Origin of the sequence: Knoellia tibetensis (assembly GCF_048606415.1) — a bacterium.
Taxonomy (GTDB): Bacteria; Actinomycetota; Actinomycetes; order Actinomycetales; family Dermatophilaceae; genus Knoellia; species Knoellia tibetensis.
On the sequence record NZ_JBMBWF010000001.1, the window covers coordinates 1,760,320 to 1,874,733 of the forward strand.

A 114,414-nucleotide genomic window follows, 5' to 3' on the forward strand; every position below is an offset into this window, starting at 1 on the left:
CTCGGTGACTGCGGGCGAGTCGGTGACCCTGACGATCCCGTCGACCGGCGTGGACCCCGACGGCGACACCGTGACGATGCGCGGGATCGTCGGCAAGGACGCCGAGGCACTCGACCTCACCCACGGCCGCGTCGTCTCGATCGGCCCGTCGACCATCCGCTACGAGGGCTACCCGAACGCCGCCGGCACCGAGCTCATCCGCTACGAGGTCCAGGACCGCTTCGGCGCGACGAGCCAGGCGTTCGTGCGCGTCGGTGTCGTGCGCCCCGGGGACCCGCAGCCACCGGTCGCCGTCGAGGACGAGGTCGTGGCCGCACCGGGCAAGCGGGTGACCGCGCACGTGCTGCGCAACGACCTCATCGCCCGCGGCGACGCCGTCCGGATGCAGTTCAAGGACCTCAACCCGGGTGACGTGCAACGGAAGTGGCAGGTCGACGAGGACGACAACACGATCTCGACCGTCGCGCCCGAGCCCGGGGCGCCCACGCACCAGTTCGTCTACGGCATCGACAACGGCATCTTCGACCCCTCGCGCACGACCGTCCTCGTCCGTGGCGTCACGGACCACATCAACCCACCGATCGCGCAGGACGACGTCGCCAAGGCGACCCCGGGCGCGACGACCGCGCTCGTCGACGCGCTCGCCAACGACACCGACATCGACTCCGACCCCGCGACGCTGCGGATCGTCGAGGTGCTCTCGCCCTCGGGCACGATCGAGAACGGCAAGGTCCGGGTCACCCTGCGCGACCACCCGCAGACCGTCCCCTACGTCATCGAGGACGAGGACAACGCCCGGGCCCTGGCGATCATCCACGTGCCCGCCGGCGACAACGGCCTCCCGTTCGTCGTCGAGGGCGCGCTCATCGAGATCGACAAGGACTCGACCAAGACGGTCCAGATCGCCGACCACGTCAGGTCCCCGCGCGGCAAGAAGGTGACCATCACCGCGGCCGCCACCGTGTCGACGTCACCGGCCCAGTCCCTCGAGGGCACGGCCCAGGGCGGCGACGCCGTCGAGCTCACCTCGCGCGGCGGCTACGTCGGACCCGGTGCGCTCATGCTCGAGGTGAGCGACCAGGAGAGCCCGGACGACAAGGACGTGCGGACGGCATACGTCTCGATCCCGGTCCAGGTCGGTCCCAAGGTGCCGCTCCTGCGCTGCCCCGACGCACCGCTCGTCCTCGCCGCCGGTGGCCGACCGCGCGAGGTCGACATCCCGACCTACTGCCGCGCCTGGCTGCCCATCGGCATGAACCTCGAAGAGGTGAAGTTCGAGGCGAAGTGGGAGCCGCAGGCCAAGGGCGCCGAGCTCGAGCAGGCCGAGACCGGCGGCCGCCTCGTCACGCTGCGTGCCGGTGAGCGGGCGCCCACCGGCACCGGGTCGGTCACCGTGACCTCACCCGGTATGCCGTCCGTGAAGTTCCCGGTGCAGGTCCTCGGCCGCGACGCGGCCGGGATCGCCGCCGGGGCGGGCGCGAACGGGACGGACCCTGCGGCCGTCCTCGGCCCGCCGCGGATGCGACCCATCGCGGTCGACGGACTCAACGAGGGCGAGTCCACGACCGTCGACGTGAGCCGCTACCTCGACTCCCCGCTCGAGAAGCCCGCCTGCTCCATCGAGGCCGCCGCGCTCGAGAGCGGTTCCGGCATCGAGGTGTCGCGCAGCGGGTGCACGCTCACCCTGCGCGCGACGTCGCAGCCGAGCCCCACGGCGACGATCTCGCTGGCCGTCTCCGACGGTCCCGAGCGGACCGCGACCGGCCGCGTCACCGTGACGATGCGCGGCAAGCCGACGGCGCCGACCGGGGTCAGCGCCGTCGCCGACCGGATCGCCGGCGGCCAGGCTCGCGTCTCGTGGGTGGCTCCCGGCTACGACGGCGGCGTGACGATCTCGACCTACGTCGTGCGGTGGAGCGGCGGGAGCAGCGGGACGCTCGAGTGCACCTCGTCGCCGTGCACGGTCACCGGCCTCACCAACGGCAAGGACTACACGTTCACCGTCCTCGCCCGCAACGCCGTCGGCGACAGCCCGCCGAGCGCAGCGAGCAACGTCGTGCGGCCCGACACCAAGCCCGAGGCGACCTCGGGGGTCCGGATGATCTCGCGGGGCGACGGCACGCTCAACGTCGGCTGGTCCCCGGCGCCCAACAAGGGCTCGGAGATCACGAAGTACGTCGTCCGCCTCGTCCCGACGGGCTCGGGCGCGGGCGTGCGCACCGTGACCGCGGCGGGCACCGCGACGACCGCCACCGCCGGCGGGCTCGACAACAACTCGCCCTACTCCGTCTCCGTCCAGGCCTGGAACGGCGCGGGAGCGGGTCCCTTCGGGCCGGCGGTGGAGATGCAGTCGGCCGGCACACCGCCCGCGGTCACCGGCGTCACGGGCGCCACCCGCGGGCCCGGCGCCGGCTTCGACTCCGAGTCGATCACGGTGTCGTGGAACCAGCAGACCAACCCCAACGGCCCGCCCCTCAAGCACTACACGATCTACCGCAACGTCGGAGGCGGCGGCTGGACCGCGATCGGACGGGTCGGAGCACAGACCCGCACGTTCGCCGACACCATCCCCTACGACGGCCGCACCTACGGCTACACCGTCACGGCGACCAACGGCGCCGACCTCGAGTCGCCCAAGGGCAACCCGTGGACCTACACGTCCGTCGGCGTGCCGAGCAACCCCTCGGTGAGCGCGAGCACGCCCAACGCCGACAAGTCGGTGGTCGTCAGGGTGGACGTCGGTCAGCCCCGAGCCGGCGGCTTCCAGTCGATCCAGTGGCGCGGCGGTGGCAAGTCCGGCACCTACGCCTGCGGCTGCACGCCCGGCACGACGGTGACCTTCACGGTGAGCAACATGGGGATCGACCCGCTCACGATCAAGGTCCGCACGGTCAACACCGGTGGCCGGCAGTCGGCCGAGGCGACGAGCAACTCGGTCCAGCCCTATGGCGAGACCCTGGCGCCCCACAACCTCACCGCCGAGGTCAGCGGCCGCACCATCACGTGGCGCTGGGACCTGCGCACCAACGGCCGGCCGATCGACGACGTGCAGATCCGGACCTTCGACGGTCGCGGCTGGCGTGCGCCGGACAACCGCCAGAGCCACAGCCAGACCTTCGGCTACGGCGAGACCCACCAGCTCGAGGTGCGCGCCCACGCGACCCCGACGGGGTGGGGTCCGGCGGCCGGACCGCGAGGCGCGACGACGGTGCCCGAGCCGAAGAACCCCGAGATCTACAACGTCACCTTCAACTCGTCGAACTACATCGACTTCAACATCCGCGACTTCCCCGGCAACACCTCGTGGACGATCAACTTCAACCACAAGGGCTACAGCGGCAGCTTCACGAGCAGCGCCAAGGTCAACGTCGGCCCCGCCGGCAACGGCTACACCTGGGGCGGCAACTACTACGTCGAGGCCAAGGGCGGCGAGCTCGTCATCACGATGACGAACCCCAACCATCCCGCCGTGACCAAGACGGTCAGACGCTAGCGAGCCGGTCAGTCGATGACGGCGAGGATGTCGCCCTCCTGGACGACGTCGCCGACCTCGACCTTGACCTCGCTCACGGTGCCGGCCTGCTCGGTGAGCACCGGGATCTCCATCTTCATCGACTCGAGGAGGGCGATCTCGGTGCCCACCTCGACGGTGTCGCCGACGCTCACGGCGATCGAGAGGACGTTGGCGACGAGGTCGGAGACGACGTGGTGCGACATGTCCCGAACCGTATCCACTACGCACCGGTAACCCCGCGTCGCACGGCCCGCGACCAAGGACTCCGTATGCCGTCCCACGCAGGGCCCGGAGCCGCGCAGCGAATTCGCAGCGCACCCGAACCGTCCGCAGCGGAATCGCAGGACGGGCCGGGAGGGTCGGGGTCGTCGGGCAGCGAGCCCGTCGCACCACCTCGACAGGTACGACACCCCAGACAGGAGCACGACATGTTGAGCATCTCCTCCCGCGCGAGCAGGGTGGCCCTCGGACTCGCGGTCGCCGTGGCCACCCTCGGCGGCGGCGTCGCCAGCGCTGCCCCCACCGCAGGCGACGGCACGTCCACGCAGCGCACCGAGGCTGTGACGCTCGCCGGCACGCGCCCCGCCTTCAAGGCGCCCTTCCAGTGCGGCACCCAGTGGCGTGGCAGCGCCTGGACATGGTCGGACGGGCATCAGCACAGCCCTCTCAAGTCGGTCGACTGGAACTGGGGGAGCGGCAACGACGACAAGGGCAAGCTCGTGCGCGCCTCGGCCGGTGGCACGGTCGAGTTCGCAGGCGACGGGGCCGGCGGCTACGGGAAGATGGTCCTCATCCGTCACGGCGACGGCTGGAAGACCCGATACGCCCACCTGCTCGTCGGCTCGCTCGAGGTCTCGGCCGGCCAGACGATCAACCAGGGCAAGGTCATCGGCAAGGTCGGCCAGTCCGGCGGCCAGACCTACTCGCACCTGCACTACGAGCAGATCGCCGACGGCAACGTCGTCGACGCCGTCGTCCAGGGCGTGCGCTTCGACCCCAACGACGTGCACTACATCACGAGCACGAACGCCTGCTGACCTCGGCGTTCGTGTGTGAGGGGAGCGGACGGCATACGCAAAGAGTGCTTGCGTATGCCGTCCGCCCGCGTCTCGGGGAGCGTCTCGCGGTTCGCGCCGGTGGCCGTCCTGCCCTTACCGTGGCTGGCTGATCCCAGCCCCACGTGAGGACGTCCCATGCACTGCCGATCCTGCGGAGCCGACCTCCCGGTCGACGCCGCGTTCTGCACCCAGTGCGGCGCCCGGGTCGAGCTCGGGTCGGTCCTCGGGGTCGGCACCGACCTCCCGGCAGCCCCGTCGCGCGAGCCCGCCCGCACCCCGGCGGAGGACCTCAGCCAGACCCGCGAGCTGCCGCGGATCGACCCGTCGGCCGGGAACGTCCACGCACGGCCCGCACCGCCGGCAGCGGCCGCCCCGGCACCGCTGGAGGCACCTGCCGACGACGACACGGGTCAGGGCCACTCGCGCAACAGCATCCTCGCGATGGTCGCGACCTTCACCGTCCTGACGATCATCGGCACGTTCGCGCTCACCCGCCTCCTCGGCCCCGACGACCGGCCGCGGTCGACGTCGACCTCGGCGTCCTCGAGCCCGGCGGCAGCGGAGGAGGCCGGCGACGCGCAGCCCGCTCCGAGCACGAGCAGCCCCCAGGCGTCGTCCTCCCCGGAGGTGTCTCCGTCTGCGTCGTCCTCGATCCCGGCCGCGGCGCGCCGATGCTCGACGAGCGGGAGTGACGCCGTCGCGACGGCATACGCGGGCACCGAACGCACCTCGTGCGAGTTCGCCGCCGCGGTGCGCGAGGCCTACCGGCAGGCGGGTTCGCCCGGTGACGCTACGAGCCTGCGGGCCTACAGCCCCGTGACGAAGAAGTGGTACTCGCTCTCCTGCGACGGTGGGGAGCCGGTGCGGTGCACGTCGACGACCAACGCCATCGTCTACCTCGCTCCCTGACCGACGGTTCTGGCCGGATCGCCGTGAAACGCCGGTATTCGGAGCGGATTCACAGGTTCGTTACAGTGGCGGGCGTGAGTGGGGACGAGCATGGGGTATGCACGCCTGAGAAGCCGGGGCCGGCTCCTCGGTGAACCTCCTGCTCCTGACCCACTACTACCCGCCCGAGGGCGGGGCGGCCCAGCATCGCTGGTCGACGCTGGTGGGCCACCTCGTCTCCGAGGGTGACACCGTGCGGGTCGTCACGCCCGCCCCGCACTACCCCCTCGGTCACCTGCTGCCCGGGCACGAGAACCTGCGGCCAGGCACGACCCACGAGGGTCCGCACGGCGAGACCGTGCACCGGGTCTCCTTCCGGCCATACGACTCGAGCGTGCGCTCGCGGATGCTCGACGAGGCGACCGTGGCGCGCGACGCCGTGCGGACGGTGCGCCGCGGCTTCGGCGGGTGGCGGCCGGACGTCGTCGTCGCGACCGTGCCGTCGCTGCCCATGGCGTGGGCGGGCGCGCGATCGGCACGCATGTTCGGCGTGCCCTTCGTGCTCGACCTGCGCGACGCCTGGCCCGACCTCATCTTCTTCGCCCAGGAGTGGGACCTGCCCACCTCCCGCGTGCGTACGCGCGCCCGGGCGGCGGTCCGCGTCGCCCTCAACGGTGTCGGGAGTGCCCTCACCCGGCAGCAGCGTCGCGCCGACGCCGTCGTCGCCACGACCGAGTCCTTCGCCGAAGTCCTGCGCTCGCGCAGCGTCGGGTCGGTCCACGTCGTGCGCAACGCCGCCCACGAGGTGCCGGGCTACGCCCAGCACGTCGTCCACCGCGAGTCCGGCCCCCTCCACGTGCTGTATGCCGGGACGCTGGGTCGGGCGCACGGGCTCGGCACCGCGGTGCGTGCCGCTGCGCTGGCGCGGGAGCGGGGCGTCGAGGTCAGGCTCCGGTTCCTGGGCGCGGGCGCCGACCTCGGCCACCTGCGCCGGCTGGCCGAGGAGCTGCGGGCCCCCGTCGAGTTCCTCGACCCGGTGCCGCGCCGCCTCATGGGCCCGCACTACGCCTGGGCCGACACCGCGCTGGTGTCGCTGCGCCCGTGGGAGGCGCTCGAGCTCGCCGTCCCCTCCAAGCTCTACGAGCTCATGGGCCTGGGGCTCCACGTGTCCGCCGTCGTCTCGGGCGAGGCCGGGCAGATCGTCGAGCAGACCGGCGCCGGCACCCTCACCGCTCCCGGTGACGTCGACCAGCTCGCGCGGTCGTGGGCCTCGTTGCACGCCGACCGCCGCCTCCTCGACGTGTCCGACCGGGCCCGCGACTGGGCGCGGGAGCACGCCGACGCGACCCGTCTCGGCGACGCCTACCGCACCCTGCTGCAGTCGATGAGGGCCCGTGTCTGAGCCCCCGACGCGGTGGCGGGTGCTCGTCGGCAACGTGCGTGCGGTCTCGGCCGTCGCCGTCCATGGGCTCGAGGACGACCCCGTGCGGCTCGCGCTCCTCGCCGCGCGCCGCCTGCCCGCCTCGTGGCGGGCACCGCTGTCGCGGGTCCTTGAGGGAACGGGACGCTCGTTGCGGCGACGCTCGCCGCAGGTCCTCGCACTCCTCCTCGCCGACCACCCCGACGAGGCCCGGGAGGCGCTGGGCCCGCTCGCCGGGCGGAGCGGGGGGCGGCTCTCCGCCGAGCTCGCGGTCCAGCTCGACGCCGACCTGCCGGACGACCTGCCACCGAGCGGGCGGGCGCGTGCCGCGTGGCAGCGCGGTGACGTGAGCGGGGCGCTCGCGGCACTGGAGGGCGCCGGTTCGGGGCCGTCACGGCGCCAGCGAGCCCGCCTCGCGTCCGAGGTCGACGTCCTCACCCCCGGGCGCCGGCTGCCCGTGCCGCCTCGACCGCCGACCTCGACCGCAGCCACGATGGCACCGACCGTGTCGAGGGCGGGTCGTCGCGACGGTGGGCACCGGGTCCTCCACCTGCTCACCAACTCCCTGCCGCGCACGCGGTCGGGCTACGCCTACCGGTCGCAGGCCATCCTGCGTGCCCAGCAGGCCGAGGGCATGACCGTCGAGGCCGTGACGAGGCTCGGCTACCCCGTGACGGTAGGGGTGCCGTGGGCGGGCGACGTCGACGTCGTCGAGGGGGTGACCTACCGGCGCCTCCTCCCGTCCCGCATGGCGACGACCGCGGAGGACCGCCTGACCCAGACCGCCGGCCTGCTCGTCGGTCACGTCGACCGCCTCGGCGCCGACGTCCTGCACACGACGACGCACTTCCCCAACGCCCTCGTCGCCCGGGCCGTCGCCGAGGCCACCGGCCGACCGTGGGTCTACGAGGCCCGGGGCCAGCTCGAGAAGACCTGGCTCGCCTCGCGTCCGCCGGAGCAGCGCGCGGCCGCCGCGGCGAGCGAGCGCTACGCCCTGTGGCGCGAGCGCGAGACCGAGGCCGCGGTGGAGGCGGACCACGTCGTCGTCCTCTCCGAGGTGCTCAAGGCCGACTTCACCGCCCGGGGTGTGCCCGCCGAGCGGATCACCGTCGTGCCCAACGCCGTCGACGACGAGCTCCTCGACCCGGCCCTCGAGTGCTTCCCGGCGGACGCGCGGGACCGTCTCGGACTGCCGCGCGAGGGGTTCTGGGTGGGCACCGTCTCGTCGGTCGTCGGCTACGAAGGTCTCGACGACCTGCTGCGCGCCGTCGCCCAGCTGCGGTCGAGCGGGCTCGACGTCCGTTGCGCGATCGCCGGTGACGGCACGGCGCGTCCCGCCCTCGAGCAGCTGGCCGCCAGGCTGGGGGTCTCCGACGCGGTGGTCCTGCCCGGGCGCGTGGCCAAGGAGCTCACCCCGGTCTGGCACCGCGCCCTCGACGTCTTCGTGGTCCCGCGCCGCGACACCGACGTGACCCGCTCGGTCACCCCGCTCAAGCCGATCGAGGCCATGGCGGCGGGTCGCCCGGTCGTGGCCAGTGACCTGCCGGCGCTCGCCGAGATCGTCGGCGCACCCGGCACCGGCCTGCTCAGCACGCCGGAGGACCCCTCGTCGCTGGCGGGTAGACTCCGGGAGCTGTACGACGACGAGGCCCTGCGTCACGCACTGGGCGCTCGGGGCCGGGAGTTCGCGGCGACCCGGACGTGGCGCGCCATGGCCGGCCGCTACGACTCCATCTACCGGGCCCTTGGGAGGACGACGTGAGGCCGCACGAGCGTCGCAACGGCAGGCGGACGGCATACGAGGGTCCGGTCGTCGAGCGCGTCGACGTCAGCCGGCTCGTCCCGGTGGGGCGCCGCGCGCCGCTCGGCGCCTACATCGCGCAGCTCTGGAGCCACCGCTGGTTCATCTGGGCCGACTCGCGCGCCCGGGCCTTCGCCGGCAACCGCGACACCCTGCTCGGTCGCTTCTGGCTCGTCGGACGACCGATCCTCGACGGGTTCACCTACTTCCTCGTCTTCGGACTCCTGCTCAACGCGAGCCGTGGCGTCGAGAACTACATCGGGTTCCTCATCATCGGCGTCTTCATGTTCCAGTTCAGCTCGAAGGCGCTGACCGGCGGCGCCGGCGCGATGTCGGCGGGCAAGAACATCATCCGCGCGTTCACGTTCCCGCGTGCCGCGATCCCGCTCGCCCTCGTGCTCCGCGAGACGATCTCGATGTTCCCCGTCATCTGCACGATGTTCGTGATGATCCTCGTCATCCCGCCGCACGCGACCCTGTCCTGGTACTGGCTGCTCTTCCCCGCCGTCCTCGTCCTCCAGGCGCTCTTCAACCTCGGCCTGACGATGTATGCCGCCCGCCTGGCCGCCGCGATCCCTGACCTCCGCCTCGTGCTGGGCTTCTTCTCCCGGTTCTGGATGTACGGCTCGGGCGTCATGTACTCCATCGACCGCTGGATCGAGCACCCCGGTCTGCTCGCCGCGATGCAGATCAACCCGACCTACTGCGTCCTCGAGATCTCGCGCGACCTCCTCCTCTACGCGCGGATGCCCGACGTCACCCTCTGGCTCACCCTCGGCGCGTGGGCCCTGGTCACCCCGATCTTCGGCTTCATCTACTTCTGGCAGGGCGAGGAGAGCTACGGCCGTGAGTGAGACCGAGGCGAAGGACGCCCCCAAGAAGGGCATTGAGGTCCCGCTGGGCGAGCCGACCGTGAGCGTGCGCCGCCTCTCGGTCCACTACCGGGTCTCCAGCTCCGAGCACCAGCACGGACCGGTGTCCCGACCTGACCGTGTCGCGAGGCGGCTCGGGTGGAACCGCGTCGTCACCGTGCGCGCCGTCGACGACGTCTCCTTCGTCGCCCGCGCGGGCGAGTCGATCGGCGTCGTCGGGCACAACGGCTCCGGCAAGAGCACGATGCTGCGTGTCATGGCCGGGCTCGAGACCCCGACCGCGGGGGAGGTGCTCGCCACGTCGACCCCGTCGTTCCTCGGGGTCAACGCCGCCCTCCTGCCCGAGCTGTCGGGTCTGCAGAACGTCCGGCTCGGCCTCTTCGCCATGGGCAAGACACCCGACGACCTCGAGGAGCTCGTCCCCGAGATCCTCGACCTCGCGGCCCTCGGCTCGGCGATCCACCGGCCGATGAAGACCTACTCCTCCGGCATGGGTGCGCGCCTGCGGTTCGCCATCGCCGCGACCGCCCGACCGGAGATCCTCCTCATCGACGAGGCGCTCGCGACGGGCGACGTCGCGTCGAAGGAGCGCAGCGAGGAGCGGATGGCCGAGATCCGCCGTGCTGCCGGCACGATCTTCCTCGTCTCGCACGTCGCCCAGACCGTCGAGGAGATGTGCACCCGCGCCATCTGGCTGCACCAGGGCCGCATGGTCCTCGACGGACCTGCCTACGAGACCGCCCGGGCCTACCGCTGGTGGGCCTGGAACCTCGCCCAGGGGGAGACCAAGAAGGCCGAAGGGCTCCTCGAGGACGCCCGCGCGCAGCTGCGCGCCACGGTCGTCCATCCCGAGGACCCCACGACCGACCGCCACATCGCCCGACATTCCAACCCCACCTGAGAGACCCCATGCCCAAGCGCATCATGACCATCTACGGAACGCGTCCGGAGGCCATCAAGGTCGCCCCGGTGATCCGAGCCATCGAGGAGCACCCCGAGCTCGAGTCGGTCACCGTCGTCACCGGGCAGCACCGCGAGATGCTCGACCAGGTCAACGAGATCTTCGGCATCGTCCCCGACCACGACCTCGACGTCTTCGCCCACGGCCAGACGCTCAACGGGCTCATGGCCAAGGTCTTCGACCGGCTCGACCCGGTCCTCGTCGACGTCGCGCCCGACGCCGTCGTCGTCCAGGGCGACACCTCGACCGTCGCGGCTGCGTCGATCGCCGCCTTCTACCGGCGCATCCCCGTCGTCCACATCGAGGCGGGCCTGCGCAGCGGCGACATCTCCTCCCCGTTCCCCGAGGAGGCCAACCGCAAGATCACGAGCCAGATCGCGGCGCTCCACCTCGCGCCGACCGCGACGTCGCGCGACAACCTCCTGCGCGAGTCGCTGCCCGGCGAGACCATCGCGGTCACCGGCAACACCGTCATCGACGCCCTCCTCCACACGGTCGAGCAGGACATCCCGTATGCCGACGAGCGGCTCCTCGAGACCGAGCGGGCAGGGCGCCCGGTCATCCTCGTGACGACCCACCGCCGCGAGAACTGGGGCGGGGCGATGGAGGGTGTGGGTCGGGCCCTGCGCCGGCTCGCCGAGCGCTACCCGGAGCACCTCATCGTGCTCCCGGTGCACCGCAACCCGATCGTGCGTGAGGCCGTCCTGCCGCAGGTTCAGGGCCTCGACAACGTCCTCGTCACCGAGCCGCTCGCCTACGGCGAGTTCACCCGCCTCATGAAGGCCGCGACGATCGTGCTCACCGACTCCGGCGGCGTGCAGGAGGAGGCGCCGTCGCTCGGCAAGCCCGTCCTCGTCATGCGCGAGAACACCGAGCGGCCCGAGGCCGTCCACGCCGGCACGGTCAAGCTCATCGGGACAGGCGAGGAGCGCATCGTCACGGAGGTGTCGCGCCTCGTCGACGACGCGACGGCATACGCCGAGATGTCGAACGCCGTGAACCCCTACGGCGACGGCAGGGCGGCCGCCCGGTCGGTCGCCGCCATCGCCTCGCTCTTCGGGATCGGCGAGCGGCTGCCCGACTTCAGGGAGGCCTGATGGCGAACGCGCCCGCGGTGGAGCCGACCTCTTCGCAGACCCCGCGACCGCCGGGCGGCGCCTCCGCTCGTGCCCGCGCGCGCACGGCGGTCCTCGCAGCGGCAGCCGGTGCGGTCCTCGTCCTCGTCCTCCTCGCCCTGGCGGCCGTTCGGGGCTCGGGCGTCCTCGCCCTCGCCGCCGTCGTCGTCGGGGCCCTGCTCATCCTCGGTGCGTGCTGGGCGGTGCTGCGGACCGTCGAGCGGATGGCCGCCGCGAGCGACCGCCGGGCGACCGAGGCGCGGCGGCTCGAGGCCCTCACCCGTGAGGTGTCCCGGACCGCGACGGCCGGGCTCGCGGCCGCCGACGAGAGGCTCGACGCCGTCGCCTCCGGGATCGCAGACGCCAACGCCGACGCCACGCGGCTGCGGCGTGACGTCCGGGTCCTGCGCGAGCGCGTCCCGGCGGACCTGCTCGAGTCGCTCCAGGCCGATCTCGGCGACCTCCGGGGTTCCACCCGTGAGACCGTCCGCAGCGCCTTCGAGTCGGGGATCCAGCTCGGCCGGCAGCCGCGCGCCCTGCTCACGCGCGAGCTCGCCGCCAAGCTCTTCCGCGACTACCTCGAGCGGGACGAGCTCCTCGAGCTGCGTCCGCTCATCGAGTCCTTCGACCTCCTCGAGGACCAGAGCCTCACGACGCTGCGTCGGCTCTACCGTCACTACCGCACCGCCGGCTACTGGGACCTCGCGCACGAGGTCGTGGCCACGGTGCAGGCCAAGACCGGGCGCGAGACCGACGCCTACGCCGTCGCGAGGCTCGAGCACGAGATCGAGGTGTTCACCCACCCGACGCTCGTGACGTCGACCCTGGCCGAGGGGTCGGCCCACGACCCCCGCGGCCCCATCCTCCACATGGTCGGACGGGTCCTGCCCGACACCCAGACCGGCTACACGCTCCGGACGCACTACACCGCGCTCGCGCAGGCACGACGTGGCCTGCCCGTCGCCGTCGTGGGTCAGGTGGGCATCACCGACCGGACCGTCACCTCGATCGAGAGCTACACGCACGACGGCATCGACTACCACCTGCTGCCCGGTCAGGCGCGCAACGAGATGCTGCTCGACGACTGGCTCCGGCTCAACATCGACGCTCTCGCCGAGCTCGTCCACCGGCTGCGGCCGAGCATCCTGCACGCGCAGTCCGACTTCCTCAACGCCCTCATCGTGCACGCGGTCGGGAGCCGGCTCGGCATCCCGACGGTCTACGAGTCCCGCGGCTTCTGGGAGGAGTCCTGGCTCTCGCGCCGGCTCGTCGCGAACCGCTGGCGCCACTCGGCCGAGACGATGTTCGACCTCTACGGCCTCCCCGCGGCCTACACGCTGCGCAAGAACGCGGAGGAGGCGGCGCGGCTCCTGCCCGACCACGTCTTCACGCTCGCCGAGGTCATGCGGGACCACATCCTCGAGTCGGCGCACGGCCAGATCGACCCCGCGAAGGTGACGCTCGTCCCCAACGCGGTCGAGTCGGAGAACTTCCCGGTCCAGGCGCCCGACCGCGAGCTCGCCGCCGAGATCGGCCTGCCCGAGGGTGCGGTCGTCGTCGGCTACATCTCCTCGATCGTCGAGTACGAGGGCATCGGCACGCTCATCGAGGCCTACCGCCTCGCGGCCGCCGCGTCCGACCGGCCCCTGTGCCTGCTGCTCGTCGGCGACGGCGACCACCTGCAGGTCCTCCAGCAGCAGGTCGAGCGCGACCAGGTCCACGACGTCTTCTTCACGGGCCGTGTGCCCCACGGGGACGTGCTGCGCTACTACGGCCTCATCGACGTCTTCGTCGTCCCGCGCAAGAAGTCGCAGGTCGCCGACCTCGTCACCCCGCTCAAGCCCTTCGAGGCCTTCTCCACCGGACGGGCGGTCATCCTCTCCGACGTCGGTGCGCTGAGCGAGATCGCCGATCAGTCCGGTGCGGTCGAGACGTTCCACGCGGACGACCCGGACGACCTGGCCAGGACCCTGCTGCGGCTCACCGGGGACCCGGAGCGACGTCGCGACCTCGGCGCACGCGCCGCCCGCTGGGTGCGCAACCACCGATCATGGGACAGGAACGTGAACGAGTACTACCGCGTCTACCGCCAGCTCGGCTACGACGGGCCGACCAGCCTCGTCGTCGAGTCGCAGATCGCGCTCGAGCAGCGGGGGGTCAACCCCGGTGAGCTCGTCGAGCAGCTCGCCACCGCGACGCTGCCGGGCCTCAAGGGCTGGTTCACGATCCAGGACATCCGCCAGTCGGCGCAGTCGGTCCTGGACGACGGATGGCGCTTCGCGAGCTTCGAGCCGGTTCCCGTCGCGACGATCGACGACTGGGCGCGCTACGGGCGTGAGCACCGGTCGTGGGGCTTCCACCTCCACGCGTGGGAGTTCATGGACCCGTTCCTGCGCTCCTACGACGAGACGGGGGAGCGCCGCTGGCTCGATGAGGCGGTGCGCATCGCCCTCTCCTGGGTCGAGATCCACCGCGGCGCCGACGACGAGCTCGACCCCATGGCCTGGTACGACATGTCGCAGGCACTGCGCCTGCCCCGGCTCCTCGCGCTCGCGCTGCGTGCCGCCCGCGTGCCGGAGATGCGTGACCACGCCGTCGTCCTCGCCGAGGCCGTCGCATGGCACCTCGACGAGCTCCACCGCGACCGGGCCTTCAACCCCAACAACAACCACGGCTTCTACACCGCGGTGTCGCAGGTCCACGCCGCGAAGTACGCGTCGATGTTCCCGGATGCGCCGGCGACGGAGACCGAGGGACGGGCGCGGCTCGCGCAGATGGCGGTCTCGCAGTTCGCCGAGGACGGCGTGCACCTCGAGCACTCCCCGGACTACCACCGCATGCTGCTCGCCTCGTTCGAGCTGGCCGTTCACGACGGTCTCATCGAGGACCCCGAGGTCAAGGGTCGCGTCGAGCGCGCGGCACACGTGCTGGGCTGGATGGTCCAGCCCGACGGCGCGATCGTGCAGTTCGGTGACTCGCCCGAGACGAGGATGGTCCGTCCCGACGCCCAGTCGATCGACCCCCAGACGGAGTTCATCCTCTCGGACGGCAGCCGGGGCGAGCGCCCCACCGAGGAGCTCGCGGTCTACCCGGAGGGTGGCTACGCCTTCGTCCGGTCGCCGCAGCCGACGGGCCCGGGGACCCTGCGCGACAGCGGCTACCTCGCCTTCAGCGCCGCGTTCCACTCCCGGGCGCACAAGCACGCGGACGACCTCAACGTCGTGTGGTTCGACCGCGGGCAGCAGATCCTCACCGACGGTGGCCGGTTCGGCTACGGCGACCTCCTGCCGTCGGACTCGCCGCTGCGGAGCCAGGGGTTCTACTACGCCGCACCCGAGCGCCAGTACGTCGAGGGCACGATGGCGCACAACACCCTCATGATCGACGGCCGGGACCAGGAGCGCCGCACGCGCGCCCCCTACGGCAGCGGGCTGCTGGACTGCACCGCACAGGACGGGGTCTTCGACCTCTCCGGCCGGGTCCACCACGCCGACTACGTCCACCGTCGCCGCGTCGTCTACCGGCCCGGCCGGGAGCTGCTCGTCAAGGACGCGGTCTTCTCTCAGTCCCCGGAGCCACGCGAGGGCACCCTGTGGTTCAACGTCTCGGGCCACTTCGAGCTCGAGTCGGCCGACGACGGGGGCGATGTCGTGCTCGTTGCGACGCGTGACGACGTGACCACCCGTCTCGTCGTCACCGGCCCCGGCCGGCTCGTCGAGCCGGTGCGCGGCCAGGCCGAACCGCTGCGGGGATGGCGTTCACGCCAGGACCGCTCGCTGGAGGCGACGTGGTCCCTCGGCTTCACCTTCCCGATCGAGACCCGGGCCTCGGTCGACACCCGGCTGCGCCTCGCCTGACGGCGACCTCGAGCACTTCCGACGAGAGGACACCTCCGTGAACATCAACTTCGTCTGCGTGGCACGCACCGAGGCCGCCGAGCACCTCCTGCCCACCCTCTTCGGTGCCGTCGTCGACGACGCCCGCGGCATCTTCGGCGAGGCCGAGGACCACCAGTGGACCGACGGCCGCGTCGCGATGTTCAACGCCGACCGGATGAACGGCGCCTGGCGCCCACCGACGTGGCACGAGGAGCAGTCCGGAGGTGGCCACGAGATCTTCGCGGTGTCCCAGCCGCCGATCCCGGTCGACGAGGACCACACCCCCGAGACCTACTGGCCGGGGCTGGCCTCGGTCGTCCGCGGGGGTGCGATGGGCCGGCTGCTGCCCAACCACTTCGGCATCCACCGACGTTCCGACGGCTCGGTGCGGGTGTGGGCGGACACGCTCGGTGTCGGCCGGTGCTACTACGTCGTCACCGACGACTTCGTCGCCGCCTCCAACCACATCGGCATCCTCACCCACTTCCTCGACGGACCCGCCGAGGTCGACATCGAGGGAGTCGGCCGCTACGCGCTCTCCGGCTGGTTCATGCGCGACGACTCACCCATCCGGGGCATCCGCCGGCTGCGCGAGGCCCAGTGCATCGACGTCGACCCGCGCGGCGGGGTCGTCTTCCGCGAGCACACCGACCTCACCGAGCTCGTGGGCGCCCGCGACGCTCGCCCGGACTACGACGAGGTCGTTGCGCAGACGCGGACCATCGCCCGCAACCTCGACGCGCTCACGGTCAAGGTCCCGACGCTCTACCTCAGCGGTGGCCGCGACTCGCGGATGACCGCCTCGATCTGGCTCAGCGGCGGCGGCAGTGCCCGGGTCGTCACCCTCGGCACGCTCGAGGCCGAGGCCGAGATCGCCTCCGAGCTCATGGCCTCGCTCGAGGGCACCTTCGAGCCGGGGCAGGAGGTGCGGCACGACGTCACCGTCCCCACGCCGGGTGCGATCACCATGCCGCTGCACGACCGGCTCGCCAACGCCTTCGCCATGTGGGACGGCGACGCGGCCCCGACGAACGCGCGCGCCAACGTGCGGATCCCGGGACGCTCGGCCGGGCTGAGCATCGGCGGCGTCGGCGGCGAGATCATGCACGGCTACTACTACCACCGCCCCGGCGACTACGAGCGGATCGCGGAGCTCCCGCACCCCGTCGCGTATGCCGCGCGGAGCTTCCGCGGACCGCTCGCCACCGATGTCGCGCACGAGGCGATGGCGGGCCTCTTCGACGACGTATACGAGCGGGCCGTGGGCCACGGCCGTCCCGACATCGCCTCGCTCGACTACCTCTACCTCACCGAGAAGTTCCGTCGTTGGGGCAACCAGGCGCTCGGCTCGATGTCGGCGATCATGCTGTCGGGGCCGGCATACGTGCGCGCCTGCTTCGACCTGGAGCCGGACGAGAAGGTGGGCAAGGTCTTCCCCGACGAGATCGTCCGCCGGGCGATCCCGCCGTGGGCCGACATCCGCTACTACAAGGCCGAGGTCGCCGACTCGCGGCGTGGGATGAAGCGCAAGCTGGCCACCTACGACACCGATCCCGACTACTTCCACGACGTCTTCCGCAACCCGCGGCTGTGGCCGCAGTTCCTGCGCCCGAAGGGCGTCGAGACGTTCCTGAAGACGATCGAGAGCGACGACGCGCTGCCGGTGCACGAGTCCTGGCTCAACCGTGGGCTTTGGATCGACCAGCTCGACCGTCACGTCGAAGGACTCAACCGCCGCCGGCGAGAGGTGCGCGCCTGATGGACCGCGACCTCCTCACCACCCGGCTGCAGACCGCCTTCTTCGTGCCCCGGAGAAGCGACGCCGACGTCGCGCGCGACCTGGTGGAGGGCCGGCTCACCCTCGGGGAGAGCATGCTCGCTGTGGGTTCGCCCACGACCTTCGACGACACCGCCCACCTGGCCCGCATCCACCTCCTCGAGCTGCACTCGATGCGGTGGCTGGACGCGCTCCGGCGCGTGCGCGGCACGACGCCGGAGGCCGGACCCGCCTGGTCGCGCCTCTTCGAGGCGTGGGCGAGCTCGACGACGGCCGGTCAGCTGGAGTCGGTGGCGTGGACCGACCACGCGCTCGAGCAGCGATCCATCGCGCTCGCCCTCGGCGTCACGCCCGACTCGCCCGCGGCGGCGGCGATCCCGTTGCACCTCGACATGCTCGAGCGCTCCGTCCGGGGCGGGACGGCGGCCCGGCGGCTCCAGGTCCTCCGGGTGCAGCTCGCCCTCCAGGCGGCGCGAGGCGACTCCGACGACGCGCTGCGCGAGGCTGCCGTCCGGACCGCCACCGAGGTCTTCCGCGAGGACGGCTACGTCGTCGCCGACGACCTCGCGGCCATCGTCGAGACGGCCGACCAGTGGGAGGGCGAGCTCCGCGAGCTCGGCATCCCCGCCGACCACCCCGTCATGGACCGGCTCCACGGCGAGGACTTCTGGGTCCAGGCGATGCGACCCGACGGCACGCTCGTGCCCATGGGTGGGCGGGTTCCCGACCGGGTGCCCGGGGCTGACAGCTCGCAGATGCGCTACGTCGTCACGGGTGGCGAGGAGGGCTCGCCGCCCGTCGCCATCCGCCACGTCGACCCGCAGGGCCTGGTGTCGCTGCGCAGCGGCTGGGGTGAGACGGAGCGTGACGCCCGCGAGGAGACGCACGTCAGCCTCATCCTCGGACCCGTCCGTGGCCGCGAGGCGCACCACGACCCCTCGCGGATCACCTACTCCTCGCAGGGTCGGGACTGGCTCATCGACCCGCCCGCCGACGAGGCGAGCGGCGACGACGCCCACTCGATCGTCCACGTCGAGGACGTCCGCTACCGCATCCTCGGCGGTGCCGAGCTCGTGCGGCAGTACTCCGACGAGCAGCTCGACGGCTTCGTCGTCAAGAACTCGGTCCACCTCGCGGTGCAGTGGCAGCGGCACGTGGTCTTCGTCCGCACCGGCAACTACGTCGTCGTCGACGACACCGTGCGCGCCTCGAAGGAGTTCCGCGCGCACGTGCAGTGGATCGTCGCCCCCGACGTCGAGGTCGAGACCGTCACCAGCGGCTTCCTCCTGCACGCGGACGGCAAGACGGTGTCGCTCCTCGCCTCGGCCGGAGCCGTCCGCGACAGCACGGTCGACGAGCTCACCGATGCGAGCGGGTCACGGCTGGCCTGGCGCCTGCGCGTCCCTCTGACAGGTACGAGTGCCCGTGCGGTGACGGTCATCTCCGACGTCGTGGACCAGAGCCGATTCAGTGCGCGCCGGGTGCCCCACGCGGGCAAGGAGTTCACCGTCGACATCAGGGACAAGCAGCTCGACGAGACCCTCGTCGTCACCCCTGACCTGTCCGCCGTCATGCCGCCTGGTCTCGACCCGGACGAGGCGATCGACCGCACGATGGAGGTCGCGGCGGCCGGGCAGCTCACCGACGTCGAGGCCCTCGAACAGCGCCTCGCGGTGCGGGCCGCCATCGAGTCGACGAAGGCCCGGATCCGCGAGCAGGGCGGCACCCCGGAGGCGAGGCGCCAGGGCATCGAGGAGCTCGTCGCCGCCGGACATGACCTGCGCGTCACCGGCCTGCGCGACCACGGCCTGGCCGCGGCCCTCGTCGACGTCGCCGGCACCGACCTCGCCGACTCGGTCGCCTCGCACCCTCTCGTCGGCAAGGTGCGCCGGACCGCGCTCGTCCGGTGGGCCGACGAGCAGCTCGTGCAACCGGCATACACGGTGCCGGTCCACACGACCCTCGACTCGTCCACGATGCCCGAGGGCATCGTCGAGCCCGCGGTGTGGAGCGTCGACCGAGGGCAGCTCGTGCCGTCGACCTACCTCCTCGACGGACCGGGCGACATCCTCACGATCTACTTCCACGGGGCCACGGACCGGTCCCGGCTGGCGATGCCGAGGTACGAGCGGATGCGCTCCTTCTCGCAGCTCGGGCTCGGCCCGCTGATGTTCTTCTCGGACCCCTGCCTCGACCTCGACGCCCGGATGATCCTGTCCTGGTACGTCGGCAACGAGGACGTCGACCTCCACCTCGACATCGCGCGGATGATCGAGGCCTACGCCCGCCACAAGGGGATCGAGAAGGTCCTCCTCGTCGGCAACTCCGGCGGCGGCTTCGCGGCGCTCCAGCTCGGGGCCTACCTCGACGGCGCGCGGGTCGTGTCGTTCAACCCGCAGATCCAGATCGACGAGTACGTCCCGCGGATCGCCGAGACCGCCCACTGGGCCATCTTCGGGCGGACCACGGTCGCGGGCGACGATATCCAGGGGCCGCGCATGGATCTCATCGAGCGGTACCGGCGGATCGGCTTCGACCAGGACGTCGTGCTCATCCAGAACCCGGGCGACGACATGCACTACCAGCACCACTTCGGGCCGTTCCGCGAGGCGTTCCTCGCCTCGCCGAACGCCGGGCGGCTCACGGAGCACACGCCCTACCTGGGCCCGGGCCACAGGGTGCCGCCGCCCGACGAGTACCTCGACTACGTGAGGGAGGCGGCCGCGCGCCCGTCGGAGGAGTGGTCGCTGCGCGGGCTGCGCCGGCACCTGACCTGAGTGGGCGTCCGTCCCGGGGTGCTGCCCCGGGACCGACGTCCGCGGCGCCGGCCTAGAGCCGTGCGTCCGCGGCGTCGGCGGCGTCCGTCTCGAGCTTCGCGCCGACCGACTCGTAGACGGAGCGGTAGGTCGCGGCGTTCCGGTCCCACGACCGCTCCGCCCGCACCCACGCGGCGCCGTCGCGGGCCATCTGCTCCCGGCGCCCGGCGTCGGCGAGCAGGGCTGCGACGGTCATCGCCAGGTCGTGGTGGTCGCCGGCCCGGAAGAGCTCGGCGCAGCCGCTGTCGGACCCGATCTCGGCGAGCGCGGCGACGTCGGAGAAGACGCACGGTCGCCCGGTGGCCATCGCCTCGAAGGGCTTGAGCGGCGTGACGAGCTCGGTGACGGCGGCCCGCTTGCGGGGCACGACGAAGAGGTCGATCGCGGCGTAGTGGTCGGCGACGAGGTCGTGGCCCACGCGGCCCGCGAAGACGACGCTGCGCATGTCGAGGCCGGTCGCCAGTGCTCGCAGTCCCGGCAGCTCGGCTCCGTCGCCGACGACGAGCAGCCGCACGGGGGTGCCGCGCAGCGGGGCCACGGCCGCCACGAGCTCCTCGGCGTGGGACCGGAGCGTGTCGTCGGTTGAGTCGGGGTGCACCGCGCGCAGCCGCTCCACCAGCCCGTCGAGGCCGTTGTCGTCGCCGGCCTCGTCCGGCTGCCCCTCGGCATCGACGTCGGTGCTCGCGTCGAGCGCGGCCTCGAGCTCGAATGCCGCCCGCACGAGGGTGTCGATGCCCTCGTACTCGACGACCGAGGAGATGTAGCCGACGACGAGGGCGTCCGCCTCGATCCCGAGCCCGGAGCGGGTCTCCGGACTGTCCTGCAGGACCGGGAACTCGTCACCGTCGACCGCGTTGGGTGCGAGGAAGACCGGGGGAGCAGGCAGGTCGAGGCGGTCCCCGACGCGCTCGATGTGCGCCTCCATGACGCGGGCGAGGGTCACGACGGCGTCGGACTCGCTGCGCGTGCGCGCCTCGCTCTCGACCCTGAGGCGGTACATGTCCGGCAGGCCGAACCGCTCCTCGAGCTCGGTGGCGTCCGGCCAGCCCGACGCCTCCGCGGTGCGCGAGAACCAGCTCTCCTCCCAGAACCCCCGCGTCTCGTTGACGATCGGGATGCCGGCGTGGCGGGCGACCGGAAGCGCGATGAGCGCGTTCATGAAGTCGGAGTGGACGTGCAGGACGGCGGGCCGTTCCTTCGCGACGACCTCGGCGAGGGCCGCGACGTTGGCTGCCAGCCACACGTCCCAGGGACCGTCGCCCCGTCGCGGACCCGCGAGGAGGTGGTGGCGTATGCCGTCGTGCTCGTACGTCGTCGTCGTCTCGGCCGCCTCCCCGGCCGACCCGGAGTGCGCCACGACGACCGGCTCGAGACCGGCCCGGGCTTGGGCCTGCACGGTGTACTGGGTGCGCAGGGTGTAGCCCGACTGCGTCTCAGGCAGCGCCTTGCCGACGACGTGCATCACCACGCCCGGACGCGGCGGTCCGTCGGGGGACGCCAGCGGGAGGTCGGGATCGACCTCGCCGCGGTAGAGCGCGAGCTCGGAGGCGTAGAGCGCGGCGCGCGCCTCGTCGTCGGGCCTTCCGGTCCGGTCGGCGACCGACCGGCTCAGCTCGGCCGACCGGTCGAGGTAGCCGAGCCGGAGCAGGCCCTGCTGCAGCCGCCGTGCGTGCGTCACGCTCAGCGCGGCGTGCAGGCCGGGGAAGGCGGCGAGGTAGGGGAGCGCCTCGAGGTGACGTCGACGCTCGAGGGCGGCGAGGACCTGGTCGGCCGCCTGCCGGGGGGTGAGCACGTCGGTCAGGGCCAGCCCCTGGTGACGGGCGAGGGTGACCACGGCGTCGACGACCTCCGCCAGCCTCGCCGGCCCGGCCGTGCTCTCGAGGGCGTCCAGCCGCCCCTGCAGCGCCGTCGCCGACTGGGGTGAGGCCGCCGAGAGGGCGGCGACACGGCGCTCGAGGTTCGACACCCTCGTCGCCATCGCATCGGCGCGCTGCCGGTAGGTCCGGACGGCGAGCAGCGCCACTCCCGTCACCGCCGCGGGCACTACGACTCCCAGGAGCGCCAGCAGGACGATCGTGAGGGTGGGGGCTGAGAGCTGCATGACGAGGACGACGACCGCCACGCACCACAGCAGGGCGCAGCCCAGGAGGGCCAGCTGGAAGGCACGGGTCCGCGACGACGTCGAGCGGGTGGAGACCATGAGGAGAACGGCTGCTTTCGGCGGGCGTCGGGACCCGCACAATCTACTTCGCGCGCCGGACCCGCACCACCGAGCGACGAGCGTCCCGCCGGGACCAGCGGCCGGCCCGGAGGGCGCCGGGACCGGCAGCCGGGGGCGACGGCAGCGCCGGACCTGCCGGCCGTGCTCGGTATCCTGAGGAGTCGGTGGGGCCCTCCGCCGGCAGTCGAGAACCTGGAGAGACGTGCCCGAACCCACCGACCGTCCGGTTCGTGTCCTCGTCTACGGCAGCTGTGTCGGTCGCGACACGATGGAGTTCGCGCGCAAGGGGTCGGTCGACCTGCGTGCCTACGTCGCCCGCCAGTCGGTCGTCTCGGTCGGCAGCGACGCGAGCCACCACCTGCCCGAGCGGCTGAGCACGACCTCGAAGTTCCAGGAGTCGATGATCCGCGGCGACTTCGCCGGCAGCTTCGGCGAACGGCTCGAGGAGCTCGCGCCCCGGGTCGAGGTCCTGCTGTGGGACCTCACCGACGAGCGCCACGGCATCCACCGCTTCGCCGACGGGACGGTCGTCACGAGGAGCATCGACAACACCCAGCTGCCCGAGCTCCGCGAGGTCCTCGACGGCGCGGAGCACCTGCCCCTCGGCTCACCCGAGCACGTCGCGCTGTGGGACGCCGCGGTCGACCGCTTCGAGGCCCGTCTGCGCGCCCTCGACCTCTTCGACCGGACGGTGGTCCTGAGGGTGCCGTGGGCGCTGCGGACCACCGAGGGCAAGACGTCGCCGTGGAGCATGGGCATGCGGGCCAAGGACGCCAACGCGCTCTACGTCGGCTACTACGAGCGGCTGCGAGAGCGCGGCTTCGCGATGGTCGAGGTCCCCCAGGAGGCCGTGCTCGCCGACCCGGGGCACCGCTGGGGCCTCGCGCCGTTCCACTACACGCCCGAGGTCTACGAGACGATCCTGCGCTCGCTCGACGGCGTGCTCGGCTCCTCGCAGACGGCGCCGACCGCGGACTGAGGCCACCCGGCGGTCAGGCGGTCACGCGGCCAGTCGGACGGCCAGCCCGGTGCAGCGCGGGTTTCCCGGCGCCGCGCCGCGATCAGCGCCAGACGCCTCGCGTGTCGATGACGGCCTTCTCGGCGAGCAGCGACCGGTCGAGGTGCTTGAACTCGCGGTGGTCGACGAGGAGCACGACGATGTCGGCGCGCTTGATCGCGTCCTCGGTGCTCTCGAGGCTCACGTGCGCCTGCCCGACGAGGACGCCCGGCAGCTCGTCGATGTTGGGCTCGACCGCGAGGATGTGCGCGTCCGGGTGCCGCTCGGCGAGCTGCTTGGTGATCCCGAGGGCGGGCGACTCGCGCAGGTCGTCGATGTCCGGCTTGAAGGCGAGGCCGAGCGCGGCGATGACCGGCTCCTTGAAGCGGTCGGCGCGCTCCTTGACCTTGGCGAGGACGACCTCGGGCTTGTGGTCGTTGACCTCGCGGGCGGTGCGGATGAGGCGGGCCTCGTCGGGCACGGCGCTGACGATGAACCACGGGTCGACGGCGATGCAGTGCCCGCCGACGCCGGGGCCGGGCTGGAGGATGTTGACGCGCGGGTGCTTGTTGGAGAGCTCGATGAGCTCGAAGACGTCGATCCCGAGCTTGTCGGCGATGACGGACAGCTCGTTGGCGAAGGCGATGTTGACGTCGCGGAACGAGTTCTCGGTGAGCTTGGCCATCTCGGCCGTCGTGGCGTCGGTGAGGTGGAGCTCGGCGTCGCAGAAGACCTCGTAGAGGTCACGGGCGCGCTCGGCCGCCTCGACGGTGAGCCCACCGATGATCCGGTCGTTGGTGACGAGCTCGATCATGACGCGGCCCGGCAGCACCCGCTCGGGGCAGTGGGCGAAGTGGACGACCGGGCGCTCGCCGGAGCCGTCGAGCGACAGGTCGGGGCGCGCGGCGAGGACGCGGTCCGCGAGGTGCTGGGTGGCGCCGGGCGGGGACGTCGACTCGAGGATGATGAGCTCGCCACCGCGCAGCTGGGGGATGATCGCGTCGGTGGCGGCGTCGATGTAGGAGAGGTCGGCCGCGTAGCCGTCCTTGAACGGCGTCGGCACCGCGACGATGTAGGTGTTGGCGTGCGGGGTGTCCTTCTGCGCCGACAGCATCCCCTGGCTCACCCCGCCCGCGACGTGCGTGGCGAGGTCGGGCTCGACGAACGGCACCTCACCGCGGTTGACGGCGTCGACGTGACGGTCGCTCACGTCGACCCCGATGACCCGCACGCCGTTGCTGGCCAGGATCGCCGCCGTCGGCAGCCCGATGTAGCCGAGGCCGATGACGGCAACGGTCTTGGTGTTCACGTGGTGTCCCCTTGGTTTCAGAACATGATGTGGGCCAGACCCTGCCCATAGGCCAGCACGCGTGCGTTCGCGAGCAGCTCGGCCGTCGTGGCCTCCCAGGTGTGGCGCTGCGAAGTATGCCGCATCTGGACGAAGTTGAACCTATCGGCGGAGTAGACCTGGCTGCCCCCGGCGACCACGTCACGGAGGAACCCGGTGTCCTCACCCCGCCCCACATCGGCGAACGGATGGGCCAGAGCGACCTCCCGCGACACCACGATCGTCGGGCCCATGACGAGGTCGGTGAACCGGTGCTCGCGCTCGGGGAAGCGCACGATCGTCGCGTCCAAGGCCTCGACCCACATGTGGTGGGCCTGCTTGCCGACGACCGCCGCGCCGGAGTAGTCGAGGGCGTGGAGCTGGTCACGCAGGTAGTCCGGGCCGTAGAGGTCGTCGTCGTCCATCTTGGCCACGACCTCGCCGGAGGCCGCCTCCACGCACCGGTTGAGGCACGCGCCGAGCGACGTCGTCGCCGGCTCGTGCAGTAGGGTCAACCGCTCGATCCCCAGCTCTGCCGCGCGCGCCCGGACATCGGACCCGGGCTCGAACCCGTGCGTGAGCAGCACGAGCTCGACCTCGACGCCGCGCTGGGCGCCCACCGTCGTCAACACGTGCTCGAGCTGGTGGGGCCGGTTCGTCGAGACCAAGGCGCTCACGGTCCGCTGACGGGATGTGACGGCATACGAGGAGAGGCCGGCGCCGCGAAGCACGTCGTCGACGCGGTGGGTGTAGGTGTGGCCCTCCCAGATGCGGCGCTGCGCCGCGTGGACGGTGTGGTCGCGCAGCTCGGGGCTGCCCACGAGCGCCCGCAGCGTCCACTCCGCCTCCTGCGCGGTGGCGACCTGGAGCACCTCGTCGGCCGGGAAGAACTCGGAGATGGCCGGGCTCGGCGTCGAGACCACCGGGGTGCCGCACGCCGTGATCTCGAAGATGCGGCGGGCGCACATGCTCGGTGAGCCGACGACCGAGTTGACGTTGAGGAAGACCTTGTAGGACCGGTATGCCGTGAGCATCCGCGGGTAGTCCAGCGAGCCGACGACGCGCTGGTCCAGCGGGGCAGGGAACTGGTAGCGCTCGTCGGCGCCGAGGTAGCGGGAGAAGATCTCCAGCCCGGTCTCCATCCGCGACGAGGCCGCGTCGGCCGCACCGAGGAGCAGGTCCATCTGCTCACGCCGCTCGGGGTACTTGTGCGCGAAGTACATGCCGCCGAAGGCCACGTCGCGGTCCTGGTGGCCGGCCGCGGGACGGACGGGGTTGTGCAGCGACTGCTGGGCGCCGAAGGGCAGCACGCCCACCCGGTCGTGGCCGAGGTCTCGACGGTAGTCCTCGAGCCGGTCGGAGTCGGTCGTCCACACGTGGTCGAAGAGCCGGGCGGCGTCGAGGAAGTCGTCGTAGTGGACCGGGTCCTCCTTGTTCCAGAAGACCGCCGGCACCCCGTGCTCCCGGCACCACTGCACGAGCTCGACGAACGCCGGCCGCGGCGCGGACGGACCCGTGAGGTGGTACTGCCACGCGTCGCCGTTGCCGTGCCAGGCCGACTCGACGAAGAGCAGGTCGAGCGGCTCGGACGCCACCTGCTCGCGCCACCGCTGCGGGGTGAGCGCCACCTGGTCCCACTCGTAGCCCAGTGCCAGCGCCGAGAAGTCGTCGAGGATGACGCCGACCCGCAGCCCGGGACGCCGCGGTGCCCGGTCGGGCAGCGGCCACGCAGGCACCTCGAGCCCGTCCCGACCCATCCGTATGCCGTCCCGCCCGGACCCGTCGATGCGTCGCCTCGCGCGGTGGCGACGGAGCTGGTCGGGACCGCCCTGCCGGAGGTGCCACAGGGCTCGTCGGACCTCGGCGAGCCGGTTGGCTGCGCGACCCATGGACGCTCCGTTCCTCCCCGGCGTGGGGTCTCGTCGGGCCGACGGTGCACCGGTGACCGTCCCGACACCACGGCCAACATAACGAACCCCCGTCGTTCCCCCGCGGTGGCGGCCGACGCGTGCGTGGCGGGGCCATCGTGGCTGCTGTAGCAGAATGAGGCGGTGCATCGATTCCGTGGGACCGACGTGGGCTGGGGCGTCCTGGCCATCGTCATCAACGTCGCGCTCGTCGTCGGCGTGGTCCTGCTGCTCAGCGGACGCGACGCGTCGGAGGTCGCGGAGAAGCCGCCGCCGCCCAGCCCGACCGCCTCCCCGACCCCCTCGGCCTCACCCTCGGCCAGCCCGAGCGCGACGACGACCGAGGCGCTCTTCGCGCGCGAAGCGCCGACGACCGTGGCGGTGCTCGGCGACCAGACGGGCGACGGCCAGGGCGAGTGGGTCGGCATCCTCGGCGAGCTCCTCGGGCGCGACCGCCGGGTGACGGTGCACCGGCTCGACCCGGCCGACCCCACGGTCTATGCCCAGAAGCAGGCCTACGGCTCGACCGGCCCGGTGGTGACGATCTACAACGGCAGCCGGCCCGGGGCCCTCGCCGACTACGGCGCCCGACGGCTGGGATTCCTCTCGCCGAAGGCGCCCGACGTGGTCGTCCTCAACTACGGCCGCAACGACGACGCCGACAAGGTGGCCGCCCGCCTGACGACGACGACCAAGGCACTGCGGAAGGCCTGGCCCCGGGCGGTCGTCACGGTCACCCTCCAGCCGCCGACCGCCGACGACGCGGCGAAGGACGTCCGCGACGCCGTCGCGGCGTGGGCGGGGACGAGCGGGGTCCGCACCCTCGACGTGGCCAAGGTGTTCCTCGACACCGGGGAGCCCAACTCCTACGTCTCGTCCCGGGACGGCCTCGTCATGTCCGGGCGAGGCGACCGCTTCTGGGGGCAGACGGCATACCGGCTCCTCGTCGGCAGCGAGCCGCCCGAGGCGGCCGAGGCCGCCACGACCGGGACGCCTGCTGAGGGAGAGGCGACCCCCACGAGCACGCCGGAGGAGACCGAGGCGGCGACGTCGGCGGGCAGCCGGCCGCGGCGGACGAGCGCCCCGCAGCCGACCGCCACCCCGACGCCCTCACCGAGCCGCTCGGTCCGTGGCCCGACGATCGTGCCGTTCCCGACGCTCACGACCGCGCCGACGCCCTCCGACTCGACCCCAGGCGAGACGGGCCCGGCCGACACGACACCCGAGCAGCCGGCGCCCTGACCATGGCCGAGCCCACGCACTGCACCGCGTGTGACGAGAGGCTCGCACCGGGAGCGCGGTTCTGCCCGCGCTGTGGCGCCGCCGTGACGTCACCACCGACGCGCGGCGAGCCGCACGCCCCCGCTCCCACCTTCACCCCCGGTCGGGTCGCCGCGATGGTCGCGACGTTCGTCGTGCTCACCGTCCTCGGCACCTGGACGCTGTCCCAGCTCTTCGGCTCGACGTCCAACGGCGCACCGGACCCGACGGGCGCGGCCACGGCCGGCCCGACGACGTCACCCTCGACGGGTGCCTCCGCGTCCGGGTCGCCGAAGGGCAGCGCCCCCGCGGACGACGCACCGAGGCCGCGGCTGGCCGACGCCCCGCAGCGCTGCTCGACGAGCGGGAACGACGCGGTCGCCACGGCGTGGTCGGGCAACCGCGACACCTCCTGCGCCTTCACCGACGCCGTCCGCGCGGCCTACCGCAAGGCCGGCGCCCCCGACGGCTCGGCGCCGTTCCGCACCTGGAGCACCGTGACGAAGAAGTGGTACGACGTCACCTGCCTCGCCACGGAGTCGACGCCGCCCGTGCGCTGCCACAGCGCCGACGGCAACGCCGTCGTCTTCCTCGGCCCCTGACCGCCGCGCCCTCGCCCCGCTCGTCACACCTTTCCCGAAGTGGGAAACGGGCACTTCGCAGGGGAACTGTTCCCTTGCGAAGTGCCCGTTTCCCACGCGCAGTCGGCGCATTCACACGGCGTATGCCGTCAGCGCACTGGCGCTCAGCGCTCCTCGGTGCCCGCGATGAAGGCCTCGAGCTTCGCGCGACCGAGGTCGTCGGGACGCTGCTCCGGCGGGGACTTCATGAGGTAGGACGACGCGGACAGCAGGGCGCCGCCGACGCCGCGGTCCTTGGCGATCTTCGCCGCGCGGATGGCGTCGATGATGATGCCGGCCGAGTTGGGGGAGTCCCACACCTCGAGCTTGTACTCCAGGTTGAGCGGCACGTCACCGAAGGCGCGACCCTCGAGGCGGACGTAGGCCCACTTGCGGTCGTCGAGCCACGCGACGTAGTCGGACGGGCCGATGTGGACGTTCTTGCTGTCCGTCACGCCGGCGAGGGCGCCGGTGAGGTTCGAGGTGACGGCCTGGGTCTTGGAGACCTTCTTGGACTCAAGGCGCTCGCGCTCGAGCATGTTCTTGAAGTCCATGTTGCCGCCGACGTTGAGCTGGTAGGTGCGGTCCAGCGTGACGCCACGGTCCTCGAAGAGCTTGGCCATGACGCGGTGGGTGATGGTCGCGCCGACCTGGCTCTTGATGTCGTCGCCGATGATCGGGACGCCGGCGTCCTCGAACTTCTTGGCCCACTCGGGGTCCGAGGCGATGAAGACCGGCAGGGCGTTGACGAAGGCGACACCCGCGTCGATGGCGCACTGGGCGTAGAACTTGTCGGCCTGCTCCGAGCCCACCGGGAGGTAGGACACGAGGACGTCGACCTCGGCGGCCTTGAGCGCAGCGACGATGTCGACCGGCTCGGCGGGGGACTCGTCGATCGTCATCGCGTAGTACTTGCCGATGCCGTCGAGCGTGTGGCCGCGCTGGACCTCGACGCCGGTGGTGGGGACGTCGGCGATCTTGATGGTGTTGTTCTCGGAGGCGTGGATGGCCTCGGCGAGGTCCTTGCCGACCTTCTTGTCGTCGACGTCGAACGCGGCGACGAACTCGACGTCCTTGACGTGGTAGTCGCCGAACTGGACGTGCATGAGACCGGGCACCGACGCGCTGGCGTCGGCGTCCTTGTAGTACTCGACTCCCTGCACGAGCGAGCTCGCGCAGTTGCCGACGCCGACGATGGCGACGCGGATCGAACCCATGATGGTGTTCTCCTTCGGTGGTGTGCCGGTCAGGACCGGCGTATGCCGGCCTGCCCGGTCGTTCTGTGGGCGGGAGGTGGTCTGTGGTCGGGTCAGGGCTGGGGGCCCGGGTCGGTGGGGTGGCGGCGCTCGGCGTCGATGAGCTCGGTGAGCCAGCGGACCTCGCGCTCGGTGCTGTCCTCGCCGTGGCGCTGCAGCGCCGAGGTCCATGAGTCCATCCGCTCGCGGTTGCGGGTCGCGTTGGCGCGCACGGTCTCGAGCTGCTCCTCGACGCGCGAGCGCCGGCCCTCGAGGATCCGCAGCCGCACGTCCGACTCGGTCCGCCCGAAGAAGGCGAGGCGCACGCCGAAGCCGTCGTCCTCGTAGGCCGCGGCGTCGGTGCGCCGGGCGGCCTCGTCGAAGGCCTCCTTGCCCGCCGCAGTGATCGCGTAGACGATCCGGTTGCGGCCGGTCGTCCTCGACGAGCCGGATGTCGGTCCGACCGCCGTGGACTGCGCGATGAGCCCGCGGTCGAGCAGTCCGGCGAGGGCGGGGTAGAGCGTGCCGTAGGACAGCGCGCGGAAGGCACCGAGGGCCTCGTTGAGCCGGCGGCGCAGCTCGTAGCCGTGGGCCGGTCCGTCATGGAGCAGCCCGAGAAGCGCGAAGTCGAGCAGCTCCGACCGCTTGCTCATGCGCACCTCCTCGTTCGCTGTGCACGACGTCGACTGACAAACTCCGACCTTGTCAGCGCGACTGTACCCCAGCGCTATATCGATGCGATACATCAACGCGACTGATTCCCACGTTTAGCGGCTTCCACGAACGCCGCACCAGCGGGGCCGGCGCTGAAAATGGCAGTCAGTCGCCGAGACGGGTGGCCGCACGGGGGTGAGAGCTTCCTGAACGTCGCACTCAGGTTGGTGGCGTCATACTGGAGGTGGCGCGGTCTGCCCTCGTGGTGATCGCGCCGACGTCCGCACTGCTGTCTTCCCCCCGAGAGTTGTTCATGAGCACCGCACCCCGTTCGCGCGCCGAGGCACGTCGCCGCCAGGAGGGACGCGCCGGCCGCGCCGGCAGTTCCCAGGGCGGCGCCAAGCGCTCGTGGCCGCGTCGCGTCCTCTACACGATGCTGGGGCTCTTCGTCCTCGGCGTGGCCGGGGTCGGGATCGCCTACGCGATGACGGACGTGCCCGAGCCCAACGAGGTCGCCACCGCGCAGACGTCGGTCATCTACTTCGCCGACGGCAAGACCGAGATCGGTCGCGTCTCCGAGTACAACCGCGAGTCGGTCAAGCTCAAGCAGGTGCCGGTGCACGTGCAGCGAGCGCTGCTCGCCGCCGAGGACCGCAACTTCTACGAGAACAACGGCATCTCCCCGACCGGCATCGGCCGGGCGGTCTGGGTTGCGATCAAGGGTGGCCAGGCCACCCAGGGCGGCTCGACGATCACCCAGCAGTACGTCAAGAACTACTTCCTCAGCCAGGACCGGACGCTGTCGCGCAAGGCCCGCGAGATCCTCATCTCGGTCAAGATCGACGGCCAGCAGTCCAAGGACGAGATCCTCGAGAACTACCTCAACACCATCTACTACGGCCGCGGGGCCTACGGCATCCAGACGGCGTCGAAGGCCTACTTCAACAAGGACGTCTCCAAGCTCACCCCGGCCGAGGGTGCCTTCCTCGCCTCGGCCATCCGGGGCCCGTCCTTCTACGACCCGCGCCTCGGCGCCTCGCAGCTCAAGAACGCCCAGACCCGCTCTGCCTACATCCTCGACGCGATGGTCAAGGAGGGCTGGCTCAGCGCCGAGCAGCGCGCTGCGGCGACCTTCCCGACGTCGTTCGTCAAGTACACGCCGCCGTCCGTCGGCGGCACCAACGGCTACCTCGTCCAGCTCGTCAAGGACGAGCTCGCCACGAAGGTCAAGGTCGACGAGGGCGACATCTCCAGCGGGGGTCTGCGGATCGTCACGACGATCGACAAGAAGAAGCAGGACGCGGCGGCCGAGGCCATCAAGGAGCGGATCCCCAAGGAGGCCAAGAACCTCCACGTCGGTCTCGCCTCGATCAAGCCCGGTGACGGTGCCGTGCAGGCGCTCTACGGCGGTGCCGACTACGCCAAGAACCAGTTCAACACCGCCACCGACGCGACGATGCAGGCAGGCTCGGTCTTCAAGATCTTCACCCTCATCGCCGCCCTCCAGAGTGGTGACCTCAGCATCCGCCAGTCCTTCGACGGCAACAGCCCGCAGTACTTCGAGGAGTTCGCGAACCCCGGAGGGGCGACCGACTTCAACCGCCGCGGTGGCGTGCGCAACTTCAACGAGCGCGACTACGGCCGCATCACCGTCCCGGAGGCGACGGCAGACTCGGTCAACACCGTCTACGCCCAGCTCAACATCATCGCGAGCCCCGAGAAGACGGCGGCCGCGGCGAAGCAGGCGGGGATCACCACCAAGCTCAACCCCAACTACGCCAACGTGCTCGGTAGCGACAGCGTCAAGGTCATCGACATGGCCAACGCCTACGCCACCCTTGCGGCCAAGGGCGTCCGTGCCACTCCCTACTACGTGAAGTCGGTGAAGTCGACCGACGGCGCGCTCGACTACAAGGCCCAGCCCAAGACGACCCGGGCCTTCGACGAGGACCTCGTCTCCGACGTCGTCTACTCGATGCAGCAGGTCATCGAGAGGGGCAGCGGCGAGTACGCCGGCGACCGCCTCAACCGCGAGGCGGCGGGCAAGACCGGCACGTCGAGCGACAACTACTCGGCCTGGTTCGACGGGTTCACCCCGCAGCTCGCGACCGCCGTCGGGATGTACCAGGGCGACGGGTCGATCAAGGAGGAGAACCAGATGGACGACGTCCCCGGGTGGGGCGCCATCACCGGCGGCACGATCCCGGTGCGCATCTGGACCGACTACATGCGCAAGGCGGTCGAGGGGATGGAGAAGCTGAAGTTCCCCGAGCCGGCATACATCAACAAGAACGCCGCGCCGAAGCGCACCCAGCAGCCGACCCGGACGCAGGAGCCCGAGCGCACGAGCGAGCCGGAGCCCGAGCCGACTTCGACGACGACGACCCCCTCGGAGGAGCCGACGCCGACGAAGACCGAGAAGCCGACGCCGACGAAGACCAAGGGTCCCAAGCCGTCGGTGACCCTGCCTCTCCCCGAGCCGACACCCACGACGGGTGAGAGCGGCTGAGAGTGGGCCGACCCGCCTTCGAGCGGGCGGGTCCGAAGGGACCCACCGCCGTGTTCGCACCGGTGGCGCTGCTCGCAGCGCTGCCGGTGCTCGCGTCGTTGTGGAAGCAGGCGCCGTGCCTCGACCGTGGCTGGGGAGGGCAGGAGCCGTTCTGGCGCTTCTGCTACTCCGACCTCGCCGTCTCGACCCAGACCACGGGTGCCTTCCGCGGTCTAACGGCATGGCTGGGCGGTGAGGTCCCGCTCGACCATCCGCCGCTCACCGCGGCCCTCGTCTCGACGGTCGCCGGTCTCGGGCCCGGCGGCGACCCGGTCGTCACGCAGCGCTGGGTCCTCGGCGTGTGGGCCCTGCTCTCGGTCGCGGCCCTCGTCCTCATCGCGTGGTGGGTGCGCGACGTCGGACCCCGTGGCGCGCTGGATGCCCGGCACGTCGTCCTGGCCCCCGTCGCCGCACTCACGCTGCTCCTCTCACCCGACCTCCTCGGCGTCACCCTCGCCACCGGCGGACTGTGGGCGTGGTCGCGACGACATCCCGCGCTGGCCGGGTCGCTGCTCGGGGCCGGTCTCCTCGCCCGCACCTACCCCGGGCTGCTCCTCGTCGTCGTCGCGGCCATGGCGTGGCGCACCGGGCGTGAGCGCGACCTCGTCCGGGTCGCGGCGGGCGCGGTGACGACCGCGGCGGTCGTCGCGGTGCCGCTCCTCCTCCTTCGGCCGGAGCTCCTCACCCGGTCGTGGGGCCTGTGGGCCGACAGCCTCGCCGGTCTCGGGTCGGTCTGGTACGTCCCGACCCTCGCCGGCAGCCCGTGGCCGGCAGGGGTGCTCACCGCGGTCGCCGTCCTCGGGGTGGTCGTCGCCGTCGGTCTCGGCGCCCTCCTCGTCCTCGGCTCGCCGAGCGTGCCCCGCATCGGAGCGGCGGCCCTCGTCGTCGTCGCGGTCGTCCTCGTCTCCGGCAAGAGCTTCCCGGTCCAGGCGTCGCTCTGGCTCGTCCCGCTCGTCGCGCTCGCGGGGCTGCGGTGGCGCGACCACCTCGTCTGGGCGCTCGCCGAGGCGGTCCACTTCGTCGCCGTCTGGCTCTACCTGGGCGGGCTCGCCGACCCCGACCGCTCGCTGCCCGCGGGCTGGTACGCCCTGGCCCTCCTCGGCCGGGTCGGCGCGGTCACCCACCTCGCCGTCCGCGCCTGGCAGACCGCCACCCGCGAGGACCCGCGCCGGATTTAGCCGTATGCCGTGCAGCCGGTACCCTTGCACGGTTGCCTCGCGCCCTGTGGACAGCTCCGCGGCGGTGTCGGCAGCGATGCATACCCTCCTGTCACGGAGAGACCGTGACCGTTCAGACCGAAGGAGGCGGGTTAACGCATGCGTCAGTACGAACTCATGGTCATCCTCGACCCGGAGCTTGACGACCGCACGGTTCAGCCGTCGCTCGACAAGTTCCTCACGGTGATCACCAAGGATGGTGGCACCGTCGACAACATCGACGTCTGGGGCCGTCGTCGCCTGGCCTACGAGATCAAGAAGAAGGCCGAGGGCATCTACGCCGTCGTCAACTTCACCTCGGAGCCGGCCACGGCCAAGGAGCTGGACCGCCAGCTCGGCCTCAACGAGTCGATCATGCGGACGAAGCTCCTTCGTCCCTCCGCCTGATCGTCTCCATCCCAGCGAACCCGCTGGACCCAGCACCACCCGCTCCACCCAGCCACACGGCATACCACCGCCGCATCTGCACCAGACCAAAGGGGATCTGATCCATGGCAGGCGAGACCGTCATCACGATCGTCGGGAACCTCACCGGTGACCCCGAGCTGCGCTTCACTCCGTCGGGCGCTGCCGTCGCGAACTTCACCGTGGCCTCCACGCCGCGCACGTTCGACCGGCAGAGCAACGAGTGGAAGGACGGCGAGACGCTGTTCATGCGCTGCTCGGTCTGGCGTGACGCGGCGGAGAACGTCGCCGAGTCCCTCCAGCGGGGCACGCGCGTCATCGTCACCGGCCGTCTGAAGTCTCGTTCGTACGAGACCAAGGAGGGCGAGAAGCGCACCGTCATCGAGATGGACGTCGACGAGGTCGGCCCCTCGATGAAGTACGCGACCGCGAAGGTCAACAAGACCTCCCGCGGTGGCGGCGGTGGCGGCTTCGGCGGCGACCAGGGTGGCTCCGGCCAGAGCGACCCGTGGGCCACCGGCGGCTCCGCACCTCAGGGTGGCGGACAGCAGGGTGGTCAGGGCGGCGGCTGGAACCAGGGCGGTGGCCAGCCGGCACCGCAGCAGGGTACGCAGGGTCAGCAGGGCGGCCAAGGAGGCTGGGGCAACGCCCCGGCCTACGACGAGCCCCCCTTCTGATCTCCCGGGGTTCGGCACGCCGGACCCTCGTGACCCACGGGTCGCACCTCACAGATTCACACCATCCCTGGGAGACCAGGGCTCATCCGCCGAGCAGCTCGGCAGAAGGAGAGCACCACGATGGCCAAGCCAGTTGTGCGCAAGCCCAAGAAGAAGGCCAACCCGCTCAAGGCGGCGAAGGTCGAGAACATCGACTACAAGGACACTGCGCTGCTGCGCAAGTTCATCTCCGACCGCGGCAAGATCCGCGCTCGTCGGGTGACCGGCGTGTCCGTCCAGGAGCAGCGTCTGATCGCCAACGCGGTCAAGAACGCCCGTGAGATGGCGCTCCTTCCCTACTCCAGCTCGTCCCGCTGACGCGCGCGACCCAGCACCGACAAGGAGAGCTGAACAATGAAGGTCATTCTCACGCACGAGGTGTCCAACCTCGGCACCGCCGGTGACGTCGTCGACGTCAAGGACGGCTACGCCCGCAACTTCCTCTTCCGCCGCGGTCTCGCGACGGCGTGGACCAAGGGCGCCCAGAAGCAGGTCGACTCCATCGCCAAGGGCCGTGAGGTCCGCGCGGTGAAGTCGCTCGAGGAGGCCCAGTCGATCAAGGGCAACCTCGAGTCGAAGGCCGTCACCGTCCCGGCGCACGCCGGCAAGGAGGGTCGCCTCTTCGGCGCCGTCTCCACCGCCGACATCGCCGCGGCCGTCAAGGACGCCATCGGCACCGCGATCGACAAGCGCAAGATCGAGGTCCCGACCCCGATCAAGACGACGGGTGCCCACGAGGCCCTCGTCCGCCTGCACCCCGAGGTGCAGGCCAAGGTCGCGCTCAACGTCGTCGCCGGCTGACACTGGACTCACCACGACGTAGCGCGACTTTCGGCGCCGACCGCGGTCAGCGCACCGCAGCTGGAAGCCGCCGAGAGTCGCAGTACGTCGAACGCCGCAGCGCCCGGTCCCCTCGGGGGACCGGGCGCTGCCGCGTTGTCGGGCGCACGGCATACGGTGTCCGCCATGCAACTGACCCGACCGAGATCCGTCCTGCACGCCGTCGTCGCCGTCCGGGTCGTCAACCGGCTCGGCGGGTTCGGGATGAGCTTCCTCGGCCTGCCGCTCGCCCGCGACCTCGGGATGTCGCTCTCGGCCGTGGGGGTCGTCCTCGCCGTCTTCGGCGCCTGCACCGTCCCGAGCCGGATCCTCGGCGGGATCCTCGCCACCCGGGTCGGTGCGCGGTGGACGATCGCCGGCGGCCTCCTCGCGGGGGCCGTCGCGCTGCTGGCGATCGCCCTCGGCGACACCGTCCCCGTCGTCGTCGCGGCGGTCCTCGCGCTCGGGCTCGCCTACGAGCTCGTCGAGCCGGCCACCCAGGCCGTCATCGCCGAGACCATCGAGCCCTCGCGGCAGGCGTCGGCCTTCGCGCTCCTCTGGTCGACCCTCGCCGTCGCCGGCGTGCTGTCGGGCCTGATCGCCGCGCTGCTGGGGAGGTGGGGCGTCTCGGCGATCTTCGTCTGCGACGCCGTCTCGAGCGCCCTCGCCGCCGTCGCCGCCCTCGTCCTGCTGCCGTCGGCGCACGCGGAGCGGCACCCCTCGCCGTGGCGCTCGGCCCTCACGCCTCGGCTGCTCGCCTGGACCGGCGTGGGCACCGTCTACGCGACGCTCGTCATGGTCATCGTCTTCATGCTGCCGCTGGCCGTCGACCGCGCCGGCCACCCGACATCGACGACCGGCTGGCTGCTCGCCGCCGCGGCCGCCTCCGCCATCGGCGCCCAACGCGTCCTCGCCCGGGTCGAGACCCGTATGCCGGCCGCCACCGCCCTCGTCGTCGGCCACCTCGTCCTGGCCGCCGGCCTCGGGCTGTGGGCGAGCGGCTCGCTCGCCGGGCTCGTCGCGGGCGCCGTGCTCGAGGGTGCGAGCGGGGCCTTCCTCCTCGGGACCTACCAGGCGACGGCGGCACGGATGGGTGGGCCGGGCCTGGGCGCCGCCGTCATGACGATCTTCGGGCTGTCGTGGGGCGTGGCGACCGTGGTCGCGCCGCTCGTCTCCGCGCCGTTGCTCGACCGCGGCCCGGCTGTGCTCTGGCTGGCGGCCGCCGGCCTCTCGCTCGCGCTCGCCGCCGGTCACGCCGCGCGGGGAGTCGCCGAGCCGGTGTCGGTGCCCTGACCTAGGTTGGCGGCCATGGCAGCGAAGGGCGCGCGACCGGCATACCGGTGCACGGAGTGCGGGTGGACGACCGTCAAGTGGGTGGGCCGGTGCGGCGAGTGCCAGGCCTGGGGGTCGGTGACCGAGGTCGGTGCCGTGAGCGCGCGGACGACGGCGGTCAAGAGCGTCGAGCGCCCTGCGGTGCCGATCGGCGAGGTCGACTCGAGCCGGGCCGAGGCCCGCGGCACAGGTGTGCCCGAGTTCGACCGCGTCCTCGGTGGCGGGCTCGTGCCCGGAGCCGTGGTGCTCGTCGCGGGCGAGCCGGGCATCGGCAAGTCGACGCTGCTCCTCGACGTCGCCGGCCGCGCCGCACGCGGCGGCGAGCCGGGCGCCGAGCGGCGCGTCCTCTACGTGAGCGGCGAGGAGTCGGCGGCGCAGGTGCGCAGCCGGGCCGAGCGCATCGAGGCGATGGCCCGCACCCTCTACCTCGCGTCCGAGACCGACCTCGCGACCGTCCTCGGGCAGATCGACCAGGTCGAGCCCGACCTCCTCGTCGTCGACTCGGTCCAGACGATCAGCAGCGCCGAGGTCGACGGCTCCGCGGGCAACGTCTCGCAGGTTCGTGAGGTCGCCGCGAGCATCATCGCCACCGCCAAGTCCCGGGGCATCGCGACCCTGCTCGTCGGCCACGTGACCAAGGACGGCTCGATCGCCGGCCCGCGGGTCCTCGAGCACCTCGTCGACGTCGTCGTCCAGTTCGAGGGCGACCGGCACAGCCGGCTGCGGCTCGTCCGGGCGGTGAAGAACCGCTACGGCCCCACCGACGAGGTCGGCTGCTTCGACCTGTCCGACGTCGGCATCACCGGGCTCGCCGACCCGAGCGGGCTCTTCCTGTCCAACCGCACCGCGGCCGTCCCCGGCACCTGCGTCACCGTGACGCTCGAGGGGCGCCGGCCGCTCGTCACCGAGGTGCAGGCGCTCGTCGACCAGAGCGAGGTGCCCAACCCCCGCCGGGCGACGAGCGGGCTCGACTCCGCCCGGGTCGGCATGATCCTCGCGGTCCTCGGCACTCGCGCCCGCGCACCGATCGGCCGCAAGGACGTCTTCGCGTCGACCGTGGGTGGCGTGCGCATCACCGAGCCGGCCTCGGACCTCGCCATCACCCTCGCCCTCGCCAGCGCGATCAACGACCAGCCCCTGCCGACCGGCACGGTCGCGTTCGGCGAGGTCGGGCTCGCCGGAGAGCTGCGGCCGGTCACCGGCGCGCACCGACGACTGGCGGAGGCGTCGCGGCTGGGCTTCACCACGGCGATCGTGCCTCCGGGCGTCGTCGGGGGCGGTCCCGTGCCCGACGGCCTGCGAGTCATCGAGGTGGGCAGCGTCCTCGAGGCGGTCCAGCTCTGCGTGACGCCCGTCGGCTGATCAGCCCGGCCGGAGCTGCCCGACGAGGTTGGCAAACCCAACGTCGCTCGCGAGCTCGTTCGGACCGGCTTGCGGGCGACAACCGGGTTCGCGAACCGGATCGCGGGGACTGTGGCCCGACGCCGTTAGACTCGCGATCGGGTCAGGGAGACCTGACCTGCGACGACTGGAGGGAAGCACGTGGCCACGCCGCTGCACGAGGACGAGTTGATGCGGACGACGCTCGCTGCCGTCGCACCCGGCACCGAGCTGCGCGACGGCCTCGAACGCATCCTGCGCGGCCGCACCGGCGCCCTCATCGTCCTCGGCACGGACCGCACGGTCGACGCCATCGCCACCGGCGGCTTCCCGCTCGACGTCGAGTTCTCTGCCACCCGCCTGCGCGAGCTCGCCAAGATGGACGGCGCCATCGTCTGCGACCGCGACGTCACCAAGATCCTGCGGGCCGCCACCCAGCTCGTCCCGGACGCGACCATCGAGACCAGCGAGTCCGGCACCCGCCACCGCACGGCCGAGCGAGTCGCGAAGCAGACCGGCTTCCCCGTCGTCTCGGTGAGCCAGTCGATGCGCATCGTCGCGCTCTACGTCGGCGGTAGCCGCTTCGTCCTCGAGGACTCGAGCGCGATCCTCTCCCGCGCCAACCAGGCGCTGCAGACCCTCGAGCGCTACAAGCAGCGCCTCGACGAGGTCACCGGCACCCTCTCGGCGCTCGAGATCGAGGACCTCGTGACCGTCCGCGACGTCGCCAACGTCCTCCAGCGCCTCGAGATGGTGCGCCGGATCAAGGACGAGATCGGTGACTACGTCCTCCAGCTCGGCACCGACGGGCGTCTGCTCAGCCTCCAGCTCGAGGAGCTCACCGGCGGTCTCTCCGACGACCTCGGGCTCGTCATCCGCGACTACCTCCACGAGTCGCGTGGCGAGCACGACCTCGCGGAGGCCACCGCCAACCTCACCGACATCGACGCGACCGAGCTGCTCGACCCGTCCGCCGGCGCCAAGGCGCTCGGCTTCATCATCTCCGGCGACGCGCTCGACTCGTCGGTGAGCCCCCTCGGATACCGCATGCTCAGCAAGGTCCCCCGCCTGCCCGGTGCGATCGTCGACCGCCTCGTCGAGCACTTCGGCAGCCTGCAGAAGCTTCTCGCCGCCGGCGTCGACGACCTGATGAGCGTCGAGGGCGTCGGCGAGGGTCGCGCGAGGCTCGTCCGCGAGGGCCTGTCGCGACTCGCGGAGAGCAGCATCCTCGAGCGCTACGTCTGACCCGGGCCGGGCACCGTGAGCGCCGCGCGCCCCTCCGCGACCGACCTCGCCGCCCTGCACGGCGCGGTCCTCGACTGGTATGCCGTCAGCTCGCGTGACCTTCCGTGGCGCGAGCCGTCGTGCTCGCCCTGGGGAGTCCTTCTCTCCGAGGTGATGTCGCAGCAGACGCCGCTGGCCCGGGTCGAGCCGATCTGGCGCGAGTGGATGGAGCGATGGCCCACCCCGGCGCACCTCGCCGCCGAGTCGCCCGGAGAGGTCGTGCGGGCCTGGGGCCGGCTCGGCTACCCCCGCCGTGCGCTGCGCTTGCACGAGGCCGCGACCGTCATCACCGAGCGGCATGATGGGGAGGTGCCGCGCCACGAGGCCGACCTGAGGGCACTGCCCGGCATCGGCGACTACACCGCGGCGGCCGTCGCCGCGTTCGCGTTCGGGGACCGGTCGGTCGTCGTCGACACCAACGTCCGCCGCGTCGAGGCGCGGGTCGTCACCGGCGTGGCCCAGGCGGCGCCGACGATGACGCGGGCCGAGGTCGCGCTCGCCGCCGACCTCCTGCCCGTCGACGACGAGGCCGCCGCCACGTGGAACGTCGCCGTCATGGAGCTCGGCGCGCTCGTCTGCACCGCCCGCAGCCCCCGGTGCGACGACTGCCCGGTGCGGGCGAGGTGCGCGTGGGTGCTCGGTGGGCGGCCGGCATACGACGGGCCGGCACGGCGGGGGCAGAAGTGGCATGGCACCGACCGGCAGGTGCGCGGGATCATCGTCCAGGCGCTGCGTGAGAGCCCGCGACCTGTCCGGCGCGACACGCTCGCTCCGGGTCGGGACGAGGCGCAGGTCGACCGCTGCCTTGCCGGGCTCGTCGAGGACGGGCTGGTCGAGCCCGTGGGTGACGAGCTCTTCGCCCTGCCCGGGGTCGAGGAGGTCGCGGGGTGAGTGGCCGCGACGAGCCGACGGAGCCGGTGCGCCCGGTCGACCCGACGCGGCCCCTGCGGCCCGAACCGACGCCGGACCCGCGGGTGACCGGCGACGACGGTGGCGAGCCCCAGGACGGTGAACGCGCTCAGGGCGGTCACGGCGGGCGACGGCCCCCGCCCGACCCCTACGGCGTGCGTGCGGGCGCGGGCAAGGTCTTCCGGGTCGTCGGGCGCGGCACCGTCGGTGGCGCCCGCCTCGCCGGCCGCGGCAGCCGCGCCGGGGCGATGCGGGCGCGTGCGTTCGCCCGCTCGAAGGGCGCGGACGAGAGCGGTCTCGGGCGCCTCGTCGAGCTCCACTTCGTCAACATCGTCGGCGACGCCGCGCTCACCGTGAGCCTCGCGGGGACGATCTTCGCGATCCCGACCGACGAGGCGCGCGCCCAGGTGGCGCAGTTCCTCGCGCTGACGATGGCGCCGTTCGCGCTCCTCGCGCCCTTCATCGGACCGCTGCTCGACCGCTTCCGGCACGGCCGCCGGTGGTCCATCGGGACGACGCTCGCGCTGCGGGCCTTCCTCTGCTGGGTGCTCGCGGGTGCCGTGGTCACCGACTCGCCGTGGCTCTTCCCGGCGGCGCTCGGTTGCCTCGTCGCGTCGAAGGCCTACGGGGTCACCCGCTCGGCGGCGATCCCGCGCCTGCTGCCACCGGGGTTCACCCTCGTCAACGCCAACTCGCGGATCGCTCTCGCCGGGGTCGCGGCGATGGCGGTGGGCGGCGGTCTCGCGGGCGCGGTCTCGCGGATCGGCCCGGACTGGTCGCTACGGCTGGCCTTCGTCGTCTACGTCGTCGGCACGGTCCTCGCGATCCGCCTCCCGGCGAGGGTCGACTCCTCGGTCGGGGAGGTCGACATCGAGGACACCGAGCCACTGCCCGAGCGGCACGGTCGCGCCGTCGCGCCAGCCGTTCCGACCGAGCGGCGTCGGCGCTTCGCCCGGGCGGGGGACCGGCTGCGGGCCCGGGTCCTCGCCCTGCCGGCCACCGTCCGCGCGGCCCTCGTCAGCGCGATGGGGGGCCGGCTGCTCACCGGCTTCCTCACCCTCTTCATGGCGTTCCTCATGCGCGAGCACCCGATCCCCGGCTACAGCGGCCCGCTCGTCCTCGGCCTCGTCGTCGGCGCCGCTGGCACGGGCAACGCCCTCGGCACGGTCGTCGGCAACGCCCTGCGACGCCTGCCGCCGGACCGGATCGTCGCCGCCGCGTTCCTCCTCATCGTGGCAGCGGCCTTGGCGACGGCGCTCGCCTACTCGCTCCTCACCCTGCTGCTCCTCGGGCTCTGCGCCGGGCTGTGCTCGCAGGTCATCAAGCTGAGCACCGATGCGATCATCCAGCGCGACGTGGCCGAGACCGTCCGCACCCAGACGTTCGCGTGGTCCGAGACCGTGCTCCAGATCGCCTGGGTGATCGGCGGCGGCATCGGCATCGCGCTGCCGCTCGACCCCCAGCTCGGCTTCGGCGTCATCAGCGCGCTGCTCGTCCTCGTCCTGCTGCTGTCGGTGCAGCTGCGCCGGGCCCACCGCCCGGTCTGATCCACTGATTGCGAGTTCGCAGAGTTGGTACCAACTCTGCGAACTCGCAATCAGTCGGAGGTCCGAGGCTGACGCGTGCCGATCAGAGGACGCGGAGCATCCGGGTGTTGCCGAGGGTGTTGGGCTTGACCCGCTCGAGGTCGAGGAACTCGGCGACGCCCTCGTCGTAGGAGCGCAGCAGCTCGAGGTAGACCTCGGGCTCGACCGCCTGCCCCTCGATCGGCTCGAACCCGTGCCGCGAGAAGAACTCGGTCTCGAAGGTGAGGCAGAAGAGCCGCTCGACGCCGAGCTCGCGCGCCCGCTCGACGAGCCGCTCGAGGAGGCGCGAGCCGACACCGGTGCCGAGTGCCGTCGACGAGACCGCGAGCGTGCGGATCTCGGCCAGGTCCTCCCACAGCACGTGGACGGCGCCGCACCCGACGACCTCGCCGTCGCGCTCGGCCACGACGAAGTCGGCCACCGTCTCGTAGTAGGCCACGGCCTCCTTCTGGAGCAGCACCCGCTGCTCGGCGAGCGGGGTGACCAGCGCCCGCATCGCTCGCACGTCCCGCGTCCGAGCCGGGCGGATGCGTATGCCATCCGCCCTCGTCCCGTCCCCGGCCTGCGCGGGTGCGGTGGGCTGGGTGGGCGGCAGGGGCGCGGACGGCATACGGATGATTATCGCGGAGACGACGGGTCGGCTCCGGGTCCGCTCAGTTGGTGGTGTACCCGGTCCGGATGCGGCTGAGGTCGGTCGACGTCGGCGTCCATGCCTGTCCGGCGAGGGTCTCGCTCTTGGAGATGAAGGACCTCATGACGTGTGGGTGCGAGGCGTGGTCCCAGTGCCCGAGGCAGTGACCGACCTCGTGGGAGACGATCGCCGACAGCCACTTCCCGTACGGCCGTCCGGCGCCCCCGACGTAGGTGTTGATGTTGACGGTGCAGTCCGCGATCTCCCAGGCGCCGTTCGGCCCCGTCGGTGACCACTTCGTCACGTCCACCCAACCGCCCACCTTGGTGCCCGACCGCGCCGAGCTCCACTGGATCGTGATGCCCTGGTAGGGGTCGGCGGAGGCCGGGACGAGGTCGATTCCCGTGCCGACCTCCCAGCGGTGAGCGGCAGTGGTCGTGCCCGTCACCCCGAGTCGGTTGTAGACGGGGATGCTGTCGCGGATGAACGGGTAGTCGACCCAGTCCGTCGCAGCACCCGCGCTCGGCGCTGCCAGCAGCGTCGGGGCACAGGCGAGAACGGCGGCGACGAACGCGGTGGTCCGAACCTTCACGTGGGAGCTCCTCCAGAAGGGTGGTCCCGTCCTGGCACGAACGGGTGGAGTCATGGTGGCCCACATGGAAGCAGATGAGGGTAAAGGGCGGGTAAGTCTCATTCCTCAGACGTCGGGCCGGATCGCCGCCCGGCCCTCAGTTCCTCGCCCAACCCACACGACGAACCGGCCGCCCGCGCACGAGGCGCGGACGGCCGGTTCGTTCGGACGCCCCGGCTGGAGGCGCCCGATGGGGTCAGCGGGTCTGGTAGACCGGCTGGCTCTGCGGGTTGAGCTCGTCCATCTTCACGTCGGCAGCCTTCTTGAGGCTGGGGTCGGTGATCTTGAGGACGTCGAAGCCCTTGCCGAGGTCGGAGCTGTAGACGTGGCCGTTGTAGTAGTACGACGACCAGGTGCCACCGCCACCGCCACCGTTGCCACCGTTCGGGCCGCGCTCGAAGTAGCCGATCTCACGCGGGTTCTCGGAGTCGGTGAAGTCCCAGAAGGACGTGCCACCCATGTACCAGGACTGGACCATGACGTCACGGCCGTTGACCGGGATGAGCGATCCGTTGTGGGCGACGCAGTTCTCGCTGTCGTTCTGGTGGCGCTTGATCTTGTAGTACGACTTGAACGTCAGCTCGTTCGAGGACGACAGGTCGTAGATCGCGTTGGCGCCACGGTTCGGGCCGACCGTCGCGTTGCAGGTCGCGCGGCCACCGCCACCCAGCTCGTCGGTGAAGACGACCTTGGTGCCCTTGTTGTTGAACGTGGCCGAGTGCCAGAAGGCGAAGTTCGTCGTGTCGCGGACGGTCTCGATGACCTTGGGGGCCACCGGGTTCGAGATGTCCATGATGACGCCGTCACCCATGCAGGCGCCGGCCGCGATCTTCTTCGACGGGTAGGCGGTGATGTCGTGGCAGCCGGTCGTGGCCGAGTAGCCGTCACCGGACGGCTGCGTGCCGCCGGGGTTGCCACCGTCGGGGAAGAGGTTGGGCACGGCGACGACCTTGGCGTCGGTCGGGCTCTTCTTCGGAACCTCGATGATGCTGATCGAGTCGTGCGGCGGCTGGCAGTCCGGGTAGTCGGCGCGCGGCGAGTACGACGACACGTAGATGTAGTCGGTGTCGGCACCGCCCGGGACGAGCGTGTTGGTGTGCGAGCCGCACGCGGTCTCGACGGCCTTGACGTACTTGGGGCTCGTCGGGTCGGACACGTCGAAGATCTTGATGCCCTCCCACGACTCCTTGAGCGTCGTCGGCGAGGAGGTCGAGCTGCACGACGTGTCGCTGCGCGAGGAGTCGGTGGACAGGTAGAGCAGGTTGCCCGAGATGGTGATGTCGTTCTGCGAGCCGGGGCAGCTCACGCGCGAGAGCACCTTGGGGCTGGACGGCGTGGAGACGTCGTAGATGACGAAGCCGTTGTAGTTGCCCACGAACGCCTTGTTGCCCGAGAAGGCGATGTCGCTGCCGGTGCCGTCGACGGGGGTGACGTGCGGGGTGTTGAACAGGTGCTGGACGTTGGCGCTGCGACCGACCTGGTCGGGGGCGAGTGCGGTGCCGTAGGCGCCGACCACCTCCGGCGGGACGTCTGCGGCGCCGGCCGAAGCCACGCCCAGGCCGCTCGCGGCGAGCGCGGCAGCGGCCGCGATCCCCACTGTGCGGAAAAGCCTCATGGTTCCTCCTCCGATGGGCCCGCCGGGGAGCTGCGACCCAGGGTGTGATGTGCGGTGCGGTCAGCCTCGTCGAAAAGTTCCCCGAGGTGGGTAAAGGGAGGGTAAGAACTCCCTACCCACGGGTTGTGTCCACATCGGACATCCGCTGTGGACAGGGACGCCAACTACAGTGCCGCACATGCCGTTTCGCCCCACCACCACGCTACTTCTCGCCGCCGTGCTCGGCCTCGGCCTCGCAGGCTGCTCCGGTGACGCCGACCCGCAGCCGGTTCCGGGCACCCCCGGCCCGACGTCGAGCGACCCGGTCATCCAACCGGGCATGCCCGGTGAGCCCAATGCGACCGTGAGCGGCGGCGCGGCGACGAAGCCAGTGCGGACGGTGTCGCCCGGCGACGTGTCGTTCTACCAGGACATGATCGTCCACCACTCCCAGGCGCTCGTCATGGTCGAGACCGCCCTCCCGCGGCTCACCGACCCGCAGGTGAAGTCGCTCGCCTCGCGCATCGGCGACGAGCAGAAGCCCGAGATCCTCACGATGACGACGTGGCTCGAGGAGCGCAAGCAGGACGTCCCGCCCCAGGCGACGAACCCGCGGCTCGGCGACCACGACCACGCGAGCATGCCGGGCATGGCGACGCCCGCCCAGATGGAGCAGCTCGCCCGCGCGAACGGCGTCGAGGCCGACCGGCTCTTCCTGCGGCTCATGACCGCCCACCACAAGGGCGCCCTGACGATGGTCGGCACCCACGGCACGGTGGCCGGCGAGGAGATGGTCGAGGAGATGGCGGCCGACATCAACGTCACCCAGAGCAAGCAGATCTCGCAGATGCAGGAGATGCTCGCCCGGCTCTCCTAGGACGGAGCACAACTCACCAATTCCTCCCGTTCGGTACGAGCGAGCCATGTACCGAACGGGAGGAATTGGCGAGTTGTGAACGGCGGTGGGGCAGACGAAAGGCGGCGTATGCCGGAACTCTCGCTCCCGGCATACGCCGCCTTGTCGTTCGGTCGGGTCCCTCACGGGACCCGTCGGGTCACTCGCCCGACGCGGCTGCCCCGCTGCTCGGCGGCGCCGACGCACCGGCCGTGACGACCGGGACCTCGATGGCGTGCGCGTGCGGCGTGCCCTCGAAGGTGAACGAGTCGTCCTTGCCCTCGCCGGTGGCGTCGACCGCGACGATCTCGCCGGACTTGAGCTCGCCGAAGAGGATCTTCTCCGACAGCACGTCCTCGATCTCGCGCTGGATCGTGCGACGCAGCGGTCGCGCACCCAGCACCGGGTCGTAGCCGCGCTTGGCGAGCAGCATCTTGGCCGCGGGCGTGAGCTCCATGCCCATGTCCTTGTCCTTGAGGCGCTTGTCGAGCTTGGCGATCTCGAGGTCGACGATCTGGATGATCTCCTCCTGCGTGAGCTGCGGGAAGACGATCGTGTCGTCGACGCGGTTGAGGAACTCGGGGCGGAAGTGCTGCTTGAGCTCGTCCGTGACCTTGTTCTTCATCCGCTCGTAGCTGCTGCGCGTGTCGGGGCCGGCGGTGAAGCCGAGGGCGCCCTTGGTGATGTCCCGCGTGCCGAGGTTGGTCGTCATGATGATGACGGTGTTCTTGAAGTCGACCATCCGACCCTGCGAGTCGGTGAGGCGGCCGTCCTCGAGCACCTGGAGCAGGCTGTTGAAGATCTCGGGGTGGGCCTTCTCGACCTCGTCGAAGAGGACGACCGAGAACGGCTTGCGCCGGACCTTCTCGGTGAGCTGGCCACCCTCCTCGTAGCCGACGTAGCCGGGGGGCGAGCCGAAGAGCCGCGAGACCGTGTGCTTCTCGCTGAACTCCGACATGTCGAGCTGGATGAGGCTGTCCTCGTCGCCGAAGAGGAACTCGGCGAGCGTCTTGGCGAGCTCGGTCTTGCCGACACCCGTGGGCCCGGCGAAGATGAACGACCCACCCGGACGGCGCGGGTCCTTGAGGCCCGCACGGGTGCGACGGATCGCCTGCGAGAGCGCCTTGATGGCGTCGTCCATGCCGACGACGCGCTTGTGCAGCTCGTCCTCCATGTGGAGCAGGCGGCTGGACTCCTCCTCGGTGAGCTTGAAGACCGGGATGCCGGTGCTCGCCGCGAGGACCTCGGCGATGAGCTCCTCGTCGACCTCGGCGACGACGTCGAGGTCACCGCTCTTCCACTCGTTCTCGCGCTGGGTCTTCTCGGCGCGCAGGTTCTTCTCGTCGTCGCGCAGGCGCGCGGCCTTCTCGAAGTCCTGCCCGTCGATCGCCGACTCCTTCTCGCGCACGACGGCCTGGATCTTCTCGTCGAACTCGCGCAGGTCCGGCGGCGCGGTCATGCGGCGGATGCGCAACCGGGCGCCGGCCTCGTCGATGAGGTCGATGGCCTTGTCGGGGAGGAAGCGGTCGTTGACGTAGCGGTCGGCCATGTTGGCCGCCGCGACGAGCGCACCGTCGGTGATCGAGACGCGGTGGTGCGCCTCGTAGCGGTCGCGCAGGCCCTTGAGGATCTCGATGGCGTGGGCCAGCGTCGGCTCGGCCACCTGGATCGGCTGGAAGCGGCGCTCGAGCGCCGCGTCCTTCTCGATGTGCTTGCGGTACTCGTCGAGGGTCGTCGCACCGATGACCTGGAGCTCGCCGCGGGCGAGCATGGGCTTGAGGATGGAGGCCGCGTCGATCGCGCCCTCGGCCGCACCGGCACCGACGAGGGTGTGGATCTCGTCGATGAAGAGCACGATGTCGCCGCGGGTGCGGATCTCCTTGAGGACCTTCTTGAGACGCTCCTCGAAGTCACCGCGGTAGCGGCTGCCGGCGACGAGCGCGCCGAGGTCGAGGGTGTAGAGCTGCTTGTCCTTGAGGGTCTCGGGGACCTCTCCGCGCACGATGTCCTGGGCGAGGCCCTCGACGACGGCGGTCTTGCCGACGCCGGGCTCACCGATGAGGACCGGGTTGTTCTTCGTGCGGCGCGAGAGCACCTGCATGACCCGCTCGATCTCCTTCTCACGCCCGATGACCGGGTCGAGCTTGCCCTCGCGGGCAGCCACGGTGAGGTTGCGACCGAACTGGTCGAGCACGAGCGAACCGGCCGGCGTGCCCTCGGCGGGGCCGCCCTGGCCGACACCGGCGGACGCGCCCTCCTTGCCACCCTGGTAGCCCGAGATGAGCTGGATGACCTGCTGGCGCACCCGACCGAGGTCCGCGCCGAGCTTGACGAGGACCTGGGCGGCGACGCCCTCGCCCTCGCGGATGAGGCCGAGGAGGATGTGCTCGGTGCCGATGTAGTTGTGGCCGAGCTGGAGCGCCTCGCGCAGGCTCAGCTCGAGCACCTTCTTGGCACGCGGCGTGAACGGGATGTGGCCGGTCGGGGCCTGCTGGCCCTGCCCGATGATCTCCTGCACCTGCTCGCGGACGGCGTCGAGAGAGATCCCCAGGCTCTCCAGGGCCTTGCTGGCGACACCCTCACCCTCGTGGATGAGACCGAGGAGGATGTGCTCGGTGCCGATGTAGTTGTGGTTGAGCAGCCGCGCCTCTTCCTGGGCGAGGACGACCACCCGGCGGGCCCGGTCGGTGAACCGTTCGAACATGGTGCTGGCTCCTGACTGATATGAGTCACCTCGATGCTATCCCCGCTGCCTGAACGACGGGACCGCCCTGTCGAGGACGGTCGCGGGATCGGGGAGGCGAAGGAGGGGCGCGAGGTGTGTCACGGGGTCCAACGCGGCATGGGGGGCGGGTGTTCCGCGCCTGAGCCGGGTCGGCTCATGTTCGCTCACGGCGGAAGCGCGCGCCGCCCACGGGGCCGGTCACAACACGGACCGGCCCCGCGAGGGGCGAGGTGGGCCGGCCGGGTGGGAGCGTCCGAGCCGCCGGCGCCCCTGAACGCCTCGGCCGCGGCGCGCTCCCGACCTCGTGCCCGACCGGCACCTCCGGGAGTCCTGCGGACTGTCCGTCGACCAGTGTGGAGAAGCCCGTATGCCGTCCGCCACCGAATTTCCCCTCCCTCCCGTCCCAGCCGTTCCGACTTTCCCGCCCGAAGTGGGTTGGTCGGACTTCGGAGCGGAAAGGTTCCAGGGTGAAGTGCGAGGAACCCACTTCAGGCGGCGGGTCCCACGCTCTGCGTGGGCAAGTCGAGGCAGGGGAGGTGGTCCAGACGCTCCAGCGGCGCGACGGGTCGGTCAGCCGCGGCGCTGGCAGTTGCCGCACCAGAAGAGGTTGCGGCCGGCGACGACCTGGGTCCGGATCCGTGAGCCGCACACGACGCACGACTCACCGGCCCTCCTGTAGACGTAGGACTCGCGCTCGGTGAGCCGCACGTCCTCGCCGGCCTCGAGCGCGAGCGCGACCTCGTCGACCTGCTCGGAGACGGTGACGATCTTGCTCGTCGCGACGCCGAGGGGGAGGAGGGCGACGAGGTCCTCCCAGATGGCCCGCCACGTCTTGCGCTGGAGCTTGTTGCCGGGACGGAAGGGGTGGACGCGGCGGCGGAAGAGCACCTCGGAGCGGTAGACGTTGCCGACGCCGGCGAGGACCGCCTGGTCCATGAGCAGCTCGGCGACCGGCTTGCCCGAGCGGGTGATCCGGGCCCAGGCGAGGTCCGGGTCGGAGCGCGGGTCGGCCGGCCGCAAGGGGTCCGGCCCGAGGCGGGAGAGGATCTGGTCGACCTTCTCGGGTGTGACGACGTCGCACACCATCGGGCCGCGCAGGTCGGCGACGTGGTCCTCGGTCGCGAAGCGGCACCGGACCTGACCGACGACCGGGAGCTCGCCGGCATACGAGGTCGTGTCGATGGTGAAGGTGCCGATGAGACCGAGGTGCACCCAGAGGAAGCGGTCGCCCGCGAACTCGACGAAGAGGTGCTTGCCCCACGACGTCGCCCCGAGCACATCCGTGCCGCTGAGCAGCGCGGCGCCGTCGGCGAACTTGCCCTGCGGGCTGGTCACGGTCGGCGACGTGCCCCGGAACGCGGTGTCGAGGTCAAGGGCGAGGGCGTAGAGCGTGTGGCCTTCGGGCATCTGCCCATTCTGGGTCACCGCTGTCGGAGGCGCGTTCTAGGCTCGGGGCTGCGCTCGGGAGGCGGGTCCCGGGCCGGACGAGGTCGAGGAGAGGCCATGATCCACGCACGAGGGCTGGTGCAGACCTTCCGTTCGAGGGAGGGCAGGAAGAAGACCGAGGTGCGGGCCGTCGACGGCGTCGACCTCGACGTCGCCGAGGGTGAGGTCGTCGGGTTCCTCGGCCCCAACGGTGCGGGCAAGACGACGACACTGCGCATGCTGACGACGCTGCTCCGCCCCACCGAGGGCACCGCGACCGTCGCCGGGTTCGACGTCGTGCGGGAGTCCGAGCAGGTCCGCCGGAGCATCGGCTACGTCTCCCAGGCGGGTGGCGCCTTCAGCGCGGCGCGGGCCGGTGACGAGGTCGTCGACCACGGGATGCTCTACGGCATGAAGGGCGCCGACGCGAAGGCGCGGGGCCAGCAGCTCTTCGAGCAGCTCGACCTCGAGGGGCTGTGGACCCGGATGCCCAAGAACATGTCGGGCGGCCAGCGACGCCGGCTCGACATCGTCATGGGGCTCATCCACGACCCGACGCTCGTCTTCCTCGACGAGCCCACCACCGGTCTCGACCCGCAGGCTCGGGCCAACCTCTGGGAGCACATCGCCGACCTGCGCCGTCGTCGTGGGGCCACGGTCTTCCTCACGACTCACTACCTCGACGAGGCCGATCACCTCAGCGACCGGATCGTCATCATCGACCACGGCCGCATCGTCGCCTCGGACACCTCGGAGAACCTCAAGGCCAACGTCTCCGGTGACCTCGTCGACCTCCAGCTCGCCACGGCGGACGACGTGAGCACGGCCGCGACGCGGCTGGCGTCGATCGCCGAGTCGCACGGGGCCGGCGGCGAGCCCGTCGAGGTCGAGGGCAACCACGTCCGCGCCCGGGTCGCCCGCGCCGGCCGCGCCGTGCCCGGTCTGCTCGCCGACCTGTCGTCGGCCGGCATCACCCTCGAGTCGATCGAGGTGCACCGACCAACCCTCGACGACGTCTTCCTCACCCTCACCGGCCGGTCCCTGCGCGACGCGCAGGACGCGACCACCGACCAGGCGGGGGAGCCCGCAGCCCCGGCCCTCGCAGGACAGGAGCAGCGATGACCTTCCTCCGTGAGTCCTTCATCGTCTTCCGCCGCCAGCTGAGGATGAACCTGCGCAACCCGGCGTGGGTCATCATCGGCATGCTCCAGCCGGTCATGTACCTCTTCCTCTTCGGCCCGCTGCTCGAGCCGCTCATCGCGCAGCTCGGCGTCGACAACGCCTACACGTTCTTCGTGCCGGGCATGCTCGTCCAGCTCGGCATCTTCGGGGCGTTCTTCGCCGGGTTCAGCCTCATCGGCGAGTGGCGCGAGGGCGTCATCGAGGCCGAGAGGGTGACCCCGGCCAACCGCACCGCACTGCTCGTGGGCCGGCTCGTGCGCGACATCATCCAGCTCTTGGTCCAGGCCCTCATCCTCGTCGGCCTCGGCTACGCGTTGGGAATGGCGGGCTCTGTCAAGGGCATCGTCTTCGGCGTCCTGCTCACCCTGCTCGTCGGCGGAGCGTGCGCCGCGGCCTCCAACGCGCTCGCGCTCACGACGAAGTCCGAGGACGTCATGGCGCCGGTCATCAACATGGTGATGATGCCCGTGCTCCTGCTCTCCGGGATCCTCCTGCCGATGACTCTCGGGCCCAGGTGGCTCGAGTCGGTCTCGGACTGGATGCCGTTCCGATGGGTGACCGACGCGGTGCGCACCTCGTTCTCGGGGGAGTTCGCCCGCGACCCGATGCTCTACGGCACTGCGTGGGCGCTGCTCCTCTTCGTCCTCGCCCTCTGGTGGGGCACCTCCACCTTCCGCAAGGAGAACGCCTGAGTCCCAGCCGGGGCTGGGAGATGAGGACGCCCGGTATGCCGTGACACGGCATACCGGGCGGCTCTCGTCGTGCGACCCGAGGGTGAGGGTTCAGGAGGCCTTCTTGGTGGCCTTCTTCGCCGTGGTCTTGGTCGTCGTCTTCTTCGCCGCGGACTTCTTGGCGGTGGTCTTCTTCGCGGCGGTCTTCTTGACCGGCTTGTCGTCGGACGAGTCGCTCGACGCGGCGGGCTTCGACGGGGCCTCGCCGCGGGACGCCTTGGCCTTCTCGACCGACTTGGCCAGGGCCGCGAGCAGGTCGACGACCTCGCCCGACTCCTCGGCCTCGGCGGCCGGGGCCTTGACCTCGCCGCCCTCGACCTTGGCCTTGACGAGGGCCTGGAGCGCGATCGCGTAGTCGTCCTCGTAGTCGTCGGCCTCGAAGTCGCCCGCGAGCTGCTCGATGAGCAGCTTGGCCATCGCCATCTCCTTGTCGGTGGCCTCGCCGGCCTCCTCGACGTGGGCGAAGTCGGGGCTGCGGATCTCGTCGGGCCAGAGCATCGTCTGCATGACGATGACGCCGTCGCGCACGCGCAGGACGGCCATCGTCATGCGGGTGCGGATCGAGACGGTGACGACCGCCATGCGACCCTCGGACTCGAGCGCCTCGCGCAGCAGGACGTAGGGCTTGGTCGCGCTCTTGTCGGGCTCGAGGTAGTAGCTCTTGTCGAGGAGCATCGGGTCGATCTGTTCGGTGGGCACGAACTTCTCGACGTTGATCTCCTTCGAGGACTTGCTCGGCAGGTCCTTGAAGTCCTCGTCGGTGAGGATGACCATGTCGCCGTCCTCGGTCTCGTAGCCCTTGGCGATGTCGTCGTAGGCGACCTCCTCGCCGTCGATGCTGCACGTGCGCTTGTACCTGATGCGGCCGCCGTCCTCGCGGTGCACCTGACGGAACTGCACGTCGTGGTTCTCGGTCGCCGAGTAGAGCCGCACGGGCACGTTGACCAGCCCGAACGAGACCGCGCCCTTCCAGATCGCACGCATGTCGACACTGTATGCCGGGTGCGCGCCCCTCAGGGGCCTACGTCACCGAAGGCGAAGGCCAGCGACATGACGAGGAGGTAGAGACCGACCGGGGCGAGGTGGACCAGCACCGCGAGGCAGGTGAGCGCGAGGCTCCACCCCACGACCCCTCGCGCCACGCGACCCCGGGGTGAGAAGCGGAGGTGGGCCTCCGCGACGAGCCAGACGAGGGCGAACGGCGTCGAGACGATCGCAAGAGCGGCCAGGACGTAGAACGTCCGGTCCACCCGGTCGTCCTGGCGCCCCAGAGCCTCGAGGAGCGGCAGGCCGACGAACCACTGCGCGAGCACGACGGCGGCGAAGAGGAGTGCCCACCGCAGGTTGCCCCGGCGGCGCGGCTCAGTCGTCGTCCCCATGGGGTGATCCAACACCCGGCGCCCTCTCCCGTGGGCGGAGTTGGGCGGATGACGTCGAGCTCGCCTCCGTCGCGGACGGCATCCCGGTGGCCCGGGGCCTCGGCCCACGACGGAGGGGGCCGGCTCACGACGGAGGGGGCTGGCCCACGACGGAGGGGGTCGGCTCACGACGGAGGGGGCTGGCTCACGACGAAGGGGGCCCGGCTGTCGCCGGACCCCCTCGGTCGTTGTTGTGGACCGGTCGCTACTTGACCTTGCCGTTCACCACCGTCACCGAGGTGGTGGTGGTGCCGGACGTGACGCGCGCGTCACCGGGGTAGGTGACGACGATCGACTTGGTGCCGATCGAGGCGAACGGTCCGAGAACGACAGTGGCGCGCCCGCTGGGGCTCAGCGTGGCAGTCCTCGAGACACCCTCGACGACGACGGTGACGGTGCCGGTCGGGGTGACGTTGGCGGCCGTCACATCGATCGTGAGGGTCGTCGCGTCCTTGCCCTTCTGGAGCCGTGCCGGCGAGGGCGTCGCGGTGACGGTGGCCGTCGCCTTGACGACCGTGACACTGACCGTCGTGCTCGACCCCTCGTGCGACGCGTCGCCCGAGTAGTCGACGGTCAGCACGTGGGTGCCGGGCTCGAGCGACTTCGCGGCCAGGGCGACGTTGGCCGTCCCGCCCGAGACGGGAGCCGAGCCGAGCGTGGTGGCGCCGAGCGAGACCGTCACGGTGCCGGTGGCACCCGACGGCGTCACCGTGGCCACGACCGAACCTTGCGCACCGTAGGTGATCTGGGCGGCGGTCGCGCTCACGCTCGAACCAGCCTTGACCACCGTGAACGGCACCGAGGTCCGTGTGCCCGTCTGCACCCCGACGATGTCGAGACGCTGGGTGCCCGGGGTCGTGGAGGCCGGGACGACCACGTCGACCGTCGCCGTTCCGTACTCGTCGAAGACGGCCGTGCCGATGGTGTTGTCGACCGGGAAGGTCCCGAGGGACTGCCCGCCCAGCGACACCGCGACCTGCGCGTCCTTGGTGTCCGGCGCCGTGGAGAACGCCAGCGACGAGAGGGTGAACCGCACGTGGTCACCGGGTACGTAGGTGCTCGGTGCGGCGGCGGGGAAGTCCACGCCGACGGAGTGCTGCTGGTAGTCGGGCACCAGCGGCGGGTCGTCGTCCCCGGCGAACTCCGCCATGTAGTCGACCATGGCCTGCAGGTCGGTCACGCCGGTGTCCTGCTTGTTGGTGCCCTGCGAGAAGGCGTTGAAGTTGTCGCCTCCGGCCGCGAGGAAGGAGTTCGCGGTGACCGCGTAGGTCGTGCCGAGACCGATCGCCTGACCGTCGAGCCACATGTCCTTGATCCGGGAGCCCTGAGCGGCATCCGGGTCGTAGGTGTAGGTGAAGCCCTCGGACAGGCCGAGCTTGAGGAACGGCCTCGCCGCGCCGGCCGGCTGCCACTGCTGCTCGAGGGCAGCCTTGATCTGGGCACCGGTGAGGTCCAGGTTCACCAGGGTGTTGGCGAACGGCTGCACGTCAGCGGCCTGTCGGTAGGACAGCACCCGCGGGTAGTCCGTGCCGGTGCCGGCCATGTCGGCCCGCAGGCCACCGGGGTTCATGAACCCGATCTGCGCGCCACCCACGGTTGCGGGGGTCGCCCAGCGCTGGACCTCGGCGACCAGGTTGCCCAGGGTCGACTCCTGGCCACGGTTCTCGCTCGTCCCGTTGGCCAGCTTGCCCCGGTTGAAGGGAGCACCGAGCTTGCCCAGCGGCACCGCACCGAGGGGACCGGCCTTGGCGACGGCGTCGTCGACGACCGCCTTGGTGGCCGGGTCGACGGGGAACTGGGCCACGCCGGCGCTGTTCTCCAGGGGCACGATCGACTGGGTCTTGGCCTGGACCAGACCCGTGCCGTTGTCGACGGTGAAGACGAGCTTGTTGAGGTTCACGCCGTACTGGCCGGCCGAGACGACGGGGCGCTCGGTGACCGGTCGACCCGCCCACCCGGCAACCGGGAAGGAGCAGTCGTAGGCGAGGTGCGTGTGACCGGAGATGATCGCGTCGACGTTGTCGTTGACGCCCGTGATGACCGAACCGAAGTCCGAGGTCGGGTCGTCGTCCATGGTGGCGCAGGTGGTGGAAGGTGCGCCCTCGTGGACGAGGAGCACGATGACGTCGACACCGGCCGCCTTGAGCGCGTTGGCCTCGGCGTTGGTGGCGGCGACGACATCACTGATCTGCACGCCCTCGATGCCGGCCGGGGAGACCAGCTCGTCGAGGTGCTCGGTCACGGCGCCGATGAAGCCGACCTGGACGCCGTTCATCTCCTTGACCCAGCTGGGCTCGAGGAGCTCGCTGGACGGAGCATTGGCCTTGGTGACGTTGGCGCCGATGTACTTCCACTCCGCGCCGCCGTAGGGGTTGGTCGAGGCGTCGTAGGGCGCCATGACCCGCTTGAGCAGGTCGTCGTAGCCCTGGTCGAACTCGTGGTTGCCCACCGCGGAGACCTCGAGCCCTGCCGCGTTGAGAGCGTCGATCGTCGGCTTGTCCTTCTGGATGAAGGACTCGAAGGTCGACGCTCCGATGAGGTCACCCGCGGCCGCGAACACCGTGTTGGCGTTCTCGCTCCGCATCTGCTTGACCGCGCCCGCGAGGACGGCGGCGCCGGCCTCGTTCGGGAACGGTGAACCTGTGTTGTTGAGCAGGCGCCCGTGGAAGTCGTTGGTGCCCAGGATCTGGATGTCCACCGGGCCCGTGGCCGGGGCGGTGTTGATGCCGATGATCTCGGGGTTGTGGTCGGAGGACCGGAACGCATTCGCCGCGTACAGGTCGGTGACGTTGGTGTTGTAGCGGCTGTACTCGTACCAGAGCGGCTCGTAGGAGTTGATGTCCCAGATGTCGACCGCGTTGACGTCGGCCTTGGCGGGCGCGTTGGCGAGCACGTGGTCGAGCGAGCCGATCTGGCCGTCGAAGTTGTAGCTCTCCTCCTCGGGGTCACTGGTGGACTCGAGGTTGCTGTAGCCCGCCGCCTTGAGGACCTGGATCGGGTCCTCCTCGCTGTAGGCGTTGAAGTCGCCGGCGAGGAACATGCGGGTGATGCCACGGGTGGTCTGGAAGTCGTTCGCGAACGCCACCAGGGCGTTGGCCTGGAGGACCCGACGGTCGTTGGCGTTGCCCTGGCCGTTGGGGTCAGGCGTGCCCGAGCCCTTGGACTTGAAGTGGTTGACGACCACGCCGAAGGCGTTGGCGTCTGCGGTGCCGACCTTCTTGAAGGCCTGTGCGAGGGGCTCGCGGGCGTCCGCGAAGGCCTCGGTGCCCGACGACTGGTCGGCCAGGACGACCGACTCACCGACGGGTGCGGCGTTGGCCGGCTTGTAGATGAAGCCGGTGCGGATGACGTCCTGCTCGGAGAGCGGCGGGAGGGCGCTCGCGGCCGGGGACGGCACGAAGGCCCACGTGCCGGCGCCGGCGTCGGCGTTGAGCGCGGTGACGAGCTCACCGATGGCGAAGTCGCGGTTCTTGCCGAACTGCACCGAGTTCTCGAGCTCCTCGAGGGAGACGATGTCGGCGCCGACGGTGTTGATGGCCGCCACGATCTTGGCCCGCTGACGGGCGAGGTTGACCTCGTTGGCCGCACCGCGGGGGCCGTTCGGGTTGCAGGAGTTGTTGGTGATCCGGTTGCCGGCACGGTCGGTGAAGTAGGTGCAGGTGCCGAGCCCGGACGAGACGAACTCCTCGCCGGTGGTCGGGAAGAAGTTCAGCACGTTGAACGTGGCGAGCTTGAGGTCACCGCCGACGTTCTGCGGTGCGGCCGGACGGGTCTGCTCGATCTCCAGGGCGCCGGTGGGTGCACCGACGACCTGGGCCTGGGGCAGGATCCGCCATGCGTTGAAGCCGAACGTGAAGACGACGGGCTTGGTGAAGGTGATGCCCGCGCCGACCCGCATCGTGTGGGTCGGGGTGAGCCACGGGAGCGGCTGCGTGGAGTTCTGCGTCGTAGAGAAGGTCAGGCTCGAGGCGTCGTCGAGGATGATCCGGTGCGCGTCGTTGTAGTTCTTGCGCGCGGTGACCGAGGCCGTCGCCTGGGCGTCGATGACCTCGGTCGGGGAGACGAGGGGCACGGAGCTGTTGGCGGCGACGCCCATCTCACCGCGGTTGGCGGTGGAGTTGGTGCCGTCGTTGTAGTACGGACCACCGTCGTAGACGTCGGTGAGGGTCCACGGCGCCGTCGGCTGGAAGAGCTCGCCCTCGGAGACCTCGCGTGCGGTGTCGAGCGCGGCGCCGGTGAGGCAGCCGTCGCCGGGCAGGGCGCAGTCGGTCCCGGGGACCACGGTCTTCGGGGTGACGGTGCCGAGTGCGGCAACCGGGCTCACCGAGGACGCCACGATCTGCGTGGCGCCGGAGAACTCGGTGGCCGTGCCGGCCACCTGCACCGAGTCGCCGACGGCGGGGTAGGTGGTGAAGCCGCTGGTCCCGCCGTAGACGAAGATCGCGTCGGAGGCGTCAGCAGTGTCGGCACCGGGCGTCTGGATGTAGAAGCCGTTGAGCCCACCGGTGGGGTAGCTCGCGGTGACGACGCCCTGGGTGAGGACGTCCTGCCCCGGGAAGGGGGTGGTGGCGCCCGTGCCCTGGATCTCGGCGATCGGGCGCAGGGCCGCGGCGGCGTTGATCGTGTAGGTGAAGGAGGCGGTGTCGGTGGCCGGCGTCGGCGCCGAGTCGGTCACCGTCGCGGTCACGTCGTAGGTGCCGGCGGTCGTCGGGGTGCCGGACACGGCTCCGTTCGAGGCGACCGTGACGCCCGCGGGCAGCCCGGTGGCCGACCAGGAGTACGGCGCGGTGCCACCGGTGGCCGCCAGCGTGAAGCCGGCGACGGGCGAGCCGACCTGGCCGGTCTTGTTGCCCGGAGCCGTCGCCTCGAGGGTCGCCGGAGCGACGGGGCCGGCGTTCGTCGGCGTCGGGGCCGCCGTGCCGAACTCGGTCGAGTTGTTGTCGGCGTCCGCAGCGGTGCGGTTGAGGGACACGGAGGCGGTGCCGGCGCCCGCGGCGGCCGTCTCGAAGCTGGTCGAGCCGCTCGCGCCGACCATGTCGACGATCCCGGCGACGCCGGCCATGTTGCCGCTCGTCGTGATCGCCGTCGAGCTGCTGAGGAGGAAGACCTGCCCGCCGGCGGCGGCCATGGAGAACGCCGGGGTCGCAGTCGCGTCGGGCGTCGGGAGGGCGGCGCCGTTGGCTCCCGTCGCACTCATCTGGATGAGGTACTTGCCGTTCGCGGGGATCGAGCCGGCGAGCGCGAAGGGCGCCCCGCCCGAGCCGCCAGCGGCTGCGCGGTAGTGGATGTACTTGCCGGTCAGGCTCACCGGGCTGGAGGTGGGGTTGGAGAGCTCGACGAAGTCGGCGTTGTAGAGCGCGCCGCTGTTGCCGCCCGCCCCGTAGACCTCGGAGATGACGACGTTGGGGCTGACAGCGCTCGCCGGGGTGGAGAACCCGGAGGCGAGCGGGGCGACGACCAGGCCGAGCAGGGCCGCGGCAGCGCTGGTGCGACGGCCGCGACCTCCTCTCGACACCATGGCAGGGGGACGGAGCACGAGAGGGCCTTTCGACAGGGCGCAGGGAGACGGGGGCCACGAGATGTTCCACCCCAGTGAGGCATCGCCCTCCGGACCAGTCCGGTGGTGAGCCTGGATCAAACTAGGCGGTAGCACCGACAGAACGTAATGGCGGAAGTTGCCAAGAGCGCCGGGCGGCAAGGACCCGGGGGCAGCAGGTGTCATACAGCACCTGACCTGCGCGTCTGCACCCGAAGAGGAGCGCCACGGGACGGGCACCGACTTCCCGTGCGACAGGATGGGCGGATGAAGCCGATGCTCGCCTCCGTCGCCGACGGGATCCCCCGTGGCGCCGACTGGGCCCACGAGGTGAAGTGGGACGGCATGCGGGTCCTCGCCGACGTCCACGACGGCCGGCTCGTGCTCTCGAGCCGCACCGGTCGCGACGTGTCCGTGAGCTTCCCCGAGCTGGCCGGCCTCGCCGAGACCTACGACGACCTCCTCCTCGACGGCGAGGTCGTCGCGCTCGACGGCGGCCTCCCGTCGTTCGCCGCGCTCGCTGAGCGGATGCACGTCTCGTCGGCCCGCAAGGCGGCCCAGCTCGCGACGACGCGGCCGGTGACCTTCATGGCCTTCGACCTGCTGCGCCTCTTCGGCTCCGATCTCACGAGCCAGCCGTGGTCGGCCCGGCGCGAGCTCCTCGAGCGTCTCGACCTGCGCTCGAGCGCCTGGCAGGTGCCACCGGTCTACGACGACGGCGAGGAGCTCTTCGAGGCGACCCGGGAGCAGGGGCTCGAGGGTGTCGTCAGCAAGCGGCGCTCGAGCCCGTATGCCGCGGGGCGCCGGTCCCCGGACTGGCGTAAGTCACCGCACCGCGCCACCCTCTCGGTCGTCGTCGGCGGCTGGCGTCCCGAGACCGGCACGACGAACCGCCTCGGTGCCGTCCTCGTCGGCACCCCCGACGGAGCGGGTGGTTGGGCGTATGCCGGCCGCGTCGGCGCGGGGCTCGCCGGCACGGCGGGCGCACGGGTCGGCCGCCTCCTGCAACCCCTGGGCCGCAGCGGTTCCCCGTTCTCCAACGACGTGCCCCGTGAGGACTCGGCGGGCGCGTTCTGGGTCGAGCCCAGCCTCGTCGTGGAAGTGCAGTCCCTGGGACGCGGGTCGACCGGGAAGCTGCGCCAGCCGGCATACCTCGGGGTCCGCAGCGACCTCACACCCGCCGACCTGCACGAGGTGAGCGATGCCTGAGCGCTACACGCCCGAGATCACCCGCGTCGACGTCGGCGGCCGGACGATGAAGCTCTCGAGCCTGAGCAAGGTCATGTACCCGTCGACCGAGACGACGAAGGGCGAGGTGCTCAGCTACTACGTCAGCGTCGCGCCGATCCTGCTGCCGCACATCGCCTCCCGCCCGGTGACGCGGGTGCGCTGGCCCCACGGCGTCGCCGACCAGAGCTTCTTCGAGAAGAACCTGCCGAGCGGCGCACCGTCGTGGCTGCCGCGGGTCGGGGTCGACGACGTGACCTACCCGATGGTCGACGACGTCTCGCACCTCGTCTACCTCGTCAACCTCAACTCGCTCGAGGTGCACGTGCCGCAGTGGACGGTGACCGAGGACGGCGAGCGGGAGAACCCCAACCGGCTCGTCATCGACCTCGACCCGGGAAGTCCCGCCGGGCTGAAGGAGTGCGCCAGGGTCGCCCTCCTGCTGCGCGAGCGCCTCGACGCGCTGGGGCTCGAGCTCTATCCCGTGACGAGCGGCTCGAAGGGGATGCAGCTCTATGCCTCGCTCGGTGGCGACCTCACGAGCGACGAGGTGCGCGACCTCGCCCAGCAGCTCGCGCAGGAGATGACGAAGAAGCACCCCGACCTCGTCCTGTGGAAGATGACGAAGTCGCTGCGCCCCGGCAAGATCTTCCTCGACTGGAGCCAGAACGTCGCCGCCAAGACGACCATCAGCCCCTACTCGCTGCGGGGGCGCGAGCTGCCGTGCGTCGCGGCGCCGCGCACGTGGGAGGAGGTCGAGGCCGGCGCCGAGGGCGAGGTGTTCGAGCAGGTGATGTTCGAGGACATGGCCGAGCGCATCGAGGAGCATGGCGACCTCCTCGCCGACCTGCTCTAGCGCGAGGAGGGTGAGGGCGCCTGACGCCGCGGCGTCGCCGTGGCCCTCCTCGCCGCAGTGGCCTACCGCGTCACCGGCGGGCGGTTCGAGCCGGTCTGAGCCCTTCGCGCGGCCCAGCCGAGCAACGTGCCGGCGAGGGCAGGTCCGGCTGCCAGGAGCAGCAGGAAGAGCATGGTGCTCACCTCGTTCTCGACGAGGCCCTCGTTGCTCGCGGCCGCGCGCAGGGCCTGGACGAGCACGACGAGGAGCAGCGAGACGAGCGCCCACCTGACGAGCAGCGGCCGGAGTGCGGTGGGACCATCCGCCGGGTCGTCATCTCCACGTGAGTCGAACCACGCGAGCGTGCCGGTCCGGCCGAGCCCGTCGAGGAGGGCCCAGCCGAAGCTGCCGACGGCGACGGCGGCGAAGACCGCGAGCCCGGCCCCGATGTTGGCGCCGCCCTCGCCGTCGTCGCCCATCATGAGCAGCGCGAAGGCCAGGGCAGCAGCCATCCCGATGCCGAGGGCTCGCGCGAGGACTGCCATGGCGCCACTCTGCCGGGTCAGGGGCAGGTGCCTCATGAGAACGGCTACTCAGGTCGTGGCGAGGCGGGGGCAGCCCGCGCACTCGTGGCAGCCCGGCAGGGCGTAGATGAGGCAGCACGACCGTCGCTCGACGCTGGGTCCCCAACCGTCGCCGGTCGCCGCGCGGGCCTCGCGCAGGGCCATCTCCCAGACGTCGTCGACCATGCCGAGGCGCTGCCGGCTCGACATCTTCACCCCGACGTCGTAGGCGCTCGCGATGCTCGTGCCGAGTGCCCGGTATGCCGTCCGCGCCTCCTCGATGCGGACCTCGCGGTCGGCCGTGGCTAGCTCGACGAGACGGAAGCCCACACGATCGGGATAGAGCCCGGGTGCGAGGTCGCACGAGAGCCCCGGCTCGTCGAGCGAGCCGAGGTCCACCCGCCACGGACCGGTGGCCGCCGCAAATGCAGCGGCCTGCGCGGGCATGCTCAGGAGGTGCTGGAGGACGAATGCGGCAGCCACCTGAGGGGGCGCGGGAACGGCATACGCAGCGGTGTTCTGTGCCGTGAGATTCCTGCACCATTCAACGGAATATGCAAATGCGCTGGTCAGCGGCGTGGAGAGGTCTCGCCCTCCGACGAATTCGAGATATCCGTGGTGCCGTGACATGACGAAGGCGACGGCACCCGGGTCGGGTGCCGTCGCCTTCGAAATGTCGCTCGAGCTCAGCGGTTGGCCTTGTCGTAGGCCTCCTGGACGGAGGCCGGAATACGCCCACGCTCGCTCACGTCGTGACCGTTCTTGCGGGCCCACTCGCGCACGGCGGAGACGTCCTTGCGGCGCGCGCCGCCACCACCGCCACTGCTGCTGCGGCCGGTGGCCTTGCGACCACCCGAACGGCGTGCGTGGCCGACCCACGGCGCCAGCGCGTCGCGGAGCTTGGTGGCGTTGGCGTTGTTGAGGTCGATCTCGTAGGACACGCCGTCAAGAGCGAACGTCACCGTCTCGTCGGCATCGGTGTTGTCGATGTCGTCGACGAGCAGCACCTGGACGCGCTGTGCCATCTTGAATTCCCTTCGCGGTCGAAATAGGTCGAGCGAAGATTATCAGTGGGAATTGTCTTTGTGGTCGTTTGCCTGCTCTGACTCCCATTGGCTTTGCGCGAGGCGCTCGCGACGGTCGCCCTCGAGGATCCGCTTCATGAGGAAATAGAAGAGCACCGCAACGATGATCGTCGGCAGGATCGCGGCCAGATAGGGCCACACGGAGTCCCACATGTCACGCCTCCGGCTTGAGGTGGGGGAAAAGAATCGTCTCGCGGATGTTGGCGCCGGTGAAGAGCATGACGAGCCGGTCGACGCCGAGGCCGAGGCCACCCATGGGCGGTGCGCCGTACTCGAGGGCGCGCAGGAAGTCCTCGTCGAGCTGCATCGCCTCGGGGTCGCCGCCCGCGGCTCGGCGGGACTGCTCGGTGAGCACCTCGCGCTGGATCTCGGGGTCGATGAGCTCGGAGAAGCCGGTACCGCGCTCGACGCCCCCGATGATGAGGTCCCACGCCTCGATGAGGCCGGGCTCGCTGCGGTGCGGGCGCGCCAGCGGCTGGGCGCTCGCGGGGTAGTCGCAGAGGAACGTCGGCTGCAGCAGGGTCGGCTCGACGAGCTCGCCGAGGAGCTCGAGGAAGACCTTGTCGCGCTCCCACGACGGGTCGATGGCGACGTCGTGCCTCGCGGCCAGCCCGCGCAGGGTCTCGAGGTCGGTCTCGATCGTCACCGTCTCGCCGACCGCCTCGCTCACGGCCTGGTGCACCGGCAGCCAGCGCCACTCGCCGTCGAGGTCGATGGTGCCGCGGTCGGTCTCGACGAGCCGCGAGCCGACGGCGTCCGCGGCGGCGAGGTAGAGGTCCTTGATGAGGTCGGCGATCGTGCTCTGGTCACCCCATGCCTGGTAGGCCTCGAGCATCGTGAACTCGGGGGAGTGGGTCGCGTCGACGCCCTCGTTGCGGAAGATGCGGCCCATCTCGTAGACCCGGTCGACGCCACCGACGACGGCCTTCTTGAGGTTGAGCTCCAGCGCGATCCGCAGGGTCATCTCCTGGTCGAACGCGTTGAGGTGGGTGCGGAACGGACGCGCGGCGGCACCCCCGTGGACGAGCTGGAGGATCGGCGTCTCGACCTCGAGGTAGCCCTGGTCCTCGAGCTCGTGGCGCATCGCGCTGAGGATGCGGGCCTTGGTGCGGACCATGTCGCGCGCCTCCTGGCGCACGATGAGGTCGGCGTAGCGCTGGCGGACGCGCGACTCCTCGGAGAGCTCCTTGTGCAGCGTCGGCATCGGGCGCAGTGCCTTGGAGGCCATCGTCCAGCTCGACGCCATGACCGAGAGCTCTCCGCGGCGGCTGCTGATGACGCGGCCGGTGACGGAGACGTGGTCGCCGAGGTCGACCTGCGCCTTCCAGTCGGCGAGCGACTCCTCGCCGACCTCGGCGAGGCTGAGCATGACCTGGAGCCGGATGCCCTCGCCCTCCTGGAGCGTGGCGAAGGCCAGCTTGCCGGTGTTGCGGACGAAGACGACGCGACCCGCGACAGAGACGACGTCGTCGGTCTCCTGCCCGCTCTCGAGGTGGCCCCACTCCTCGCGCACGTCGGCGAGCGCATGGGTCCGGTCGACCGACACAGGGTATGCCGCCGTCCCCGCCTCGAGGAGGCGCGCGCGCTTCTCGCGGCGGATGCGCTGCTGCTCGGACAGGTCGATCTCGGGGACGGTGGTGGTGCCGGTGGGGGTCTCGCTCACACGCTCAAGGGTACGAGGGTCGGCTGGGTGCTCCTCACGTGACCGCTGTGAGGAGTCCGAGTGCGGGTTCGGCGACGGTCAGCGCCGGCTGCGGCGCACGGTGATCGTCGGAGGGACGGCCAGGCTCTGCCCCACGACGCAGTAGCGCTCGGTGGCCGCGGCGAGTCGGGCGAGGGTCTCGTCGTCCGCCTCGGACTCGACCGTCGCGGTGATGGTGATGCCCGTGATGCCGACGGGGACGTCCCGGTCGACGCCGAGGGTCCCGCGCGCGTCGAACTCGGCGTCGGCTCGCAGCGTCGCCGCGCGCAGGTTGAGGCCCATGGCGGTCGCCACCGAGCGCATCGTCACGCCGGCGCAGGCGAGGACGGCCTCGAGGAGCATGTCGCCGGAGCAGGCGTCGTCGCCGTCACCGCCGGTGGCGGGATGCAGGCCCGCGCGCGTGCGGCCCGACCAGACGTCGACGCTCGTCGTGATCCCGGGGTCACGCCAGTCGGCGCGAGCGGTGAGGTGGACGACGGCCTCGTCCGGCTCCTCCCGGTAGAGCTCCTTGAGGGGCGCCTGGATGGCACGGAGGGTCGCAGCGTCCATCGGCTCGTGAAGCTCGCGCATGGGGGAAGTGTGCCGCAGCGCCGTCGTCCCGACGGCCCCGCTCCTCGGGGTCAGTTGCCCAGGAGGTTGCCCAGCCCGCCCGCGAGCCCACCCTGCGACTGGCCGGACTGCGCGTGGCTGCCCTGCTGCACCGACTCGCTCGGCTGGACGAGGACGTAGCCCTCGCCGGAGAAGGCCATCTGGAGCATCTCGCCGGACCCGCCGCGCAGCATCGAGCCGAGGCCACCGGTGTCGACGCGGATGTCGCTGCGCACCCCGGCGGTCCACAGGACGACGGACTGGGCGTCGGCGAAGGTGTTGCCGCCGGCGACGTTGAGGGCGACCGGCTCGCCCTCGGTCGTGACGGCGACGTAGCCGGTGCCGCGCAGCGAGACGTTGTAGAGGCCACCGGTCATCGCCGCCCCGCGAGCCTGGATCCGGTGGATGTCCCAGTCGATCGAGCCGGAGAAGGCCAGGACGTTGTTGCCGTTGACCGACACCATGTCGTCCTGGAGGTAGATCACCTGGACGTCCTTGGCGAGGTCGGCGACGAACAGCTCGCCCTGCCCCTCGCACTTCATGACGCTCACGCCCTCGCCGGTCATCGCGGACTTGACGAACTTCGCCACCCCACCGCTGCCGGTGTTCTGGAAGCGGACGTTGCCCTGGTAGGCGACCATGCTCCCCGTCTTGGCCCAGACGGCGCCGTAGCCCATCTGGATCTTGAGCAGCTTCTTGTTCTGGTGCGAGAACGGGTCCTGAGAGCTGTTCTCCTGGTGGTCGGTGAAGAGCGAGCCGTGGATGGCCATCGTCGGGACCCCTGTCCTGTGCCGTCGCCGGCCCGGGGTCACGCCGCCCGTGCCCCTCGGATGTCCGACGTGGATTGTTCCCAAACGTATTCGACGGGTGGGGGCCGGACCTATCGTTTGGAGGAACACGTGGACGACGTGGCGGACCGGCTCCAGGAGGCAGCGGTGGGATTCCTCGACAAGGCCAAGGCGGCGGCGACCGAGCTCTCCGCGAAGGCGGACGCGGCGATGTCGCAGGCCGGGATCACCACCCCGGGCACGGGCGGCACCTCGGCCGGCGCGGACCGGCTGCTGCGCGACCTCGGCGTGCTCGCCTACCTCGAGGCCACCGGCCGCCCTCTGCCCGAGGGGGAGCGCGATCGCGTGATGGCCGGGCTGCAGGAGGCCGAGCAACAGGGCGGGCTCAGCTCCTTCTCGCTGCGGACGACACCGCCCCCGCCGCCCGGCATGGCCGGCGCCGGTGCCGGGATGTCGGGCAGCCCGGTCGCTCCACCCCCGCCGCCCCCGGGCCAGCCGCAGCAGGCGCCGCCCGCGCAGTCCGCACCGCCACCGCCGGCGGCGACGACCCCGCCGCCCCCGCCCGGCGCGTCGGCGCCGCCGCCTCCGCCGGGTCAGGCCCCGTCAACGGATCCCGACCACGGCACGCCCCCACCTCCGCCGCCCCCGCCCGGCTGGTCCTGAGCCGGCCCTGGGCGAGGAAGACGTCAGCGCTCGTCGACCATGAGGTCGATCGTGTAGTCCTCGGCGCGGTAGATGTGGTCGCCGTACTCGACGGCAGCACCCGAGCCGTCGAAGGCCATCCGCGTCATCGTCAGCACCGGCTGCGTGCCGCGGATCCGCAGGTGCTGGCGCTCGGCAGGCGTCGGCATCCGCGCCGAGATCGACTGGTGTGCCACGACGGCGTGCACGCCGCGGGTGCGCAACGCGGCATACAGGCCGGTCGCCTCGAGCTCGTCGCGCGAGATGTCGCCGTATGCCGGCGGGAGCCAGTTGCGCATGACCGCGAGCGGTGCGTCCCCCGCGAGTCTCAGGCGGACGATGGCGAGGAGCGGGGTCTCCGCCGGCAGGTCGAGCGCCGCGGCCGCGGACTCGTCGACGACGGTGTCGTGCTCGAGGAGCGTGGTGCGCGGCGCGCGGCCCTCGCGGGAGAGGTCGTCGTAGAGGCTGCTCAGCGCCACCCGGCGGTGGACCTTGCGGTTGGCGACGGTGGTCCCGAGGCCGCGACGGCGCACGAGCAGGCCCTTGTCGACCATCTCCTGGATCGCCCGGCGCACCGTCGGTCGCGACAGCGAGAGGCGCTGGGCGAGGGCGACCTCGTTCTCGAACGGGTCGCCCGGTTGGAGGCGGCCGTCGGTGATCGCGGCGCACAGCTGCTCGGACAGCTGGTGGTAGAGCGGGACCGGCGAGGTCCGGTCGATGCTCACGTCCACGAGCTGTGCCGTCATGCCGGGAAGGGTAGCGAAGCAAGGGGCAAATGACCATATGTCCGGACAAAGGTTGACAGGAGGGTGAGCGGAGCGGAACAGTTCTCGGCATGAGGATCGGACTGGCCGGTGTGGGCCGCATCGGCGCCTTCCACGCGAGCACCCTCTCCGGGCTCGACGCCGTCGACGAGGTGGTCGTCGCCGACCTCGACTCCTCGCTCGCCGCGCGCGTCGCGACCGAGCAGGGCCTGCGCCACGCGCCCGACATCGACACCCTCCTCGGCTCCGGTCTCGACGCCTTCGTCATCACGACGGCGACCACGGCGCACGCCGCGCTGCTGCGCCAGGCGCTCGCGGCCGGCATACCGACGTTCTGCGAGAAGCCGGTCGCCGCGACGCTCGACGAGACCATCGCGCTCGCCGAGCTGAGCGAGGCGACCGACACCCCCGTCCACATCGGGTTCCAGCGCCGGTTCGATGCGGGCTACCGGCGCGCGCAGGCCGCCGTCGCGTCCGGCGAGCTCGGCACGGTCCACGCCCTGCGAGCGCTCACCCACGACCAGGAGCCGCCGCACGCGGCCTACATCCCGACGAGCGGCGGCATCTTCCGCGACTGCTCGGTGCACGACTTCGACATCGTCCGGTTCGTCACCGGTCACGAGGTCGCGACCGTCTATGCGACCGGCGAGAACAAGGGCGCCGAGTTCTTCGGCGCGGCCGGTGACGTCGACACCGCCGCCGCGGTCCTCACCCTCGACGACGGCACCCTCGTCACCGCGACGGCGACCCGCTACAGCGGTGGTGGGCACGACGTCCGCCTCGAGGTCATGGGGTCGGCGGGCAGCATCGCCGTCGGCCTCGACGACTCGCTCGCGCTGCGCTCGGCCGAGGAGGGAGCGACCTTCCCCGCCGGCCCGCCGCACCGCTCCTTCATGGAGCGCTTCCTCGCGGCCTACCGCGCCGAGCTCACCGCGTTCTGCGACGTCGCTGCGGGCCGCACCCCGAGCCCGTGCACGGTCCGGGACGCGCTCCAGGCGTTCCGCACCGCCGAGGCGTGCGAGCTCTCGAGGGCAGAGCGCCGCGTCGTCGCCATGTCCGAGATCCCCGATGCCCCCGTCCGAGCGAAGGCCACCGCATGAGCACCCCACGAAGTTCCGCCCACGCGAAGCGTGGGACCCGCCCCGCTGCGCTCCTCCAGATACTTCGCGGGGACCCCGCATGAGCACCCCGACCCCGACCGCCCGCGCCCCGCTCGCCGAGCGGATCGCAGGCGCCCCCATCTCGTGGGGCGTGTGCGAGGTGCCGAACTGGGGCCACCAGCTCGACCCCGACACCGTGCTGCGCGAGATGCGCGAGGTGGGGATCGTCGCCACCGAGTTCGGCCCCGACGGGTTCCTGCCCGACGAGCCGGTCGCCAAGGCCGAGGCCCTCGACGCCGCGGGGCTCAAGGCGGTGGGGCAGTTCGTGCCCGCCGTCCTCCACGACCCCGGTCACGACCCACTGCCCGAGGTCGAGACGGCGATGGAGGCGCTCACCGTCGCCGGTGCGACGACCGTCGTCATCGCCGCCGCGACGGGGGTCGAGGGCTACGACGCCCGGCCGGAGCTCGACGACACGCAGTGGGACACGCTGCTGCAGAACCTCGACCTCATCACCGCCGCCGCCGAGGCGCGCGGCCTCACGGCGACCCTCCACCCGCACGTCGGCACCCTCGTCGAGTCGGGCGAGGAGACCGAGCGGGTCCTCGCCGGCTCGCGCATCGGACTCTGCCTCGACACCGGCCACCTCCTCATCGGCGGCGGCGACCCGGTCGCCATCGCGCGCAGCCACCCGGACCGCATCGGCCACGTCCACCTCAAGGACGTCCGGCTCGACGTCGCCGGCCGCGTGCGGTCGGGCGACCTCGCCTACACCGAGGGGGTCGCCGAGGGGATGTACGTCCCGCTCGGCGAGGGTGACGTCGACGTCGCCGCGATCGTCGGCTCGCTCGAGGACGCCGGGTATGCCGGGTGGTACGTCCTCGAGCAGGACACCATCCTCACCGGCCCGCCGTCGCAGACCGGGGTCGACCCGCTGGCGGACGTACGCATGTCGCTCGACTTCGTCCGCAACGTCCGCACCTCCGGTGGCCAGGGCGTCACCTCGCCGGACGCAACGGGTGCGGTGGGCACCTCGGGGCGCAGCGATGGGTGAGCGAACGGCATACGACCTCGTGGCGATCGGGCGGACGGGAGTCGACATCTATCCCCTCCAGCACGGTGTGGGGCTCGAGGACGTCTCGACCTTCCAGAAGTTCCTCGGTGGCAGCGCGACCAACGTCGCGGTGGCCGCGGCGCGGCACGGACGGCGCGTGAGCCTCGTGACGAAGGTCGGGCCGGACGCGTTCGGGCGCTACGTGCGAGCCGAGGCCGAGCGGCTCGGGATCGACCCGGTCCACATCAGCGCGATCGACGGTGATCCCGGCCGGGTGCCGCCGACGCCGGTGACGCTGTGCGAGGTGCACCCGCCGGACGACTTCCCGCTCACCTTCTACCGCTACCCGACGGCGCCGGACCTCCTCGTCGAGCCGACCGAGGCGATCCTCGAGGACGTGCGGGACGCTCGCGTGCACTGGTCGACGGTGACAGGACTCTCCCAGGAGCCGTCTCGCGCAACGCACTTCACTCTCTGGAAGGAGCGCGGGCGGCGCGAGCACACGATCCTCGACCTCGACTACCGCCCGATGTTCTGGGAGTCCGCCGCCGAGGCCACCACCCAGGTCGAGCGCGCGCTCGAGCACGTGACGATCGCCATCGGCAACCGCGAGGAGTGCGAGGTCGCCGTCGGCGAGACCGACCCCCAGCGGGCGGCCGACGCCCTGCTCGACCGTGGGCTCGAGCTCGCCGTCGTCAAGCAGGGACCGCGCGGCGTGCTCGCCGCCACCCGCGACGAGCGGGTCGAGGTCGCGCCCTTCCACGTCGAGGTCGTCAACGGCCTCGGCGCCGGCGACGCCTTCGGTGGCGCCTTCGTCCACGGGCTGCTCTCCGGCTGGGATCTGCGCCGCACCCTCGAGTTCGCCAACGTGGCCGGGGCGATCGTCGCCGGACGGCTCGAGTGCTCGACCGCCATGCCCACGACCGACGAGGTCGAGGACGCGCTGCGACCGGTGGGGACCGTCTGATGAACGTCGCCGAGCTCACGCGTGTCCGCGCCACCGACCCCGGCCGCATCGCCAAGGCCTGGAGCGAGCGCCGTCGCCGGCCGCTCGTCGCCGACGACGGACGGATGCTCCTCGTCGCGGCCGACCACCCGGCGCGTGGCGCGCTGGGCGTGCGAGGTGACGTCACGGCCATGGCGAGCCGCAGCGAGCTGCTCGACCGGCTCGTCACCGCCCTCTCGCGTCCCGGGGTCGACGGCGTTCTCGGCACCCCCGACATCCTCGACGACCTGCTCCTGCTCGGCGCCCTCGACGACAAGGTCGCCATCGGCTCGATGAACCGCGGCGGTCTCCAGGGCGCCGTCTTCGAGCTCGACGACCGGTTCACCGCCTACACCGCGGCCGAGCTCGCGGCTCGGGGCATCGACGGCGGCAAGATGCTCACCCGCATCTGCCTCGGTGACGCAGGCACGGCGGCGACGCTGGAGGCGAGCGCTCGTGCCGTCACCGACCTCGCCGCCCACGGGCTCATGGCGATGGTCGAGCCCTTCCTCTCGGTCGTCGAGGACGGACGCGTCCGCAACCTGCTCGACCCCGACTCGACGATCGCCTCGATCGCCATCGCGAGCGGCCTCGGGGCGAGCAGCGCCCACACCTGGCTCAAGCTGCCCGTCGTCGACGACCTCGCCCGGGTCATGGACGCGACGACGCTGCCCACGCTGCTCCTCGGTGGCGACCCGCAGGGCGACCCGCACGACACGTATGCCGCGTGGTCCGACGCGCTCTCGCTCCCGTCGGTGTCCGGTCTCGTCGTCGGACGCGCCCTCCTCTATCCGCCTGACGGCGACGTCGCCGGGGCCGTCGACATCGCCTCGGAGCTCGTCCACGGGGGTCGGTCATGACGCGCTCCGGCGTCGGCGCCGACAACGCCCGCTGGGTCCGCCGGCTCGGCGAGGCCTCCGACGGCGACTTCGCCGTCGCCATCACGGACGCGGTGGACGGCTGGCAGCACACCTCGCTGCGGGTGGCGCACCTCGAGGCCGGTGGCGCGATCGAGCACGACACCGGCGACGAGGAGCTCGTCGTCGTGCCCCTGTCCGGCTCGGTGACCATCGAGGTCCCGGGCTCCGACCCGATCCGGCTCGACGGGCGGGCGAGCGTCTTCGACGGGCCGAGCGACACGGCATACCTCCCGCGTCGGCGCACGGTCACGGTCCGCGCGAGCGGTGGCCCTGCACGGGTCGCGCTGTGCGGAGCTCGGGCCACGATGGACCGCGAGCCGCGCCGGATCGCCGCCGACGAGGCGGCACCCGAGGCACGTGGCGCGGGCAACGCGAGCCGCGAGGTGCGGGCCTTCGGGCTGCCGCCGGTGCTCGACGCCGACGCGATCCTCGTCTGCGAGGTCATCACGCCGGCCGGCAACTGGAGCTCGTGGCCGCCGCACAAGCACGACGAGGACCGGCCCGGCGTGGAGTCCGAGCTCGAGGAGATCTACTACTTCGAGACGCGCTCGACCGACGCGCGTGGCACCGACCCGGTCGGCTACCAGCGCGTCTACGGCACCGGCGAGCGGCCGATCGACGTCCTCGCCGAGGTCCGCACAGGCGATGTCGTCCTCGTCCCGCACGGCTGGCACGGTCCGGCGATGGCGGCGCCCGACGCCGACCTCTACTACCTCAACGTCATGGCCGGGCCGGGCACGGAGCGGGCCTGGCTCATCACCGACGACCCGGCGCACGCGTGGGTGCGCGAGACGTGGACATGAAGGACATGGAGCAGATGACCGAGACGATCAGGCTCACGGTGGCGCAGGCGACGATCCGGTTCCTCGGCCAGCAGTGGTCTCAGCGCGACGGCGAGCGGCAGCGGCTCTTCGCCGGGTGCCTCGGGATCTTCGGGCACGGCAACGTGGCCGGGATCGGGCAGGCCCTACTTCAGGAGGAGTTGGGAGCGGCGGAGGGCGGTCGTGTCGCCGACCTGCCCTACGTCCTCGTGCGCAACGAGCAGGCGATGGTGCACACGGCCGTCGGCTACGCCCGCCAGCAGGACCGGCTGAGCACGTGGGCGTGCACGGCCTCGGTCGGCCCGGGCTCGACGAACATGCTCACCGGCGCGGCGCTCGCGACGATCAACCGCATCCCGGTGCTGCTCCTGCCCTCGGGCACCTTCGCAACGCGTGTCTCGGCCCCGGTGCTCCAGGAGCTCGAGGCGCCGTATGCCGGTGACGTCACCGTCAACGACGCCTTCCGTCCGCTGTCGCGCTTCTTCGACGAGGTGGTGCGGCCCGAGCAGCTGCCGTCGGCGCTGCTGTCGGCGATGCGCGTCCTCACCGACCCGGCGGAGACCGGCGCGGTGACGATCTCGCTGCCGCAGGACGTGCAGGCCGAGGCGTTCGACTGGCCGGTCGAGCTCTTCGCTGAGCGGGTGTGGCACGTCGCCCGGCCCGTGCCCGAGCCGTCCCGGATCGCGGCGGCGGCCGAGGTCATCAGGTCGGCGCGCAAGCCGCTTCTCGTCGCCGGTGGTGGCGTGCACTACTCGGGTGCCGAGGACGCGCTGGCCGAGTTCGCATCTGCCACAGGAATTCCCGTCGCCGAGACGCAGGCGGGCAAGGGGTCGCTGTTGCACGGCCACGCCCAGCTCGTCGGCGCCGTCGGATCGACCGGAACGACGGCGGCCAACGAGCTCGCCGCAGAGGCCGACGTCGTCATCGGCATCGGCACGCGGTGGAGCGACTTCACCACGGCCTCACGCACGGCCTTCGCGGCGAGCGGCGTTCGCTTCGTCAACGTCAACGTCGCCGGCTTCGACGCCGGCAAACAGTCGGGCCTGTCGGTCGTCGCCGACGCCCGGGAGGCGCTCTCCGCCCTCTCCAAGGCGCTCGACGGCTGGTCGGTGGACGACGCCTACCGTGGGCGGCAGGGCACCCTCTGGGAGCGGTGGGACGAGGCGGTGCGGACGGCATACGAACCGCCGTCGTCGGTCACCGACGCGCTCGCAGACGGACTGCTCACCCAGGCGTCGGTCATCGGCGCCGTCAACGAGCTGAGCGACCCGCGCGACGTCGTCCTCTGCGCCGCCGGGTCGATGCCCGGTGACCTGCACAAGCTGTGGCGGGTGCGCGACCGCAAGGGCTACCACGTCGAGTACGGCTACTCCTGCATGGGCTACGAGGTGCCCGCGTCCATCGGGATCCGGCTCGCCGACCCGACCCGCGACGTCTTCGCGATGGTCGGCGACGGCGGCTACCTCATGATGCCGACCGAGCTCGTCACCGCCGTGCAGGAGCGGGTCAAGGTCGTCGTCGTCCTCGTGCAGAACCACGGGTTCCACTCGATCGGGTCGCTCTCCGAGGGGCTGGGGTCGCAGCGCTTCGGCACCGCCTACCGCATGCGCGGCGAGGGCTCGCACCGGCTCGACGGCGACGTCCTGCCCGTCGACCTCGCCGCCAACGCCCGCAGCCTCGGCGCCCACGTCATCGAGGTGCACTCGCGCGAGGAGCTCGCCGACGCGATCGCCGCGGCCAAGGCCTGGCCGAGTGACGGTGGCCCGGTCGTCATCCACGTCGAGACCGACCCGCGGGTCTTCGCGCCCGACAGTGAGAGCTGGTGGGACGTCCCGGTCGCCGAGGTGAGCGACCTCGCCTCGACGCAGTCGGCGCGTGCGGGCTACGACAAGCACAAGCAGGACCAGCGGTCCTTCCTCGCCCCGGGCGAGCGGTCATGAGCCGCCCCCTGCGGGTCGGCGTCGTCGGCGTCGGGATCATGGGCGCCGACCACGCCGAGCGGCTCGCCCGGCGCACCGCCCGCGCCGAGCTCGTCGCCGTCGCGGACCCCGACGAGGTGCGCGCCAAGGAGCTCGCCACCCGGTTCGACGGGGTGCGATCGCACGGTGACGCCCTCGAGCTCATCGCGTCGGACGACGTCGACGCGGTGGTCCTCGCCTCGCCCGGCTTCGTCCACGAGGAGCAGGTCATCGCCTGCCTCTCCGCCGGCAAGCCGGTGCTCTGCGAGAAGCCGCTGACGATGGACTCGGAGTCGTCGCTGCGCGTCGTGCGCGCCGAGCGCGAGACGGCCGAACGGCTCGGACGCTCGCTCGTGCAGGTGGGGTTCATGCGCCGCTTCGACCGGGAGTACGCGCGGCTGCGCACGGTGCTCACCGACGGCTCCCTCGGTCGGACGCTCCTGCTGCACAACGTCCACCGCAACGCCTCGGTCCCCAACGCCGACTTCCGCTCCGAGATGATCGTGCGTGACAGCCTCGTCCACGAGGTCGACGTCGCCCGCTTCCTCTTCGGCGAGGAGGTCGTCGCCATCCAGGTCCTCTCGCCGTCATCGACCTCGCTCGCCGCCGAGGGCGTCATCGACCCGCAGGTGGCGCTCTTCACGATGGCCGGTGGCGGCATCGTCACCAACGAGGTCTTCGTCAACAGCCAGGTCGGCTACGAGGTGCGGTGCGAGGCCGTCGCCGAGCGCGGGTCCGTCGTCATCGGCCGCCCGTCGTCCGGCGCCTACTCCACGTCGCTCTCCGCCTCCGGGGTCGGCCAGTGGGGCGGCGGCGTCCCGGCGGACTACCGCGAGCGGTTCGCCACGGCATACGACCTCGAGGTCCAGGCGTGGGTCGACTCGGCCCACGCGGGCACGTCCGCGGGCCCGACCGCCTGGGACGGCTACGCCGCCACGGCCGTCTCGACCGCGGGCATGGCCTCGCTCGCCTCGGGCGAGCGCGTCACCGTCGACCTCGCCGACCCCACCACGTTGTCCCACAACGCATCCAGCACGAAGGAACCGTCATGAGCACTGCCACCCGCATCACCCACCACGTCGCCGGCCGGACCTGGGACGGCCCCGTCGGGCGCACCAGCCCGGTCTGGAACCCGGCGACGGGCGAGCAGACCGGCGTCCTCGACCTCGCCACCGCCGACGAGGTCGGGCAGGTCGTCGCGACCGCGAAGGAGGCATGGGCGTCCGGCTGGGGCAGCTCGTCGCTGTCGAAGCGGACGCAGGTGCTCTTCCGCTTCCGCGAGCTGCTCAACGAGCGCAAGGAGGACATCGCGGCGCTCATCACCGCCGAGCACGGCAAGGTGCTCTCGGACGCGCTCGGCGAGGTCACCCGCGGGCTCGAGGTCGTCGAGTTCGCCTGTGGCATCCCGCACCTGCTCAAGGGCGGGTTCACCGAGAACGCCTCGACCAAGGTCGACGTCTACTCGATCCGGCAGTCGCTCGGCGTCGTCGCCGTCATCTCGCCCTTCAACTTCCCGGCGATGGTGCCGCTGTGGTTCGTGCCCGTCGCCATCGCCTGCGGCAACGCCGTCGTCCTCAAGCCGAGCGAGAAGGACCCGTCGGCGGCGGTCGCTGTCGCCGACCTGTGGCGCGAGGCCGGCCTGCCCGACGGCGTGATGAACGTCGTCCACGGTGACAAGGAGGCCGTCGACGCCCTCCTCACCCACCCCGACGTCAAGGCGGTGTCCTTCGTCGGCTCCACGCCGATCGCGCGCTACGTCTACGAGACCGGCACGTCGCACGGCAAGCGGGTGCAGGCCCTCGGCGGCGCCAAGAACCACATGCTCGTCCTGCCCGACGCCGACCTCGACCTCGCCGCCGACGCGGCCGTCAACGCCGGGTTCGGGTCGGCCGGTGAACGCTGCATGGCCATCTCCGCCCTGCTCGCCGTCGAGCCGATCGCCGACGACCTCATCGAGAAGATCAAGGACCGCGTCGGCAAGCTGGTCACCGGTGACGGCACCCGCGGCGCCGACATGGGCCCGCTCGTCACGCAGCAGCACCGCGACAAGGTGGCGTCCTACCTCGACGCCGGGGTCGAGGCCGGCGCCGAGCTCGTCGTCGACGGGCGCGAGGCCGACTTCGACGCCGACGGCGAGGGCTTCTTCCTCGCGCCGACGCTCTTCGACAAGGTGTCGCCGGAGATGTCGGTCTACCAGGACGAGATCTTCGGACCGGTGCTCTCGGTGCTGCGCGTCCAGTCCTACGACGAGGGCCTCGTGCTCATCAACTCCAACCCCTACGGCAACGGCACCGCGATCTTCACCAACGACGGCGGCGCCGCCCGGCGCTTCCAGAACGAGGTCGAGGTCGGCATGGTGGGCATCAACGTGCCGATCCCCGTGCCGATGGCCTACTACTCGTTCGGCGGCTGGAAGAACTCGCTCTTCGGCGACAGCCACGCGCACGGCATGGAGGGCGTGAACTTCTTCACCCGCGGCAAGGTCGTCACCTCGCGCTGGCTCGACCCGAGCCACGGCGGCCTCAACCTCGGCTTCCCCCAGAACACCTGACCGTATGCCGGCCCACGCAGAGCGTGGGTCCCGCGCCCGACTTCTTGCGCAGCGGCGACAGTTTTCGTCCCCAACCGGGGTCGAAAGTGTCGCTCCAGCGCAATAAGTCGGTCACCAGCCCCAGGTGCCGGGTGCTCCCTTGAACGGTCCGACGACGCGGCTCGTGACCCATCCGCCGTAGAAGCCACCCTCCTGCGGCACGACCACCTCGCCGTCGACGCGGCACTCGTCCATCGCGCCCGGCATGACGGCGACGTGGCCGGCGAGCGCCTCGAACCCGGGCCACGGGTCGGGATAGGTCCATGCGGCCGAGCGTGCGACCAATCCCCCGGCGACGACGTCGAAGTAGGCCGCGTCCCCCTTGAACTCGCACCGGGTCGACCCCGCCACCGGCCGCAGCGTGCCGCGTTCGACATCCGACGCGGGCAGGTAGGAGGTCGGCGGGTGGCTCGTCTCGAGCACCCGCAGCGTCCGGGTCGATCGCGCCACGACGACGCCACCGAAGCGGACCTCGACGACCTCGTCGCTCGGCTCGACGCGCGGTGGGCGCGGGTACTCCCACACCGACTCCTGCCCGGGACCCGCGGGCTCCGGCACGGGCCTCATGACGACTCGTCGGCGAGGTCGTCGTGGGTGAGGCGGCTGCGGTCGATGTGGCCCGCGCGCAGCGCCGCCCGGCCGAGCATGTGCGCCGACACCGGCGCGGTGACGAGCTGGAAGATCGCGGCCAGCGCGATGACGGTGAGGGCGCTCCGGTCCTCGACGCGCAGGGCGAGCCCGAGGAGCACGAGGAGGACGCCGAGTGTCTGCGGCTTCGTCGCCGCGTGCATCCGGGTGAGCACGTCGGGGAAGCGGACCAGCCCGATGCCGGCGATGAGGGCGAGGAGCGAGCCGACGACGAGGCAGGCTCCGGCGAGGACGTCGATCATCGGTGCTTCCCCTCTTCGAGGTGCGGCCCGCCGTCACCGTCACGGGCGGCGAAGCGCGCGATGCTCACCGAGCCGAGGAAGCCGACGAGCGAGAGAGCGAGGATGACCGACACCGTGCTCGAGTAGCGCCCCACGGCTGCGTGGACACCGACCGCACCGACGATCGCAGCGACGAAGACGTCGGTGGCGAGGGTCCGGTCGAGCATCGACGGGCCACGCACGACCCGGACGAGGCAGAGGATCCCGCTCGCGGCGAGCAGGACCGCGCAGACGATGCCGACGGCGATCACGAGCGCACTTCCTGGCTGCAGACGGCGTCGCGCTCCTCGCGCGGGGCGAACGCCTTGACGACGCGCTCCTCCTGTTCGAGCACGGACTGGTGGAAGGCGGCGAGGCGCTCGGGCGTGTGGGCGTCCATGACGTGGAGGTAGATCGCGCCCTCCTCGGGCTCGAGCTCGACGAGCAGCGACCCGGGGACGAGGCACACGAGCTCGGAGGTGATGGTCATGACGAGCTCTGAGCGGGTGCGCAGCTGGACCCGCAGGAGCGCGCTCGGGGGTGCCCCCGACGGGCGGAGGGCGAACCACGAGACCTCGACGCTCGCCCTCACGAGGTCCCACAGGAAGCGCACGGCGAGCACGAGCGTCGGCCACGGCCGGATGACCCAGGTCCACGGCGCCCGCGGGAACGGAAAGACGGTGACGACGAGCACCGAGGCGAGGACCCCGCCGACGACGATCGTCGGGGAGACCGCACCCCAGAGCAGGACCCAGATGAGCGTGAGGCCGACGACCATCGGCAGCGGCCCGCTCACGGCTGGTCCCCGAGGACGGCGGAGACGTAGGGCGTGCGCTCGAGGAGCTCGGTGGCGGCGCGGTCGGTGATGCCGAAGAGCGGCCCGGCGAGGACGGTGAGGCCGACGCTGAAGGCGACGAGCAGCACCGTCGGCAGGCCCATGGCCATCGGGAGGCGCTGGGCCTGCTCGACCTTCTGCCACATCGTCGTCATGAGCGTGCCGGCCGAGCTCGAGACGCGGCCACCGCCGTGCAGGGGGCCGTGCGACCAGTCGTCCTCGTCGTCGTGCTCGTGGTCCGCGTCGGGCGCGGGCTGCCAGAACGCGCGGTTCCAGACCTTGGCGATGGCATAGAGGGTGAGCAGGCTCGTGAGGATCGAGGCGGCCACGGCCGTGATCGCGAGCCAGTCGCCGTCGGCGATGCCGGCCTGGCCCAGCGCCACCTTGCCGAGGAACCCGGAGAACGGTGGGATGCCGGCGAGGTTCATCGCAGGGACGAAGAAGACGACCGACAGCACCGGTGCCGACCTCGCCAGCCCGCCGAGCCGGCTGAGGTTCGTCGTGCCGGAGCGGTACTCGATGAGTCCGGCGACGAGGAAGAGCACCGTCTGCACGGTGATGTGGTGGGCGATGTAGAAGATCGCGCCGGAGAGCCCGAGCTGGGTCGCGAAGGCGACGCCGAAGAGCATGTAGCCGATGTGGCTCACGAGCGTGAAGGACAGGATTCGTTTGATGTCCGACTGCGCGACCGCACCGAGGATGCCGATGACCATGGTGAGGATCGAGGCCCACAGCAGCAGCCCGCGGAGGCCGTCTCCGGGGAAGACGAGCGTCTGGATGCGCACGATGGCATAGATGCCGACCTTGGTGAGGAGGCCGGCGAAGACGGCGGTCACGGGAGCGGGCGCCGTCGGGTAGGAGTCCGGCAGCCATGCCGACAGCGGGAAGACCGCGGCCTTGATGCAGAAGGTTGTGAGCAGGAGGAGCTGGAGCATCTGCGCGATCCCCGGCGGCAGGTCCCCGACCCGCCCGGCGAGCTCGGCGAAGCTCACGGTGCCGGTCGCGGCATACACGCAGGAGATGGCGACGAGGAAGATCGCCGACGAGATGAGGCTGACGACGACATAGATCGTGCCGGCACGGATGCGGGCCTCGGTGCCGCCGAGGGTGATGAGGACGAAGCTCGCGGCGAGCAGCACCTCGAACCCGACGAAGAGGTTGAAGAGGTCGGCCGAGAGGAAGGCGTTGGAGACCCCGGCGCTGAGCACGAGGAACGTCGGGTGGAAGACGGACAGCGGTGTCTCGCGGCCGTACTCGACGATGCCCTGCCCGAAGGAGTAGAGCAGGACGCAGAGCGTGACGAAGGTCGAGACGAGCAGCATGAGCGCCGAGAGCCGGTCGGCGATGAGCGAGATGCCGATGTCGGGCCCCCACCCGCCGATCTGCACGGCCTGCGGACCGAACCGGTCGGCTCGCACGAGCAGCGTGGCCGCGGTGACGACGACGGTCGTGAGGACGACGACGGAGATGAGGCGCTGGGCCCGCGCCGAACGCCCGAAGACGAGGCAGAGCCCGGCGCCGAGCAGCGGCAGCAGGACCGGCAGGACGACGATCTGGGTCATCGGTCCCCCTCCGTCACGGGTCGCTCGGTGTGGGTCAGGTCGGGGTCCCGGGGGTCCGCGTGCGCGACTGCCTCGCCCTCGTCGGTGGCCGCGTCCTCCGGCGGCGTATGCCGTGTGGTGTCGCGGTCGCGCGGGTCCACCCACTGCGACCGGGTCGCGGCCGCCTCCTCGTCGGCGTCCTCGGCCTCGATCTCGGCGGCGAGCTCGTCGTCGCTGACCCCGGTCGGCTCGGACGGCTGGTCCTCGCCCTCCTCGTCGGGGACGCCGGCGGCGATGTCGTCGAAGGACGCGGACGGATGGTCGAGGTCGGCCCGCCGGCGCACGAGGTCGTCCTCGAGGTCGTCCTGCACGTCGTCGTGTCCGGTGAGCTGCCACGCGCGGTAGGCGAGCGCGAGGCCGAAGGCGGTGACGCCGAGGGTGATGACGATGGCGGTGAGCACCATCGCCTGGGGCAGCGGGTCGGTCATCTCGCCGCTGCCCATGCCGATGATCGGGGCGTCCCCGGACGGGCCGGAGGCGACGAGGTAGGTGAGGTTGACGCCGTTGCCGAGCATGACGAACCCGATGAGGATGCGGCTGAGGCTGCGCTCGAGCACAAGGACGGTGCCGCAGGCGACGAGCACGACGATCGCGATGACGAGGACGTAGTTGGTGGCCATCAGGCGATCGCCACCTCTCCGGTGTCGGTCTCGACCTCGCCCTTCTCCTCGCCCTGCTTGTCGATGCCGCCACCGAGGCTGCGCAGGACGTCGAGGGAGAGCCCGACGACGACGAGGTAGACGCCGAGGTCGAAGAAGAGCGAGGTGACGAGGTGGACCTCGTAGCCGAAGAGCCCGGTCGGGACGTCGAAGATGCCGCTCTGGAAGGCGTTGTAGCCGAGCAGCGCCGGGACGACGCCCGACAGGGCGGCGATGACGAGACCGGACCCGAGGACGACCCCGGCGTCGACAGGCGCCGCCGAGTCAAGCTCGGCGCGGCCACCGGCGAGGTAGCGGACCATGAGCGCGAGGCCGGCGATGAGTCCGCCGGCGAACCCACCGCCGGGGAGGTTGTGCCCGGCGAAGGTGAGGTAGATCGAGAAGATCATGAGCACCGGGAAGACGATGCGCGCGACGATCTCGAAGACGACGGAGCGGCGACGGTCGGCGATGAGCCCTGCACCGCGCAGCCACCCCTGGTCCGTCGACGTCCGCCCGCGCCGGGCCTCGCGGTGCGAGGTCGCCCGGTCGGTGAGCAGGAAGATGAGGCTGGCGACGCCCGTGGCCGCGACGACGAGCACGGCGAGCTCGCCGAAGGTGTCCCACACGCGGATGTCGACGAGGGTGACGTTGACGATGTTGTTGCCGCCGCCGTAGTCGTAGGCCGGGTCGGCGAAGTCGAGCCCGACCGGGCGGGCCGTGCGGGCATTGGCCGCGAGCAGGGCGTAGCCGCCGACGGCGAGGCCGACGAGGCAGCCCACCGCGACCCGGATCCGCCGGGCCGAGGTGAACGGCCGGTCGGAGAAGAACGGGGGCAGGCGCCGCATGACGAGGACGAACGTCACGACCGAGAAGGTCTCGACGAGCACCTGGGTGAGGGCGAGGTCGGGGGCGCCGTGGGCGACGAAGAGCAGCGCGGTGCCATAGCCCGTGACCCCGACGAGGAGCACGGCCCGCAGCCGGCGACGCGAGCGCACGGTGAGGACCGCGGCGAGCACCACGACGATGACGATCGCGACCTGGAGCAGGTTGTCGGGTCCGCGCAGCCGCACGCCGTCCCACGCCTGTGCGAGGGCGATGCCGGGGATGACGACGAGCACGACGAGGACGATGCCGACGTAGACGGGCAGCGAACCCCGCTGGGTCCGGCCGGTCACCTCGATGGAGAGACGGTCCACCCCACGGATCACCCCGTGGTAGACGAGCTCGGCATCGGGCACGTGCAGGCCCTCGACGACCCGGCGCTGGAGCGCGGCGACGCGGCGCCGCGCGACCCAGAGCAGCAGGCCCGCCGTGATGGCGAGGGCGGACAGCCCGAGCGCCGGGCTGAACCCGTGCCACAGCGTGAGGACGGGCTCGTGGGCCCCGGGAGGGGCGTCACCGGCATACGAGAGAAGGCGTGGCGTGAGGAAGCTCCCCGCGAAGCCGCCGACGAGCGACAAGGCGGCCAGGAGCACGGGGGCGACGACGAAGCCCACCCGCTGGGGCGTCACGGTCGGTGGCGTCACCGACCGGACGCCGAAGGCACCCCAGACGAAGCGTGCGGTGTAGGCGACGGTGAGGGTCGACCCGATGACGAGGCCGACGAGGGCGACCGGCCCCCACACCCCGACGTCGGCGTCCGGTCCGAGGTCGAGGAACGCCGCGAGCGCGGCCTCCTTGGCGGTGAAGCCGAGCAGCGGCGGGATGCCGGCCATCGACGCGGCGGCGACGACGGTGGCGGCGAAGACGACGGGCAGCGAGCGGTGCAGCCCGGTGAGCTCGCGCAGGTCGCGGGTGCCGGTGCTGCGGTCGATGACGCCGACGACGAGGAAGAGCGCCGACTTGAAGAGCGCGTGGCCGAGGACGAGCGCGAGCCCGGCGAACATCGCCGCCCGGGTGCCAGCGCCGACGACGGCGATGAGGAAGCCGAGCTGGCTCACCGTGCCGTAGGCCAACAACAGCTTGATGTCGTGCTGGCGCAGCGCCCGGAGCCCGCCGATGACCATGGTGAGGATGCCGGTCCCGAGGAGCAGCGGTCGCCAGCCGGGGATGTCCGAGAACGCCGGCGCGAGGAGCGCGACGAGGAAGACGCCGGCCTTGACCATCGCCGCAGCGTGCAGGTAGGCGCTCACCGGTGTCGGCGCGGCCATCGCGCCGGGCAGCCAGAAGTGGAACGGCACGAGCGCCGACTTGCTGATCGCGCCGACGAGGATGAGCAGGACCGCGACCGTCGTGGCCGTGCCCTGCGGCGGCGAGGCGAGGATGTCGGAGATGCGCGCGGTGCCGGCCTCGTGCCCGAGCACGAAGAGGCCGAGCAGCATGACGAGCCCGCCGAAGGTCGTGACGATGAGGGCGTTCATCGCGGCCCGGCGGTTGGCCTTGCGCTCCGGGTTGTGCCCGATGAGCAGGAACGACAGGACCGTCGTCAGCTCCCAGAAGACGTAGAGCACGTAGAGGTTGTCGGAGACGACGAGCCCGAGCATCGACCCGGCGAAGGCGGTGAGCACGCTCGAGAAGCGCCACATCTCGCGGTCGCCCTCGCGGAAGTACCACCGGCAGTAGAAGAGGACGAGCGCGCCGACACCGGTGACGACGAGCGCCATGACCGCGTTGAGCGGCGTGAGGGCGAGGTCGATCTGCAGGTCGATCGTCGGGATCCACTGCACCCGCTCGGTGCGGACGTCGCCGTCGAACGCCGCCTCGGCCTGCCCGAGCAGCCAGAGGAACGACCCGAGCGGGACGAGCGCGAGCAGCAGGAAGGTGCGTCGTTCGAGCCGACGCACGAGGGCCGGCGCGATGGCAGCCGCGAGGAAGTGCAGCGTCACGATCGTGATCATGAGTGCCTCCATCCGCGCAGTGGGCCTGTGGGGTGGGGGTTGACGTGAGGTCACTCGCCGTGACGAGCAGCTCCCGGGACAACATCCCTGGTGGACTCGATTATGACGGTTCGACCTGAATGCCGGCTGAGCCGGTCCATCGACGCCGGCAGTGCGCACGCCAGACGCACGTATGCCGTGTGGTGCCCCCTGCGGGACCACACGGCATACGCGCGTCGTCGGCTTCTCAGGAAGCCACCGGGTCAGAAGTCCTCGTCGAAGCCGACCGAGCCGCTCACCCCCACCTGGTACGCCGAGACGCGTCGCTCGAAGAAGTTCGAGAGCTCCTGGACGTCCTGGAGCTCCATGAACGCGAGGGGGTTGGGGGAGCCGAAGATCGGCTCCAGGCCGAGCCGCTGCATCCGCCGGTCGGCGACGTGCTCGAGGTAGGAGCGCATGTCGGCTGTCGAGAGCCCGGCGACACCACCCCCGAGGAGGTCCTCGGCGAACTGCGCCTCGGCCTCGACCCCCTCGACGAGCATCTGCCGCACCTGCGCGGCCATCTCGGCGTCGAAGAGCTCGGGCTCCTCCTCGCGCACCGTGTCGACGACGTCGAACGCGAACGCCATGTGCATCGACTCGTCGCGGAAGACCCAGTTCGTTCCCGACGCGAGCCCGTTGAGCAGCCCGCGCGAGCGCAGGAAGTAGACGTAGGCGAAGGCGCCGTAGAAGAACAGCCCCTCGATGACCGCGGCGAAGCAGATGAGGTTGAGCAGGAACGCCCGGCGGTGCTCCCGCGTCTCGAGCGCGTCGAGGTCGAAGACGGAGTCGATCCAGCGGAAGCAGAAGTCCGCCTTGTGCTTGATCGACGGGATGGTGTCGACCGCCGCGAACGCCTCGTGCCGCTCGGTCTCGTCGGGCACGTAGGTGTCGAGCAGCGTGAGGTAGAACTGCACGTGCACGGCCTCCTCGAAGAGCTGGCGGCTGAGGTACAGCCGCCCCTCCGGCGAGTTGATGTGCTGGTAGAGGTTGAGCACGAGGTTGTTGGCCACGATCGTGTCGCCGGTCGCGAAGAACGCGACGAGCCGCGACACGAGGTGCCGCTCGGCCGCCGTGAGCTTGCGCAGGTCGGCGAGGTCGGAGTGGAGGTCGACCTCCTCGACGGTCCAGGTGTTCTTGATGGCGTCGCGGTAGCGGTCGTAGAAGTGCGGGTAGCGCATCGGTCGCAGCGTGAGGTTCATGCCGGGGTCGAGCAGCATCCGGGTCTCGGTGTGGGACAGGGTCATTCGCAGGCCTCGCAGGTCTCGGGGTTCTCGAGGGAGCAGGCGACTGCCGCCTCGTCGGTGATGGTGAGCGCGGCGTCGGGTGACGTGGTCGCGGTGGCGGGCTGGCCGGCATACGCGGGGGTGCCGGTGACGCTCGTCGTCGCCTGCTGGATCCGGGTCGCCGGACGCGAGCGCAGGTAGTAGGTCGTCTTGAGCCCCGACTTCCACGCGAAGAGGTACATCGAGCTGAGCTTGCCGATCGTCGGCGAGGCCTGGAAGAGGTTGAGGCTCTGGCTCTGGTCGATGAACGGCTGGCGCGCGGCGGCGAGCTCGATGAGCGCCCGCTGCGGCAGCTCCCACGCGGTGCGGAAGAGGTGGCGCACGTCCTCGGGCAGCGCGGAGACGCCCTGCACGGACCCCTCGGCCCGCTTGATCTGCTCACGGACCTCCGGGCTCCACAGGTCGCGCGCCTTGAGCTCGCGCACGAGGGCGTTGTTGACCTGCAGGAACTCGCCGCTCAGCGTCTCGCGCTTGAAGAGGTTCGACACCTGCGGCTCGATGCACTCGTAGCAGCCGGCGATCGACGCGATCGTCGCCGTCGGCGCGATGGCGATGAGCAGGCTGTTGCGCAGGCCGTGCTCGGCGATGCGCTCACGCAGCGCGGCCCACCGCTCGGTCTGCGTGCCGGTGACGTCCCAGAGGTCGGGCTGGAGCTGTCCTCGGCTCGCCCGCGTCGTCTCGTATGCCGGGTGCGCACCCTCGCGCACGGCGAGCTCGCACGAGACCTCGAGCGCGGTGAGGTAGATCTCCTCGGAGATGCGCGTCGACAGCTCCTTGGCCTCGGGGGAGTCGAAGGGCAGGCGCAGGGCGAAGAAGACGTCCTGCAGGCCCATGAGCCCGAGGCCGACCGGGCGCCAGCGCGGGTTCGACGCGGCCGACTCCGGCGACGGGTAGAAGTTGATGTCGATGACCCGGTCGAGGAACGGCACGGCCGTGCGGACGGTCTCGCGCAGCCGCTCCCAGTCGACCTCGCTGCGGTCGGCGGTGAGGTGGGCGGCGACGTTGACCGAGCCGAGGTTGCAGACGGCGGTCTCGCCGTCGGAGGACACCTCGAGAATCTCGGTGCAGAGGTTGGAGAGGTGCACCATCGGCGCGCCGACCTCGCCGGAGTCCGAGGTCTGGTTGCACGTCCGGTTCGACGCGTCCTTGAACGTCATCCAGCCCTGGCCGGTCTGGGCGAGGGTGCGCATCATCCGGGCGAAGAGGTCGCGGGCCTTGACCTGCCGGACGTAGCGACCCTCTGCCTCGGCGCGGCGGTAGGCCTCGTCGAAGGCCGGCCCCCAGAGGTCGACGAGCTCGGGCGCCTGGTCGGGGTCGATGAGCGACCACTGCTCGTCGGCCTCGACGCGGCGCATGAACTCGTCGGGCACCCAGTGGGCGAGGTTGAGGTTGTGGGTCCGGCGGGCGTCCTCGCCGGTGTTGTCGCGCAGCTCGAGGAACTCCTCGACGTCGGGGTGCCACGGCTCGAGGTAGACGCAGGCCGCACCCTTGCGCCGCCCGCCCTGGTTGACCGCGGCGACCGACGAGTCGAGCGTCCGGAGGAAGGGCACGATGCCGTTGGACTGGCCGTTGGTGCCGCGGATGAGGGCGCCGCGGCTGCGGATCCGGGAGAAGCCGATGCCGATGCCGCCGGCGAACTTCGAGAGCCGGGCCACCTGCTGGTAGCGCGAGTAGATCGAGTCGAGGTCGTCGCGCGGGCTGTCGACGAGGTAGCACGAGCTCATCTGCGGGTGCGCCGTGCCGGAGTTGAAGAGCGTCGGGCTCGACGGCAGGTAGGCCAGGCTCGACATGAGCCGGTAGAAGCCGATGGCCTCCTTGGCGGACGTGGCGAGGCCACAGGCCACGCGCAGCAGGAAGTACTGCGGCGTCTCGATGACGAGCCGGCTCGTGGGGTGGCGCAGGAGGTAGCGGTCGCCGACGGTGCGGATGCCGAAGTACTCGAACCGGTTGTCGCCGTGGGGGTCGATCGCGGTGTCGAGCTTGCGCGCGTGGTCCTTGACGAACCGCGCGGTGTCGTCGCCGATGAGGCCCTCCGCGTGCCCGAGCGCCACCGACTGGCTGAACGACGCGACGCCCTGGCCGCGCACCTCCTTGTCGAGGTAGCCGGACAGCAGGCGGGCCGCGAGCCGCGAGTACTGCGGCTCCTCGCCGATCATCTGGGCGGCCGTCTGGATCGACAGCTGGTCGAGCTCCTGCGTGCTCGCGCCGTCGTAGAGCCCACTGATCGTGCGGGTGGCGACCCGCAGCGGGTCGACCTCGAGCAGGTCCCCGCTCACCCGCTCGACGGCGCGCACGATCTTGCCGACGTCGACGACCTCCTGGTCGCCGTTGCGCTTGCGGACGTGCATCTGGGGACGTGTGGACGCTTCCACCACTGTCATGACTCTCTCCTCGCGAGACCAGACCTGGGGGTCCGGGTCGCGCGGGGAGGACGACGAGGGGAGCGGACGGCATACCGAGTGGTCGACGTCCGAAAGCCTGCCGTCGGCCGTCCCGCGCGGCGTCGGACCACCGCACCCGGCGGGCACGGTGCGCTGGCAGGTCTTCGGACTCATGGGCCTGGCCGAAGCCACCTACTGGCCATCGCTTCCCACGCCCTTGAAGGCGCAGTGCTGCCGACACGACACGTATGCCGTGTGGGATGGCGGTCGTTCCCACTCACCGCTGCGGGGCAGTCCCGGATTTCCACCGGGTTCCCTCTTGCCTCGACGCGCCTGGGTTGGGCGCCGAACCAGCTGCGGTCGCCACCATATATGGACCGGTCGGCGGTCGTGGGACCCACATCTGGTGCCGCGTGTCGAGCGTGTCGCGTCGGGGAACGCGAAGGTCCCACGGACGCGACGTCTATGCCGCGATCCGTGGGACCTTTCTTCCCGCGGTCAGTAGCGGCGGCCCTGGCCACCCTTGCCGCCGATGGCCTTCTTGGCGGCCTTGAGGATGACGTCGCGCCGGCGCCGGCCCTCGACCTTGTTGGGGAGCGACAGCTCGACGACCTTCCAGTAGACGCCGCCGACCTGCTTGGCGAGCGAGCCGGTGACGTACTTGAGGTCGTGGCGCTCCATGAGGTCGCGGATCTTCGGCGCGATCTCGGCGTAGCGGTTGCTCGGCATGTCCGGGAAGAGGTGGTGCTCGATCTGGTGGCTGAGGTTGCCGGTCATGACGTGCATGGCCTTGGAGCCGGCGATGTTGCCGGACCCGAGCATCTGCCGGAGGTACCACTCGCCACGCGTCTCGCCCTCGATCGAGGTCTTCTCGAAGGTCTCGATGCCGGGCGGGAAGTGGCCGCAGATGATGACGGTGTTGGTCCACACGTTGCGCACGAGGTTGGCGACGAGGTTGGCGGTGAGGGTGTGCCGGGTCGAGCCGGTGAAGGTCGCCGCAGCCATCGCCGGGTGCACGACGTAGTCCTTGGTCGCCTGGCGCTTGATCTTCTCGACGACCTCCTGCGCGTTCTTGCGGAACTCGGCCTTCTCCTCCTCGGAGAGGCGCTTGCGCTTGGCGAGGTAGCCGCCGAGCTCGAGGTCGTAGGCGGCGATGGAGTACTCGAACATCAGCGCGTTGGCGACGTGCCAGATCGGCTGGAAGAGGTAGAAGAGCGTCCAGCGCTGGTCCTCGTCGACGCGCAGGATGCCGTAGCCGAGGTCGTTGTCACGGCCGAGCACGTTGGTGAACGTGTGGTGGATCTCGTTGTGGCTGTGCTTCCACTGGCTCGACGGGGAGGCGTTGTCCCACTCCCACGCGGTCGAGTGGATCTTCGGGTCACGCATCCAGTCCCACTGGCCGTGCATGACGTTGTGGCCGATCTCCATGTTCTCGAGGATCTTCGAGACGGACAGGCCGGCCGTGCCGATCCACCAGAACGGGCGGACGCCCTTGAGCTTGACGCCGGAGAAGAGGAGCGCGGCGCGGCTGCCCATCTCCAGGTAGCGCTGGGTCTTGATGACCTTGCGGATGTATGCCGCGTCCTTGGCTCCCCGGGAGTCCATCACCTCCGCGCGGATCGCGTCGAGCTCACGCCCGATCTCCTCGATCTGCTCAGGGGTGAGGTGGGCGGCGGGGTTGGGGCGGCCGGACTTCTTGAGCTCGGGGCGCTGCGGGCGCGGCTCGGCGCTCGTCACGGACAGGCGGGAGTTGACGCCGGTGCGGGCGGCAGCGGTGGCGGGACGTTCGGGGGCGAGGGTCATGAGGGTGTCTCCTTGGGTCTCTCGCTGGATCAGAGGTCGATGGCGCAGGCGCCGGCGGCGGCGCTCACGCAGGTCTGGATCGGCACGGTGCCGGAGTTCTCGTCGGTCGAGGTGATCTCGCCGGTGCGCAGGTCGCGGACGGCGCCCTCGCGCAGCGGCACGACGCAGCCGAAGCAGATGCCCATCCGGCAGCCGCTCGGCATGAGGACGCCCGCGGCCTCGCCGGCGTCGAGGATCGGGGTGCCGCCGTCGGCGTCGACGGTGACGGTGCTGCGGTCGAAGGTGACGACGCCGCCCTCGCCCGGCTCGACGACGCTGGGACGGAAGCGCTCCACGTGGAGGCGCTCGGCGAGGCCGGCGGACTCCCAGTGCGCCTCGGCGGCGTCGAGCAGCCCGGTCGGGCCGCAGACCCAGGCCTCGCGCTCGCGCCAGTCGGGGACGAGGTCGTCGAGGGTGGCGAGGTCGAGGACCCCGGCCACGACGTCGTGGTTCTCGAGGAACCGGAGCCGGCCGGCGACGGAGTGCGCGAGCAGCTCGTCGCGGAACATCGCCTCACGCTCGCTCGGCGCACAGTGGATCTGCACCACGTCGTCGAGCTCGTCGAGCGAGCTGCGGAGCATGCCGATGACAGGTGTGACCCCGGAGCCGGCGGTGATGAAGAGGACCTTGTCGGGCAGGGTCGCCGGCAGGGTGAAGTCACCCGTGGCCTGGTCGAGCATGACGAGGGTGCCGGGCTTCGTCTGGCGGACGAGGTGGTTGCTCACCTTGCCGTCCGGGATCGCCTTGGGCGTGATCGTGATGAGGCCGTCGCCGGTGCCGGCCGGGTGGGTCAGCGAGTAGGCGCGCCAGTGGCGGACGCCGTCGATGTCGATGCCGATGCGGATGTACTGGCCCGGGACGTGTCCGGCCCAGCCGCGTCCGGGCTGGATGGTGATGGTCGCGGAGTCGGCCGTCTCGGGGGTGACGTCGACGATGCGGCCGCGCAGGTCGGCGCCGGCGCGCAGCGGGTCGAGGAGGTCGAGGTAGTCGGCGGGCACGAGCGGGGTCGCCAGGGCCTGGGCGACCTTGCGCGCGCCGTCGAGCAGCCCCGTCAGCGGCGCGGGACGTCGCGTGCCTCGGGTCCGGTCGGTCGGGTTCAGCGTTGCAGTCACGTACGCCAGCGTAACCTACGATCCCGTAGGTTACGAGATCGTAGGTATGGGTCTCGTCACAGCCCGGTGTCGCGGCTTGCGGCAGGATCGTCGTCGAGGACCTCGCGCAGGCGCGCCCCGAACTCGACCGGCTTGCCGGGCCAGGGGCCGTCCGCGCGGGCGAACCCGCCGTGGTGGCTGGGGAAGACGACGAGCGGCAGACCGGTGGCCTCGGCGACGCCCCGCGCGGTCCGGGCGGTGACCGCGTCGCCGGTCTCCTCGCCCACCCCGATGACGATGTGGACCGGGCTGCTGCGCAGGGCGTCGAGGTCAGGGCGCGACGACGTCACCGCGGTCGACCGATCGGAGAGCAGCGGGTCGTCGCGCGAGCCGTCGTCGCCGGTGGGCAGCCCGAACTGCGCGGGGTCGGCGGGCGGCAGCGCGAGGTAGTCGTCGGAGTACTCACCCTGCCAGCCGCTCATCCGGATGAACTCGGCCATGCCGTGGCCGAAGCCCTTCTCGGCGTAGGCCGTCGACACCCGCTCGGTGGCGCGGACGGCCGCGTCCGCGTCGGGCAGCGCCCACAGGGACGGCGGCTCGTGCGCGACGACGGTGGCGAGGTCCTGTGGATGGGCGACGGCCCACTCGAGCGCGGTGACGGCGCCGCCGCTGCTCGCGAAGACGTCGACCGGCCCGGCGCCGAGGTGCTCGACGAGGGCGTGCAGGTCCGCCGCCTGGTCCTGCGGGTGCTGGTCGTGGCGGCCGTCACGCCGCGTCGCGCTGCGGCCCAGTCCGCGCGGGTCGTAGGTCACGACCGTCCGGTCGGGGAACTCACGGGCCAGCGCCTCGAACCCGTCCGCGCACATCGGCTGCCCGATCATGAGCAGCGGCGGGCGACCGTCGGCGGTCGGGATCGGCCCGCGCACGTCGTGGACGAGGTCCACGTCGGGCAGCTCGAGGGTGGACGTCGTCATCTCTGGCTGCGTCGTGGCCATGGGTCCACCATGTCAGCGACACACCGTCGTTGTCAGCAGTGGCTCAGGAACGGCTGGAAGACTTCGGCGCATGACCCGTCACCTCGCCCTCCCCGTCCTCGCCGGAGCCCTCCTCCTCGGCGGGTGCTCGGCGGCCGAGGACGTCGCCTCCGACGCGGCGTCCGCGGCCACCTCGCAGGCCAAGGAGTCGGCCCTGCGGGAGCTGAGCGGCTCCATCTGCCCGCTTGTCGCCGACAGCGACCTCAGCGACGCCGACCGCGCCGCCCTCGGCTCGGCGATCGACCTCGCCCAGGGTCTCGGCGTGAAGTCCGAGCTGCTCACCGCGGCCGAGGACATCGCCGCCTCCGACGGCACCCCGCCCGAGTCCGCCGTCGCCCGGCTCGCCGCCGAGTGCCGCTGACTCCACCAGCCAGCCAGGATCCCACTGAGGGTGGGTTCGGTGCACTGGGTGCGAGGACAGTTCCCGCGCGGAGTGCACGCTTCCCACTTCAGGCGGTAAAGGTGTGACGAACCCCCGTATGCCGGGCGGCCGGCATATGGGGGTTCGTCGCGTTCAGTGGTCGGTGTCGCCTGCCATGAGGCGGCCGATCTCGGTGCGGTCGGCGTCCTTGCCGTCGACCTCGGCGACGACCTTGCCGCCGTGGATGACGGCGATGCGGTCGGCGAGCGAGAGGATCTCGTCGAGCTCGGCGGAGACGAGCAGGACGGCGGCGCCGGCGTCACGGGCCTCGACGATCCGGCGGTGGATGAACTCGATCGAGCCGACGTCGACACCACGCGTCGGCTGGGCGGCCATGAGCAGGCGCGGCCGGGCCGACATCTCGCGGGCCACGACGACCTTCTGCTTGTTGCCGCCCGAGAGCGAGCCCGCGGGCACGTCGACGTTGGGCGAGCGGATGTCGAACTCCTCGCGGAGCGCGACGGCGTGCTCGCGCACGGCGCCGAAGTCGCGGACGAAGCCCTTGGCGAACGGGGCCTCGTCGTAGCGGTTGAGGACGAGGTTGTCGGCGATCGACCAGCCGCCGACGATGCCGTGCTTCTCGCGGTCCTCGGGCACGTGCCCGACACCGGCGTTGTTGGTGTCGTGGGCATCGAAACGCGTGATGTCGACCGACTCCGACGATGAGCCCAGGTGGACCGAGCCGCCGATCGACGGACGCATGCCCGCGATGCTCTCGACGAGCTCGCGCTGGCCGTTGCCCTCGACGCCCGCGAGGCCGACGATCTCGCCCGCGCGCACCTCGAGGTCGAAGCCGTCGACGGCGGGCAGGCCGCGGTCGTCCTTGACCTGGAGGCCCTTGATCGACAGGACCGTCTCACCGGGCGTGGCCTCGGCCTTGTCGACGCGCAGGACGACGTCGCGCCCGACCATGAGCGAGGCGAGGTCGCTCGTCGTCGTGCTCGTGAGGTCGTCGACGCCGCCGACGACCTTGCCCTGGCGCAGGACGTAGCAGCGGTCGGCCACGGCGAGCACCTCGCGCAGCTTGTGCGTGATGAAGACGATGGAGGTGCCCGCGGCCGCGAGCTCCTTCATGACGCCGAGCAGCTCGTCGGTCTCCTGGGGCGTGAGCACGGCGGTCGGCTCGTCGAGGATGAGCAGGTCGACCCGGCGCGAGAGCGCCTTGAGGATCTCGACGCGCTGCTGGGTGCCGACCGGGAGGTCCTCGATCTCGGCGTCGGGGTCGACGGCGAGGTTGTGCTTGGCGGAGAGCTCCTTGACCATGCGGCGGGCGCCGTCGAGGTCGAGGATGCCGCCCTTGGCGGTCTCGTGGCCGAGCATCATGTTCTCGGCGACCGTCATGACGGGCACGAGCTGGAAGTGCTGGTGCACCATGCCGATGCCCCGGCGGATCGCGTCCTTGGGGTCCTTGATCCGGGCCGCGTCGCCCTTGATCGAGATCGTGCCGGAGTCCGGCGTCATGAGACCGAAGATCTGCTTGACGAGGGTGGACTTGCCGGCGCCGTTCTCACCGAGGAGGGCGACGATCTCGCCACGGTCGACCCGCAGGGAGATGTCCTGGTTGGCGTGGACGGTGCCGAACGACTTCGACAGGCCGTCGATCTCGAGGAGGGTCTCGCGCGACGGGGGCGTCTCGCGGGCCTCGGACGTGGTCTGGGTCATGTCAGTCGCCCTTCACGAACGGTTGCCCCACGGCACCCGGGGCCCGGACGCGACCGGCGGCCGCGGCGAGGACCACGAGGGTGAGGACGTAGGGCAGCAGGTTGATGAACTGCTGCGGGATGTCGACGACGTTGCTCGCCTGGAGCTGGGACGCCGACGCCGACATGAAGCCGAAGAAGAGCGCGGCGGCAAGGGCGCGCAGCGGTCGCCACGCACCGAAGATGAGGATGGCGAGGGCGAGGAAGCCTCGGCCCGAGCTCATGCCCCGCTCGAAGGTGCTCGTCGCCTCCATGGAGAGGTAGGCGCCGGCGATGCCCGCGAGGGTGCCGGCCGCCGTGACGTTGAAGAGCCGCAGGCCGATGACGTTGATGCCCGCGGTGTCGGCCGCCGACGGGTACTCACCCACGGCGCGCGTCCGCAGACCCCACCGCGTCTTGAAGAGCAGGAGGTGCAGGACGAAGGCGATGACCAGGGCGAAGAGGGCGATCGGTCCGTCCGAGAAGAAGACCGGGCCGATGAGCGGGATCTTCGAGAGCAGCGGCACGTCGAAGTTCGGCAGGCCGCGCGGGATCGTCTTGCCCGACTCGTAGTAGAAGGACGTGATGCCCGTGGCGACGATGTTGATGACGACACCGGCGATGATCTGGTCGAGCTGGCCCTTGACCGTCGTGAAGGCGAGGAACGCCCCCATGGCGATGCCGGACAGCGCGCCGACGATGACACCCACGAGGACCGACTGCGCGGCGGCGGCGGCGAAGAAGCCGGCGAACGCACCCACGAGCATCTGGCCCTCGATGCCGATGTTGACCACGCCGGAGCGCTCACCTATGACACCGACCATCGCGCCGAGGACGAGCGGCACCGCGAGGAACCACGCGTTCGAGAACATCGAGACGGCGATGTTGGGGTTGATGAAGTAGAAGACGTATGCCGCGGCGAGGACGAGCAGGGCCGTCCCGGCCCAGACCTTGTTGCGTTGCACCCAGGTCATGTCAGGCACCCCAGCTTCCGGCCAGCTGCGTCTGCTTGACCGTGTGTCGGCGGAAGATCCACTTGGCGATCACGGGCAGCGACACCATGAGGAGGGTGATCGCGAGGAGGACGTCGACGACCTCGGGGCGGATGCCGAGCTCGAACTGGAGCGTCGGTGCGCCGGCCCGCATGGCGCCGACGAGGACTGCGGCCGGGATCGTGCCGAGCGGGTTGCCGCGGGCGAGCAGGGCGATGGTGATGCCGTCGAACCCGAGCGAGCCGGCGATGCCGTTCTGGTAGCGGTAGGGCTCGATCTGGAGGAGCTCGAAGGCCCCGGCCAGACCGGCGAGCGCCCCGGACATCGCCATCGCGATGAGGGTCGTGCGCGTGGTCGAGATGCCGGCGTACCCGGCCGCGAACTTGTTGCGGCCCACCGTCTGGAGCTCGAAGCCGAGGGTCGTGCGCGAGAGCATCCACGCGACGACGACGGCGAGGACGAGGGCGACCGGCAGGCCCCACGGGAGGACACCGATCGGGTCGAGCCGCGCGGGCTCCGGCACGGCGTGCGACGCGGGGAAGGGCTGCCCCGGGTCCGCGAGCGGTCCGCCGTTGATGAGCCAGTCGATGATGCCGACGGCGATCGAGTTGAGCATGATCGTCGAGATGACCTCGTGGACGCCACGGGTCGTCTTGAGCAGCGCCGCGATCGAGGCCCACATGGCGCCGAAGAGGACGGCGACGACGACAGCGACGACGACGAGCAGGGGAGCGGGGAGGTCACGCAGGGCGTAGGCGACCCAGGCCGCGCCGATGCCACCGGCCATGAGCTGGCCCTGACCACCGATGTTGAAGAGCCCGACCTTGAGCGGGATCGCGACGGCGAGTCCGACGAGGATGAGCGGCGTCGTCTTCTGGAGGGTTGCGAGCAGGCCGCTCTCGGTGAAGAACGAGTGGGTGAAGAGCCGCTGGTAGGTGTAGGTCGGGTTGTAGCCCTGCGCCCGGATGAGGATCGCGCCGATGGCGAACGCGAGGACGACCGCCACGAGCGGCACGACGATCGCCTGGTGACGCACGAGGAAGCCGAGCAGCCCGGTGGGCGGTGGCGGGGCGCCGCGCTCGGCCACGACGGGGACCGTCGGCGGGGCGGCGTCCGGCGCGGGCGTCTGCGACGCGTCCTTCGCCGGCGGGCGGTCGGGGTCAACCATGACTCTCCGTGGGTGTCGTGACAGGGGGCGGAACGAGGGAACGGGTGCCCTCCGGGGAGGGCACCCGTTCCGTCGAATTCATGCTCGGACTGTAGCCGACACGGTCACGGGTCCGACAGGTTCTGCCGGGCCGCTGACGGCGCCGAGTCGGGCCGAGCGGGGTGCTGCGGATCAGGCGATCTTGAGCGTGCCGTCCTCGAGCTGCTTGATGACGTCGGCGACCTTGGTCTTGACGTCGGCGGGGATCTTCGAGTCGAAGTCGTGGAACGGCGAGAGGCCGGTCGTGCCCACGAAGTTGCCGCCCTTGATCGAGCCGTCCTTGGCCTGCTGGAGCAGGTCCGTGGTGCCCTGGGTGAGCTTCTTCTCGGCGGAGGTCACGAGGCACGGGTGCGCCTCGGGGACGGTCTCCCACTGGTCGACGTCGACACCGATGCAGTAGATGGAGGAGCCGGCGCCCGAGGTCTTCGCGGCCTCACCGATCGCACCGTTGCCCGTGCCACCACCGGCACCGAAGATGAAGTCCGCACCCTGCGCGAGCATCTTCTTGGCCTCGCCGGCGCCCCACGGGGAGTCGGAGAAGGCGTTGTCGCCGGCCGGGTGGTAGACCTTCGCGACCGTGACCTTGGGGTTGGCGGCCTTGGAGCCCTGCTCGTAGCCCTTGGCGTAGGCCTGGGTCGGGGGGATCTCGGCGCCGAGGACGATGCCCAGCTTGTTGGTCTTGGTCATGAGGCCGGCCAGGTAGCCCGCGGCGTAGCCCGCGTTGGCCTCCGGGAAGATGAGGCCCGTGACGTTGGGGGCGGTCGCCTTGTCGTCCTGGAACTGGTCGACACCGATGAACTTGACGTTCGGGTTCGCCTTGGCGGCGGTCACCGTGGCCTCGGCCATGAGGAAGCCGACCGTGACGATGGCGTCGTACTTCTGGTCGGTGAACTGCTTGAGGTTGTTCGCGTAGTCCTTCGCGTCCTTGGTCTCGATGTACTTCGTCTGGACGCCGTCACCCTCGAGGGCCTTGACGCCCTCCCATGCGGCCTGGTTGAAGTTCTTGTCGTCCACCGATCCGGTGTCGGTGACGAGACCGATGCAGAACACGTCCGCCGAGGAGCAGTCCTTGGGGGCGGCCGAGCTGCCGTCGGAGCTGCTGTCACCGGTGCTGCCGCCACAGCCAGCGAGGACGAGGGCGAGGGCGGCGGGTGCCGCAACGAGGAAAGGCTTGGCCTTCATAGGTCTTACTCCTTGGGGGTGTGCAGGATGCCCCCGAATGGTAGCCGTCGGCGACAGGGTCCGAGAGCGCCTTGGAATTCCGTTGCCGTGTCGTTACTGGCCGGTCGGAATCCGCAGGTCAGGAGCGTGCCCGGCGGGCCCGCGAGCGGGCCTCCAGGGCCACCGGCTCGGCGACCTCACCGGTGTCGGGACGGGTGAGCGCGGCGATCTCGGCGGCATATGTCGGGAACTTCGAGGTGAGGTCGTCGCGGTCGCCGAGGGTGAAGTGCCTCGGGCGGAAGGCCGGGCTGCACCAGCACGAGAGCAGCGTCCACTCGCCCATCGTGGCCGCGCCCTGCCACCACCCCGACCGCACGAGCATCTGCCGGCGCTGGGCGCTGAGGAGGGCGAGGGTGCCGTGGTTGCGCTTCGGGCCCTCCTTGAGCCGGAGCAGCGCGGCGGGTGCGCCCTCGAGCCACTGCCACCCCTCGTCGACCCCCAGCTTGTGCATCGCCGAGAACCCGTCGTCGGCGGAGGTGAGGAGGACGAGGATCGAGGACAGCCCCTGCGTGCGCGGCCCCTCGACGAACCATGCCCCCTCCTCGGGGATGGGCTGCATGTTGAGCTCGGCGACGATCTGCTCGGCAGTGCGCATCGGTCAGGCTTCCTCGACCTCGTGGGCGGCGGTGGCGGCCTCGCGGGCGCGTGCACGGCACCGGTCGAGCAGCTCGGGAGTGTCGACCTGGGTGCTGCGGCGCTCGCGAACCACGATGATCCCATCCACGAGGACGTCGGTGACATCGCCCCTCCCGGCGGCGTGGACGAGCAGCGCCGGGACGTCGTGGACCGGGGTGAGGTGCGGCTGGTCGAGGTCGATGAGGGCGATGTCCGCCCGCTTCCCCACCTCGAGGCTGCCGACGAGGGCGTCGAGGCCGAGCGCGGTGGCGCCGTCGATCGTCGCGGCGCGCAGCACCTGGGCCGGGTCGACCTCGGGGTGTCCGCTCGTGAGCGCGGCGAGGTGGGCGGCCTGGCGCATCGCCTGCCACATGTCGAGGTCGTTCGAGCTCGCGCAGCCGTCGGTCCCGATCCCGAGGCGTATGCCGTCCGCCCGCCAGCGCTGCCAGTCCAGCGCCCCGGAGGCGAGCTTGAGGTTGGAGGCGGGGCAGTGCGCGACGGCCGCGTCGGCCGCGGCGGCGGTGGCGCGGTCCTCGTCGGTGAGGTGGACGCCGTGACCGAGCACGACTCGGGGCCCTTCCCCGGCCCGGACCCCATCGGCGACGCCGTCGTCACGGCGAGGTGATATCCACCCGGCGCGGGCGAGCAGCTGGGTGGGCGTCGCACCGACCCGGTCGAGGAGGTCGGCGTTCTCGGCTGCGTTCTCCGACGCGTGCGTGTGCAGGACCCCTGCCGGCGTCAGCTCCCGCAGGACCGAGGCGACCTCGGAGAGGTGCTCGACCGAGTTCGTGTAGGTCGCGTGCGGCATCGCGGCCACCGGCACCTCGGGACCACCCGTCGCGCGCAGCACGTCCGGCCACGCCCTGAGCCCGGCCATGCGCTCGTCCCACGAGAGACCGTCGGGCCCGGGGCCGTCGAAGAACGTCGGCCCACCGACGTGCCGGGCGCCCGCCGCCACCGCGCCACGGTGGGCGGCCTCGTGGTGGAAGTACATGTCGAGCTGCGTCGTGCACCCACCGAGCAGGGACTCGAGCGCCCCGAGCGTCGCCCCGAGCTCGACGGTGGCCGGGTCCATGACGGCGCCCTCGGCCGCCCACACCCGTTCGAGGAACCCCTGGAGGTCGACCCCCTCGGCGATGCCGCGCAACAGGGTCATCGGCAGGTGGGTGTGGAGGTTGACGAGCCCGGGGAGTGCGAGCCGGCCGCGGCCGTAGAGGACCTCGTCGGCCTCGCGCACCTCGACCTGCCCGATCTCGGTGATGACACCGTCCTCGACGGCGAGGGAGACGTCGCGCAGCACGGTGTCGGCGGCGTCGACGGTGACGACGACGGCGAGGTCGCGCAGGACGAGCCGGCTCATGCCCCCACCTCGTCGCCGTCGACGACCCTGAAGACCGACCTCGTGTGCACGAGCTCGTCGACGACGGCGAGGACCTTGGGCGCCGCCGACGTCAGCACCGCGTTGATCTCGTCCATCGTGATCGGCTCACCCGGCCGGACACCCGCCGCGGGGTTGACGACGAGGCTGAGCGCGGCATACCGGAGCCCGGCCTCGGCGGCGAGGGTCACCTCCGGGACGCCGGTCATGCCGGCGACCGTGCCTCCGGCGAGGGCGGCGAGCCTGATCTCGGCGGGCGACTCGAACCGGGGTCCGTCGAAGCAGACGTAGGTGCCGCCGTCGACGAGCGGCTGGCCGATCGCGCTCGCGGCGTCGAGCAGCTCCCGGCGCAGGACCGGGTCGTAGGCGGTGGTCATGTCGGTGTGGACGACGCCCGCGGGCCCGTCGCCGTCGTGGAAGGTCGACTCGCGGCGGCGGGTGAGGTCGAGGAAGTCGTCGATGCAGACGATCTCGCCCGCCTCGAGGTCCGGGTCGATGCCGCCGGTGACGTTGATGGCGACGACGTCATGGACGCCGAGCTCGTCGAGGGCCCGGACGATCGCGCGGTAGTTGACGCGGTGCGGCGGCACCTCGTGCCCCGACCCGTGCCGGGTGACGAAGACGACCGACTGCCCGTGCCACGAGCCCCGGGTCACCGCCGTCGTGCCGAATGCCGTGTGCACCGTCTCGTGCTGGGCGTCGTCGAGCGCGTCGAGGTCGTAGAAGCCGGTGCCGGCGATGATGCCGAGGGGATGGGGGCTCACGGCGGTCACGCTACTGGTGCCCGCGGGGTTGTCGCCGTTCACGCTGCGGGAGGGCCACGGTCGTGGTCGAATGCTTGCGCGCCGGACCTCCGGCCAGCCCTCCCATCCACTGGAGCCCGCGTGAACCGTGCCCGCCTTCGAGCCGCCCTCGGCGCAGTCGTCCTCGTCTCGACCGCTCTGGTGGCGCCGGTCGTGGGAACCGCTCCGGCCGTCGCGACGACGTCGTCGACGCTGCCGGCCTGCCAGAAGATCACCGCCGAGACGACGAACGACCGGCTCGTCAACGGCAAGTTCGCCGTCGAGGTGTCCCCGGACTTCCTGCAGATCACCGAGACCCAGCCGATGTGGGGGAGCAAGGGCTACGACAGCTGGTCGACCGGCACGTGGTTCCGCAACGACCCGACCGGGCGCTACCAGTCCAACACCGACCGCACCTACCTCGCCCTGCACTGCAACGGCGACCTCGCGCTGCGCCGGTCCAACGGCTACCTGCTCTGGCACTCGAACACCGCGAACCGCGGCGTCGTCCGGGCCCAGATCAGCCAGTGGGGCAACCTGCTCCTCCTCAACGCGTCCGGATCGGTCGTGTGGCAGTCGGGCACGCTGGCCACTGGGATGGCCGCGGGTGCGATCCTCCCGAGCGGCGGCAAGCTCGTGAGCCGGTGGGGCGACCACCAGGGCACCCCCGTCCAGACCCTGACGATGCAGCCCGACGGGAACCTCGTCCACCGCTCCGGCACGACGGTGAAGTGGCAGAGCAACACGCGCGTCGCCGGGTCGGTCGCCGGCATGTCCTCGACGGCACGGCTCTTCGTGCGCTCACCCCAGGGCACGATCCTCTGGGCGAGCCCGTGCGCGGCCGGCACGAGCTACTCGGTCGCGTGGCTCCACCCCGAGGAGGTCTCGATCACCGACTGGGGCAACGGCATCAAGAGCGGCTGGTCGAGCGCCTACGGCTGCTGACGCCCGGTCGCGCTCGCGTCCTGCGTCCCGCGCGGGTGCGAGGATGCGCAGCATGGGCGAGCGGAGGCAGGTGGCGGTCGCGGCGACCGGGCCGGCGTCTCTCGGTGCCGGTCAGGCGGTCGTCGCCGAGGGCGGCAACGCCGTCGACGCCGCCATCGCGGCCGCCATCACCTCGATGAGCACCGAGCCGGGGATCGTCAGCCTCGCCGGCGGCGCCTTCGTCACGGTCTGGCCCCCGTCGGGTCCGCCCGTCGTCCTCGACGGCAACGTCGCCATGCCGGGTCGCGGGCTGCCGCGCGAGGCGTTCGGCGCGGGTGTCCGCGAGGTCGTCACCGACTACGGCGGCGGCGTGACGATGTATGCCGGCCACGGCTCGGTCGCGGTCCCCGGCGCCCTCTCCGCCTGCGAGACCGCCGCGACGCGCTTCGGCTCCCGGCCGTGGGAGTCGGTCGTCGCACCCGCGGCCGCGGCGTGCCGGGAGGGGTACCCGATCGGTGGAGCCGCCACCCGCTACCTCGGCTTCGTCGCCGACGGGCTCTTCGGTCACGACGACGGCGCCCGCGCGTTGACCCGCCGCGAGGACGGATCCCCCTTCGCTGCAGGCGATCTCGCGCGCAACGGTGAGCTGGCGGCGGTGCTCGACGCCGTGGCCCGCGAGGGCGCTTCACTGCTCCTCACCGGTGACCTCGGACGTGCGCTCGCAGCCGAGATGGCCGCCCACGGTGGGCTGGTCACGGAGGCCGACCTCACGGCATACGAGGTGGTGGAACGGGCGCCGGTGAGGCGCACGGTCGGCGACTGGGACGTCGCCGTCAACCCCCCGCCGTCCATCGGTGGCCCGATGCTCGCGGTCATGCTGGGCGAGCTCCAGCGCGCGCGCGAGTACACGTGGGACGACGTGCTGCGGATCCAGCGGGCGGTGCTCGCCTACCGGCTGACCGTCCACGACGTGTCGCAGGACCTCGACGCCGACGGTCACGCCCTGCTCGCCGCGGTCGAGCGGCACGGTCTCGCCGGTCTGCCGACGTCGGCCTCGACCGCGCACATCTCGGCGGTGGACTCCGACGGGCTCGCGTGCGCGGTGACGATGTCGAGCGGCTACGGGTCGGGGGTGACCGTGCCGGGCACCGGGATCCTGCTCAACAACGCCCTCGGCGAGCCCGAGCTCAACCGGCTCGGGCTGCACGCGCTCGCGCCCGGCACCCGGCTGGCGTCCAACATGGCGCCGACCGTGGCCCGGGCCGCCGACGGCCGGGTGCTCGCCGTCGGCTCGCCCGGGGCCGACCGGATCACGACCGCACTCATGCAGGTGCTCGGCCAGCTGTGCCTCCACGGCGCGGACCTCGACGAGGCGATCGCGGCGCCGCGGGTGCACGTCCGCTTCGACGAGGACCGACAGCCGGTCGTCGAGCACGAGGCCAGCCCCGAGATCGAGGCCGCTGTCGGGGCGGCCGGCCTGCCCGGGCTCGACCACGGCGAGCTGTCGATGTACTTCGGCGGCGTCGGTGCGGCCCTCCTCGGAGCCGACGGTGAGCTGCGTGCGGCCGGTGACCCGCGGCGCGAGGCCGCCGTCGGCGTCGGCTGAGGTCAGCGGGTGGCGCCGGTGACCATCCAGCCGTCGGTGCGCACGCGGGCCCACATGAGGACGCCGCGGATCGCCATGAACCCGGTGAACGCCAACCACAGCCACATCACCGCGTTGCCCGTCGCCCGGGCGTTGCCGTCCTCGAGCAGCCAGTCGCCCATGAGGTGCACGCCGAGGATGAGCGGCAGGTAGAGGACGAGGTTGGCGAGCATCGCACAGGCCAGCCAGCGACCGTCGCCGGCGCCGATGAGGACGCCGTCGATGACGAAGACATAGCCGCTCAGCGGCTGGGTGAGGGCGACGACGACGAGGGCCGCCGCGATGGCCGCCTGCACCGCCGGGTCGCTCGTGAAGAGGTCGGGCAGGACCGTGCGGAGCAGCAGCAGGACGATGCCGAGGACGAAGCCCGCGATGATCCCCCAGCGCACCATGAGGGTCGTGGCGGAGCGGGTCCGGACGACGTCGCCCTCGCCGAGGGTGCGTCCGGTGATGGCCTGGGCGGCGATGGCGATGGCGTCGAGCGCGAAGACGAGGAAGCTCCAGATCGTCGCCGACACCTGGTAGGCCGCCAGCGGCACGTCACCGAGCCCGGCCGCGACCCACGTCGTCACGAGGAGGATCGCGCGCAGCGCGAGCGTGCGGACGAGCAGTGGTATGCCGGTGCGTGCCGCCCCGAGGATTCGTCCCGGATGTGCCCGGAGGGTGACCTGCTGGCGGGCGGCCTCGCGCATGAGGACGACGACGAGGGCGGTCGCCATGCCGGTCTGCGCGAGGACGGTGCCGAGGGCCGAGCCGGCGATGCCCCAGCCGAACCCGTAGACGAAGAGGAGGTTGAGCGCGATGTTGCTCGTGAAGCCGAGGACGCTGGCCGCGAGGGGGGTGCGGGTGTCCTGGAGGCCGCGCAGGACACCGGTGGTGGCGAGGACGACGAGCATGGCCGGGATCGAGATCGCGCTGATCCGCAGGTAGGTCACGGCGTGCCCGAGTGCCTCGGGCGAGGCACCGAAGAGCCGGCAGATCGGCCCGGCCGCGAGGGCGACGACGAGGGCTGTCGCGGCGCCGAGCCCCACGGCGAGCCACGTCCCGTCGATTCCGGCGGCGATGGCGCCGGCCCGGTTGCCGGCGCCGAGCTGCCGGGCGACGACCGAGGTCGTGCCGTAGGCGAGGAAGACGAAGATGTTGGCGGCGGTGAGGAGCATCGCGCTCGCGACGCCGAGGCCGGCGAGCTGCGGTGTGCCGAGGTGGCCGACGATCGCGGAGTCGGTGAGGAGGAAGAGCGGCTCGGCGACGAGCGCGAGGAACGCCGGGAGCGCGAGCCGCAGGACCTCGCGGTGCTGGCTCGGGGTCTCGGCCCCGCTCCCTGGAGTCTGGTCGCGCACACCGGAACGCTAGTGCGCTCCCCGGTGGCGCGGAGCGGGCGTCCCGGCCCTTGTCGCCGAGCCGGTGTCCGTCAACAGGCCAGCGAGACCTTGACGTAGACGTTGTAGACGACCATTCCCCACACCGCGAGCGGCTGCTTCGACGTGCCGGGCTTGAAGCAGTAGTAGTAGGTCACGGTCCGGCCGCTGAGGGACTCGTGCGCAGTGGCGGAGACGCGGTGGACGTAGGTGCGGCTGCAGTTGCGGTAGCTCTGGTAGCCGAGATGGAACCCGCAGGGCAGCGACGACGTGGCGGTGGCGCTCGCCGTGGTCGGGGCCGGGGCGGCGGCGGTGGGTGCTGCCTGGGTCACGGCCGCGGTGGCCCCGAGAGCCAGGGCGGCCGCGGCGACACGGCCGCGTGATCGGTGGAGCAGGGTGTGCATGGTTGCCTTCCCATCGTCGTTGATGGAAGCGGTCGACCGGGTGGCCGAGCGGGCCGGTGGTCCGCTGGTCAGGACGCTAGAGGCGGGGGTCGTGGCGCCGGAACCCACGAAAGCGCGGACGTGCCGCGCCCGAGCGAACCGCGGCACCGACCGGACGCGACTCAGGTCGTGAGGGTGACCCAGACGGCGGCGATGCCGAGGACGGCGGTCGCCGTGGTGACGACGAGGACCTCGCCGGCCGCGGGCTCGAGCCCCGGCATGGGGAAGTGGTGGGCGACCCGCCGCAGCCGGGTGCGGGTGTGGAAGAACGTCCACGTCGCCGTCGCGAGCGCCGCTGCGACGAGGACGACGACGAGCGGCCCGTGGTGGGTGGCCCAGCGCAGGAAGAGGAGCGAGGCCGCAGCGAAGGAGATGGCCGTGCGTTGCCAGGCGAGTGCCGTCCGCTCCGGCTGGAGGCCGGCGTCGGTGCGCGGGGTGGCAGAGCCGTCCATGGCCGGCGTCAGCGGGTCGTGACGAGGACGAGGAGGGTGGCCGCGGCGACGACGGTCGCGACGACGAGGAAGGGGATGAGCGTGGGGAACGGCAGCGGCCGCCCGTGCCGCATCGCGGCCTCGACCCGCAGCCAGCGGACCCCGGCGCCCACGGCGACGGCGACACCGAGAGTCGTGAGCCCGATGGCGAGGATCGTGCGGACGCCCTCGTCGAGGTCGATGCCGAACCCCTCGACGGCGACGGCGCCCGCGACGAGGGCCAGACCGGTCCGGATCCACGCGAGGAAGGTGCGCTCGTTGGCGAGCGTGAAGCGGGGGTCGGGCTCGGTGCCGTCTCGCAGGACCTCGGGGCGCATGGTCTCGACCCTAGCCACCGCGGATCGTGAGGGCTGTCCGGAAGGCGCGTGACCGGCATACATTGAAGGACATGTGCCGAAACATCCGTCAGCTGCACAACTTCGAACCGCCCGCGACAGACTCGGAGGTGTATGCCGCCGCGCTCCAGTACGTGCGCAAGGTGAGCGGGTCGACAAAGCCGTCGCAGGCGAACCAGGCGGCGTTCGACGAGGCGGTGCGCGAGGTCGCGCACGCCACCCAGCACCTCCTCGACCACCTCGTCACGGCGGCTCCGCCCAAGGACCGCGAGGTCGAGGCGGCCAAGGCGCGGGCGCGGTCGGCGGAGAGGTACGGACGCGCCGGCTGAGCCGGTCCGGAGGGGGCGGGGAACTCGCGGGTAGCTTCACTCCCGCGGCGGTGCTGGCTGTCCGTGCGGGGCGGCCCCGGGCGGTCAACGTTTCACAAAGATTCCACAGGGTCATCCACCGACCTGTGCTTCGAGCGATGTGGACAGACACGCCCGGAAGTTTCTTCTGCGCACAGCTCGTGGATGGCAAAGTCGCAGGTCAGCGCCGTGTGACTAGCCCTTCGCCGCGACCCTCCACAGGAGTTTCCACCGACTGTGCACAACATGGGGCGGCGTTTTGCACCCGCCGTCCACAGGTTGTCCACACGGGCCCGTGGCGCCGAGCCGCGAGGATTGGGACAGTGCCTCTCGGACGACCTAGGTTGGGCGCGGCCCGGCCGGACACGGCCCTCTCGACACCCTCCCCGACGGGGTGTCAGAGCGCGGTGCTCAACTGGACGGACGCCGACAGGCGACAACGAAGGGAAGGGGTGGACGGGTGTCGATCGCGGAGCTCAGCGGGTCCTGGACGGGCTCGAGCGACGGTCCTCCCGACGACCGCCTCCCTCCCCAGGACCTCGGCGCCGAGCAGTCGGTCCTCGGCTCGATGCTCCTCAACAAGGACGCGATCGCCGACTGCCTCGAGGTGACCAAGTCGGCGGACTTCTACCGCCCTGCGCACGAGCTCATCTACGACGCGATCCTCGACCTCTACGGGCGCGGCGAGCCCGCCGACGCGATCACCGTCGCCGACGAGCTCGGCAAGCGCGGCGACCTCACCCGGGTCGGCGGCCAGGCCTACCTCCACCAGCTCATCCAGTCGGTGCCCACCGCGGCGAACGCCGGCTACTACGCCGAGATCATCCACGAGCGCGCGGTTCTGCGTCGCCTCGTCGAGGCGGGCACCCGCATCGTCCAGATGGGCTACGGGCAGGGCGAGGGTGACGTCGACGAGATCGTCAACCGCGCCCAGGCCGAGGTCTACTCCGTCGCCGAGAAGCGCGGCGGCGAGGACTACCACCAGCTCGGCGAGATCCTCAACGCGACGATGGAGGAGATCGAGGCCGCGGCTGGGCGCACCGACGAGATGACGGGTGTGCCGACCGGCTTCCTCGAGCTCGACCAGCTCACCAACGGCCTGCACCCCGGCCAGATGATCGTCGTCGCGGCGAGACCTGCCGTGGGAAAATCGACGCTGGGGATTGACATCGCCCGGGCCGCCTCGATCAAGCACAACATGGCCACGGCCGTGTTCTCGCTCGAGATGAGTCGCACCGAGATCACGATGCGCATCCTCTCCGCCGAGGCGACCATCCAGCTCCAGGACCTGCGCAAGGGTCTCAAGGGCCAGGAGCAGTGGAACAAGCTCGCCCGCATCATGGGCAAGATCTCCGACGCGCCCCTCTTCATCGACGACTCGCCCAACATGTCGCTCATGGAGATCCGCTCCAAGTGCCGCCGGCTCAAGCAGCAGCACAACCTGCGGATGGTCATCATCGACTACCTCCAGCTCATGAGCTCGGGCAAGAAGGTCGAGTCGCGCCAGCAGGAGGTCGCCGAGTTCTCGCGTGCGCTCAAGCTGCTCGCCAAGGAGCTCGAGGTCCCGGTCATCGCGATCTCGCAGCTCAACCGTGGTCCGGAGCAGCGCACCGACAAGCGCCCGCAGATGTCCGACCTGCGTGAGTCCGGCTCGATCGAGCAGGATGCCGACATGGTCATCCTGCTCCACCGCGACCGCTCGGACCCGGAGCGCGACGGTGAGGCGGACGTCATCGTGGCCAAGCACCGCAACGGCCCCACCGCCGACATCGTGCTCGCGTTCCAGGGGCACTACAGCCGGTTCAGCAACATGGCCCGCGACGGCGGCTTCTGACGCGAACTCCCGGGGAGGCTCTTGTGAGAGCCACCGGCTCAGACCGCGTCGAGACCGAACCGCCCGTCGCGGAACGCCTCGACGAAGAGGGCGTGGTCGACGCGCACCTGTGCGGCGTACTCCATCCCACGCGCGGCCACCCACTCGACGAACTCGGACCGTCCGCCCTCGACCGACGTCGCGACCGCCTCCTCGACCTGGAAGTCGACGAGGTCCTGCTGGCTGTCCTCGTCGGAGGCACAGTGGATCTTGGCCGTCGCCTGCCCGAGCTGCCGCACGACGACGCCGATCTCGTCCGGCTCGGTGAGGTCGGGCCACGGCAGGTCGACCTCGTAGGGCGAGACCTCGGACACGACGAACCCGACCCCGTCGATCGTCGTGTGCCCGAGCAACGAGTCGGTGTGCGCCTGGAGCGCGCGCTGGCTCACGACGGTCCGGTGGGCCTCGTGCTCGAACGCCGCCTCGACCGCCTCGCTGTCGACGAACCGGCTCAGCGCGGGCACGCTCGCCTGCTTCATCTGCACGACCACGTCGTTCTCGAGGGCCTGGCTGTAGCCCTCGAGCAGGACGTCGTAACTCGCCTGGCCGGCGCTGCCGATCCCGTGCGTCCTGCTCGTCACGACGTCGCGCACGTCGTAGAAGACGGGGATGCGGCTGCGCTTGTCCTCGGGGATCGTCGGCAGGTAGCGATCGAAGGCGTCGAGGACCTTCGCGCGCTCGGCCTTCCCGGGGCGACGCCTTCCGTCACCCTCGATGAAGATGCGGCGGTGGTCCTCGACGACGGTCATCGCGTCGAGCAGGTCGACCCGGCGCACCTCGCGCGCTCGGTGCAGGACGTCGAGCACCGGACCCTTGGCGTTGTCGAGACGCAGGGCGAACTCGGTGTCGTCCGGGACCTCGAGGTAGTGGTTGACCTGCCGGAGGTAGGCGCGCACGTAGGTTCCGATGAGGCGGTGCACCTCCTCGTCGGGCAGCGCCTTCTGCCAGCCGAGCAGGGCGAGGGACGCCGCGAAGCGCAGCAGGTCCCACGTGTAGTGCCCGACGTAGGCCTCGTCGAAGTCGTTGACGTCGAAGACGAGACGCCCGGCCGAGTCGAGGTAGGTCCCGAAGTTCTCGACGTGCAGGTCTCCGTGAACCCAGATCCGCGACGACCGCTCGTCGACCCACGGCGCCTCGAGCCGGGTGACGTCGCGGTAGAAGAGCGCCGCTGAGCCGCGGTAGAAGGAGTGGGGGTCGTGCGCCATGCTGCGGAACTTCGTCCGGTATGCCGTCGGGTGCTCCCGCATCGCCTCCCCGAAGGTGTCGTGCAGCACGTCCACCACGACGCGGCTCCGCGCGCTGTCCGACCGGCTCGGCGACATGAGTGGACCCTAGCCGCGACCAGCCACGGGCGGGCCCGGATGGGGCGCGGGCTCAGAGCCCGAGGAGCTCCTCGCTCCGGTCCCACACCCGCGCCGCCGCGGTCGCGTCGCGCACGACCGGGTTGACCGGCGCCTCGCGGTTGTCGACGTAGTAGGCCCCCGACCGCCACGTCCGGTCGGCGGTGCCGTCGGCCAGCCACGTGAGCCGGCTGCCACCTGTCTCGACGCTCGTGAGCAGCCGCGAGAGGGGGCTCCGGTAGATCAGCCGCATGACGCTGCTCGTGTCGCTCGCGAAGTTCGTGCGGATGACGCCGGGGTGGAACGCCACGGCGCGCAGCCCCTGTGCGTGGAAGCGCCGGTGCAGCTCGACGGTGAAGAGCGCGTTGGCGAGCTTGGCTGCGCCATAGGCCTTGGTCGCGGACCACGACCCCTGCGGACCGAGGTGGTCGCGGTCGAGCGCTCCCGAGAGGAGATGCGCCCGGCTCGAGGTCTGGATGACGGAGGCACCGCTCTCGAGGAGCCGGTCCCGCAGCAGGGAGGTGAGCAGGAACGGCGCGAGGTGGTTGACCTGGAGGGTCCTGTCGAACCCGTCGGCCGTGGTCTCCCGAGCGAAGGTCCCGCCGGCGTTGTTGGCGAGGACGTCGATCCGGGGGTGGTTGGCGAGGAGCTTCGCGGCGAGCCCGCGCACCTGTTCGAGGTCGGCGAAGTCGGCCACGTGACCCGTGACGCCGATGTCCTCCGCGACCCGTCGCGTCTTCTCCGGCGAGCGTCCGACGACGACGACGTCGTGTCCCTTGGCGCGCAGCTGGCGGGCCGAGGCCGCACCGATCCCGTCGCTGGCCCCCGTGAGGACGATGGTGCGCTTCTCGCTCATGCCTGCTCCCTGGGCGGTCGGTCCGGACCCGGCCGTTCACCCCGACCCTTTCACGCGCCGACGACCCACGGCCCACCCGCGCGGAACCGAACTCGAGCAGGACACGTCGAACGTGCATGAGAAGACGTGCGGTGTGGCTCGTCGTCGCGGCCGTCGGCGCGCTCGTGGCCCTTGGATCCGCGTATGCCGTCCAGCGCACCCTCGGAGGTGCGCCGGACGAGGACGCCGGCTGGCTCGACTCGCTGGCCGACGTGCAGGGGACGTGGGTGTCGACCACCGGTTTCGCCCGCGACGGTTCGACACCGTGGACGACGCCGGTCCACCTCGCCGTCGAGGGCGACCGCGTGCGGTTGGACGCCGGCTGCAACACGATGACCGGCGAGGTCACCCTCGACGACCACCGGCTCGACGCGGGCGGAGGACTGGCGACGACCGAGATCGGCTGCCCGCCCGACATCGCCGGGACGGAGGGGTGGCTCGCAGCGATGGTGGCCGCGCGCCCGCAGGCATCGCTCAAGGGCTCGACCGAGGGCCCGATGCTGGCCCTCGACTCCGATGCGGGCTGGATCGGCTTCGTCCGCCGCTGACGGGGGCTAGGCACCGCCTGAGCGCCCCCGGCCCGGGACCGCACCGGCAGGACCAGACCGGCGAACCACCGCCCTGTCACCGCTGTGCGACATGCTGGCCCCATGGCGATCCGCAGCGGGACCAAGGTCACGTGGAAGTGGGGCTCGTCGTGGGCCGAGGGCACGGTCTCGGAGGTCCACCACGGGTCGGTGACGCGCACGACCAAGGGCGCGGAGGTCACGCGCATCGGCAGCGATGACGACCCGGCATACGTCATCAGGCAGGACGACGACACGGTCGTCCTCAAGCTCGCGAGCGAGGTGCAGCGGGCGGACGGCGACTGACCCGTGGCCGAGGGTCACGCCGTCCACGGCATGGCGCGACGACTACGGCAGCTCGTCGGCAGACCGGTCCGGTCGCGCTCACCGAACGGGCAGCTCGATGCCGACCTCTTCGACGACCGGGTCGTCGCCGACGCCCGGGCGGTCGGCAAGCACCTGCTGGTCAGCGCCGTCGACGTGCCGCTCACCGTGCACCTGCACCTCGCCATGGACGGCGGCGTCTCGGTGCGCCGCCACCAGCGAGCCCTCGACGGGGACTACCCGCGGAGCGAGCCTCCGGTCCACGGCAACGTCGCGTGGCGGCTGCTGTCGGCGACCCACCTCGCCGAGGTCACCGACCCGGCCGTGTGCGAGCTGCTCGACGAGGACGGGGTCCTCGCCCTCCGTGCGCGGCTGGGCCCAGATCCGTTGCGCGACGACGCCGAGCCCGACCTCGCCAGGCGGCGAATTCAGAACTCTCGCCGACCGATCGGAGCGCTGCTCATCGACCAGAAGGTCATCGCGGGCATCGGCAACGTCTATCGCGCCGAGCTCCTCCACCGCGCCCGCGTCGACCCCTTCACGCCGGGGCGCGAGATCGACGACGAGACCTTCGCGGCAATCTGGCAGGACGCCGTCGACCTCATGACGATCGGCCTCGGCGCCGGGTGGATCGTCGCCGACCCGCGGCAGGTCGCCGCCGTGCGCGAGGCCCTCGTCCGCGGGGAGACCGTGCCCCGCGGCCCCAAGAGGTATGCCGTCTACGGCCGGGCCGGCAAGCCTTGCCACGTGTGCGGCGCGACGGTCCGCGCGGAGCGGATGGGGCTCCAACGACTCTTCTGGTGCCCGGTCTGCCAGGAATCTCGCTCCGCTGCCTGCTGACAGGTCCCGCCCACGACCAGGCCGCCATGCTCCGCGTGACCGGTCGTCAGCTCTGCTCGAGGAGCAGCTCGTCGGAGCGCTGGCGGCTCTCGTTCACAAGACGCATGGCCGCCAAGTAGACCTCGGAGAGCGCATCCAACATGCAGGTCGGGTCGAGCAGCTGGAACGCCGGGGCCGACCCGTCACCATCGAGGTGGTTGGCTCGAGCGACGGCAACCACCAGCTCCTGGAACTCGCGGGACGAGACCGACGTGCGACGTGACGGGCTCACTGGCTGGTCATCCGCGGGCGGGGACAGGAAAGCGCATCGAGCGGGAGAAGGCTCATCGGTCCCAGGTTGCCGTCGCGGATCCGAAGGCCGGGGACCCGTCGACGTAGGTTCCGCTGACGGCCGCACGCACGGTCCCTCGAGGTTCCACGAACCAGACCAGGGTGAAGGTGCTTGCCCATTCGTCCAAGACGCGCGGACTGGTCGTGCACGTGACCAGTCTCGCGCGCTGAAGGCAAGACCGCCACGCACCGCGTTCTCCGACCGCGCGGACGCCTTCCGGAAGCTCGAGATCCAGTCGGAGAGGTCCCTGGGTGCCCTTGACGGCGGCTTTCACGTGAAGTCGTGACCGGGAGGCGCTCAGTGTCACGACCACGGGATCCTGGGATCCCGGGACGACGACGGTGGAGGTGGGGGTGGCCGATGGTGTGGGGGTCGGGGTCCCCGCGGCAGTCACGGTCGGGGTGGGGGTCGGAGTGCCCGCGGCCGTGACGGTCGGAGTGGGGCTGGCCGTTGGCGTGGGGGGCTCGGTGTCCGCGGCAGTGACGGTCGGAGTGGGGCTGACCGTGGCGATCGGGGTCGTCTCCGGGCTGGCGGTGAAGACGGGCGACGGGCTCCGCCTCTGTGCCTTCCACGCGAGCGTGGGCTCGACGTGGGGGTGCGGGTGCCACGTCGCGGTCGCTGGTGGTCGGTGACCTCCCGGCGGGAACGCACGCGAGGGTGGTGTCGACGCCGTGGCGGTCAGTCCCGACCGTGGCCCGATGGGGTGGGCGGCACTCGGGTGGCTCGTCTGCTGCGCGACCGGTGGTGCAGGAGCGGAGCTCGTCGGCAGGGCAAGGGCCAGCAGGGCGGCCACGACGGCTCCCGTGCCGACGACAGAGCCAAGGGCGAGGTTGGTGGTACCTCGCGACAGCAAAGGCAGAGCTGCTCGGGTGGTCTCGACCGCAGGAGCGGTCGCGGCGCCCCCGCCTCCCGCTTCGACGATGCGCTGGGCGGGGACCAGGGCAAGGACCGCGGGTCCGAGGAGACCGGCGAAGTTGCGGTCCGCATCCCGGAGGAGCACGAGTCGCTCCGCGCACTTCTCGCACGTGTCGAGGTGTTCTGTCACTTCGGCGGTCGAGGCGGTGTCCGAAACGGCGACATCGGCAAGGCTGTCGATGAAGGGCGCACACTCCGGCGCGACGCCCTTGTCCGAGAGGTGCGCACGTAGGTAGGCCAAGCGGAAGCCCCGGCGTGCCCGTCTGGCCAGCGCCGCGACGCCGTTGGGCGACAGGGACATCTCTCGCCCCACCTCGATGTTGGAGTCCTTGTCGACTGCGGTGCGCCAGAGCACGACCTGCCAGCGGCGAGGCAGGGAAGCGAAGGCCACCCGGACGAGCTGGAGCTCGGACATGTGGGCGGGAGCGTCGCGGACGGGGCGGTCGAGGACGGCGACGTCATCGGTGATGATCTCCGTCGCCGAAGCGAGCTGCGAGCGACTGATCGCCAGATTGCGCACCGAGGTCCTGAGGTAGCCCCTGACCGATGTGGTGGGTCCGGCACCGGAGGCGATTGCGGTCAGCATGCCCGTGAAGGCATCCGAGGCGATCTCCTCGGCGTCCCTGGGCTGTCGCGTGACCAGCTTCGCGGCAGCGAGCACGGCAGGGTAGTGGCGGGTCCACAGCTCGACCCCGGCCTGTTCGTCCCCCTCTCGCAGTCGGTTGACGAGGTCGACGTCCGCTGTGGGGTCCTTCGGCTCAGCCATCCGTGCGGCCACGGACGATCGCCACGGTCGACGTCATGGGCCCGACGCTCGACGCAGGCAGGTACAGCGAACTCAACACGACGGACAACACCCCAGGGTCTCGACGGCTCCGGCGTCACGGGGACAGGCCCCCCGGCGAAGCAGTGACGGCAGATCCGCCACCAAGAGTAAGACGGCCGACCGGCCGAATCATGACGTTGGGCGAACGGCCGTCTCATCAGGTGCCCGTCAAAGGCGGCGCGCGGACGCTGCGCGTCACGGGTGCCGGTGTCGGCGCTCTCTGGAGACGAAGCCCCGGACAAGCCGGGGGAAGGGCGGCTCGAGCCGCACGTCAGGCAGCACTACACGGGTTTGGCAGGTCACGCTCCACATGCACAGCAGATGTTCGATCGACGGCCGACAGGTCGTCGCACTCGTCCCGGCTCACAAGGAGTCCGACCAGATCCGGGAGGCCATCGCCTCGCTCACGGCGCAGACCCGAGCCCCGGACCTCACGTCGCTTCTCGCCAGCTGGGTCAACCAGCACTCGTGGGTGCGTGTCATCCCAGACCATCCGCGGACACCATCGCGCCAGAACCCGCGAGGGACCAGACCATGAGGGCGGCAGGGGCAGGGCACTGTGGCGGCGGGGTCCGGCCGGTGATGACCCATCGAGAGCCGGGTGCTGCGTCGCCGCTCCCGCGCGAGTCCGCAGCCGATGTTCCGCGGATGCGCCCCGTCGCGACGCGCATCCGCGTGGTGGTCGCCGACAACCAGGAGGTCTACAGGCACGGTGTGCGGGCGGCCCTGGAGGATGAGCGCGACCTGGACCTCGTTGCAGAGGCGGGCTCGCTCGACCACACCATCCATGCTGTTCGAAGCGTGCAACCGGACATCCTGCTGCTGGAACCGTCGATGTCGGGGGTCCCGATCCGCGAGGCCATCGAGCGTGTCAAGGCCGTCGCTCCCCGGATGCGGGTTCTCGTCCTGACGGACTCCGACGCAGGTGAGGGCGTCGTCGAGAACCTCAGAGCGGGAGCATCCGGCCACCTGCTGGAGTCCTCGCCCGTGGCCGAGCTGCTCGTCGCGCTTCGTCGAACTCACGAGGGACACGCTGCCGTGGCCGCACCTCTCGTGGGACATCTCATGGCCGAGCTCCACCGTCTCGCCCGCGAGCAGGCTGATCGCTCCGGGGAGCAGGGATCTGCCCTCACCCGGCGCGAGGCACAGGTGCTCCACTGGATCGGTCGCGGCAAGAGCAACCCCGAGATCGGCCGAGAGCTGTCACTGAGCGAGCACACCGTCAAGAACCATGTGCGCACGCTCT

Annotated in this window: 97 protein-coding genes and 1 riboswitch (2 of these 98 cut by a window edge); of the genes, 48 read left to right on the forward strand and 49 right to left on the reverse strand. The window is 71.3% G+C overall.

The features are described 5' to 3' along the window. Positions 1–3,493: the 3' portion of an Ig-like domain-containing protein gene (locus tag ACOJV7_RS08155; protein WP_420189633.1), read on the forward strand. The gene continues 2,849 nt to the left of window position 1, outside the view; 3,493 of the gene's 6,342 nt are visible here — the last part of the coding sequence; the start codon falls outside the window, past its left edge; its stop codon occupies positions 3,491–3,493. A gap of 8 nt (positions 3,494–3,501) precedes the next feature. On the opposite strand, the gene ACOJV7_RS08160 is transcribed toward ACOJV7_RS08155, so the two are convergent. Further along, positions 3,502–3,717: a biotin/lipoyl-binding carrier protein gene (locus tag ACOJV7_RS08160; RefSeq protein ID WP_420189634.1), complete on the reverse strand. Its 216-nt coding sequence runs from the start codon at positions 3,715–3,717 to the stop codon at positions 3,502–3,504. A 225-nt stretch (positions 3,718–3,942) separates the two neighbouring features. Between ACOJV7_RS08160 and ACOJV7_RS08165 the strand changes: the two genes are divergently transcribed. From ACOJV7_RS08165 to ACOJV7_RS08210, 10 genes are all read left to right on the forward strand, one after another. Further along, entirely contained in the window at positions 3,943–4,551 is a 609-nt protein-coding gene (locus tag ACOJV7_RS08165; RefSeq protein ID WP_420189635.1) for a M23 family metallopeptidase, read from the forward strand. A 156-nt stretch (positions 4,552–4,707) separates the two neighbouring features. Further along, complete coding sequence (locus ACOJV7_RS08170) at positions 4,708–5,481, forward strand: zinc ribbon domain-containing protein (protein WP_420189636.1); 774 nt, start codon at positions 4,708–4,710, stop codon at positions 5,479–5,481. A 130-nt stretch (positions 5,482–5,611) separates the two neighbouring features. After that, positions 5,612–6,862 (forward strand): glycosyltransferase family 4 protein, encoded by a 1,251-nt coding sequence (locus ACOJV7_RS08175; protein WP_420189637.1) that lies wholly within the window; start codon positions 5,612–5,614, stop codon positions 6,860–6,862. After that, positions 6,855–8,642, forward strand: coding sequence for a glycosyltransferase family 4 protein (locus ACOJV7_RS08180; protein ID WP_420189638.1), 1,788 nt, complete (start codon positions 6,855–6,857; stop codon positions 8,640–8,642). The genes ACOJV7_RS08175 and ACOJV7_RS08180 overlap by 8 nt, the downstream gene beginning before the upstream one ends. Beyond that, positions 8,639–9,535, forward strand: coding sequence for an ABC transporter permease (locus ACOJV7_RS08185; RefSeq protein WP_420189639.1), 897 nt, complete (start codon positions 8,639–8,641; stop codon positions 9,533–9,535). The genes ACOJV7_RS08180 and ACOJV7_RS08185 overlap by 4 nt, the downstream gene beginning before the upstream one ends. Continuing rightward, the gene (locus ACOJV7_RS08190) at positions 9,528–10,454 is read left to right on the forward strand and encodes an ABC transporter ATP-binding protein (RefSeq protein ID WP_420189640.1); all 927 of its coding nucleotides are present in this window, start codon (positions 9,528–9,530) and stop codon (positions 10,452–10,454) included. Before ACOJV7_RS08185 ends, ACOJV7_RS08190 begins: the two co-directional genes overlap by 8 nt. A gap of 8 nt (positions 10,455–10,462) precedes the next feature. Beyond that, complete coding sequence (gene wecB / locus ACOJV7_RS08195; RefSeq protein ID WP_420189641.1) at positions 10,463–11,611, forward strand: non-hydrolyzing UDP-N-acetylglucosamine 2-epimerase; 1,149 nt, start codon at positions 10,463–10,465, stop codon at positions 11,609–11,611. Then, positions 11,611–15,486, forward strand: coding sequence for a glycosyltransferase (locus ACOJV7_RS08200; protein ID WP_420189642.1), 3,876 nt, complete (start codon positions 11,611–11,613; stop codon positions 15,484–15,486). Before wecB ends, ACOJV7_RS08200 begins: the two co-directional genes overlap by 1 nt. 37 nt (positions 15,487–15,523) lie before the next feature. Beyond that, positions 15,524–17,266 (forward strand): asparagine synthetase B family protein, encoded by a 1,743-nt coding sequence (locus ACOJV7_RS08205; protein WP_420189643.1) that lies wholly within the window; start codon positions 15,524–15,526, stop codon positions 17,264–17,266. Further along, entirely contained in the window at positions 17,266–20,061 is a 2,796-nt protein-coding gene (locus ACOJV7_RS08210; protein ID WP_420189644.1) for an alpha/beta fold hydrolase, read from the forward strand. The genes ACOJV7_RS08205 and ACOJV7_RS08210 overlap by 1 nt, the downstream gene beginning before the upstream one ends. Positions 20,062–20,113: 52 nt before the next feature. On the opposite strand, the gene ACOJV7_RS08215 is transcribed toward ACOJV7_RS08210, so the two are convergent. Next, on the reverse strand, positions 20,114–22,300 hold the full coding sequence (locus ACOJV7_RS08215; protein WP_420189645.1) for a glycosyltransferase: 2,187 nt from the start codon (positions 22,298–22,300) through the stop codon (positions 20,114–20,116). Between the two features lie 223 nt (positions 22,301–22,523). On the opposite strand from ACOJV7_RS08215, the gene ACOJV7_RS08220 reads away from it, so the two are divergent. Continuing rightward, complete coding sequence (locus ACOJV7_RS08220) at positions 22,524–23,300, forward strand: DUF6270 domain-containing protein (protein WP_420189646.1); 777 nt, start codon at positions 22,524–22,526, stop codon at positions 23,298–23,300. 82 nt (positions 23,301–23,382) lie between these two features. Here the strand turns inward: ACOJV7_RS08220 and wecC are convergent, their stop codons facing one another. Further along, positions 23,383–24,648 carry a UDP-N-acetyl-D-mannosamine dehydrogenase gene (gene wecC / locus ACOJV7_RS08225; RefSeq protein ID WP_420190390.1) on the reverse strand — a complete coding sequence of 422 codons (1,266 nt, stop codon included), beginning with the start codon at positions 24,646–24,648 and terminating at the stop codon, positions 23,383–23,385. Continuing rightward, entirely contained in the window at positions 24,645–26,534 is a 1,890-nt protein-coding gene (locus ACOJV7_RS08230) for a glycosyltransferase family protein (RefSeq protein WP_420189647.1), read from the reverse strand. The genes wecC and ACOJV7_RS08230 overlap by 4 nt, the downstream gene beginning before the upstream one ends. 162 nt (positions 26,535–26,696) lie before the next feature. Here ACOJV7_RS08230 and ACOJV7_RS08235 point away from each other — a divergent pair, with 162 nt between their 5' ends. After that, positions 26,697–27,794 (forward strand): GDSL-type esterase/lipase family protein, encoded by a 1,098-nt coding sequence (locus ACOJV7_RS08235; protein WP_420189648.1) that lies wholly within the window; start codon positions 26,697–26,699, stop codon positions 27,792–27,794. Positions 27,795–27,877: 83 nt separating this feature from the next. Further along, positions 27,878–28,414 (forward strand): hypothetical protein, encoded by a 537-nt coding sequence (locus ACOJV7_RS08240; RefSeq protein ID WP_420189649.1) that lies wholly within the window; start codon positions 27,878–27,880, stop codon positions 28,412–28,414. Between the two features lie 143 nt (positions 28,415–28,557). On the opposite strand, the gene ACOJV7_RS08245 is transcribed toward ACOJV7_RS08240, so the two are convergent. Together ACOJV7_RS08245 and ACOJV7_RS08250 are read right to left on the reverse strand one after the other, a co-directional pair. Beyond that, on the reverse strand, positions 28,558–29,649 hold the full coding sequence (locus ACOJV7_RS08245; protein WP_420189650.1) for an inositol-3-phosphate synthase: 1,092 nt from the start codon (positions 29,647–29,649) through the stop codon (positions 28,558–28,560). A 92-nt stretch (positions 29,650–29,741) separates the two neighbouring features. Next, entirely contained in the window at positions 29,742–30,320 is a 579-nt protein-coding gene (locus tag ACOJV7_RS08250) for a PadR family transcriptional regulator (protein WP_420189651.1), read from the reverse strand. Between the two features lie 314 nt (positions 30,321–30,634). Here ACOJV7_RS08250 and ACOJV7_RS08255 point away from each other — a divergent pair, with 314 nt between their 5' ends. From ACOJV7_RS08255 to ACOJV7_RS08305, 11 genes are all read left to right on the forward strand, one after another. Beyond that, complete coding sequence (locus ACOJV7_RS08255; RefSeq protein ID WP_420189652.1) at positions 30,635–32,830, forward strand: transglycosylase domain-containing protein; 2,196 nt, start codon at positions 30,635–30,637, stop codon at positions 32,828–32,830. Between the two features lie 50 nt (positions 32,831–32,880). After that, entirely contained in the window at positions 32,881–34,047 is a 1,167-nt protein-coding gene (locus tag ACOJV7_RS08260) for a hypothetical protein (protein WP_420189653.1), read from the forward strand. A gap of 138 nt (positions 34,048–34,185) precedes the next feature. Further along, positions 34,186–34,473 (forward strand): 30S ribosomal protein S6, encoded by a 288-nt coding sequence (gene rpsF, locus ACOJV7_RS08265; RefSeq protein WP_420189654.1) that lies wholly within the window; start codon positions 34,186–34,188, stop codon positions 34,471–34,473. Positions 34,474–34,577: 104 nt separating this feature from the next. After that, entirely contained in the window at positions 34,578–35,168 is a 591-nt protein-coding gene (locus ACOJV7_RS08270) for a single-stranded DNA-binding protein (RefSeq protein ID WP_420189655.1), read from the forward strand. A 120-nt stretch (positions 35,169–35,288) separates the two neighbouring features. Continuing rightward, positions 35,289–35,525 carry a 30S ribosomal protein S18 gene (gene rpsR, locus ACOJV7_RS08275; RefSeq protein ID WP_035904052.1) on the forward strand — a complete coding sequence of 79 codons (237 nt, stop codon included), beginning with the start codon at positions 35,289–35,291 and terminating at the stop codon, positions 35,523–35,525. A 36-nt stretch (positions 35,526–35,561) separates the two neighbouring features. Next, positions 35,562–36,008, forward strand: coding sequence for a 50S ribosomal protein L9 (gene rplI, locus ACOJV7_RS08280; RefSeq protein ID WP_420189656.1), 447 nt, complete (start codon positions 35,562–35,564; stop codon positions 36,006–36,008). 165 nt (positions 36,009–36,173) lie between these two features. Beyond that, positions 36,174–37,319, forward strand: a complete 1,146-nt coding sequence (locus tag ACOJV7_RS08285) for an MFS transporter (protein WP_420189657.1) — start codon at positions 36,174–36,176, stop codon at positions 37,317–37,319. Positions 37,320–37,334: 15 nt separating this feature from the next. Next, on the forward strand, positions 37,335–38,720 hold the full coding sequence (gene radA / locus ACOJV7_RS08290) for a DNA repair protein RadA (protein WP_420189658.1): 1,386 nt from the start codon (positions 37,335–37,337) through the stop codon (positions 38,718–38,720). A 210-nt stretch (positions 38,721–38,930) separates the two neighbouring features. Then, a complete protein-coding gene (gene disA, locus ACOJV7_RS08295) occupies positions 38,931–39,983 on the forward strand; it encodes a DNA integrity scanning diadenylate cyclase DisA (protein WP_420190391.1) in 1,053 nt (350 codons plus the stop codon). Between the two features lie 15 nt (positions 39,984–39,998). Then, entirely contained in the window at positions 39,999–40,913 is a 915-nt protein-coding gene (locus tag ACOJV7_RS08300) for an HhH-GPD family protein (protein WP_420189659.1), read from the forward strand. After that, a complete protein-coding gene (locus ACOJV7_RS08305) occupies positions 40,910–42,478 on the forward strand; it encodes an MFS transporter (RefSeq protein WP_420189660.1) in 1,569 nt (522 codons plus the stop codon). Before ACOJV7_RS08300 ends, ACOJV7_RS08305 begins: the two co-directional genes overlap by 4 nt. A gap of 82 nt (positions 42,479–42,560) precedes the next feature. Here the strand turns inward: ACOJV7_RS08305 and ACOJV7_RS08310 are convergent, their stop codons facing one another. The 3 genes from ACOJV7_RS08310 to ACOJV7_RS08320 form a co-directional block, all read right to left on the reverse strand. Further along, positions 42,561–43,127: an amino-acid N-acetyltransferase gene (locus ACOJV7_RS08310; protein WP_420189661.1), complete on the reverse strand. Its 567-nt coding sequence runs from the start codon at positions 43,125–43,127 to the stop codon at positions 42,561–42,563. A 43-nt stretch (positions 43,128–43,170) separates the two neighbouring features. Next, positions 43,171–43,740, reverse strand: a complete 570-nt coding sequence (locus ACOJV7_RS08315; protein WP_420189662.1) for a hypothetical protein — start codon at positions 43,738–43,740, stop codon at positions 43,171–43,173. A gap of 235 nt (positions 43,741–43,975) precedes the next feature. Beyond that, positions 43,976–45,394: an LVIVD repeat-containing protein gene (locus tag ACOJV7_RS08320; protein ID WP_420189663.1), complete on the reverse strand. Its 1,419-nt coding sequence runs from the start codon at positions 45,392–45,394 to the stop codon at positions 43,976–43,978. Positions 45,395–45,572: 178 nt separating this feature from the next. Here ACOJV7_RS08320 and ACOJV7_RS08325 point away from each other — a divergent pair, with 178 nt between their 5' ends. After that, positions 45,573–46,250, forward strand: a complete 678-nt coding sequence (locus ACOJV7_RS08325) for a DUF305 domain-containing protein (protein ID WP_420189664.1) — start codon at positions 45,573–45,575, stop codon at positions 46,248–46,250. Positions 46,251–46,428: 178 nt separating this feature from the next. Here ACOJV7_RS08325 and ACOJV7_RS08330 read toward each other — a convergent pair whose 3' ends face one another. Together ACOJV7_RS08330 and ACOJV7_RS08335 are read right to left on the reverse strand one after the other, a co-directional pair. Beyond that, positions 46,429–48,972 (reverse strand): ATP-dependent Clp protease ATP-binding subunit, encoded by a 2,544-nt coding sequence (locus ACOJV7_RS08330; RefSeq protein ID WP_420189665.1) that lies wholly within the window; start codon positions 48,970–48,972, stop codon positions 46,429–46,431. A 591-nt stretch (positions 48,973–49,563) separates the two neighbouring features. After that, positions 49,564–50,400: an Fpg/Nei family DNA glycosylase gene (locus ACOJV7_RS08335; protein WP_420189666.1), complete on the reverse strand. Its 837-nt coding sequence runs from the start codon at positions 50,398–50,400 to the stop codon at positions 49,564–49,566. A gap of 96 nt (positions 50,401–50,496) precedes the next feature. On the opposite strand from ACOJV7_RS08335, the gene ACOJV7_RS08340 reads away from it, so the two are divergent. Both ACOJV7_RS08340 and ACOJV7_RS08345 read left to right on the forward strand, forming a co-directional pair. Beyond that, positions 50,497–51,540 (forward strand): ATP-binding cassette domain-containing protein, encoded by a 1,044-nt coding sequence (locus ACOJV7_RS08340; protein ID WP_420189667.1) that lies wholly within the window; start codon positions 50,497–50,499, stop codon positions 51,538–51,540. After that, positions 51,537–52,292, forward strand: a complete 756-nt coding sequence (locus tag ACOJV7_RS08345; protein WP_420189668.1) for an ABC transporter permease — start codon at positions 51,537–51,539, stop codon at positions 52,290–52,292. The genes ACOJV7_RS08340 and ACOJV7_RS08345 overlap by 4 nt, the downstream gene beginning before the upstream one ends. A gap of 90 nt (positions 52,293–52,382) precedes the next feature. Here ACOJV7_RS08345 and ku read toward each other — a convergent pair whose 3' ends face one another. From ku to ACOJV7_RS08360, 3 genes are all read right to left on the reverse strand, one after another. Beyond that, on the reverse strand, positions 52,383–53,315 hold the full coding sequence (ku, locus tag ACOJV7_RS08350; RefSeq protein ID WP_420189669.1) for a non-homologous end joining protein Ku: 933 nt from the start codon (positions 53,313–53,315) through the stop codon (positions 52,383–52,385). Between the two features lie 29 nt (positions 53,316–53,344). Beyond that, on the reverse strand, positions 53,345–53,710 hold the full coding sequence (locus ACOJV7_RS08355) for a hypothetical protein (RefSeq protein ID WP_420189670.1): 366 nt from the start codon (positions 53,708–53,710) through the stop codon (positions 53,345–53,347). A 244-nt stretch (positions 53,711–53,954) separates the two neighbouring features. Beyond that, positions 53,955–59,285: an ExeM/NucH family extracellular endonuclease gene (locus ACOJV7_RS08360; protein WP_420189671.1), complete on the reverse strand. Its 5,331-nt coding sequence runs from the start codon at positions 59,283–59,285 to the stop codon at positions 53,955–53,957. Positions 59,286–59,552: 267 nt separating this feature from the next. On the opposite strand from ACOJV7_RS08360, the gene ligD (ACOJV7_RS08365) reads away from it, so the two are divergent. Both ligD (ACOJV7_RS08365) and ligD (ACOJV7_RS08370) read left to right on the forward strand, forming a co-directional pair. Continuing rightward, positions 59,553–60,494, forward strand: coding sequence for a non-homologous end-joining DNA ligase (ligD, locus tag ACOJV7_RS08365; RefSeq protein ID WP_420189672.1), 942 nt, complete (start codon positions 59,553–59,555; stop codon positions 60,492–60,494). Beyond that, positions 60,487–61,368 (forward strand): non-homologous end-joining DNA ligase, encoded by an 882-nt coding sequence (ligD, locus tag ACOJV7_RS08370; protein ID WP_420189674.1) that lies wholly within the window; start codon positions 60,487–60,489, stop codon positions 61,366–61,368. Before ligD (ACOJV7_RS08365) ends, ligD (ACOJV7_RS08370) begins: the two co-directional genes overlap by 8 nt. A 62-nt stretch (positions 61,369–61,430) precedes the next feature. On the opposite strand, the gene ACOJV7_RS08375 is transcribed toward ligD (ACOJV7_RS08370), so the two are convergent. From ACOJV7_RS08375 to ACOJV7_RS08405, 7 genes are all read right to left on the reverse strand, one after another. Beyond that, positions 61,431–61,892 carry a hypothetical protein gene (locus tag ACOJV7_RS08375; RefSeq protein WP_420189675.1) on the reverse strand — a complete coding sequence of 154 codons (462 nt, stop codon included), beginning with the start codon at positions 61,890–61,892 and terminating at the stop codon, positions 61,431–61,433. Between the two features lie 48 nt (positions 61,893–61,940). Beyond that, entirely contained in the window at positions 61,941–62,393 is a 453-nt protein-coding gene (locus tag ACOJV7_RS08380; protein WP_420189676.1) for a (2Fe-2S)-binding protein, read from the reverse strand. Between the two features lie 203 nt (positions 62,394–62,596). Next, positions 62,597–62,935 (reverse strand): histone-like nucleoid-structuring protein Lsr2, encoded by a 339-nt coding sequence (locus tag ACOJV7_RS08385; protein ID WP_420189677.1) that lies wholly within the window; start codon positions 62,933–62,935, stop codon positions 62,597–62,599. A 42-nt stretch (positions 62,936–62,977) separates the two neighbouring features. Further along, positions 62,978–63,148 (reverse strand): lysyl-tRNA synthetase, encoded by a 171-nt coding sequence (locus tag ACOJV7_RS08390; protein ID WP_420189678.1) that lies wholly within the window; start codon positions 63,146–63,148, stop codon positions 62,978–62,980. Between the two features lies 1 nt (position 63,149). Next, the gene (lysS, locus tag ACOJV7_RS08395; protein WP_420189679.1) at positions 63,150–64,658 is read right to left on the reverse strand and encodes a lysine--tRNA ligase; all 1,509 of its coding nucleotides are present in this window, start codon (positions 64,656–64,658) and stop codon (positions 63,150–63,152) included. Positions 64,659–64,736: 78 nt separating this feature from the next. After that, on the reverse strand, positions 64,737–65,267 hold the full coding sequence (locus tag ACOJV7_RS08400) for an OsmC family protein (protein ID WP_420189680.1): 531 nt from the start codon (positions 65,265–65,267) through the stop codon (positions 64,737–64,739). A gap of 50 nt (positions 65,268–65,317) precedes the next feature. Next, positions 65,318–66,055 (reverse strand): AIM24 family protein, encoded by a 738-nt coding sequence (locus ACOJV7_RS08405; RefSeq protein ID WP_420189681.1) that lies wholly within the window; start codon positions 66,053–66,055, stop codon positions 65,318–65,320. A 129-nt stretch (positions 66,056–66,184) separates the two neighbouring features. Between ACOJV7_RS08405 and ACOJV7_RS08410 the strand changes: the two genes are divergently transcribed. Then, positions 66,185–66,736, forward strand: a complete 552-nt coding sequence (locus ACOJV7_RS08410; RefSeq protein ID WP_420189682.1) for a hypothetical protein — start codon at positions 66,185–66,187, stop codon at positions 66,734–66,736. 23 nt (positions 66,737–66,759) lie between these two features. Here the strand turns inward: ACOJV7_RS08410 and ACOJV7_RS08415 are convergent, their stop codons facing one another. Beyond that, positions 66,760–67,500 carry a GntR family transcriptional regulator gene (locus ACOJV7_RS08415; protein WP_420189683.1) on the reverse strand — a complete coding sequence of 247 codons (741 nt, stop codon included), beginning with the start codon at positions 67,498–67,500 and terminating at the stop codon, positions 66,760–66,762. Between the two features lie 89 nt (positions 67,501–67,589). On the opposite strand from ACOJV7_RS08415, the gene ACOJV7_RS08420 reads away from it, so the two are divergent. The 8 genes from ACOJV7_RS08420 (at position 67,590) to ACOJV7_RS08455 (ending at position 76,907) form a co-directional block, all read left to right on the forward strand. Continuing rightward, positions 67,590–68,618: a Gfo/Idh/MocA family protein gene (locus ACOJV7_RS08420; RefSeq protein ID WP_420189684.1), complete on the forward strand. Its 1,029-nt coding sequence runs from the start codon at positions 67,590–67,592 to the stop codon at positions 68,616–68,618. 79 nt (positions 68,619–68,697) lie between these two features. Continuing rightward, on the forward strand, positions 68,698–69,672 hold the full coding sequence (locus ACOJV7_RS08425; RefSeq protein ID WP_420189685.1) for a TIM barrel protein: 975 nt from the start codon (positions 68,698–68,700) through the stop codon (positions 69,670–69,672). Further along, a complete protein-coding gene (iolC, locus tag ACOJV7_RS08430; protein WP_420189686.1) occupies positions 69,665–70,639 on the forward strand; it encodes a 5-dehydro-2-deoxygluconokinase in 975 nt (324 codons plus the stop codon). Before ACOJV7_RS08425 ends, iolC begins: the two co-directional genes overlap by 8 nt. Then, entirely contained in the window at positions 70,639–71,517 is an 879-nt protein-coding gene (locus ACOJV7_RS08435) for a Cgl0159 family (beta/alpha)8-fold protein (RefSeq protein WP_420189687.1), read from the forward strand. Before iolC ends, ACOJV7_RS08435 begins: the two co-directional genes overlap by 1 nt. After that, complete coding sequence (iolB, locus tag ACOJV7_RS08440; RefSeq protein ID WP_420189688.1) at positions 71,514–72,380, forward strand: 5-deoxy-glucuronate isomerase; 867 nt, start codon at positions 71,514–71,516, stop codon at positions 72,378–72,380. Before ACOJV7_RS08435 ends, iolB begins: the two co-directional genes overlap by 4 nt. A 14-nt stretch (positions 72,381–72,394) precedes the next feature. Beyond that, the gene (iolD, locus tag ACOJV7_RS08445) at positions 72,395–74,338 is read left to right on the forward strand and encodes a 3D-(3,5/4)-trihydroxycyclohexane-1,2-dione acylhydrolase (decyclizing) (protein WP_420190392.1); all 1,944 of its coding nucleotides are present in this window, start codon (positions 72,395–72,397) and stop codon (positions 74,336–74,338) included. Then, a complete protein-coding gene (locus ACOJV7_RS08450; protein WP_420189689.1) occupies positions 74,335–75,408 on the forward strand; it encodes a Gfo/Idh/MocA family protein in 1,074 nt (357 codons plus the stop codon). Before iolD ends, ACOJV7_RS08450 begins: the two co-directional genes overlap by 4 nt. Further along, positions 75,405–76,907, forward strand: a complete 1,503-nt coding sequence (locus ACOJV7_RS08455; protein WP_420189690.1) for a CoA-acylating methylmalonate-semialdehyde dehydrogenase — start codon at positions 75,405–75,407, stop codon at positions 76,905–76,907. The genes ACOJV7_RS08450 and ACOJV7_RS08455 overlap by 4 nt, the downstream gene beginning before the upstream one ends. Before the next feature lie 111 nt (positions 76,908–77,018). On the opposite strand, the gene ACOJV7_RS08460 is transcribed toward ACOJV7_RS08455, so the two are convergent. From ACOJV7_RS08460 to ACOJV7_RS08515, 12 genes are all read right to left on the reverse strand, one after another. Further along, positions 77,019–77,513 (reverse strand): DUF427 domain-containing protein, encoded by a 495-nt coding sequence (locus tag ACOJV7_RS08460; RefSeq protein WP_420189691.1) that lies wholly within the window; start codon positions 77,511–77,513, stop codon positions 77,019–77,021. Next, entirely contained in the window at positions 77,510–77,836 is a 327-nt protein-coding gene (mnhG, locus tag ACOJV7_RS08465; protein WP_420189692.1) for a monovalent cation/H(+) antiporter subunit G, read from the reverse strand. Before mnhG ends, ACOJV7_RS08460 begins: the two co-directional genes overlap by 4 nt. Then, positions 77,833–78,126: an MrpF/PhaF family protein gene (locus ACOJV7_RS08470; protein ID WP_420189693.1), complete on the reverse strand. Its 294-nt coding sequence runs from the start codon at positions 78,124–78,126 to the stop codon at positions 77,833–77,835. Before ACOJV7_RS08470 ends, mnhG begins: the two co-directional genes overlap by 4 nt. After that, a complete protein-coding gene (locus ACOJV7_RS08475) occupies positions 78,123–78,650 on the reverse strand; it encodes a Na+/H+ antiporter subunit E (RefSeq protein ID WP_420189694.1) in 528 nt (175 codons plus the stop codon). The genes ACOJV7_RS08470 and ACOJV7_RS08475 overlap by 4 nt, the downstream gene beginning before the upstream one ends. Beyond that, positions 78,647–80,251 carry a Na+/H+ antiporter subunit D gene (locus tag ACOJV7_RS08480; protein ID WP_420189695.1) on the reverse strand — a complete coding sequence of 535 codons (1,605 nt, stop codon included), beginning with the start codon at positions 80,249–80,251 and terminating at the stop codon, positions 78,647–78,649. Before ACOJV7_RS08480 ends, ACOJV7_RS08475 begins: the two co-directional genes overlap by 4 nt. Next, positions 80,248–80,910: a Na(+)/H(+) antiporter subunit C gene (locus ACOJV7_RS08485; protein ID WP_420189696.1), complete on the reverse strand. Its 663-nt coding sequence runs from the start codon at positions 80,908–80,910 to the stop codon at positions 80,248–80,250. The genes ACOJV7_RS08480 and ACOJV7_RS08485 overlap by 4 nt, the downstream gene beginning before the upstream one ends. Then, entirely contained in the window at positions 80,910–83,768 is a 2,859-nt protein-coding gene (locus ACOJV7_RS08490; protein ID WP_420189697.1) for a Na+/H+ antiporter subunit A, read from the reverse strand. The genes ACOJV7_RS08485 and ACOJV7_RS08490 overlap by 1 nt, the downstream gene beginning before the upstream one ends. Before the next feature lie 242 nt (positions 83,769–84,010). Further along, positions 84,011–85,033 carry a ribonucleotide-diphosphate reductase subunit beta gene (locus ACOJV7_RS08495; RefSeq protein ID WP_420189698.1) on the reverse strand — a complete coding sequence of 341 codons (1,023 nt, stop codon included), beginning with the start codon at positions 85,031–85,033 and terminating at the stop codon, positions 84,011–84,013. Then, positions 85,030–87,453, reverse strand: a complete 2,424-nt coding sequence (locus ACOJV7_RS08500) for a ribonucleoside-diphosphate reductase subunit alpha (protein WP_420189699.1) — start codon at positions 87,451–87,453, stop codon at positions 85,030–85,032. The genes ACOJV7_RS08495 and ACOJV7_RS08500 overlap by 4 nt, the downstream gene beginning before the upstream one ends. Positions 87,454–87,605: 152 nt before the next feature. Next, a riboswitch (cobalamin riboswitch) is annotated at positions 87,606–87,808 on the reverse strand. Between the two features lie 143 nt (positions 87,809–87,951). Further along, a complete protein-coding gene (locus tag ACOJV7_RS08505) occupies positions 87,952–89,256 on the reverse strand; it encodes a fatty acid desaturase family protein (RefSeq protein WP_420189700.1) in 1,305 nt (434 codons plus the stop codon). Positions 89,257–89,285: 29 nt separating this feature from the next. Beyond that, entirely contained in the window at positions 89,286–90,407 is a 1,122-nt protein-coding gene (locus ACOJV7_RS08510) for a ferredoxin reductase (protein WP_420189701.1), read from the reverse strand. Between the two features lie 56 nt (positions 90,408–90,463). After that, entirely contained in the window at positions 90,464–91,381 is a 918-nt protein-coding gene (locus tag ACOJV7_RS08515; RefSeq protein ID WP_420189702.1) for an alpha/beta fold hydrolase, read from the reverse strand. A 70-nt stretch (positions 91,382–91,451) separates the two neighbouring features. On the opposite strand from ACOJV7_RS08515, the gene ACOJV7_RS08520 reads away from it, so the two are divergent. Continuing rightward, the gene (locus ACOJV7_RS08520) at positions 91,452–91,781 is read left to right on the forward strand and encodes a hypothetical protein (RefSeq protein ID WP_420189703.1); all 330 of its coding nucleotides are present in this window, start codon (positions 91,452–91,454) and stop codon (positions 91,779–91,781) included. A gap of 153 nt (positions 91,782–91,934) precedes the next feature. On the opposite strand, the gene ACOJV7_RS08525 is transcribed toward ACOJV7_RS08520, so the two are convergent. The 7 genes from ACOJV7_RS08525 to ACOJV7_RS08555 form a co-directional block, all read right to left on the reverse strand. Continuing rightward, entirely contained in the window at positions 91,935–93,503 is a 1,569-nt protein-coding gene (locus tag ACOJV7_RS08525) for an ABC transporter ATP-binding protein (protein ID WP_420189704.1), read from the reverse strand. Between the two features lies 1 nt (position 93,504). Further along, the gene (locus ACOJV7_RS08530; protein WP_420189705.1) at positions 93,505–94,494 is read right to left on the reverse strand and encodes an ABC transporter permease; all 990 of its coding nucleotides are present in this window, start codon (positions 94,492–94,494) and stop codon (positions 93,505–93,507) included. Between the two features lies 1 nt (position 94,495). Further along, positions 94,496–95,680: an ABC transporter permease gene (locus tag ACOJV7_RS08535; protein WP_420189706.1), complete on the reverse strand. Its 1,185-nt coding sequence runs from the start codon at positions 95,678–95,680 to the stop codon at positions 94,496–94,498. 171 nt (positions 95,681–95,851) lie between these two features. Beyond that, positions 95,852–96,901 carry a BMP family lipoprotein gene (locus ACOJV7_RS08540; RefSeq protein WP_420189707.1) on the reverse strand — a complete coding sequence of 350 codons (1,050 nt, stop codon included), beginning with the start codon at positions 96,899–96,901 and terminating at the stop codon, positions 95,852–95,854. Positions 96,902–97,019: 118 nt separating this feature from the next. After that, complete coding sequence (locus ACOJV7_RS08545) at positions 97,020–97,535, reverse strand: cupin domain-containing protein (protein ID WP_420189708.1); 516 nt, start codon at positions 97,533–97,535, stop codon at positions 97,020–97,022. Positions 97,536–97,538: 3 nt separating this feature from the next. After that, positions 97,539–98,915 carry an amidohydrolase family protein gene (locus ACOJV7_RS08550; protein ID WP_420189709.1) on the reverse strand — a complete coding sequence of 459 codons (1,377 nt, stop codon included), beginning with the start codon at positions 98,913–98,915 and terminating at the stop codon, positions 97,539–97,541. Beyond that, entirely contained in the window at positions 98,912–99,697 is a 786-nt protein-coding gene (locus ACOJV7_RS08555; RefSeq protein WP_420189710.1) for an S-methyl-5'-thioinosine phosphorylase, read from the reverse strand. The genes ACOJV7_RS08550 and ACOJV7_RS08555 overlap by 4 nt, the downstream gene beginning before the upstream one ends. A gap of 120 nt (positions 99,698–99,817) precedes the next feature. On the opposite strand from ACOJV7_RS08555, the gene ACOJV7_RS08560 reads away from it, so the two are divergent. Beyond that, complete coding sequence (locus ACOJV7_RS08560) at positions 99,818–100,660, forward strand: hypothetical protein (RefSeq protein WP_420189711.1); 843 nt, start codon at positions 99,818–99,820, stop codon at positions 100,658–100,660. Positions 100,661–100,712: 52 nt separating this feature from the next. Further along, positions 100,713–102,245: a gamma-glutamyltransferase gene (locus ACOJV7_RS08565; RefSeq protein ID WP_420189712.1), complete on the forward strand. Its 1,533-nt coding sequence runs from the start codon at positions 100,713–100,715 to the stop codon at positions 102,243–102,245. Between the two features lie 2 nt (positions 102,246–102,247). Here the strand turns inward: ACOJV7_RS08565 and ACOJV7_RS08570 are convergent, their stop codons facing one another. From ACOJV7_RS08570 to ACOJV7_RS08585, 4 genes are all read right to left on the reverse strand, one after another. Continuing rightward, positions 102,248–103,624: an MATE family efflux transporter gene (locus ACOJV7_RS08570; protein ID WP_420189713.1), complete on the reverse strand. Its 1,377-nt coding sequence runs from the start codon at positions 103,622–103,624 to the stop codon at positions 102,248–102,250. 71 nt (positions 103,625–103,695) lie between these two features. Next, positions 103,696–104,046 carry a hypothetical protein gene (locus ACOJV7_RS08575; protein ID WP_420189714.1) on the reverse strand — a complete coding sequence of 117 codons (351 nt, stop codon included), beginning with the start codon at positions 104,044–104,046 and terminating at the stop codon, positions 103,696–103,698. Positions 104,047–104,207: 161 nt separating this feature from the next. Beyond that, positions 104,208–104,537 carry a DUF202 domain-containing protein gene (locus ACOJV7_RS08580; RefSeq protein WP_420189715.1) on the reverse strand — a complete coding sequence of 110 codons (330 nt, stop codon included), beginning with the start codon at positions 104,535–104,537 and terminating at the stop codon, positions 104,208–104,210. An 8-nt stretch (positions 104,538–104,545) separates the two neighbouring features. Continuing rightward, the gene (locus ACOJV7_RS08585; protein ID WP_420189716.1) at positions 104,546–104,893 is read right to left on the reverse strand and encodes a YidH family protein; all 348 of its coding nucleotides are present in this window, start codon (positions 104,891–104,893) and stop codon (positions 104,546–104,548) included. A gap of 71 nt (positions 104,894–104,964) precedes the next feature. On the opposite strand from ACOJV7_RS08585, the gene ACOJV7_RS08590 reads away from it, so the two are divergent. Then, the gene (locus tag ACOJV7_RS08590) at positions 104,965–105,240 is read left to right on the forward strand and encodes a DUF2277 domain-containing protein (protein ID WP_420189717.1); all 276 of its coding nucleotides are present in this window, start codon (positions 104,965–104,967) and stop codon (positions 105,238–105,240) included. Positions 105,241–105,718: 478 nt separating this feature from the next. Next, positions 105,719–107,092, forward strand: a complete 1,374-nt coding sequence (gene dnaB, locus ACOJV7_RS08595) for a replicative DNA helicase (RefSeq protein WP_420189718.1) — start codon at positions 105,719–105,721, stop codon at positions 107,090–107,092. A 38-nt stretch (positions 107,093–107,130) separates the two neighbouring features. Here the strand turns inward: dnaB and ACOJV7_RS08600 are convergent, their stop codons facing one another. Together ACOJV7_RS08600 and ACOJV7_RS08605 are read right to left on the reverse strand one after the other, a co-directional pair. Continuing rightward, positions 107,131–108,453 (reverse strand): DUF2252 domain-containing protein, encoded by a 1,323-nt coding sequence (locus ACOJV7_RS08600; RefSeq protein ID WP_420189719.1) that lies wholly within the window; start codon positions 108,451–108,453, stop codon positions 107,131–107,133. 52 nt (positions 108,454–108,505) lie between these two features. Next, the gene (locus ACOJV7_RS08605; protein WP_420189720.1) at positions 108,506–109,327 is read right to left on the reverse strand and encodes an SDR family NAD(P)-dependent oxidoreductase; all 822 of its coding nucleotides are present in this window, start codon (positions 109,325–109,327) and stop codon (positions 108,506–108,508) included. 116 nt (positions 109,328–109,443) lie between these two features. Here ACOJV7_RS08605 and ACOJV7_RS08610 point away from each other — a divergent pair, with 116 nt between their 5' ends. The 3 genes from ACOJV7_RS08610 to ACOJV7_RS08620 all read left to right on the forward strand — a co-directional run bounded on the left by ACOJV7_RS08610 (position 109,444) and on the right by ACOJV7_RS08620 (position 111,096). Beyond that, positions 109,444–109,914, forward strand: a complete 471-nt coding sequence (locus ACOJV7_RS08610; protein WP_420189721.1) for an META domain-containing protein — start codon at positions 109,444–109,446, stop codon at positions 109,912–109,914. Positions 109,915–110,016: 102 nt separating this feature from the next. Then, positions 110,017–110,238 carry a hypervirulence associated TUDOR domain-containing protein gene (locus ACOJV7_RS08615; protein WP_420189722.1) on the forward strand — a complete coding sequence of 74 codons (222 nt, stop codon included), beginning with the start codon at positions 110,017–110,019 and terminating at the stop codon, positions 110,236–110,238. Between the two features lie 3 nt (positions 110,239–110,241). Beyond that, positions 110,242–111,096 (forward strand): Fpg/Nei family DNA glycosylase, encoded by an 855-nt coding sequence (locus ACOJV7_RS08620; protein WP_420189723.1) that lies wholly within the window; start codon positions 110,242–110,244, stop codon positions 111,094–111,096. 46 nt (positions 111,097–111,142) lie between these two features. Here ACOJV7_RS08620 and ACOJV7_RS08625 read toward each other — a convergent pair whose 3' ends face one another. After that, positions 111,143–111,367, reverse strand: a complete 225-nt coding sequence (locus ACOJV7_RS08625) for a hypothetical protein (protein WP_420189724.1) — start codon at positions 111,365–111,367, stop codon at positions 111,143–111,145. Positions 111,368–111,419: 52 nt separating this feature from the next. Beyond that, complete coding sequence (locus ACOJV7_RS08630) at positions 111,420–113,108, reverse strand: RNA polymerase sigma factor (RefSeq protein ID WP_420189725.1); 1,689 nt, start codon at positions 113,106–113,108, stop codon at positions 111,420–111,422. A 708-nt stretch (positions 113,109–113,816) separates the two neighbouring features. Here ACOJV7_RS08630 and ACOJV7_RS08635 point away from each other — a divergent pair. Continuing rightward, positions 113,817–114,414: the 5' portion of a LuxR C-terminal-related transcriptional regulator gene (locus ACOJV7_RS08635; protein WP_420189726.1), read on the forward strand. The gene runs 68 nt beyond the window's last position; the window shows 598 of its 666 coding nt (coding positions 1–598); its start codon is at positions 113,817–113,819; its stop codon lies beyond the right edge, outside the window.

What these genes read in the sequence shown, in the direction of transcription:
- ACOJV7_RS08160 (WP_420189634.1), bottom strand. Translation starts at nt 3,717, where the DNA reads ATGTCGCACCACGTCGTCTCCGACCTCGTCGCCAACGTCCTCTCGATC.
- ACOJV7_RS08165 (WP_420189635.1), top strand. Translation starts at nt 3,943, where the DNA reads ATGTTGAGCATCTCCTCCCGCGCGAGCAGGGTGGCCCTCGGACTCGCG.
- ACOJV7_RS08170 (WP_420189636.1), top strand. Translation starts at nt 4,708, where the DNA reads ATGCACTGCCGATCCTGCGGAGCCGACCTCCCGGTCGACGCCGCGTTC.
- wecB (WP_420189641.1), top strand. Translation starts at nt 10,463, where the DNA reads ATGCCCAAGCGCATCATGACCATCTACGGAACGCGTCCGGAGGCCATC.
- ACOJV7_RS08200 (WP_420189642.1), top strand. Translation starts at nt 11,611, where the DNA reads ATGGCGAACGCGCCCGCGGTGGAGCCGACCTCTTCGCAGACCCCGCGA.
- ACOJV7_RS08210 (WP_420189644.1), top strand. Translation starts at nt 17,266, where the DNA reads ATGGACCGCGACCTCCTCACCACCCGGCTGCAGACCGCCTTCTTCGTG.
- ACOJV7_RS08215 (WP_420189645.1), bottom strand. Translation starts at nt 22,300, where the DNA reads ATGGTCTCCACCCGCTCGACGTCGTCGCGGACCCGTGCCTTCCAGCTG.
- ACOJV7_RS08230 (WP_420189647.1), bottom strand. Translation starts at nt 26,534, where the DNA reads ATGGGTCGCGCAGCCAACCGGCTCGCCGAGGTCCGACGAGCCCTGTGG.
- ACOJV7_RS08245 (WP_420189650.1), bottom strand. Translation starts at nt 29,649, where the DNA reads ATGGGTTCGATCCGCGTCGCCATCGTCGGCGTCGGCAACTGCGCGAGC.
- ACOJV7_RS08250 (WP_420189651.1), bottom strand. Translation starts at nt 30,320, where the DNA reads ATGAGCAAGCGGTCGGAGCTGCTCGACTTCGCGCTTCTCGGGCTGCTC.
- ACOJV7_RS08255 (WP_420189652.1), top strand. Translation starts at nt 30,635, where the DNA reads ATGAGCACCGCACCCCGTTCGCGCGCCGAGGCACGTCGCCGCCAGGAG.
- rpsF (WP_420189654.1), top strand. Translation starts at nt 34,186, where the DNA reads ATGCGTCAGTACGAACTCATGGTCATCCTCGACCCGGAGCTTGACGAC.
- ACOJV7_RS08270 (WP_420189655.1), top strand. Translation starts at nt 34,578, where the DNA reads ATGGCAGGCGAGACCGTCATCACGATCGTCGGGAACCTCACCGGTGAC.
- rpsR (WP_035904052.1), top strand. Translation starts at nt 35,289, where the DNA reads ATGGCCAAGCCAGTTGTGCGCAAGCCCAAGAAGAAGGCCAACCCGCTC.
- rplI (WP_420189656.1), top strand. Translation starts at nt 35,562, where the DNA reads ATGAAGGTCATTCTCACGCACGAGGTGTCCAACCTCGGCACCGCCGGT.
- ACOJV7_RS08285 (WP_420189657.1), top strand. Translation starts at nt 36,174, where the DNA reads ATGCAACTGACCCGACCGAGATCCGTCCTGCACGCCGTCGTCGCCGTC.
- radA (WP_420189658.1), top strand. Translation starts at nt 37,335, where the DNA reads ATGGCAGCGAAGGGCGCGCGACCGGCATACCGGTGCACGGAGTGCGGG.
- disA (WP_420190391.1), top strand. Translation starts at nt 38,931, where the DNA reads ATGCGGACGACGCTCGCTGCCGTCGCACCCGGCACCGAGCTGCGCGAC.
- ACOJV7_RS08310 (WP_420189661.1), bottom strand. Translation starts at nt 43,127, where the DNA reads ATGCCGTCCGCGCCCCTGCCGCCCACCCAGCCCACCGCACCCGCGCAG.
- ACOJV7_RS08320 (WP_420189663.1), bottom strand. Translation starts at nt 45,394, where the DNA reads ATGAGGCTTTTCCGCACAGTGGGGATCGCGGCCGCTGCCGCGCTCGCC.
- ACOJV7_RS08325 (WP_420189664.1), top strand. Translation starts at nt 45,573, where the DNA reads ATGCCGTTTCGCCCCACCACCACGCTACTTCTCGCCGCCGTGCTCGGC.
- ACOJV7_RS08330 (WP_420189665.1), bottom strand. Translation starts at nt 48,972, where the DNA reads ATGTTCGAACGGTTCACCGACCGGGCCCGCCGGGTGGTCGTCCTCGCC.
- ACOJV7_RS08335 (WP_420189666.1), bottom strand. Translation starts at nt 50,400, where the DNA reads ATGCCCGAAGGCCACACGCTCTACGCCCTCGCCCTTGACCTCGACACC.
- ACOJV7_RS08340 (WP_420189667.1), top strand. Translation starts at nt 50,497, where the DNA reads ATGATCCACGCACGAGGGCTGGTGCAGACCTTCCGTTCGAGGGAGGGC.
- ACOJV7_RS08345 (WP_420189668.1), top strand. Translation starts at nt 51,537, where the DNA reads ATGACCTTCCTCCGTGAGTCCTTCATCGTCTTCCGCCGCCAGCTGAGG.
- ku (WP_420189669.1), bottom strand. Translation starts at nt 53,315, where the DNA reads ATGCGTGCGATCTGGAAGGGCGCGGTCTCGTTCGGGCTGGTCAACGTG.
- ACOJV7_RS08355 (WP_420189670.1), bottom strand. Translation starts at nt 53,710, where the DNA reads ATGGGGACGACGACTGAGCCGCGCCGCCGGGGCAACCTGCGGTGGGCA.
- ligD (WP_420189672.1), top strand. Translation starts at nt 59,553, where the DNA reads ATGAAGCCGATGCTCGCCTCCGTCGCCGACGGGATCCCCCGTGGCGCC.
- ligD (WP_420189674.1), top strand. Translation starts at nt 60,487, where the DNA reads ATGCCTGAGCGCTACACGCCCGAGATCACCCGCGTCGACGTCGGCGGC.
- ACOJV7_RS08375 (WP_420189675.1), bottom strand. Translation starts at nt 61,892, where the DNA reads ATGGCAGTCCTCGCGCGAGCCCTCGGCATCGGGATGGCTGCTGCCCTG.
- ACOJV7_RS08385 (WP_420189677.1), bottom strand. Translation starts at nt 62,935, where the DNA reads ATGGCACAGCGCGTCCAGGTGCTGCTCGTCGACGACATCGACAACACC.
- ACOJV7_RS08390 (WP_420189678.1), bottom strand. Translation starts at nt 63,148, where the DNA reads ATGTGGGACTCCGTGTGGCCCTATCTGGCCGCGATCCTGCCGACGATC.
- ACOJV7_RS08400 (WP_420189680.1), bottom strand. Translation starts at nt 65,267, where the DNA reads ATGCGCGAGCTTCACGAGCCGATGGACGCTGCGACCCTCCGTGCCATC.
- ACOJV7_RS08405 (WP_420189681.1), bottom strand. Translation starts at nt 66,055, where the DNA reads ATGGCCATCCACGGCTCGCTCTTCACCGACCACCAGGAGAACAGCTCT.
- ACOJV7_RS08415 (WP_420189683.1), bottom strand. Translation starts at nt 67,500, where the DNA reads ATGACGGCACAGCTCGTGGACGTGAGCATCGACCGGACCTCGCCGGTC.
- ACOJV7_RS08420 (WP_420189684.1), top strand. Translation starts at nt 67,590, where the DNA reads ATGAGGATCGGACTGGCCGGTGTGGGCCGCATCGGCGCCTTCCACGCG.
- ACOJV7_RS08425 (WP_420189685.1), top strand. Translation starts at nt 68,698, where the DNA reads ATGAGCACCCCGACCCCGACCGCCCGCGCCCCGCTCGCCGAGCGGATC.
- iolC (WP_420189686.1), top strand. Translation starts at nt 69,665, where the DNA reads ATGGGTGAGCGAACGGCATACGACCTCGTGGCGATCGGGCGGACGGGA.
- ACOJV7_RS08435 (WP_420189687.1), top strand. Translation starts at nt 70,639, where the DNA reads ATGAACGTCGCCGAGCTCACGCGTGTCCGCGCCACCGACCCCGGCCGC.
- iolB (WP_420189688.1), top strand. Translation starts at nt 71,514, where the DNA reads ATGACGCGCTCCGGCGTCGGCGCCGACAACGCCCGCTGGGTCCGCCGG.
- iolD (WP_420190392.1), top strand. Translation starts at nt 72,395, where the DNA reads ATGACCGAGACGATCAGGCTCACGGTGGCGCAGGCGACGATCCGGTTC.
- ACOJV7_RS08450 (WP_420189689.1), top strand. Translation starts at nt 74,335, where the DNA reads ATGAGCCGCCCCCTGCGGGTCGGCGTCGTCGGCGTCGGGATCATGGGC.
- ACOJV7_RS08455 (WP_420189690.1), top strand. Translation starts at nt 75,405, where the DNA reads ATGAGCACTGCCACCCGCATCACCCACCACGTCGCCGGCCGGACCTGG.
- ACOJV7_RS08460 (WP_420189691.1), bottom strand. Translation starts at nt 77,513, where the DNA reads ATGAGGCCCGTGCCGGAGCCCGCGGGTCCCGGGCAGGAGTCGGTGTGG.
- mnhG (WP_420189692.1), bottom strand. Translation starts at nt 77,836, where the DNA reads ATGATCGACGTCCTCGCCGGAGCCTGCCTCGTCGTCGGCTCGCTCCTC.
- ACOJV7_RS08480 (WP_420189695.1), bottom strand. Translation starts at nt 80,251, where the DNA reads ATGACCCAGATCGTCGTCCTGCCGGTCCTGCTGCCGCTGCTCGGCGCC.
- ACOJV7_RS08485 (WP_420189696.1), bottom strand. Translation starts at nt 80,910, where the DNA reads ATGGCCACCAACTACGTCCTCGTCATCGCGATCGTCGTGCTCGTCGCC.
- ACOJV7_RS08490 (WP_420189697.1), bottom strand. Translation starts at nt 83,768, where the DNA reads ATGATCACGATCGTGACGCTGCACTTCCTCGCGGCTGCCATCGCGCCG.
- ACOJV7_RS08495 (WP_420189698.1), bottom strand. Translation starts at nt 85,033, where the DNA reads ATGACCCTGTCCCACACCGAGACCCGGATGCTGCTCGACCCCGGCATG.
- ACOJV7_RS08500 (WP_420189699.1), bottom strand. Translation starts at nt 87,453, where the DNA reads ATGACAGTGGTGGAAGCGTCCACACGTCCCCAGATGCACGTCCGCAAG.
- ACOJV7_RS08505 (WP_420189700.1), bottom strand. Translation starts at nt 89,256, where the DNA reads ATGACCCTCGCCCCCGAACGTCCCGCCACCGCTGCCGCCCGCACCGGC.
- ACOJV7_RS08515 (WP_420189702.1), bottom strand. Translation starts at nt 91,381, where the DNA reads ATGGCCACGACGCAGCCAGAGATGACGACGTCCACCCTCGAGCTGCCC.
- ACOJV7_RS08520 (WP_420189703.1), top strand. Translation starts at nt 91,452, where the DNA reads ATGACCCGTCACCTCGCCCTCCCCGTCCTCGCCGGAGCCCTCCTCCTC.
- ACOJV7_RS08525 (WP_420189704.1), bottom strand. Translation starts at nt 93,503, where the DNA reads ATGACCCAGACCACGTCCGAGGCCCGCGAGACGCCCCCGTCGCGCGAG.
- ACOJV7_RS08530 (WP_420189705.1), bottom strand. Translation starts at nt 94,494, where the DNA reads ATGACCTGGGTGCAACGCAACAAGGTCTGGGCCGGGACGGCCCTGCTC.
- ACOJV7_RS08535 (WP_420189706.1), bottom strand. Translation starts at nt 95,680, where the DNA reads ATGGTTGACCCCGACCGCCCGCCGGCGAAGGACGCGTCGCAGACGCCC.
- ACOJV7_RS08540 (WP_420189707.1), bottom strand. Translation starts at nt 96,901, where the DNA reads ATGAAGGCCAAGCCTTTCCTCGTTGCGGCACCCGCCGCCCTCGCCCTC.
- ACOJV7_RS08545 (WP_420189708.1), bottom strand. Translation starts at nt 97,535, where the DNA reads ATGCGCACTGCCGAGCAGATCGTCGCCGAGCTCAACATGCAGCCCATC.
- ACOJV7_RS08550 (WP_420189709.1), bottom strand. Translation starts at nt 98,915, where the DNA reads ATGAGCCGGCTCGTCCTGCGCGACCTCGCCGTCGTCGTCACCGTCGAC.
- ACOJV7_RS08565 (WP_420189712.1), top strand. Translation starts at nt 100,713, where the DNA reads ATGGGCGAGCGGAGGCAGGTGGCGGTCGCGGCGACCGGGCCGGCGTCT.
- ACOJV7_RS08575 (WP_420189714.1), bottom strand. Translation starts at nt 104,046, where the DNA reads ATGCACACCCTGCTCCACCGATCACGCGGCCGTGTCGCCGCGGCCGCC.
- ACOJV7_RS08580 (WP_420189715.1), bottom strand. Translation starts at nt 104,537, where the DNA reads ATGGACGGCTCTGCCACCCCGCGCACCGACGCCGGCCTCCAGCCGGAG.
- ACOJV7_RS08585 (WP_420189716.1), bottom strand. Translation starts at nt 104,893, where the DNA reads ATGCGCCCCGAGGTCCTGCGAGACGGCACCGAGCCCGACCCCCGCTTC.
- ACOJV7_RS08590 (WP_420189717.1), top strand. Translation starts at nt 104,965, where the DNA reads ATGTGCCGAAACATCCGTCAGCTGCACAACTTCGAACCGCCCGCGACA.
- ACOJV7_RS08600 (WP_420189719.1), bottom strand. Translation starts at nt 108,453, where the DNA reads ATGTCGCCGAGCCGGTCGGACAGCGCGCGGAGCCGCGTCGTGGTGGAC.
- ACOJV7_RS08605 (WP_420189720.1), bottom strand. Translation starts at nt 109,327, where the DNA reads ATGAGCGAGAAGCGCACCATCGTCCTCACGGGGGCCAGCGACGGGATC.
- ACOJV7_RS08610 (WP_420189721.1), top strand. Translation starts at nt 109,444, where the DNA reads ATGAGAAGACGTGCGGTGTGGCTCGTCGTCGCGGCCGTCGGCGCGCTC.
- ACOJV7_RS08615 (WP_420189722.1), top strand. Translation starts at nt 110,017, where the DNA reads ATGGCGATCCGCAGCGGGACCAAGGTCACGTGGAAGTGGGGCTCGTCG.
- ACOJV7_RS08630 (WP_420189725.1), bottom strand. Translation starts at nt 113,108, where the DNA reads ATGGCTGAGCCGAAGGACCCCACAGCGGACGTCGACCTCGTCAACCGA.